The sequence below is a fragment of the Candidatus Rokuibacteriota bacterium genome (assembly GCA_030647435.1).
Lineage (GTDB): Bacteria > Methylomirabilota > Methylomirabilia > Rokubacteriales > CSP1-6 > AR37.
In genome coordinates this window covers 1-113,179 of the sequence record JAUSJX010000098.1, presented here as the reverse complement: position 1 = coordinate 113,179, position 113,179 = coordinate 1, and the positions used below count along the sequence as shown (strand labels likewise).

Genomic DNA, 113,179 nt, shown 5'->3' with positions numbered 1-113,179 from the left:
GGCAATGTCTGTCGTGTCCCCGACATATGAGACCGGCGGCAGGGGGGCGTGACGATGGCTGCGGGGCAGGGGCGGGTGACAGAGGCCCGGGTCAGTGGGTGACGCGGCGAGCGGGGCGCCCCCTCACCCTGACCCTCTCCCCCTCCGCGGGTGAGGGGATCGAAACGGCTCCCGCTCCCTCGGAGAGAGAGAGAGAGAGAGAGAGAGGGTCTTCAGGGCGGAGGCAGCGCATCGCCACGATTGAGGACGCGGCCGTCATTCAAGGGATCCTCGCCCATCTCGGGTTCCCAGGCACGCGGGACGGCCCGCCGCCTCCGTTTTCCATGACTGAGGCAGGAGGCGAGCAGCAGGCACTCCCCGGCGCAACCTTCTAGGCGGTGCCGTGGGCCCCGGCAGCCGCGGAGTTCTGCCCCGCCGCTGCCCGGCGCCCCGGTTGACAGCTCTCGCTCCCTGCGTCGAGGCGCCGATTTGACTGCTCCGACCCGCTCTGGCAGGACCGGCCCGAGATGGAGGGGGTGTTATCCGCGCTGTGACAAGGCGAAGAGTTGTGACAGGGAGGGAAGAGCCTGGCCGCGGGGCGCCATGACTGAGAACGGACTTTATGTTATCTACGCTCCCACTTGAGCGGCGTAAAGTACGCTCCTTCAAACGCCTTGATTACGAACCAGGGCGCGCCCGAAATCGCTGTCGGCGAGGGCCGGACGGTCCACCGTCACACGAGCAGCGCCAGGGGCTCCTCGAGCAGGTCGGCGAGGGCGCCGAGGAACTGGGCGCCGCGGGCGCCGTCGAGGGCGCGGTGGTCGCAGGACAGGGTCAAGATCATGGTGGGCTGGACGGCCGGCTGGCCGTTGACCGCGATGACGCGGTCGGCGATGCGGCCGACGGCGAGGATGGCGACCTGCGGCGGATTGACGATCGCGTTGAAGGCGTCGACGCCGTACATCCCGAGGTTGCTGATCGTGAACCCGCCCCCCTGGATGTCGGCCGGCCGCAGCTTGCCGGCCTGGCCACGGCTCACCACGTCCTCGCGGCGGGCCGCGATCTCCGCGAGGCTCAGCGTGTCGGCGCGGTGGATGACGGGGACGACGAGGCCGTCGTCGATGGCGACGGCCAGACCGATGTTGATGTGGGCGTTCCGCACGATCGCGCCGTCCTTCCACGAGGCGTTCACGCCCGGATGCCGCGACAGGGCCGCCGCGACGAGCTTCACCAGAAGGTCGGTGTAGGTGATCCGGGCGCCGGTCTGCTTGCTCGCCCGCTCGCGCCAGGAGATCAGGCGGCTTACGTTGACCTCGCGGAAGAGATAGAAGTGGGGGGCGGAGGTCCAGCTCGCCGTCATGCGCTCGGCCATGATTCGCCAGACGGTGCCGGCGCCAGGCGCCTCCGGCCGAGGCGTGCTCGGCGTCTCGCGGAGCTCCGCTGCGGCGATATCGGCCGCGAGGACGGCGCCGCCCGGGCCCGAGCCGCGGAGCGGGCTGATGTCGAGACCACGCTCGGCCGCCAGTCTCCGCGCCTTCGGCGACGCGGCGGTGAGGCGCGCCGCTGTCACGTCGACGGGGGCCGACTCCTTCTGGCTCGCGATGTGGGCGAGCACGTCGGCCTTCTCGATCTTGCCACCGGCCGCCGTGACCTGCGCGAGGTCGACGCCGTGCTCCCGGGCGATCTCGCGGGCGAGGGGCGATGCCTTGACCGTCGCAGCCGGCGCCGGGACAGCAGCGGCTCCGCCGGCCCGCGGGGGCGGCGCGACTGCGGGCGCCCGTCCGACCGAACGTGCTTCGTCGGGGGCAAAGATGAGCGCGATCGTCTGTCCGACCGGGACCACCTCGCCATCTCGCGCGGTCACGTCGCCAAGCACTCCGGAGGCGGGCGCCTCGATCTCGGTGGTGACCTTGTCGGTCTCGATCTCCACGAGCGGCTCACCCTTCGTCACCGTGTCGCCGGGGGACTTGAGCCAGTGCAGGACCTTGCCGCTCTCCTGCGCCAGCTCCAGCGCCGGCATGATGACGTTCGTGGGCATCAGGCCTTCCGGCAGAGCGCCTTCGCCGCCTCGAAGACCATCTTCTCCGTCGGCACGGTGAGGTCCTCGAGCACCGGCGAGAACGGCACCGGCACGTCCATGGCCCCGATGCGCTTGACCGGCGCGTCGAGGTGGTAGAAGGCGCCCTCCGCGATCACCGACGCGATCTCGGCGGTGACGCCGTAGCGCTCGTAGCCCTCGTCCACCACGATCGCGCGCGAGGTCTTCTTGGCCGAATCGATCAGCGCCTGCTTGTCCAGCGGCCACGTCGTGCGCGGGTCGATCACCTCGGCGCTGATGCCGATCGCCTCGAGCAGCTTCGCGGCGTCGAGGGCGACCTGCACCATGCTGCTGGTGGCGACGATGGTGACGTCCGTGCCGGCGCGCTTGATGTCCGCCACGCCGAAGGGGATGGTGTAGTCCTCGGCCGGCACCGGCCCCTTGACCCGGTACATCATCTTGTCCTCGAAGATGACCACCGGACTGTCGTCGCGGATGGCTGTCTTCATCAGCCCCTTGGCCTCGTAGGGCCCCGAGGGCAGCGCGACCTTGAGGCCCGGGATGTGGCTCACCCAGGCGTGGAGCGACTGCGAGTGCTGGGCGGCCGATCGGCGCGTCGCCCCCAGCGTGGTGCGGAAGACGATGGGCACCTTGATCTTGCCGCCCGACATGTAGTGGACCTTGGCGGCCTGGTTCACCATCTGATCCATGGTCAGCGTGATGAAGTCGCCGAACATCACGTCGACGATCGGCCGCATGCCCGTCATCGCCGCTCCGACCCCGATGCCGGCGTAGCCGGGCTCGGAGATGGGCGTGTCGATGATCCGGTCCGTCCCGAACTCCTGCACGAGCCCGACCAGCGTCTTGAAGGGGTGGCCGGCCTCCGCCACGTCTTCCCCGATCAGGAAGACGTGCGGGTCGCGCCGCATCTCCTCGGCGATCGCTTCCTTGACCGCCTCGCCGTACGTCAGCTCGCGCACCGTCGCGTCAGGCATAGACATCCTCGTCCACCTCGCTCGGATCGGGGTACGGCGCGGCCAGCGCGTACTGCACGCCGCTGTCGATTTCCGTCTTCACGTCGGTTTGGATCCGCTCGAAGACGCTCGCATCGGCGAGCCCCTGCTCCGTGAGCCGTGAGGCCAAGGTCTGGAGCGGATCGCGCCCGGTCATCCACTCCCGCTCTTCCTCGCGCGTGCGGTACTCGCGGTTGACGTCGCCGACGTGGTGGCCGTAGTAGCGGTAGGTCTTGCACTCGAGGAAGGCCGGCCCCTCGCCACGGCGCGCGCGGTCGACGAGCCGGCGCATCGTCGCGTGGACGAGCTGCACGTCCTGGCCGTCGACGCTCTCGGCGTGGATCCCGAAGGCCCGGGCGCGCGCCAGAATCTCGCCGGCGACGGTGTCGCCGCAGGGCGTGTACTCGCCGTACAGGTTGTTCTCGCAGACGTAGATGACGGGCAGCTTCCAGAGCGCCGCCATGTTCATCACCTCGTAGAGCAGGCCCTGGCCCAGCGCGCCGTCGCCGAAGAAGCACACCGCAACCTGGCCGCTGCCCCGCATCTTGGCCGAGAGCGCGGCGCCGGTGGCGATGCCGGCGGAGCCGCCCACGATGGCGTTGGCGCCGAGGTTGCCCGTCTCGGGATCGGCGATGTGCATCGACCCGCCCTTGCCGCGGCAGTAGCCCGGCTCCTTGCCGAGCAGCTCCGCGAACATCCGGTTGACCGACGCCCCCTTGGCCAGGCAGTGGCCGTGCCCGCGATGGGTGCTCGTGATGAAGTCGTCGCGATGGAGGGCCTCGCAGACGCCGACGGCCACGGCCTCCTCCCCGACGTAGAGGTGGGCCAGGCCCGGCATCTTCGCGCTCTTGTACAGCTCGTTCACCTGCTCCTCGAAGGCGCGGATCTTCGCCATCTGGCGGTACATGTGGAGGTGCTGCTCCAGCTCCATCCGCGGCTCGCGCGCCTGGGTCGTCATTGACTTGTTCCTTTATGTCATCGGGTTTTCAGCCGTCACCGCTCTCCCTTGGCGGCAGCGAGCGTAGCACAAGCAGGGACCGCACCGCAGGGCAGGTGTATCCGTTCCGGCACATTGACGGGCCGGGGTCAGGTCTTGCAATCATACATTGCCGATCAGAGCCAGCTGGGATGAACAATCATCTACCGGGCCCTCATGTCGGATTGCAAGACCTGACCACCATTCCGTGCGCTACTGTGAAGACGTGGAGAAGACGTGCCAGCAGCTTGAGGCCGCTGGGGTCAGCATCACAATGCCTCTGACTCCCATGGCATGGGGCACGTTCGACGAAATTCGCCGATCTGGACGGTCATGAGTTTGGAATGACTACACAGAGAATCACTTAAGTGAGTAGTAGAGTCCCTCTCGACTCGATGTCGCTGCCCTCAGGGGATGACTGCTGTGTTTCCGCATTTCCACACGTTGACCGGCTGGGGCTTTGTGCGTAAGATGCCCCGAGAAGCTGACCACGGAGGTCAATCATGTCGAGCGATCAGGAAGAAGAGTATTTTGCCCGCCAGGAGTTCGAGCGGAAGAAACGGCTTGCTGAAGAGCGAGAGCGGACGCTCAAAACGGAAGAGCGCACCCGTCTCAAGGAGCGTCACTGGATGCGCTGCCCCAAGTGCGGGATGGAGCTGCTGGAGATTGCGCATCGGGGGATCAAGATGGACAAGTGCACGAGTTGCGCCGGAGTCTGGCTGGACGCCGGAGAGCTGGAGCAGGTGGCTGGGGCCGAGGCGGGCTTTCTTGGTGGCTTCCTCAAAGTGTTCAAAGGGTGATGGCTGAGTGTCAGCGGGTCTCGTCCGGTCTTCCGAAGCTTGACGAAATGCTCGGAGGGGGATTACTGCCCGGCACCCTGACTGTGGTGTACAGCGCAACGGGAATCGGGAAGACTCACCTTGGTCTCACCATTGCGCATCACGGCCGTGTCGCTGACGGTACCCCAGGTCTTTTGCTCGACATGAACGGGCGAGGCGACTCTCAGCAGCATGCTGTGACAAGGCAGGTCCGGGAGGAAGACCCTCGGGCGAGGCGGGCCATGACTGAGAACGGCTTTTATGTTGGCTAGGCCCACGCTCCTTGTTCAGCCGCCTGTCACGACGGGCGGGATCTTGTCCGCCCAGGGCGCCGCGGCTTCGAAGGCCGCCGCCGCGCGCAGCACCATCGCCTCCTGCCGCCGCCGTCCCACGATCTGAAGCCCGACCGGCAGGCCGCTCTTGGTGAAGCCGCAGGGCACCGAAATGACGGGCAGGCCGGTGACGGTGATGCCGTAGGTCAGGAAGAACCACTGCGTGTAGTTGTCGAGCGGCTTGCCGTTGATCTGCGTCGGGTAGGGCTGCTCGACGGGGAAGGGCGGCACGGCGACCGTCGGCAGGATCAGCAGCTCGCGCGTCTCCATGAAGGCGCGCACGCGGTGCCATAGGGTGGTGCGCAGGGCCTCGGCCCGGCCGATCTCCTCGGGGGAGAGCTTGAGGCCCTGCTCGATGTTCCAGACGAGCCCCTTCTGCATCTGCTCCTTCCACTTGGGCAGCTTGTCGGCGTGGTTGGCGACCATGGCGAGCCCGCGCGTGCCGAGCACGATGTCGTTGACCTCGCTGAAGTCGCAGCAGGCCGACTCAACTTTCGCGCCGAGGGAGCGGAAGACGCGGGTCGCCGCCTCGGCCACCTGCGCGACCTCTCCGTCCACCGGGATGAGACCGTTGAGGTCGGGCGTCCACGCGACCCGCCAGCCCCTGACCGAGGGCGACCTGACGGCGCGCGTGAAGGCGGCCGTGTCCACGTCATACGAGATGGGCGAGCGGTCGTCAGGCCCCGCCACCACGGAGAGCATCAGGGCGGTATCGGCCACGGTGCGCGCCATGGGTCCGGTGACGCCAATCGAGTCCCAGCCGAGGAGCTTCGGGTAGTACGGAACGAGCCCGGGGCTGGTCCGGAAGCCGACCACGCCGCAGAAGGCCGCCGGCGTGCGCAGCGAGCCGCCCGTGTCCGAGCCCTGGGCGATGGGGCCCATGCCCGTCGCCAGCGCCACGCCGGCGCCGCCGCTCGAGCCGCCGCAGGTCAGCGCCGTGTTCCACGGGTTGCGCGTGGCGCCGAAGACGGCGTTGAAGGTGTTGCCGCCCGCCCCGAACTCGGGGGTATTCGTTTTGCCGAGGATGATGGCGCCCGCGGACTTGAGCCGCTCCACGATGAGCGAGTCCTCCGTGGGCACGTTGTGCTCGAAGACCTTGGAGCCCCAGGTCGTCCGGATGCCCTTCGTGTGCGTCAGGTCCTTGATGGTCACCGGCACGCCGTGGAGCGGCCCGAGCTTCCTGCCCTTCCTCTTGAGCGCCGTCGTCGCCGCCTTCGCCTCCCTGAGCGCGGATTCCCGCGCGAGCGTCACGATGGCGTTGAGCTTTGGATTGACGGCGTCCACGCGCGCGAGCACCGCCTGCATCACCTCGAGCGGCGAGGCCTTGCGGGCGCGGTAGAGGCGCTGGAGCTCGGTGGCGGGAGTGAAGCAGAGATCGCGGTCGGGCACGGGGAGCCTCCTGAGCGGGGCGAGGTCTAGAGAACCTTCCGGGGATCGAGGGCGTCGCGCAGGCCGTCGCCCAGGTAATTGATGCTGAGCACGGTGAGGAAGATCGCGGTGCCGGGGAACATCGCCCAGTGCGGGGCGAAGTCGAGGTTGTCCTTGGCGTCGAAGAGGATGCGTCCCCAGGTCGGGATGTCGGGCGGGAAGCCCAGGCCCAGGAAGGACAGCGTGGACTCGGCCAGGATGGCCGCCGCCACGTCGAGCGAGCCCGCGACGATCACGGGGCCGAGCGCGTTGGGCAGGATGTGGCGGACCATCTGGCGGAGCGGCCGGGCGCCCAGGCTGCGCGCGGCCTCGACGAACTCCTTCTCGCGCAGCGACAGGAACTGGGCCCGGACGAGCCGCGCCACGGGCATCCAGCGGAGCCCCCCGATGACGGCAACGATCAGGATGAACACCCCTGCCTCGGGCCCGAGCGCCTTTTTTAGCACATCGCGGAAGAGGTAGACGATCAGCAGCAGGAGGGGCAGCTGAGGAAGCGCCAGGAAGAGATCCGTAACACGCATGAGTGCGTTGTCCACGGTGCCGCCCGACTGGCCCGAGACGGCGCCGACGGCCGTGCCGACTGTCACCGCGATGAGCATCGCCGCTATCCCCACGGCGAGCGAGATCCTCCCGCCGTAGAGCATGCGCGCCAGCACGTCCTGCCCCAGGTCGTCCGTGCCCATCGGGTGCGCCCACGAGGGCGTCTTGAGCTTGGCCTTGAAGTCGATCTCGTTGATGGGCGCGCGGTAGATGAGGGGCCCCACGAGCACCGCCAGGACCATGATGCCGAGCATGACCGCGCCGAACATCGCGAGCCGGTGACGCCGGAAGCGCCGCCAAGCGTCGGCGGCGAGGGTTTCCGGGGGCCGGTTAGAGGCGACGGCCGCGCCGCCGAGCACCGCCTGGGACGCCGTCCCGTCGGCCACCGCGCTTACCTGTACGAGATCCGCGGATCGAGCCAGCCGTAGACCAGGTCCGCGATCAGGTTGAAGAGCACGACAAGCACCGAGAAGACGAACGTGATCGACATGATCACCGGCGTGTCGTTGGAGCGGATGGCGCTGATCAGGAGCGAGCCGATGCCGGGCACGCGAAAGATCTCCTCGGTAATGACCGCGCCGGTAAAGACGCCGGGGATTTGGAGCGCCACCAGGGTCACGACCGGGATGAGCGCGTTCCGGACCACGTGCTTGAGGATGGTGACCTTCTCCGACAGCCCCTTCGAGCGGGCGGTGTTGACGTAGTCGAGCCGGACGACCTCGAGGACGGCCGAGCGCACGAAGCGCGTCATCGCTGCCCCCTGGAAGAGCCCCAGCACCGCGATCGGCATGATGGCCTGCCGCGCCATCTCCCATACCCAGCGCCACCCCGTGGCCGCGAGGTCGGCCCGGTAGATGAAGGGCAGCCAGTCGAGGTAGATGCTGAAGAGGAGGATGAACAGGAGCCCCGTGAAGAACGTCGGGAGCGAGAAGCCGATGAAGGCAAAGGTGGTCGCGATCTGGTCGAAGATGGAGTACGGGCGCACCGCCGAGTAGATGCCGATCGGCAGCGCCACCAGGAGCCCGAGGAGCTGCGCCGTCCCCAACACGAAGAGCGTCGTCGGCAGGCGCTGCATGATGAGGGTGGACACGTCGACGCGGCTCGTGAAGGAGAAGCCCCAGTCGCCCTTGATCATGGCCGTGACCCAGCGGACGTAGCGCACGGGGATCGGGTCGTCGAGGCCGAACTGGGTACGGAGGTTCGCGCGCACCTCGGCGGGGACGTTGGGGTTGGTGGCGAGCTCCTCGAAGGGATCGCCCGGCGCCAGTGCCAGCACGGTGAAGAGGACGAGGCTGATGCCGAGCAGCGCGGGGATCGAGATCAGGAGACGTCGGACGAAGTACTTGGACATCGCTCAGCGCGGCCGAGGTCGGGGACCGGGCCCGCGGGCCCGGTCCCCCGATGCCTTCCTAAGCCTCGCGGTACCAGTGGGAGAGATTCCAGAAGTCCGAGTCCCAGGGGCTCGGGGGGGGCATGCAGCTTGTTGAACACAGCAGAGACCCTGGGTCGGGCTACCACCGGGATCACGACCACGTGCTGGATGACAAGGTCGTTCATCTTGATGAAGAGCGCGGCCCGTTTGACCGGGTCCATCTCGCTCTCGGCCGCTCGGAAGAGCTTGTCATACTCCTCGTTCTTCCAGCGCGTGATGTTGCGCCCCTGCCACTTGTTGTCCTTGGAAGCGACCTCCCAGGAGGTGAACTGGTTCATGAACAGCTCGGGGTCGGGCTGGGTCATGGTGGTCGTGTACATCTGGATGTCGGTGTAGAACTTGGTGTAGGTGTCGGGGTTGGCCACGTCCGAGGAGAAGTACACCGATGCCGTCACAGACTTGAGCTCCATGTCGATGCCGGCCTTGGCCGCCGCCTGCTTCACGATGGCCTGGTTCTTCTGCCGCGGGGAATTGATCGAGGTCTGGTAGACCAGTTTCAGTTTCTTGCCGTCCTTGGCCCGGATGCCGTCCGCACCCTTCTTCCAGCCGGCCGCCTCCAGGATCTGGTTGGCCTTGTCGATGTTCAGCTCCCACTTGGTGTTTTTCGAGACGAAGCGGGGCGGGGCATTGAGGAAGTTGGCGGTGGCGATGCCGGTGCGGCCGTAGATATTCTCCTGCACGGAGGCGCGATCCACGAGGAGGTTCAGCGCTTGGCGCACCGCCGGGTCGGTCAGGAACGGGTGCTTGGTCTTGATGCTCGAGCGCTCGCCGTCGACCTCGGTCCACGGATCGGTGTTGTTGAGCTGGATGTGCTCGATGTTGCCACCCAGCAGGATGTCGGCCCGGCCCTTTCCGCCCTGCTCCAGGCGCTTGAGGATCTCGTCCTCGACCTGCATGTTCCAGGCGTAGTCGAACTCGCCCGTCTGGATGACGGCCCGTGCCGCCGAAATCGCGTCGCCGCCGCCCTTCATCTCGATGGTGTCGAAGAAGGGGCGATTGGAGACGTGGTAGTTCGGGTTGATTTCGGCCTTGACCATGTCCCCCGGCTTGAAGTCCACGAACTTGTAGGGGCCGGTGCCCACAGGCTTGAGGTTAGCGGGCGCCTCGCGGGACTTGGCTCCCTTGTAAGCCTCGAACAGATGCTTGGGGATGATCATGCCTCGGACGCCGACGAAGGCGTCGGCCCAGAAGGGCGTGGGCTTCGCGAAGGTGACCTTGACCGCGTGGCTGTCGATCTTCTGGGCCGTGACGTCCTTGTAGGTGCCGCTGGTCACGGACGCGGTGGCGGGATCCGCCGCGTACTCCCAGTTGAAGACCACGTCGTCGGCGGTGAAGGGCTTGCCGTCGTGCCACTGCACGCCCTTCTTGAGCTTCCAGGTCACCGACTTGCCGTCCTTGGCGAGGCCGCCGTTCTGGACGCTCGGGATCTCGGCGGCGAGGACCGGCACGAGGTTGCCGTCTGGATCCCAGGAGGCCAGCGGCTCGTAGAAGATCCGTGAGCCGTCCTGGTCCTTGGTGCCCACCGCGAAGTGCGGGTTCAGCAGGGTGGAGCCCTGCCACCACAGCACCTTGAGCGCGCCCCCGCCGCCCCGCTTGGTGGGGCTGAAGGTGGGCTTGCTCTGAGCCTGGGCCACGCCGGCCGAGGCGAGCATCTGGGCGGCCAGGGGTGCCGTGAGCCCGAGCCCCACCATCATCTGGACGAAACCGCGCCGGCTCAAGTGCCCGGCCTTCACCTCGGCGATCAGATCTCTCAGTCTATGCTCGTCCATCAGAGCGTCCTCCTGGCTATGGTCAGGCTTAGGTTCGGGGCGAGGGCGATTGGCTCCTTATACTGACGCGGTCCCTTGAAGTCAAGCACGTGCGGCCCGGTTCAGGTCTCCTTGTACCAATACGGCAGCCGCCACATGGTCGTGTCCCAGCCGCTCAGATCCATGCCGCGCAGCTTGTTGGTGGACGCCGAAACCCCGTTGCGCCAGAGCACGGGGATGACAACGACGTTCTGGATGACGAGGTCATTCATCTTGATGAAAAGTGCCGCCCGCTTGACGGGGTCGAGCTCGACGTCGGCGGCCTTGTAGGTGCGGTCGTACTCCTCGTTGCGCCAGCGCGTGACGTTTCGCCCCTGCCACTTGTTCGCTTTGGAGGCGACCTCCCAGGAGGTGAACTGGTTCATGAAGTACTGCGGGTCCGGGGCGGTCATGGTGGTGTTGTACATCTGGAGATCGGTGTAGAAGTGCGGGTAGTTGTCCGGGTTCGCCGGATCGGAGCCGAAGAACACCGAGGCCACCACGGACTTGAGGTCGAGGTCGATGCCGGCCTTGGCCGCTGCCTGCTTGACGATCTGCTGGTTCTTCTGGCGCGGGGCGTTGATCGAGGTCTGGTAGACCATCTTGAGCCGCCTGCCGCCCTTCTCCCGGGTGCCGTCGGCGCCGCGCTTCCAGCCCGCCGCGTCGAGGACCTGGTTGGCCTTGTCCACGTTGAACTCCCACCGCGTGTTGCGCGAGAAGAAGCGCGATGGAGCGTTGAGGAAGTTGGCCGAGGTCTGCCCCTGACGCCCGTAGATCTGTCGTGCACCGCCGCGCGGTCGACCAGGAGGTTGAGGGCCTGGCGCACCGCCGGGTCGGAGAGCAGCGGATGGGTCGTCTTGATGCTCGATCGCTCGCCGTCGACCTCGGTCCCTGGGTCGGTGAAGTTGCACTGGATGTGCTCGGGGTTGCCGGTGGGCCAGATGTTCACGCGGCCCTTGCCGCCCTGCTCGAGCCGGCGGAGGATGTCGTCCTCCACCTGCATGTTCCAGGCTTGTGGTGGGGCATCGTGGTCAGCGGCCCTGCGCGGCCAGCATGCGTACGGCCACGTCGATCGCCTCGAGCATGCTCTCTGGGTTGGCGATGCCCTTCCACGCGCGGTCGAAGGCCGTGCCGTGGTCTACCGACACGCGGAGGAACGGCAGCCCGACCGTGACGTTGACCCCCGAGAGCCCCGTCCACTGGCCCCGTGTCTCGTCGTAGGTGAAGCCGAGAGTCTTGACGGGCACGTGCCCCTGGTCGTGGTACATGGCCACGACAATGTCGAACTCGCCGCCGCGCGCCCGCGAGAAGAGCGTGTCGGCCGGCAGCGGGCCGTGGACGTCGAGCCCTTCGCGGCGCGCGGCCTCCGCGGCCGGGATGATCTGGGTCTTCTCCTCGTCGCCGAAGAGGCCGTCCTCGCCGGCGTGCGGATTGAGCCCGCAGACCGCGATGCGGGGGCGCGCCACGCCGAGCCCGTTCATGGCCTGCTGGGCGAGGCGAATGACCCTTAGCACGCGGTCCTGGGTGCAGAGATCCGGGACGCGCCGGAGCGCGACGTGCGTCGTGACGTGGATGACCTTGAGCTCCTTTCCCATGAGCAGCATGGCGAAATCCTTCGTGCCCGCCAGCCTGGCGAGGATCTCGGTGTGCCCCGAGTGCTGGACGCCCGCGGCGGCCAGCGCCTCCTTGTTCACGGGCGCCGTCACCATGCCATCGATCTCTCCAGACTGGCAGAGCCTGACGGCCTTCTCGATATAGGCGTACGCGGCGCGGCCGGCCTCGGCGCTGACCTGCGCCCGCACGAGCGTGGACGCGTCGGCATTGGCGAGGTCGAGGCACTCGATGGTGCCGGGCTCGAAGCGGCACTCGGCGGGCGTCGACACCGGATGGAGCTTTCGATCCGAGCGCAGGAGCGCGAGCGTGGCCTCCATCACCGAGCGGTCGCCGATGACCACGGGGCGGCAGGCCGCCGCGACTCCCGGTGTCGACAGGGTCTTGGCGATGATCTCGGGCCCGACTCCGGCGGGGTCACCCATGGTGATGCCGAGCAGCGGAAGGCGGGAAGCCATCACGCGGGTCCTCTCGCGAGCGCGACGAGCAATTCCGGCGTCCCGAAGCCGCCGGCCTTGGTCAGAATCGGAATCATCGATGTCGAGTCGACAACGAGCCGGCCGAGGGCGAGCCCACTCGCGGGCGCGCCGATCAGCTCGAGGCGGCGCGCGGCGAGCGCCCGCATGACGGCCTGCGCGGTTTCTCCTCCGGTGAGCACGAGCAGGGCAGGCGAGGCCTCCGCGAGCACCCTCTTGACGGCTGAGGCCAGGCGCGCGGCGATGTCCTGCGCCGCGCCTTCGAGGCCGGCGGTGGTGGACAGAAAGGCGGGCTTGCCGGCGCGGAGCGCGGCCACGACCTTGGCCAGGTCCGGCTCGCGCGCGCCGTCGAGCCGGGCGCCCGCCGAGCCTGACGCTTCGAGCGCGTCGACCTGGGCGCGCGTCGCGGGGTGGCGACTGCCCGCGACGACGAGCCAGCTGCCCGGCGCGGGCGTGGGCGGGGCGGGCGCGGCGAAGCCCCACGCGCGAGCGGCGGCGCCGGCGAGGCCGGCCGAGCCGGCGAGCAGAACGCCGGGGAGGTCCATCGCGGCCCGCGCGAGGGCGTCGAGGTCCTGGTCCACCTCCGCATCCGCCACCACGAGGCCGGTCCGCATCACCAGTGCGCGCGCAAGCTCCTCGAGCGGGCCGCGGACCTCTTTGAGCGGGAGGAGCGAGACGGGGAGCGGGAGGAGCGACACGGGTCGGCCCCAAGGGCTCGAGAGGATCTCGACGAGGTCGGAGGTCGGGCCTGGATAGTCGGGATCCCTACCGGCGGGGCCTTCATGGGCCGGTTGGCCGAAGACGGAGAGCACGCCGTCCCGCACCGTGCGCCCCTGGGCCGGGAAGGCGGGGCAGACGAGCGCGGTCCTGGCGCCGGACGCGCCCATGAGGGCGTCGAGCTCGGCTGCCACCGGGCCCCTGACGGTCGAGTCGAGCTTCTTGAAGATGCGACCGCCGCCCAGACGCGCCTCGAGGCCGTCGGCTGCGCGTCGTACCCGCTCTGCGGCGGCGGCAGGCGGGAGCGCGCGGCTCTCGGTGTCCACCGCGGCGGCGGGCCAGCGGGCGTCGGGCAGCTCGGGCGCCACGAAGACCCCGACAGGGCCGCGTCCGGCGAAGAGGGCGCCCGCGTCACAGGCGCCGCTTAGGTCATCGGCGATGATCGTGACAGCCATGGAATCCCTGTAACTTATCACAAAGGGCGGGGCGCATGAGGGACAGGCGGGCGTCCATGTATACTCGAAGGCCATGTGGCGTCTCGCTCCCCGCATCCTGGTGTTTCTCGCCTGCGCTGCGCTTCCCGCGGGTGCCACGCCCGCGGGTGCCACGGAAGACCCCGCGCGCGCCCTCGACCTCATCAAGCCGAATCGCCAGCAGCAGGCCAAGGATTTCAATGTCGCTGCGCTCGAAGGCGGCAAGCTCAGGCTCGCCGACCTCAGGGGCAAGGTGGTCTTCCTCAACCTCTGGGCTACCTGGTGCCCGCCGTGCAAGGAGGAGATGCCCGCCATGGAGCGCCTCTGGCAGCGCTACAAGGGCCAGGGCCTCGTCGTCATCGCGCTCAGCATGGACTCGGCGGGAGCGAAGGTCGTCAAGCCGTTCATCGAGGAGGCGAAGTACACCTACCGGGTGGCGCTCGACCCGAAGATGGAGATCGCGCAGCTCTACGGCGCCCGCTCAGTCCCCTCGACGTTCATCATCGACCGGAGCGGAGTGCTCCGGGCCATCGCGCTGGGCCCGCGGGACTGGGACGGCCGGGCCTCCTTCGCCTATTTCGACGCCCTATTAAAGGATGGCAAGCCCCGTGGCTGAGTCGCTGGGTGTGCTGGTCGCCTTCTCGGCCGGGCTCTTTTCCTTCCTGTCGCCCTGCGTGCTGCCGCTCTTTCCCTCCTACCTCTCCTTCGTCACGGGCATGTCCGTGGACCGGCTGGCTTCGGGCGTCACGCTTTCCGAGCGCGCCCTCGTGATGCTGCACTCGCTGGCCTTCATCGCGGGGTTCACGGTCGTGTTCGTGAGCCTCGGCGCCTCGTTCAGCGCTGCCGGGCAGTTCCTCCTCGAGTACCGCGACTGGATCCGGATCGGCGGGGGCATGCTGATCGTCGCATTCGGCCTCATGATCGCGGGCGTGCTCAAGTGGGGCCCGCTCGGACGCACTCGCCAGATCCAGATCCGCAGCAAGCCCGCCGGCTTCCTCGGCTCCTTCGCGGTAGGGCTGACCTTCGCGATCGGCTGGACGCCCTGCGTCGGGCCCATCCTGGGCGCCATCCTGACACTGGCCAGCAACGAGAAGACCGTCAGCCAGGGCGTGGGGCTGCTGCTGGCCTACTCGGCGGGGCTCGGCGTGCCGTTCCTCGTCTTCTCGGCGGGGCTCGGCGTCTTCCTGCGCTTCTTCAAGCGCTACCGGCCGCTCATCCACGTGGTGGAGCAGGCGGCGGGTGTGCTGCTCGTCGTGGTCGGCGTGCTGGTCGCCACGAACTACTACATCGTGCTGAACTCGTGGACGATCAGTCTCACGCCCGAGTGGCTTCTCAAGCGCCTCTAGGCTGCTCGCCTTCCCCGAGCGTATCCTCTCTCCATGAGCATCAGCGTGCGCGTGCCGGCGACCTCGGCCAACCTGGGACCCGGCTTCGACGTGCTCGGCCTGGCGCTGGGTCTCTACAACGAGATCGTCTACGAAGAGGCCGACCGCGTCTCCGTCACGGTCGAGGGCGAGGGCGCGGGCCGGCTCGACACCGGAGCCGGCAACGTGGTCGCCCGTGCCGCGCGCATGGCCTACGAGGCGGCGGGGCGGCGATTCACCGGCGCCGCCATCCACTGCGTCAACCGGATTCCGCCGGCGCGGGGTCTCGGCTCGAGCGCCGCGGCCTGGGTGGGCGGGCTCGTCGCCGCGAATGCGGCTTTGGGATCGCCCCTCGATCGCGACGCCGTCCTGGCGCTGGCCTGCCGAGCCGAAGGGCATCCCGACAATGTCGCCGCGGCGCTTCTGGGAGGTCTCACGGTCTCGTGCCTTTCGGGCGAGCGCGTCGCCGCCGTCTCCCTGCCGGTGCCGGCAGACCTCGGCTGGGTGGTCCTCGTGCCAGGGATCGAGAGCTCCACACGAGAGGCGCGCGCCGTCCTGCCCGACACCGTCACGCGGGCCGACGCCGTGTTCAACCTCCAGCGAATGGGGCTCCTCCTGGCTGCGCTCGCCTCGGGGCGCGTCGACGTCCTGGGCGTGGCCATGGAAGACAGGCTGCATCAGCCCCAGCGGCTGGCGCTCTTCCCCTGGATGGAGGCCGTGCGTCGAGCGGCCCTCGAAGCAGGTGCGTTTGGCTGCGTCCTCTCCGGCGCGGGCCCGTCGCTTCTCGCGGCAGTGGGCGGGGCGGCACACCCCGTGGCCCGGGCCATGGAGCGGGCGCTGGACCTGGCCGGCGTAGCGGGGCGCGCGCTCCAGTTGCCCGTGGACACGGACGGAGCCACGTGGAACCGGCGCCCGTGACCGCCGGTTACCCTCAGTGAAAGGCGCCAGGACTTGACTCGCTCCGAGTCGGGGCGATACGATGCCTGCAAGGTGGATGCGTGATCAAGAGTGATCGGTGGATCAGGCAGATGGCCGTCGAGAAGGGCATGATCAAGCCCTTTGAGGAGCGCCAGGTTCGCGCCGGCGTGATCTCTTACGGGCTCTCGTCCTACGGCTACGACCTCAGGATCGCCGACGAGTTCAAGATCTTCACCAACATCAACAACACGCTGGTCGATCCCAAGGCTTTTGATCCGCGATCCTTCGTCGACCTTCAGGGACCGGTCTGCATCGTGCCGCCCAACTCGTTCGCGCTCGGGCGGTCGGTCGAGTACTTCAAGATCCCGCGCAACGTGCTGACCATCTGTGTGGGCAAGTCCACCTACGCCCGGTGCGGCATCATCACGAACGTCACGCCGTTCGAGCCCGAGTGGGAAGGCTTCGTGACGCTCGAGATCAGCAACACCACGCCGCTGCCGGCCAAGATTTACGCCAACGAGGGGATCGCGCAGGTCCTCTTCTTCGAGTCCGACGAGGCCTGCCAGACGTCCTACGCGGACCGGCAGGGGAAGTACCAGGGCCAGCAGGGGATCGTCCTCCCGACGGTCTAGGCGCAGGCGCACGGCCCCGGTTCGGGGGCCAGGAGGTAGCCGATCATGGCTGAACAGAAGAAGAAGGAAACGAGGCCGACCAAGCCCGAAGGCGACGACGACGCCGCCGGGGTCAACCCGGAGCTCGCCAAGAAGGGGAAGAAGATCAAGGAGGACCTCGACAACCTCTTGGACGAGATCGACGAGATCCTCGAGGAGAACGCCGAGGAGTTCGTGAAGAGCTACGTGCAGCGGGGCGGCCAGTAGCCGTCGGGTGCCTGCGAGGAGAGTCATGCCGATCTACGAGTACCGATGCAACCAGTGCGAGCGTGAGTTCGAGCGATACGTCCAGACCGCGCAGGCCGCGGTCGCGTGCCCGACGTGCCGGAGCGCGCGCGTGACGCGACGGCTGTCAGTGCTCGGCGCGCTTCGCCCTGGCGGCACGGCCGCCGCCGCGGGCATGTCCGGGGGCGGCGGCTGCTGCGGGGGCGGCTGCGGCTGCCACTGATACCGGCGTCCGACCGTGACGTACATAGGGCCCTTCGGGGCCCTTCGTCGTCCTACCCCCAAGCCGTGCACCCATAGACACCGCGCGGTCCCGCGCCTATACTCCGCATCATGGATCTGAGGCAGCTCGAGATTTTCGTCAAGGTTGCGGAGCTCAAGTCCTTCTCGAAGGCCGCCGAGGCGCTCTTTCTGACCCAGCCCACGGTTTCCGAGCACATCCGCACGCTCGAGCGGGAGCTGGGCGTGCGGCTGCTCGACCGGCTCGGCCGCGGGGCGGAGTCCACGGCCGCGGGCCGCCTCCTGCTCTCCCACGCGACGCGCATGCTCCAGCTCCAGCGCGAAGCACTCCAGGCCATGGACAGCTTCCAGGGCAGGCTGGCGGGCGAGCTCCTCGTGGCCGCGAGCACGATCCCCGGCGAGTACGTGCTGCCGCCGCTCATCGGGCGTTTCAAGGAGAAGTTTCCGGACATCGCAATCACTCTGCTGATCGGCGACAGCCGCGCCGTCGTGGACTGGGTCGCCGAAGGGCGCGCGGAGGTCGCAGTGGTCGGCGCGCGGTTGCCCCACCGCGGCATCGACTATCGCGAGCTGATGCCCGACGAGCTGGTCCTGGTGGTGCCCGTCGGACATCCATGGCACGGCAAGAAGGAAGTGGGGCTCGAGGATCTCCGCGCGGAGCCGCTGCTTATGCGCGAGCGCGGCTCGGGCACGCGCGCCGCGCTCGAGTCGGCGCTCGCCCAGGCGGGCCTCGACCTCTCGGCCTTCCGCATCGTCGGCGAGATGGGCTCGACCCAGGCGATCAAGCAGGCGGTCAAGGCCGGCGTGGGCGTCTCGGTCGTCTCGCGCCGCGCCGTCGAGGAGGAGTGCCGCAGCGGGCTCGTGTGGTGCCTCAAGCTGCGCGACCTCAAGGTCACGCGTGCCTTCCACATCGCCACCCACCGGGACCGCAGCCGCTCGCCTCTCGCCGAGGCCTTCCGGACTTTCATCGAATCAGAATCGGCCTGAGCAGCCCGGAATCGCCCCGGGTCCGCCGGACATCGAAACGGCATGGGGAACGGCATGGGAAACCGCATGGACTCCCGGATGACGGATCCCAAGACCGGCAAGCAGATCCGGCTGACGAGCTACGCCGCCTGCGCGGGCTGAGCCTCCAAGATGGGTCCTGGAGATCTCCAGGACGTGTTGAGCGGCCTCAAGCAGCACGAGCACGCCGATCTCCTGGTCGGGCTCGGGCGGAGCGACGACGCGGCCGTCTACCGCATCACCGATGAGGTCGCGATCGTCAGCACGGTGGACTTCTTTCCTCCCATCGTGGACGACCCCTACCTCTACGGCGCGATCGCCGCGGCCAACGCCATGTCCGACGTCTACGCGATGGGCGGGCAGGTGCTGTTCGCGCTCAACGTGGCGGGCTTCCCGCGCGAGATGCCGAAGGAAGTGATCGCGGCCGTATTCAAGGGCGGCGCCGACAAGGTGCTCGAGGCCGGCGGTGTCATCGCGGGCGGCCACACGGTGGTGGACGCCGAGCCCAAGTACGGCCTCGCCGTCACCGGCAAGGTCCATCCCAAGCGCATCTTCATCAAGGGTGGACTCAGGCCCGGGCACCGGCTCTTCCTCTCCAAGCCGCTCGGCACGGGCGTGATCGCGACGGCCGCCAAGGACGACGCCTGCGAGCCGGCCGTCCTCGAGGGGGCGGTGCAGAGCATGCTGCGGCTGAACCGCGTCGCCGCGGAGGTGGTGGGGGAGGCGACGGTGGGGGAGCGGAAGGTGCGAGGGGCGACCGACATCACGGGCTTCGGTCTGCTCGGCCACGCGGCCGAGATGGTCGAGGCCTCGGGGGCGGGCATCGCGCTGCGCGCAGCAGACATCCCGATCCTCCCGGGAGCGCTGGCGCTAGCCGAGAAGGGGACGTTCAGCGGAGGCATGAAGCGGAACCGGGCGCACCTCGAGCACACCCTCGGCGCGCGCGGGCGGCTGTCACTCGGCCCGTCCGTAGGAGCCGCGCACGCGGGCCTGCTCTTCGAGTCGGAGACTTCGGGCGGCCTCCTCTTCGGCGCGGCGCCCGAGGACGCGGGCATGGTCCACGACGGCTTCAAGCGGCGAGGGGAGGCCTGCTGGGAGATCGGCGAGGTGACGGCTGAGATCGGTATAGTGGTTCGCTGACGCCGGGCCGAGTCGAGTCCGGCGAAGTCGATCGGACATTCGGGACTACTGTTGGGGGACTACTGCTGGACGGAGCGCTTCAAGAACGCGCGCAGCTTTTCCTTCAGCTCCGGGGGCAGCGTCGTCTCGCGGAGCCGCTTGGCGGCGTCCACGGTGCCCTTATAGGTCCGGACGAAGGCGACGCAGGGGCCGCACCCCTCGAGGTGCCATTCGAGGAGCTCGGCCTGGTGCCGGGGCAGGGAGCCGTCGACGTAGTCGGCGAGCAGATCCATGCACTCCGGGCACTCCATGCTGTCCTGCGCGTCGGCCATCCGCCCCTCCCTCGGCTCTGAGGTGCCGCTGGAGGAACGATACCACAGCCAGCCGGCGGCGGTCCCGTGGTGTGGCGACGCGACGCGTTGCCTTGCCGCCGGGCCCCGTGTACCCTTGGCCCGCTCATGGCCCGCCGTCTCGCGCTCCTGACTCCCTTTGCCTTCCCGTCCGTGAGAGGCAACGCGGTCACCGTCGAACGCATCGCGCGCGGCCTGCGCGCGCGGGGCGCCGATATCGAGGTCTGGGACCTTTCGACCATGGCTCGGGCCTCCGTTGAGCGGCGGGCCTCGGAGTACCGCCCGGAGCTGGTCCACGCTTTCCATGCCTATCGGGCCGGGCCGCTCGGTCTGGCACTGGCGAGGCGCATCGGGTGCCCGCTCGTCGTGACACTCACGGGGACCGACGCCAACCTGGACCTCTTTGACGCCGAGCGCGCCCCGGCCCTCCGCCAGGTGCTCGAGAGCGCGGCCGCGGTCACCGCCTTCCATGACTCGGTGGCGGCCATTGTCGCGCGGGCGGTGCCCGAGATCTCGGCGCGGATCGTGGTCGTGCCGCAGAGCGTGGACCTGCACGATCCCAGCCCTCCGGACGGCCCAGCGCCGAGGGCACGAGGACCCGTCATGCTCTTCCCCGCAGGCATCCGACCCGTCAAGCGGCCGCTCTTTCCGCTGGCCCCGCTCGACTCCGTGGTGGCCCGGTACCCGGGCTTCGAGCTCCGCTATGTCGGCCCCATCCTGGATGTCAGCGAAGGCGAGGCCCTTCTCCGCGCTTTGGACGGCAGGCCGTGGGCGCGCCACCTGGGCGAGGTGCCGCACGCCGCAATGGCCGCACTGCTCCGCGACGCCGACGTCGTCCTCAACTGCTCGCTGTCGGAGGGCGGCATGGCCAACTCCGTCCTCGAGGCCCTCGTCTGCGGCCGTGCCGTGCTCGCCTCCGACATCGCGGGCAACCGCTCCGTGATCGAGGATGGCGTCACGGGCCTGCTCTTTTTAGGCCCCGGTGACTTCGCTGACAAGGCAGCCCGCCTTCTCGGTGACCCCGCGCTCCGCGAGAGGCTCGGCGAGGCCGGGCGGGCGCGCGCCTCGCGCTTCGGCCTTCAACAGGAGATCGAGCGCTACCTGAAACTCTACGTCTCCCTGGCGCCCGCCTGCCCATGAAGCAGGCGCTCCACGGTGATCAGTTGACGCGCACAGGAACCACCCCTATGATGGGTCAAAGATGGGTCAAAGATGGGTCAAATTCACGGTAGCCGTCGCGTCTCGATGGGAAAGGAGTTGCGCATGCCGCAGTCTCTCACGCCTCCCCAGACGCAGGAACAGCGGGTCCAGGAGTTCGTCGCGGATTTCGAAACGCTCCGCGGCGAGGTCCACAAGGTCATCGTCGGCCACGACGACGTGATCGCCCACGTGCTCATCGGCCTCTTCGCCGGAGGGCACGTGCTGCTGGAAGGCGTGCCGGGGCTCGGCAAGACGCTCCTCATCAAGACGCTGTCCGAGAGCCTCGATCTCTCCTTTTCTCGGATCCAGTTCACGCCCGACCTCATGCCCGGCGACATCATGGGCACCAACATGATCCTGGAGGACGAGGGCGGGCGGAAGCACTTCCAGTTCCAGCGGGGGCCCATCTTCGCCCACATCCTGCTGGCCGACGAGGTCAACCGCGCCACGCCGAAGACACAGTCGGCGCTCCTCGAGGGCATGCAGGAGGGCGCCGTGACGATCTCGGGCACCGCGCATCCGCTGCCGCAGCCGTTCTTCGTCCTGGCGACGCAGAACCCGATCGAGATGGAGGGCACCTATCCGCTGCCCGAGGCCCAGCTCGACCGCTTCCTCTTCAAGCTGCGGGTCCGGTACCCGGCGCTCGAGGACCTGACGGAGATCATCGACCGGACGACCCAGGTGCGTGAGGTCAGCGTGCAGCGCGTGATGACGGGGCCGCGCGCGCTCGCCTTCCGCGAGCTCGTGCGCGAGGTGCCCATCGCCTCGCACGTGCGGGACCTGGCGGCCCTCATCGTCCTGGCGAGCCACCCGCAGTGGGAGCGCGCGCCGGAGCAGACCCGGCGCTTCGTCCGCTACGGCGCGAGCCCGCGGGGAGCGCAGGCCCTCGTCCTCGGCGCCAAGGTGCGCGCGCTCAGCGAAGGGCGCTACAACGTCAGCGTGGAGGACCTGCGCGCGATGGCGCTGCCGGCCCTGCGTCATCGGATCATCCTCAATTTCGAGGGCGAGGCAGAGGGCGTGGATGTGGACCGGCTCATCGCGCAGATCATCGAGGCGGCCGAGAACGTGAGCGCGACGGAGAAAGAGGTCTTTCTCCGCTAGCGCGTCGAGGAGGGCGCATGCCCGACCTGACGATTCTGAAGGTCGCGGTCGCCGATGTCTCGAGGCAGATCCGCGTGCGGCGCACCGAGTTCTACGGGCTCCGCGGCCTGTTCGGCGGAGCCTTGGTCGCCTTGCTGCCGCTCGTCCTGCGGGACTCCCTCGGCTGGTCGGGTTTCCTGTGGGCGGGTGTATGTCTCGCGGCCGGCGCGCTCGCGGGCGCGGTCACCGGCTTCCTCATGCCGCTCCCGGCGGGCGAGGCGGCGCGCCTGGCCGACCGCGGCTACGGGCTTCAGGACCGCGTCGCCACGGCGCTGGAGTGGGCGGATCGCCCCGACCGCACCCCACTCGTGGACGCCCTCGTGGCCGACGCCGTGTCGCGGGTGCAGGCTTTGGAAGGCCGCCGCGTCATCCCACGCCGCATCCCGCGCGAGGCGCGCTTCGTCCCGATCCCGCTGGCTCTCGGTATCGCGCTGGCGTTGGCGCCGGCCATCCCGCTTCCCCAGGGCGCCCTGCCCAGCCTCTCGGGCGCGCGCCAGGACGACGAGGAGAAGCAGCAGGAGCGCGCGGGCAGCCTCGAAAGCCAGGAGCGTCCGCGCGCCGCCAAGCGCGAAGACGCCCGCCGCGCGGAGGTCCAGGAGAGGATGTTCGGTCCGCGCGCGGGGGCCGGCAGCGCCACCCAGCCCGGCGACATCTCGGCCGTCTTCAAGGACACCTCGCTCGCGGGGCAGACGCCCGACTTCAACGCCTTCCTGAAGAAGGGCGACGAGCGCATCCGCATGCTCGAGCGGATCGACCGCCTGCCCGACCTCCAGCGCGACTTCACCCAGAGCCAGCAGCGCATGGTTTTCCAGAAGGCCAAGTCCCTTCGCGGTGGGCTCAAGGGCGACCAGTTCTCACCCGACAAGCTGCGCGAGCTCCTGCGCGAGATGGAGCGCCTCGGCCGCAAGGGCGACCCGAGCTACCAGGGCGACCTCAACGAGGGCATGGACGCGCTCGAGGGAGGACAGAGCGACCGTGCCATGGAGGCCATGGAGCGCGCGCTCAACAAGCTCCGTTCGATGGAGGAGAAGGGGCGCGACGGCAAGGGCCTCCGCGGCGGCCGCGAGGACCAGCGGCGAGGCGGTCGCCGCGGCGAGCGCGGCCCGGGCGGCGCGCCCGGAGACGAGGGGGACTGGCCCGAAGGCGAGGGGTCGCTGCCCGGCAAGGGCAAGAGCGCCAATCGCAAGGGCGACCCGAGCCAGCGCCTCAACACGAATCCCTTCGACGTCGGCGTCGAGGGCGAGGCACGGTCAGGCCGCAAGGACGGGATGGACACGAACCTCCTGGGGCGCGGAGGGAACGTGCCCTCGCGGCTTCAGTACATGGGCGTGCTTGGCCAGTACCGCAAGCAGATGGAGGAGGACATCGTCCGGGAGCAGGTCCCGCGCGACTACCACGAGCAGGTGAAGGACTACTTCAAGGCGCTCGACGAGAAATAGCGCGTGGCCACCGCGACCCGGGGGCAGGACCTTCTCTCGTCAGAGTTCCTGACGCAGCTCGAGCGGCTGGCGCTCGTCTCGCGCCGCGCCTTCCGCGGCCGGGCGCGCGGCGAGCGCAAGAGCCAGCGCAAGGGCATGAGCGTCGAGTTCTCCGACTACCGGCAGTACGGCGTCGGTGACGACCTGCGCTACGTCGACTGGAATATCTACGGCCGCCTGGACCGCCTCTATCTCAAGCTCTTCGTCGACGAGGAAGACCTCTGCCTCCACCTCCTCCTCGACGGCTCGAACTCCATGAGCTTCGGCGAGCCGTCCAAGCTCCGCTACGCCGCCCGGCTCGCCGCGGCTCTCGGCTTCGTGGGCCTCGTCAACCTCGAGCGGGTGGGTGTCGCGGTCGTGCGCGACCGCATGGCCGAGGGCTGGAGCCCCACGCGCGGCCGCGGACAGTTCCTCTCGCTCCTCGACTTCGCTGGGAGGCTCCGCGCGGGCGGCCCGACCGGGCTCAGCGAGGGCCTGGCCGCCTACGCGCTCCGCTCGCGCGAGGCGGGCGTGGCCGTGCTGATCTCCGATCTGCTGGATCCGGCGGGCTACGAGCGCGGGCTCAAGGCGCTGCTCGAGCGCCGCTTTGACGTCCACGTGATTCACGTCCTGGCGCCCGAGGAAGTGGATCCGATCCTCGCGGGCGACCTACGGTTGACGGATGCCGAGACGGGCGAGGTGCGCGACCTGACCATGGACGGCGAGGCGATGGGCGACTACCGCCAGAGGCTCGGAGAGTTCCTTGCGCGCGCCGAGAGCTTCTGCCGCGCGAATGAAATCACCTACCATCGCGTCACGACCGACACGCCGGTGGAGGAGATGGTCCTGCGCCAGCTCAAGGGGCTCCTGCTCGCATGAGCTTCCTCTCGCCGCTCGCGCTGCTCGTCGGCGCGCTGTCCCTGCCGCTCCTGCTTCTGTACTTCCTGAAGGTGCGGCGCCGCCAGGCGACCGTGTCGAGCCTTCTCCTCTGGAACCCGGCGCTGCGCGATCGCGAGGCCTCGACCTTCTTCCAGCGGCTGCAGCGCGACCCGCTGCTGATCTTGCAATTGCTGGCGCTGCTCGCCCTGGCTCTGGCTCTTGCGCGCCCCGCGGTGACCGTGATGGGCCACGGCGCCAAGCGCATCGTCGTCGTCCTCGACACCTCCGCCTCGATGAAGGCGACGGATGTCTCGCCGTCGCGCTTCGTCCTCGCCCAGCGCGAGGCCCTCGACCTCGTCAACGGGTTGGGCGCGGGCGCCGAGGTCATGGTCATCGAGGCGGGCGTCCAGCCGCGCGTCCTGGCGCCCTTCGGCCACGACCGGGAGCAAACGCTGGCCGCCATCCGGAACGCGCACGCGCGGGATCTGCCCAACAGGCTCGGCGAGGCCGTCCGCACCGCGCGCGCCCTGGTCGGGCAGGACGCGCGGGCCGAGATCCGCGTCTTCACCGACGGCGCCCATCCGGCCGCGCTCCGCGGCCAGGCCGACGACGTCCGCGTGCGGTGGGTCGGCGTGGGCCAGCGGGGGCGCAACGTCGCCATCACCAGCCTTGCGGTGCGCCGCAACTACATCGGCGCCTTCGACTCGCAGGCCTTCGTGTCGTTCGCCAACTTCTCGGACCAGGCCGAGAGCTTCGGGTTCTCGCTGACGATCGACGGCGACGTGGTGGCCGAGAAGACGCTGACGCTCGACCCGCAGGTGCGGCGCGCCGTCGTGCTGCCCTTTTCCCACGCGGGCGGCGGGGTGCTGCGCGCGCGGCTCAACGTCTCGGACGATCTTTCGGCTGACGACGCAGCCTATGCCGTCATCGCGCCGGCGCGCACGATCCGGGTGCTCCTGGTCAGCCCGGGCAACCTCTTTCTCGAGAAGGAGCTGTCAACCGACCCGCAGGTGAAGCTCGAGGTGCGCAAGCCCGACGCGTACCAGGGCGGCATGGAAGGCTTCGACGTCGTCGTGCTCGACAGCGTCAGCCCGACGCGGATCGGCAGCGGGCGCTTCGTGCTCGTCAACACGTCGCCGCCCGACGTGCCGCTGGAAGTCCTGGGCCGGCTCGAGTCGCCGGTGATCATGGACTGGGACCGGAGCCACCCCATCATGCGCCAGGTGGACTTCGCCAAGGTCGCCATCGAGGACGCGCTGCGCGTGCGGCCGTTGGCGGCCGGCAAGACCCTGGTCGAAGCGGTGGGCGGGCCGATCGTCTATCTGCTCGAGGAGCCGAATCGCAAGGCCGTCTTCTTCGGCTTCGATCTCTTCCGCTCCGACCTGCCGCTGCGCGTTGCCTTCCCGGTCATGATGTCCAGGGCGCTCCGGTGGCTGCACCCGGCCGACCTCGACCAGACCAGCCTCTCGCTCCAGACCGGCCAGCCGATCCTGCTGCCCGTCGAGCACGGCGTCACCACGGCCACGGTCAGGACGCCGTCGGGCCGGAGCGTGCGCGCCCAGGCGACCCGCGGCGTGATCAGCTTCACGGAGACGGACGAGGTCGGCGTCTACACGGTGGCGACCTCGCGCGGAGAGACGAAGATCGCCGTCAACCTCTTCAACCCCGACGAGTCGGAGCTCCATCCCAAGCCGCTGCCGAGCTTTGTGGAGGGCGCACGGCCCGACACGGCGCCCGTGCCCATCGTGCGCGAGCTCTGGCAGTTCGTCGCGGCGCTGGCGGTCCTCCTGCTGGCGCTCGAGGGCTTCCTTTACTGGCGGCGGCAGACGGCGGGCCGGCTCGGCGTGCCCCACAACGTTGGCGATCGATGGGCGCTGGGGCTGCGCTGCGTGCTGGTCGCCTTCGTGCTGCTGGCGTTGGTGAGGCCGACCGTGCCGCGCTGGGTGGACCGTTTGAACGTCGTCTTTCTGCTGGACGTCTCGGACAGCGTGAGCCTGGCGGCCCGCGAGAGCGCGTTCCGCTTCGCGGCACAGTCGGCTGGCGGCGCACGGCCGGGAGACCAGGCGGGCGTCATCGTCTTCGGCGAGGAAGCGGTGGTCGCCCAGCCGCTCAGGCCGGGCGGCAAGATCGACCGGCCGCAGGTGCAGGTCGGCGGGCGCGGCACCAACCTTGCGCAGGCGCTCCAGCTGGCGCTCGCCACGACGCCTCCCGGTCACGCGAACCGCTTCGTGCTTCTCTCCGACGGCCGGCAGAACGCCGGCAACGCGCTCGCGGTGGCGCAGGCCGCGAAGGGCGCGGGCGCCGACATCTGGTACGTGCCCGCCCCGCTGACTTTCAAGCAGGAGGTGGTGGTCGAGTCCATGCTGCTGCCCCGCGAGGTCAAGTTCGGCGAGCCGTTCCAGGCCAAGGTCGTCGCCTGGAGCCGGGCCGAAACACAGGGGCGGCTGTCCATGTTCCGAAACGGCGAGTTCCTGGGCTCGCAGGTCGTCAAGCTCAACGCCGGCAAGAACGTCTTCGCGTACCGCCAGTCGCTCGAGCAGAGCGGGATCCACGTCTACCAGGCCGCGCTCGACGTCGAGGGCGACATCATCGAGGAAAACAACCGGGCAGTCGGGACGGTGGTCGTGCGCGGCCGGCCCCAGGTCCTGCTCGCGGAGAAGGACAAGAGCCAGGCTCAGGCCCTGACGGCCGCGCTCCGCGCCCAGCACATCGACGTAGAGCTGGTCGAGGCCGAGCGCATCCCCAAGGACGCCGCCGGTCTGCAGAAGTACGACGGCATCATCCTCTCCAACGTGTCCTCGCTCAAGATGACGAAGAAACAGATGGAAGGCATCCGCGACTACGTCCGCGAGCAAGGCGGCGGGCTCATCATGCTGGGCGGCGAGGAAAGCTTCGGGCTGGGCGGCTACTACCGCACGCCCATCGAAGAGGCGCTGCCGGTGACGATGGAGGTCAAGCAGAAGGTCGAGATCCCGAGCCTGGCCGTCGTGCTCTCGATCGACCGCTCGGGGTCCATGGCCATGACGACGGACGACAAGGCGACCAAGCTCGACATCGCGAAGGAGGCCTCGCATCTTGTCGTGGACCTGCTCGACGACCGTAACGAGGTCGGCGTCATGAGCTGGGACACCGAGTTCGTCTGGGACTCGCCGATCCGCCCGGCCCGCGACAAGCAGGCCATCCACCATGCCATCGCCACGATCAAGGCGGGGGGCGGCACCGACGGCTACCCGGGGCTCAAGGAGGCCTACCAAATCCTGTACGACCGCCCGGCTCTGCTCAAACACGTCATCTTTCTCTCCGACGGGCAGATGACGCGCGGCGACTTCGCCGGCCTCGTGCGGCGCATGACCAAGGACAAGATCACCGTGTCCACGGTGGCCATCGGCAAGGACGCCGATGTCCAGTTGATGGTGGACATCGCCAAGTGGGGGCGCGGGCGCTTCTACTACACGGACGAGGGCGCGACGGTGCCGCGCATCTTCACCCTCGAGACCCAGCTCGCTTCCAAGGCCTCGCTCGTCGAGCAGCCCTTCAAGGCGTCCGTCGCCTCGCCCGGGCACGAGGCCATACAGGAGATCGACTGGAAGGAGGCGCCGCCCCTCGGCGGCTACGTCGCCACCACGCTCAAGGGCAATGCCGAGATGGTCCTCATGACCCACCAGGAGGACCCGCTGCTGGCCACGTGGCGCTACGGCTTGGGACGCTCTGTGGCCTTCACCTCGGACGCCAAGGGCAAGTGGGGCGTGCTCTGGCTGCGTTGGGGGGGCTTCAACAAGTTCTGGTCTCAGGTGACGCGCTGGACGCTCCGGACCGGCTCGCGCAGCGACACGGTGGCGACGGTCTCGCGCGTGGACGACACGGGCGAGGTGGTGGTGGACGCCATCGATAGCAAGGGCGAGTTCATCAATTTCCTCGACTCCCAGGTCGGCGTGGTGTCGCCCGACAAGCAGCGCACCGTGTTGGAGCTCGAGCAGATCGGGCCCGGCCGGTACCGCGGGCGTTTCCCGGCCCCGCAGGAGGGTGTCTACCTGGTCGGCATGGCGCAGCGCAAGGGCGACCAGATGGTCGGCTCGCAGCTGGCGGGGCTGGTGGTACCCTATGCGCAGGAGTTCCGGGACTTGGGCGTGGACGAGACATTTCTCAGGGAGATCTCGGAACTGACGGGCGGCGGCCCGGTGGGTCAGCCGCGCGACGTCTTCCTGCAGAGCCGCCGGAAGTCCCGTTTCTCGCTGGACCTGTGGCCGTGGCTGCTCGGCGCCGCCGCGATCCTGCTGGTGCCCGACATTGCGCTCAGGCGCGTCGGCCCCGGCGCCTTCGGGCGGGTGATGACACGCCTCAAGACCCTGCGCATGGGACAAGGAGGGCGAGACCGTGACACGAGCCGAACGACCTAGCGCGATCATCCGTATCGCCTGCATCGTGCTGCTCACGGCCGCGCTCCCGTCCGCCGCGTGGGCCCAGACTGCCGGCCCTGGCGCGGCGACGAAGGTCAGGAGCGTGCTCATCCTGCCCTACGCGACCACGGACCTTGCCCGTGATGAGCAGTGGCTGGGGGAGGCCGCGGCGCAGGCGGTCATGAGCGCCTTCCGCCAGGTGCCGGGGATCATCCAGGTGGACCGCGCGCGGCTGAAGATCTTGCCCCAGCCCGAGGCGTGGAACGAGCCCTCCGCGGTGGCGGCGGGTCGCGCCGTGCGCGCCGACGTCACGATCCTTGGGGAAGTGCGCCGTTCGGGCGGCGACCTCGTCATCCTGGGCCGCTGGGTCGAGTTCCACGGCGAGCGCGTGGACCGTGGCCAGCTGGACGCCATCCCCGTCCCCGAGGGCGGACTGCTCGAGCGGCTGCGAAGCCTGCCCACCGCCTATGCGAAGGCGATCAAGATCTCCGCGACGGAGCCCGAGGCGGCGCGCATGCAGAAGTGGGCGGTGGGGACGGTCTCAGCCAAGGCCTGGGAGGCCTACGTGCGCGGGCGCATCGCCGCCTATCGCGGCACCGCGGTCGGCAACGAGGCCGCCGTCGACGCCCTGAGCCGCGCCATCGAAGCGGACCCCCAGTTCGTCCTCGCCCAGTACTCGCGCGCCACGGTGCACCAGACGCTCGGCAACCGCTGGAAGGCGTCGGCGGACTTCCGCGCGTCTGCCCAGATCGACCCGACCTTCCCCGAGTCCTACAAGGGGCTGGGCGATCTCTACCTCACGGCGCCACGGCGGCTCTTCGACGAAGCTGTCGGGGCCTACGAGAAGGCGATTGATCTGCGCCCGTTCTATGCCGAGGCCTATGTCGGGCTCGGCGACGCCAAGGCGGCCAAGGCCGACGTGGACGGCGCCATCGGCGCGTATCAGAAGGCGCTGCTTCACAACCCGCTCTCCGGCAAGGTCTTCGCGAGCCTCGGCAAGATCTACTATTCGGAGAAGGGTCTCTACTACGAGTCGGTGCAGGCCTACAAGAAGGCGGTGGACCTCGACCCGATCAACACCGAGGCGCGGATGGGGCTGGCCGAGGTCTACGAGGACAAGGGCCTCTACCAGGAGGCGATCGGCGAGTACCGGAAGGTCGTGGAGCTCGACGCCAGAAACAGCGGGGCGCTCTACAACCTGGCCTTGGTCTACGAGCGCGTGGACCCGAAGGAGTCGATCGCTCTGTGGGAGCGTTACATCGAGCTGGCGGGTCCGCAGCCCACGGAGAAGGACTGGGTGGACATCGCCAAGCTCCACCTGCGCAAGCTCAAGAGCCAGTTCGACAAGGGAAAGTAGGGTAGGGCCGGACGCGGGTCGCCTGATCTGGCCAGTCCGCGCCTCGCAGCGCCCTCAGATTCCGAGGAGGGATTTGAGCGCGGGCTTGTCGAAGCCGCGGACGACCTGATCGTCCACCAGGATCACCGGCACCGTCATCTGACCCGTCAGCCTCACCAGGTCCTCACGCGCCTGCGGGTCCGCCATCACGTTGATCTCCTCGAAGGGCACGTTCTGAGACGAAAGAAACTCCTTCGCCGCCTTGCAGGGGCCTCACGTGGGGCTCGAGTAGACGACGACGTGGTGCTCGCTCATGGTTCACCCTCCTTGCCTTGAGGCTAGCACGTTCCCCAAGGGCCCGCGAACCTTGACTTGGGAGGCCGGATTCCCTAAGGTGGCTTAGAACATGAGCGATCTCCGCAAAGACCCCACCCGGGGCCATTGGGTGCTGGTGCGGCCCGCGGGCGAGGCGCCTCCCACTGGTGCCGACTGCCCATTCTGTCCCGGCAGCGAGTCCCTCACGCCGCCGGAGATTGCCGCCTACCGCAAGGACGGCTCCACGCCGGACGGGCCCGGCTGGAGCGTGCGCGTCGTGCCCGAAATCGACCCCTACTTCCGCGTCGAGCGCGACGTTGGGCGCGAAGGCGTGGGTCTCTACGACAAGGTCCCTCCGCGTGGGGCAACCGAGCTCATCATCGAGAGCCCCGAGCACGATCTCACGCCGGCGGGGATGGACGAGGCGCGGTGGGAACAGGTCCTCTGGATGTACCGCGACCGCTTGCGAGACCTCAAGAAGGACCCGGCCATCCGCGACATTCTGATCACGCGGCGCTACAAGAAGCCCGGCTCCCGCATCAGCCATCCGTACTCGCGTGTGATCGCCGTGCCCGTCATCTTCGACGACGTGCGTCGCCAGCTCATCCAGTGCCGCGAGTACTACGAGTACAAGCGCCGCTGCGTCTTCTGCGACATCATCCGTCAGGAGGTAGCCGACGGGGAGCGCGTCATCCGCCTGACGCCCCACTTCGTCGCGCTCGTGCCCTATGCGGCCCGCTCGCCCTACGAGGCCTGGATCCTGCCGCGACAGCACGCCTGCGCCTACGAGCAGGCGCTCACACCCGACGCGGTGGCGGACATGGCGGCCTTGCTGCGTGGCCACTTCAGGACGCTGGCCTCGCTCCCGGGCGATCCCTCCTTCGAGATGGTGCTGTACACGGCACCTAACCAGGCGGCTAAGCTCCTGCCCGGGGAGTGGTCCAGCATTGCAGAGGACTACCACTGGCATCTCGAGATCACACCCTCGCCCGATCGCCTCAGCCGGATCGGAGGCATTCACGTTAATGACCTGCCCCCAGAGGAAGCCGCGCGGCAGCTGAGAGAGGCCTGGGTCTGAGCGTCTGACCTGATGGGAGGGCAGGCTGTTTGTCCAAAGGAATCCATGCTTAGGGCTTGACAGGGGCAGGTCCAGGTGCGAGACTACGACCAGAAGAGTCGGAGATAACTTTAGTCGGATATAGGAGGAGCGGGACGGCATGCTGAGGTTCACGAAGCGGGCTGACTACGGGCTCATGGCGATGCACTACATCGCCTCCCACGGAGATGAGGGCGCGGTGAGCGTCAAGCGCATCGCCGAGGAATTCCACATCCCGGGCGAGCTCCTGGCCAAGATCCTTCAGCGCCTCGCCAAGCACCGGCTCATCACGAGCCACAACGGTCCCAAGGGCGGCTATGTACTGACGCGCCGGCCCGAGGCAATCACGGTCGGGCAGGTGGTGCGGGCCCTCGAGGGTCCCATCGAGATCGTCAGCTGCATGACCGATGGCGACGGCTGCCCGCAGTACTCGCGCTGCAACCTTCGCCGGCCGGTCCAGAAAATCCAGGCCAGCATCAGCCGTCTGCTCGACACCATGACGCTGTCCGAGCTCGCTTCGGACGGCTTCGTGCCCGTGGCCGAGCTGGTCACCACGACGTAGGAGAAAGACGATGCCGCCCAAGCTCCCTATCTTCATGGACAGCCAGTCCACGACCCCGATGGATCCCCGGGTGCTCGAGGCCATGCTGCCCTACTTCACCGAGAAGTTCGGCCACCCGGCGAGCCGCAACCACCCGTTTGGATGGGAGGCCGAGGCCGGCGTGGACAAGGGGCGCGAGCAGATCGCCGCGCTCTTAGGTGCCCGCGACCCCAAGGAGATCGTCTTCACCTCGGGCGGGACCGAGTCCATCAACCTTGCCCTCAAGGGCGTGGCTGAGATGTACCGCGAGAAGGGCAACCACATCCTGACCACGGCCATCGAGCAGCGCGCGAGCCTCGACGTCTGCAAGCGGCTCGAGCGCCAGGGTTTCGAGGTCACGTACCTGCCCGTGGGGCCTGAGGGGCTGGTGGACCTCGGCGCGCTACGCGCGGCGCTGACTGACAAGACCATCCTGATCTCGGTCATGTTCGCCAACAACGAGATCGGGACGATCCAGCCCATTGCCGAGATCGGCAGGCTGGCCAAGGAGCGCGGCATTGTCTTCCACACCGACGCGACCCAGGCGGCGGGGAAGGTGCCGGTCAACGTCGAGGCCATGGGCATCGACCTGCTGTCGGCTACGGCCCACCTGATGTACGGGCCCAAGGGCGTGGGCTGCCTCTACGTCCGCCGCAAAAATCCGCGCGTGCGGATCGCCCCCATGATGGATGGCGGCGGCCACGAGCGGGGCATGCGCTCCGGCACGGTGCCGGTGCCGCTGGTTGTCGGGTTCGGGAGGGCGGCCGAGATCTGTCGTGAGGTGATGGGCGAGGAGGGCAAGCGCCTCGGCGCCCTGCGCGATCGCCTTCAGGACTTGATCCTCTCCAAGGTGGACGAGGCCTACGTCAACGGCCCCCCGCAGCACCGGCTGCCGCACAACCTGAACATCTCCTTCGCCTACGTCGAGGGAGAGTCGGTGCTGATGGGGCTCAACAAGGAGTCGGCGCTGTCCTCGGGATCTGCCTGCACCTCGTCGACTCTCGAGCCCTCGTACGTGATTGCGGCGCTGGGGGTGGACTCGGAGCTGGCCCATTCCTCGATCAGGTTCGGGTTGCACCGCTTCTCGACCGAGGAGGAGGTCGACTACGTCGGCCGCCGGATGGTGGAGGTTGTGCACCGGCTGCGGGAGATGTCGCCGTTGTACGAGCTCGCGAAGGAAGGCGTGGACCTCAAAACGATCCAGTGGAAGGGCGAGTAATGGTGCCCTACGGCGCCCAGGAGGCATAGACCCATGGCCTACAGCGACAAGGTGGTGGACCACTACAACAACCCGCGTAACGTCGGGTCCTTCGGCAAGGACACGCCGGGCGTGGGCACGGGGCTCGTGGGCGCGCCGGAGTGCGGCGACGTCATGAAGCTCCAGATCAAGGTCAATATCGAGACCGGGGTGATCGAGGATGCCAAGTTCAAGACGTTCGGCTGCGGCAGCGCCATCGCCTCGTCGAGCCTGGCGACCGAGTGGCTCAAGGGCCGGACGGTGGACGACGCGGCCAAGATCAAGAACACGGACATCGTCAACGAGCTCAAGCTGCCCCCGGTGAAGATTCACTGCTCGGTCCTGGCCGAGGACGCCATCAAGGCCGCGCTCCAGGACTACAAGGAAAAGTGGACGGCGGCGGAGACGCACGCCCCGGGTGGCGCATCTTAAGGACAGGGAGGTCAAGGACCGATGGCACTGGCACTAACGGAGACGGCGACTAAGCACGTCAAGAAGATCCTGGAGGAGCAGAAGCTCCAGGGCGTGTTCCTGCGCATGGGCGTGAAGGGCGGGGGCTGCTCGGGGCTGTCGTACTCGCTCGAGTTCGACTCCGAGCTCGGGCCGCACGACAAGAAGTTCGACGTGGACGGGGTGACCGTGGTCTGCGACGCCAAGAGTTATCTCTACCTGAACGGCACCACGCTTGACTACGTCACCGAGGGGCTGCAGGGGGGCTTCACGTTCATCAACCCCCAGGCCAAGTCGAGCTGCGGCTGCGGGACGTCTTTTACGGCATAGGGTTGGGCACGGCATAGGACCGGGCCGTGCGATAGCCGGGGCGCCGAACGGACGAACAACGATGAGATCCTGAACGGGCCCCGGCGGGCCCGTTCTCATTTTGCGGAGACTTCTGGATTCGAGGAAATGATGTCCGATTACTTCGAGGTGTTCGGGCTGCCGCGCAAGCTCCAGGTCGACCTGGAAGCCCTGCAGCGCCGGTTCTATGAGCTGTCGCGCCGGCACCACCCCGACTTCCACCAAGGGGCGGACGCTCTAGCGCAGGCGCAGGCGCTCGAGGCCTCGGCGCTCGTCAACCGCGCGTACCGCGCGCTCCGCGATCCGGTGGCGCGCGTCGAGTACCTGATCGCGCTCGAAGAGGGACGCGAGGTGCGGGAGGAGACGACCGCGAAGCCCAAGGCGCCGATGGATCTTCTCGCGGAGATGCTCGAGGTGCAGGAAGCGCTGGAGGAGGCCAAGTCCGGCGGGTTGACGGAGGAGACGACCGGCCGCCTGCGCGCCGAGAGGCAGCGGTTCGAGGACCGTCGCCGGGGCGAAGAGGCCGCGTTGATCGCGGCCGCGACGGAGTGGGACGCGGCCGTGGACGCAGGTCAGGACCGCGCGCCCCTGCTCGCGCGCTTCAAGCAGCGCCTGGCCGCCCGCGCCTACCTCGGTACCGTGATCGACGATCTCACCCGGGCGCTTGGAGAGGATGAAGGGAGCCATGTCGCGCATCGTCGGCATTGACCTCGGGACGACCAACAGCCTCGTCGCCTACGTGGACGGGGCCGGCGTCCCGCGGGTCATCCCGGACGCGCAGGGGCGGAGGCTTCTGCCCTCGATCGTCGCGTACACGCCGGCCGGGGTCGTGGTCGGTGAGGCGGCGCGGCGCCAGCTCGCCCGCAATCCCGCCCGCACGGTCTATTCCGTCAAGCGGTTCATGGGACGCGGTTGGGACGACGTTCGGGACGAGGCACGCCACGTGCCCTTCGAGATCGTCCCGAGCGCGGAAGTGGTCCGGATCCGCGCGGGCGACCGCGAGGTGACGCCGCCCGAGGTCTCGGCCCAGATCCTCCGCGCGCTCAAGCTCCAGGCCGCGGCCCACCTGGGCGAGCAGGTCGAGCGGGCCGTGATCACGGTGCCGGCCTATTTCAACGACGCCCAGCGCCAGGCGACCAAGGACGCCGGCCGCATCGCCGGGCTCGAGGTGCTGCGCATCGTCAACGAGCCGACGGCCGCGTCGCTCGCCTATGGGCTCCAAAAGCTCGCACAGGGGGTCATCGCCGTCTACGACCTGGGCGGCGGCACCTTCGACATCTCCATCCTTCGCGTCAAGGACGGCGTCTTCGAGGTCCTCGCCACAAACGGCAACACGCATCTCGGCGGCGACGACTTCGACCGCGCGGTGGTCCAGTGGCTGCTCGAGGACATCCGGGCGGCGCACGGCGAGGATCTGTCGAAGGATCCCGAGGCGCTGCAGGAGCTGAGACTCGGCGCCGAGGCCGCCAAGTGCCGGCTCTCGTCCGAGGAGCGGACCGCGCTCACCATCCCGTTCGATCGTTTCACCTACCGGCGCGAGATCACGCGCGGCGAGCTCGAAGGGCTGATCGGCTCTCTCGTGGGCGCCACGCTCGGCCCCTGCCGCATGGCGCTCAAGGACGCGGGCCTCGCGGCCGATGCCATCGATGAGATCGTGCTGGTCGGCGGCTCGACCCGCGTGCCGCTGGTGCGGCAGCGCGTGCGCGAGCTCTTCGGCAAGACTCCCCACAGCCAGCTCAACCCGGACGAGGTCGTCGCGCTGGGCGCGGCGGTCCAGGCCCAAATCCTGGCCGGCGGCATCACGGACATGCTGCTGCTCGACGTGACGCCGCTGTCCCTCGGGATCGAGACGCTCGGCGGCATCGTCAGCGTGCTGATCCCGCGCAACACGACCATCCCCACGGCGGCCAAGGAATACTTCACCACCTCGGTGGACGGCCAGACGGCGGTGGACATGCACGTGCTACAGGGGGAGCGGGAGCTGGCCAAGGACAACCGGTCGCTGGCGCGCTTCGACCTCTCCGGCGTGGATCCGATGCCCGCGGGAATGCCCAAGATCGAGGTGACCTTCCTGATCGACGCCAACGGCATCCTGCAGGTCCAGGCCAAGGAGCTCCGGAGCGGCAAGGCGGCGTCCATCGAGGTCAAGCCGGCCTACGGCCTGAGCGAGGCGCAGGTGGCGCAGATGGTGGAGGACTCCTTCACGCACGCCGAGGCGGACGTCAACGCGCGGCTCCTGATCGAGACCAAGACCGAGGCCGAGACCGTGATGAACCACGTGAGGCGGGCGCTCACGCAGGGCGGCCACCTGGTCAATCCCCAGGAGCTGCGCAGGATCGCCGCCGCCGTCGACGCCCTGCGGGCCGTCGAGTGCGGGACCGACCGCGATGCCATCCGGGAGCGGACGATCGATCTCAACAAGGCGACGGAGCCGCTGGCCGAGGCCATGATGGACGCCGCCATCCGGGGAGCGGTCACCTCGAAGCGTGCGGACCAGATCCTGGAGCAGAAGTGATGGCGGCCCACAAGGTCACGTTCCTGCCACTCAACGTCACGGTCGAGGCGGACGATGCGAAGTACCCGCTGGCCGACCACGGCAGGCCGGGCTCGCTGCTCGACATCGCGCTGGCCAACGGCGTCCGCCTCGAGCACAACTGCGGCGGCAGCTGCGCCTGCACCACCTGCCACGTCATCGTGCGCGAGGGGGAGCAGAACCTCTCGCCCATGGAGCAGGACGAGGAGGACCGCCTCGATACGGCGGAAGGGCTCACGCTCCACTCGCGGCTCGGCTGTCAGGCGATCGTGCGCGGCGATGTCGTCGTGGAGATTCCGAAGTAATGGAGGTCGGGATGACGTGGAAGGACGCGGAGGACATCGCGCTGGCCCTCATGGAAGCGTATCCGGACGTGGACCCGTTGACGGTGCGTTTCATGGATCTCCACAAGTGGGTGGTCGCGCTGCCGGGCTTCAGCGACGATCCGAAGGGCTCCAACGAAGGGATTCTGGAGAAGATCCAGATGAAGTGGCACGAAGAGTCCCAGGACAGGTAGCTACCAGGTGACGACGTGATCGCTTTCGAAGATCAGGTCGAGCAGGGTATTGTAGTCGAGGTCGGGGCCGAGGCGTTTGACCGCGGCGCCGGCGGGCAGGGCTGCGTGCGCCCCGTCGAGCAGCACGACGGTCACGCGGGCGCCCGGCTCTCGCAGGTTCCGCTCGATCACGGCGCCGGTGACGGGCGGCGAGTCACCCTTGACGAGATGGAGGAAGCTTGCCATCAGAACACGAGGAAGCGCTTGGCCTTGGCAACGAGTCTGGCGATGCCGTCCGGCGTGATGGTTGCCACCGGATGCCCGTCGGCGTTCCAGGACGGGTCCGCCGGCGGGGCGCCCTCCTCGACCTGGAAGGGGACGGCGAGCTTCTTGAGCGCGGCGCGGAACTTGGCGATGTCGTCGCCGTCCACGAGGTCGTCCGTGTTCTCGTCGAGGAGGTGGACGGCCGGTCCGGCCAGGACGATGTCGACGGGCGTTTCGCCGGCGACGATGCCGAGCGCGATGCGCATGGCCTCGTTCGCGCGGTGGGAGGCACGGGGATCTTCGGAGATCAGGACGAGGACCGACTGCCGCTCGGCCACGCTAGTTGAGCGCGAGGAATCGGTCGGTGGCGTTGACGATGTCCGCCAGCACGACGAGGCCGCAGTTGGTCGCCTTGTCCGACAGGGGCTGGCGCCGCTTCTGACAGCCGTACGCGCAGACGAAGAGCTTGGCGCCTCGATCGGCCAAGGCCTGCACCCGCGGGTCTTCGACGCCGGCGACGCCGTCGTCGATCAGGTAGAGGTACACCTCGGCGCCGCGGTCGAGCGCCGCGCGGCCGAGCCCGACGGCCGTGTCGAGATTTGGATGCTCGGGCGCCGTCGATACCATGAGACCAAGCTTGCGCTTCGTCAGCTCCATGACGGGGCCGAGCGTAGCACCCAGAGAGAGGAGCGTCAATGAACCGCCGAGTCTATCTCGATCATAACGCGTCGACGCCGGTGCACCCCGAGGTGCTCCAGGCCATGCTGCCGTACTTCAGCGAGCGCTTCGGCAATCCCTCGAGCGTCCACGGCTTCGGGCGCGAGGCGCGCGACGGCATGGAGACGGCCCGCGAGCAGATCGCGGACTTCCTCAAGGTGTCCAAGGACGAGATCGTCTTCACCTCGGGCGGCACGGAGTCCGACAACCTCGGCATCAAGGGGCTGGCCGCCGCGCGGGGCTCGGGTCACATCATCGCCTCGCAGATCGAGCATCACGCGGTGCTTCGAACCGTCCAAACCCTTGAAGAGCAGGGCTTCACTGCGACGTACCTGCCGGTGGACGGCGACGGTATGGTCAACCCCGACGACCTTAAGAAGGCCCTGCGGGCCGACACGATCCTCGTGTCGCTGATGGGCGCCAACTCCGAGGTCGGCACGCTCCAGCCGATCCGCGAGATAGGCCGCATCACGCGCGAGGCGGGCGTGCCGCTCCACGTGGACGGCGTCCAGACGTTCGGCAAGGTGCCGATCGACGTGGGCGCTTTCGGCATAGACCTGCTCTCCTTCTCCGGGCACAAGATCTACGGTCCGAAGGGAGTAGCCGGCCTCTTCATCCGTAAAGGCACCAAGATGGCCTCGATCCAGCATGGCGGCGAGCACGAGCGGCGCCGGCGGGCCGGCACGGAGAACGTGGCGGGCATCGTGGGCCTGGGCAAGGCCGTCGAGATCCGCAACCGCGACATGGCGGTGGAGGGCGCCCGCCTGACCGCGCTGCGCGACCGGCTGTGGGAGGGTGTGCGGGCCGGCGTGGCGGAGGTGCGTCTCAACGGGCACCCGACGGAGCGGCTTCCGGGCACGTGCAACATGTGCTTCCACAATATCGAATCCGAATCCGTAGTCTTGGGCCTCGACCTCAAGGGCATCGGAGTCTCGGCCGGCTCCGCGTGCACTTCGGGCAATGTCGAGCCGTCCTACGTTCTCGTGGCCATGGGGCTGCCGCTCGATTGGGCCATGGGTTCCGTGCGCTGCTCGCTCGGGCGCGGCACGACGGCGGAGGACATCGAGTACGTCATCGAGAGCGTGGTGCCGCTGGTGGGCAAGCTCAAAGCCCAGTCGCCGGTAGCGGGCTCGGCCAGGGCCTAGTGCGTTACAGCGACACGCTCATCGACCACTTCCGCAACCCGCGGAACGCGGGCATGATGCGTGAGCCCGATGGGGTGGGCGAAGGCGAGTTCACCCAATGCATGGACTTGGCGCGCTTCTACCTCCGCGTGCGCGACGGACGCGTCGAGGAGGCGCGCTTCCAGGCCTACGGCTGCGGGCCGACGCTGGCTGCGTGCAGCGCGGGCACGGAGGTGGCGGTGGGGACTGCGCTCGAGGCGCTGGCGGAGATCGAGGAAGGGCGCATCGAGGCGGCGGTGGACGGCCTGCCTCCCGAGCGCCGGCACGCGGCGGAGGTCGTGGCCTTGGCCCTCCGCGCGGCGGCACGAGACGCGATGACGAGGCGCGGGGTACACTAGGAGCCGTCATGTTCGACCGGATGCGACGGGATGTCCGGACGGTGAGGGAGCGGGACCCCGCGGCGCGCTCCGCCCTCGAGGTCGTCCTCTGCTACCCGGGCGTGCACGCGATCTGGCTCCACCGCGTCGCTCACGCGGTCTGGGGCGCGGGCTGGCTGACCCTGGCCCGCTGGGTGTCTCATGCGAGCCGCTTCATGACGGGCATCGAGATCCACCCGGCCGCGCGCCTCGGGCCGGGGCTCTTCATCGATCACGGCATGGGCGTCGTCATCGGCGAGACGACCGAGGTCGGCGAGAACGTGACGCTGCTCCAGGGTGTCACGCTCGGCGGTACGAGCCTCAAGCGCGAGAAGCGCCACCCGACGCTCGGCGACAACGTGGTCGTCGGGGCCGGCGCCAAGATCCTCGGCGGCTTCACCATCGGCAGCGGGAGCCGGATCGGCGCCGGGTCGGTGGTGGTGCGCGAGGTGCCGCCGAACTCCGTGGTCGTGGGCGTGCCGGGCCGGGTGACGTTCCGGGACGGGGAGCGGGTCGGCGGCATCGACCTCAACCAGACCGACCTGCCCGACCCCGTGGCGCGCGCGCTCGAGCAGCTCGTGGACAGGATCCGCGACCTCGAGGGCGAGGTCGAGTCGCTCAAGAAATCACTCAAGGAGGCGTCAGGGACGTGATCCCCAAGGACACCATGACGGTCACGGAGGCGTCGACGTATCTCTCCATGGATGCCGAGACGCTCAAGCGTATGGCGGCCGAACGGCGCATCCCGGCGCTCGAGCACGACGGCCAGTGGGTGTTTTCCAAGAAGTCGATCGACAAATGGCGGACCCGCTCGCAGTCCTGATGGACCGTGACCGCGCCTGGGTCCTGCTGACGGAGTTCACCCAGTCCGACAGCCTCCGCAAGCACGCGCTGGCCGTCGAGGCCGCCATGCGGGCCTACGCGGCGCGCTACGGCCAGGACCCCGAGACGTGGGGCGCGGCCGGCATGCTCCACGATTTCGACTACGAGATGCACCCGATCGCGCCGCAGCATCCCATGAAGGGCGCCGAGATCCTGCTGGCGCGAGGCGTGCCGGCCGGCATCGTCCACGCGGTCCTTGCCCACGCCGACTACTCGGGCTACCCGCGGGTCTCCCTTCTCGACCGCGGGCTGTACGCCTGCGACGAGCTCTCGGGCTTCATCACCGCCTGCGCGCTGGTACGTCCCGGGCGCGCCATCGCGGGGCTCGAGCCGGGCTCGGTCAAGAAGAAGCTCAAGGACAAGGGCTTCGCGCGCACCGTCAACCGCCAGGACGTTTACCGCGGCGCCGAGGAGCTGGGCGTGGACCTCGATGACCATGTCGGCTTCGTCATCGGCGCGCTCACCGCCGTCGCTCCCAGCATCGGCCTCGCAGGCTCCGCCCCGTAGCCCTGCCGTGGACCAGGGCGCCGCGCCCCGAACGATCATCCATGTCGACATGGACGCGTTCTACGCGTCCGTCGAGCAGCGCGATCGGCCCGAGACCCGCGGCCGCCCCGTCATCGTCGGCGCCGACCCCCGGGGCCGCGGCGTGGTGTCCGCCGCCTCCTACGAGGCGCGGCGCTTCGGCGTCCACTCCGCCATGCCCATCGGTCGCGCCTTCCGCCTCTGTCCCGAGGGCGTCTTCCTCCCGGTGGACATGGACAAGTACGCGGGCGTCTCGCGCGAGATCATGGCCGTTCTCGCCGGCTTCACGCCGCTGATCGAGCCGCTGTCCATCGACGAGGCCTTCCTCGACGTCACCGCGAGCCGCGCGCTCCACGGCGATGGCGCGGTCATCGCGCGTGAGATCAAGGCGCAGATCAGGGCGCGCGTGAGCCTCCAGGCCTCCGTGGGCGTGGCGTCGAACAAGTTCATCGCCAAGGTCGCCTCCGATCTGCGCAAGCCCGACGGCCTCGTCGTGGTCGAGCCCGGCAGTGAGGCGGAGTTCCTGGCGCCGCTGCCGGTCTTCCGGCTCTGGGGCGTGGGCAGGGTGACGGGCGCGGAGCTCGAGGCCATGGGCATCCGCACCATCGGCCAGCTCGCGCTGACGCCGGCCGCCAACCTCGGAGCCCGCTTCGGCAAGCACGGCCCCGGTCTGCTGGCGCTGGCCCGCGGTCTCGACGACCGCGCCGTCGAGCCCGACGCGCAGCCCAAGTCGATGGGCGCCGAGGAGACCTTCGAGCGCGACACCCGCGACGTGGAGCTCCTGCGGGCGACCCTGCGCGGGCAGAGCGAGCGGGTCGCGCGAGAGCTCCGGGCCGAGGGTTATGCGGGCCGGACGGTGACGCTCAAGCTTCGCTTCGCGGACTTCTCCTCCATCACCCGCGCCCACACGGACGATCCGACGCAGGACGGCCTTGCCATCTTCCGCCGGGCGGACGCCCTCTTCGGCCGCGTGAGGTTGGCGCAAGCCGTGAGGCTCATCGGCCTGTCGGTGTCCGGACTGGGGCTTGCTGGCGAGGGGCAGCTCTCGCTTCTCGAGCCTGACGCACTGCGTAGGGAGCGCTTGGCCCGGGCGGTAGACCGTCTCGCGGCGCGCTTCGGCGAGACGGCCGTGCGGCCGGCGAGCCTGATGGGCCGTCGGCGGCGGGGGCGGGGGGAGACGCCTGACGGGCAAGGCCGTTGACTTTGCCCGGGTCGGTTCCTATACTCGCCTCACTTTTCCACCGCTCCGCGCACCCGCGTACGCAGGACGCACACAGCCCGCGAATCGAGGAGGCTCGCTCATGAGACTCAAGACGCTCGGCATCGCACTGCTCGCCGTCGCATTCGCCGCCGGGCCGGCGCAGGCACAAGGCCGGGCCCCCGGCGTCACCGACACCGAGGTCACGATCGGGCTGACCACCCCGCTGTCGGGTCCCGCGGCCGCCTGGGGCAACACTGCCGTCGCCATGGAAGCGTGGACCCGCTACCTCAACGACCAGGGCGGCATCAACGGCCGGAAGATCAAGGTCGAGCTGAAGGACGACGGCTACAACCCGGGCCGCGCCGTCGCCAATCTCAAGGAGATGAAGGACTCGGTGTTCATGAACCTGGGGCTTCTCGGCTCCGCCGTGCTGAACGCCGCCAAGGACGATGTCGCCGAGTACAAGCTCCTGACGATCAACCCCTACGGCGACGTCGCCATCTGGGCGAAGCAGCCGAAGGCCAAGCTCCGCTACGTGTTCGTGAACTACCCCGACTACGGCGACGAGGCCGAGTTCCTCGTCAAGCAATCGGTCGAGCGCCTGGGCGCCAAGAAGGTCGCCGTGTTCTACCAGAACGACGACTACGGCAAAGGCGGGCTCGAAGGCGTCAACCGGGCCATCAAGGGGCTCGGCGGCAAGGGCAGCCTCGCGGGCGCCGTGCCGTACGAGGTGACGGACCGGGAGCTCGGCACGCACGCGCTCAAGCTCAAGGAGTCGGGCGCCGACGCCGTCATCATCTACTCGACGATCACCCACGGCGCCAACATCGTCAAGGAGATGGCCAAGGCGGGCTACCGGCCGAAGATCCTCGCGTCCTTCCCGCTCGGCGACTACACGATCATGTACAAGCTCCTGGGCGAGCTGTGGGAGGGCGCGTACTTCGCGGGCCTGAACGTCGCGGCCCCCGAGCCGGCGGGCAAGGCCATCGTGGACATCCTGACCAAGTACGAGCCGAAGCTCGTCGGCAAGGAGAACACGGCGCTGTCCGGCGCGGTGGCGATCATCATCGCGGTGGAAGGGCTCAAGAAGGCGGGACGCAACCTCACGCGCGAGGGGTACGTCGAGGCGATGGAGAGCATCAAGGGCTTCACGACCATGGGTCTCACGGCGCCCGTCACCTTCGGCCCGAACCAGCACCACGGACTCAACGCCGTGCGGCTCCTGCGCGCCAACAAGGCCGCCGACAACTCGTACGTGGAAGTGCTTCCGTGGCAGGTCTTCAAGCCTCTGTTCTAGTGATGGGCCTCGTCCGCGTCGGGTTTGTCGCGCTCGCTGCCGTTGCGCTGACGGCCGGGCCGGCCCCGGCCCAGCCCAAGGCGCCCGGCGTGACGGACACGGAGATCGTGATCGGTCTCACCGCGCCCATGTCCGGGCCCGCCGCCATCTACGGCAACCTGGCCGTGGCCAAGGAGGCCTGGGCGCGCTATGTCAACGACCTGGGTGGTGTCCATGGGCGCAAGCTCAAGGTCGCGATCAAGGACGACGGCTTCAACCCCGGCCGGGCCGTGGCCAACATCAAGGAGATGAGGGACTCGGTGTTCCTCACGGTGGGCCTCGTGGGCTCAGCCGTGGTCAACGCCGCCAAGGACGAGATCGCCGAGGCGCGTCTGCCGCTGATCAACGCCTACGCCAGCCCGCAGCTCTGGGCGCGGCAGCCGAAGGACAAGCTCAAGTCCGTCTTCATCGACTACCCGGACTACGCCGACGAGGCGGACTACCTCGTCACCTACTCCGTCACCATGCTGGGCGCCCAGAAGCTCGCCGTCTTTTACCAGAACGACGACTGGGGCAAGGGGGTCATGGACGGCGTCAACCGGGCCATGAAGGCGCTCGGCGCGAAGGCGACCTTGGCCACCGCCGTGCCCTACGAGGTCTCCGACCGCGAGCTCGGCACACAGGCGCTCAAGTTCAAGGATTCCGGCGCCGACACGCTCTTCCTGGCCGCGCTCAACACGCACTCGGCCAACCTCGTGCGCGAGATGGCCAAGGTCGGCTATAGACCCCGCCTCGTCGGCTCCTTTACCATCGGCGACCACCAGGTCATGTACCGCCTCCTGGGCGAGCTCTGGGAGGGCGCCTACTACAACGTGATCGGTGCGGTGCCGGGAGAGCCCGAGGCCAAGGCCGTGCTCGACATCTTGATCAAGTACGAGCCCAAGCTCCAGGGGCGGGAAGGGACTGCGCTGGCCGGCGCGGCCAACATGATCATCGCCGTGGAGGGACTCAAGAAAGCCGGCCGCAACCTCACGCGCGACGGCTTCATCGAGGCGATGGAGGGCATCCGCAACTTCACAGTGCTCGGGCTCTCCGCGCCCATCACATTCGGGCCGGATCGCCACCACGGCTTGAACGCCGTCCGGCTCATGCGCGCCCAGAAGGCGGCCGATTTCTCCTACGTCCAAGTCGCGCCCTACCAGGTCTTCAAGCCGCTGTTCTAAGGATGGCGGACCTGCTCGAGGTCCGAGACCTCTCACTCCAATTCGGCGGCATCACGGCCCTCCAGGGCGTGGGGGTGGCCATCGCTGAGGGCGAGACCCTCGCCGTGATCGGCCCGAACGGCTCCGGCAAGACGTCCCTCTTCAACTGCGTCACCGGCATCTACCGCCCGACCTCCGGCGCCATCCGCTTGCGCGGGGAGTCGATCCTCGGGCTCTCGCCCGACGAGGTCACGCGGCGGGGCATCGCCCGCACCTTCCAGAACCTGCGCCTCTTCCACAACATGACCGTGCTCGACAACATCATGGTCGGCCGGCACCTGCACTTCAGGAAGAACTTCGCGGCGGTGCTGCTGCGCCTCCGCGGCGAGGAGATCAGGCACAGGCGCCGCTGCGAGGAGATCATCGAGTTCCTGAACCTGGAAGTGGTCCGGAAGAGCCGCGTCGCCGACTGCTCCTACGGCCTCCAGAAGCGCGTCGAGATGGGCCGGGCGCTGGCGACGGAGCCCAGGCTCCTGCTGCTCGACGAGCCGGTCTCCGGGCTGAACCAGGAGGAGAAGGACGAGTTCGCGTACTGGATCCACGAGATCCGCGGGCGCTTCGCGATCACCGTGCTCCTGGTCGAGCACGACCTGCGCATCGCCTCGCGGCTCGCGACCAGGATGGTCGCCCTCGATCACGGCGTGAAGATAGCGGAAGGCTCCCCGGCCGAGGTCCAGCGCCACCCCGATGTGATCAAGGCGTACCTGGGCGAATGACGGCGCTGCTCCGCGTCTCCAGCATCGAGACCCTGTATTTCGACAGGATCTACGCCCTCTTCGGTGTCTCGCTCGAGATCGAGGAAGGGGAGATCTTCACCGTGCTGGGCCCGAACGGCGCCGGTAAGACGACCCTGTTGAGAACCATCGCAGGCCTGCTCAAGGACCAGCCCAAGAAGGGCGAGATCCACTTTGCCGGCCGGCGCATCGACGGCTGGCAGCCCGAGGCCGTCGCGCGCCTCGGCATCGTCTACGTGCCCGAGGACCGCGGCCTCTTCCGCGAGCTCAGCGTGGAGGAGAATCTCGATCTGGGCCTGTGGGGCCGGCGCGACGATGGCATCAAGAAGGACCTCGACTTCGTCTACGGCATGTTCCCGATCCTGAAGGAGCGGGCGAAGCAGGAAGCGGAGACGCTCTCGGGAGGCGAGCAGCAGATGCTGGCGCTCGGGCGCGCGATGTTGAGGCGCCCGCGGCTCCTGATGCTCGACGAGCCCTCGCTGGGGCTCGCTCCGCGGGTGGCGAAGTCCGTCTACGAGGCGCTCGGCACCATCAGCCACACCGGCACCACCATACTGCTCGTGGAGCAGAACGCCCGGCTGGCGCTCCGCGTGGCCCAGCGCGGGGCCATCTTCGAGGCGGGCCGCGTCGTGCTCGAGGGAACGTCGGCCGAGCTCGAGGCCAACGAGGACGTGCGCGAGGTGTACCTGGGCGTCGGCGTCGCGGACGCCTCGCCCAAGGTATGGCGGCTCTACCGCAAACGGAGGAGATGGTAATGACCGAGCCCCGGACGCTGCCGCAGCTCTTCGCCCAGCAGGTTGCCCGGCTGGGGGACCGCCTGGCCATCCGCTTCAAGGACTACGGCATCTGGCACCGGGTCACCTGGCGTCAGTACGGCGAGGAAGTCGACCGCGTCGCCGCGGCGCTCCTGGCCTTCGGGCTCGGGCGCCAGGAGAACGTGGCGGTGCTCGGCGAAAACCGTCCCGAGTGGCTCTACTGCCACCTGGGCATCCAGACGGCGGGCGGCGCCACCTGCGGCATCTACCCGACGTCCGCGCCCGAGCAGATCAAGTACCTGCTCAATCATTCCGAGGCGCGCCTCCTCTTCGTCGACAACGAGGAGCAGCTCGACAAGGTGCTCCCGGTCGTCGGCGAGACGCGCGTCGAGCGCGTCGTCGTCTGGGACGCCAAGGGGCTCTGGGGCTTCGCCGACGACCGAGTGATATTTTTCGACGACTTCCTCAAGCAGGGGAAGACCTTCGCGGACGCCCATCCGGGCGCCGTCGGAGAGTGCCGCGAGCAGGGAGAGCCCGGCGACACGGCCATGATCATCTACACCTCGGGGACGACAGGGCCGCCCAAGGGCGCCATGCTGTCCCACGCCTCGATCCTGTGGGGCACGGCGTCGGCCCAGCAGCTCAACCCGGTCACCGAGGACGACGAGGTCGTCTCGTATCTCCCGTTCGCCCACGTCTACGAGAACCTGATCTCGGTCTTCGGAGGCGTGCGCGCCGGCTACGTCGTCAACTTCGTCGAGAGCATGGACACGCTCTTCCAGAACGTGCGGGAGATCTCGCCGACCTACTTCGGCAGCGTGCCGCGCATCTGGGAGAAGCTGGCCTCGACGGTCGATCTCAGGATGGACGACTCGACCTGGGTCAAGCGGACACTCTACCGCTGGGCCGTCGGTGTCGGGCGCCGCTACGCGCGCGTCAAGTACCAGCCGGGCGGCGCGTCCCTCGGGCTCCGGGCGCTCTACGCCGCGGCCTACTGGCTGGTGCTCGCCCACTTGAAGCGCCGGCTCGGCTTCGACAGGATCCGGCTCGCCGTCTGCGGCGCGGCGCCGGCCTCGCCCGAGCTCTTCGAGTTCTACCACGCCCTCGGCATCCCGCTGATCGAGGGATACGGAATGACGGAGTCCACGGGAGTCATTTCGATCAACCCCGTCGCCCGGCCCCGGGTCGGGACCGTGGGCATCCCGCTGCCGGGCGTCGAGGTCAGGCTGGACGAGGACGGCGAGATCCTCACGCGGGGACCGCACGTCTTCAAGGGCTACTTCAAGGAGCCCGAGCTGACGGCGCAGACCATAGACCGGGACGGGTGGCTCCACACGGGCGACGTGGGCGCCTGGGACGACGGCTACCTCAAGATCATGGACCGCAAGAAGGACATCATCATCACGGCGGGGGGCAAGAACATCACGCCGGCCTACATCGAAAACAAGCTCAAGTTCAGCCCGTACATCCAGGACGCGGTGGTGATCGGCGACCGGCGCAAGTACCTGGTCGCCCTGATCCTCATCGAGGAGGACAACGTCACCAAGTTCGCCCAGGATCAGCGTGTCCCGTTCACGACCTTCCAGGATCTGACGCAGAGCCCCGAGATCGTCCGGCTCATCGAGGGCGAGGTGGACAAGGTCAACAAGACGCTGTCGCAAGTCGAGGGGATCAAGAAGGTCGCGCTCCTGCCCCGGCGCTTCTACGAGGAGGAGGGGGACGTGACGCCGACCAAGAAGGTCAAGCGCCGCTCGCTCGAGACGCGCTACGGCGACCTCATCGAGAGCCTGTATACGTGATGGCTCTTTCCTAAATGGACCTCGTCGAGTCGTACGCCGAAGACCTCCGCTTCGCGCGCAAGCGCGTCACCCGGGCCCTCCTCGGGCTCCTGCTCCTGGCGCTCGCCGTGTTCCCGCTGGTGGTGCCCGACTGGATGGTCTTCCTGGCGACGCTCGTGGCGCTGTACTCCATCGGCGTCATGGGCCAGAACATCCTGATCGGATACACGGGGCAGATCTCGTTCGGCCAGGCGGGCTTCCTCGCCATCGGCGCCTTCGGCTTCGGCCACCTGCGGATCTGGGGCGCGCCCTTTCCGGTGGCCCTGCTCGGCGCCGGCCTCGCTGCGGCGCTCGCCGGCGTGCTGGTCGGCTTTCCGTCGCTCCGACTGAAGGGGCCGTATCTGTCCATCGCGACGCTCGGCTTCGGCGTGGCGGTCTACCAGGTGTTCGTCAACTGGGAGGTGCTCTCGGGCGGGCGCTCGGGGCTGGCCATCGCCAAGCTCAAGCCGATGTTCGGGATGTCGACCACGCGGTACGAGTACTACCTCTACGTCCTCCTGCTCGCCCTCTTCACGCTCGCCACCTATAACCTGATCTCGTCCTACGTCGGCCGCGCCTTCATCGCCATCCGCGACTCGGACATCGCGGCGGAGGTCAACGGCGTCAACCTGACGCGCTACAAGCTCCTGGCCTTCGCCATCTCATCCTTCTACACGGGCGTCCACGGCGCCCTCTACGCCCAGGTCCTGGGGCACATCGAGCCGCAGATCTTCAACATCTCCGAGTCCATCACCCTCTTCGTGGCCGTCATCATCGGCGGCGTCGCCTCGATCGAGGGCGCCATCCTCGGCGCGGCCTTCGTCACGCTCGTGCCCAAGCTGCTCTCCAACTTCCGCGAGTTCGTGCCGGTGGTCTTCGGCCTGACCATCCTGATCGTGCTGATCTTCGAGCCGCTCGGTCTCTTCGGCCGCTGGCTCAAGACCCGCCTGTATTTCCAGCTCTGGCCTTTCAGGTGAGCGCGTGGACAAGTTCCTCCAGTACTCGCTGACCGGCCTCTCCGCGGGAAGCCTCTACGCTCTCGTGGCGCTCGGCGTCGTGCTCATCTACCGCTCGACCCGCGTGCTGAACTTCGCGCACGGCGATATCGCGACGTTCGGGACCTTCGTCGCGTTCTCGCTGCTCTCCGACAAGTTCTCCTTCCCCGTGGCGCTGGTGCTCTCGCTGGCGGCCGGCGCGGCGGTGGGCATCGCCTTCTACTTCGTGGTGCTGGTGAAGGCGCAGCGGCGGGGGGCGAACCTCCTCAGCATGATCATCCTGACCCTGGGGCTGGCGCTCATCATCCAGGGGCTGGTGGTCTGGAAGTGGGGCGCCGAGCCCGTCGCGCTGCCCTTTCCGATCTCCGACACCAAGACGTACAAGATGGGGGCGGTGGTGGTGAGCCAGCTGTCGCTGGCGACCATGGCCGCGGGGCTCGTCGGCAGCCTGCTGCTCTACCTCCTCGTCCAGAAGACGCGGCTCGGCCTGGCCATGCGCGCGACCTCCGAGAACGTCATGGCCGCCCAGACTCTCGGCATCCCGACCCGGATGGTCCTGTCCGTCTCTTGGGGGGTGGCGTCCGCCCTCGGCGTCGTGGCGGGTATCTTTCTCGCGCCCGCGCTCCTGCTCGACCCGTTCTTCATGCTCGACCCGTTCCTGAAGGGTTTTGCCGCCGCGGTGCTGGGCGGTCTCAACAGCCTGCCCGGCGCCGTCCTGGGCGCGCTCATCCTCGGCGTGGCCGAGAGCCTGACCGGGGCCTACCTGAGCATCCAGTTCAAGAACACCCTCGCCTTCGTCATCATCATCGTGGTCCTGCTCATCCGCCCCGAAGGCCTCCTCGGCAAGGAGTTCAAGGAACGCGTGTAAGCCTTCGATTTGCCTTCGTCGGCGGGTTCGGCTAGACTCTCGCTGAACAGCCGTTCATTGAGCGCCGGGAGGCACGATGGAGCGTCAGATCGCGTATGACAAGCTGGCCCGCGAGGACCGCTTCGTCCGGATGCGGGCCCGGGAGGTCGCGGAGAGCAAGGTCTCCCAGGGGCTCACGCCCTTCCCCGAGTTGACGAGCCGCGAGTCCATCAAGGAGCGCGCCCACGGCATCCTGGTCGGCGAGATGCAGGCCATGGAGGGCGCCGGCCGCAGTGTCTACGACTTCCCCGACGCGCCGTGGGAGTTCACCATGGACATGGCGCGCCAGGTCTGGGACGAGTCCCGCCACGTCGAGATCTACATCCGCCTCCTCGAGCACCTCGGCGGCTACATCGGCGAGTACCCAGAGACGACCATCCTCTGGCGCTGCGCCTGCGCCGAGGACGCCGCCGCGCGCGTGGCCGGCGTCAACCGGGGCCTCGAGGGCCTGGCCTGCGACGTCTTCAACCAGCTGGTCTACATCGGCCGGAAAATGGGCGACCCCATCCTGGAGCGCGCCGTGGACTTCGTGCTGGCCGACGAGATTACCCACGTGCGGATGGGCTCGAAGTGGCTGACGAAGCTGACGGAGGGCGACCCGGAGCGCCGGCGCAAGGCGATCGAGTTCCAGGAGACCATCGACGAACGTTTCAACCTCGGCGGCGCCAGGCAGCTGGGTGACCACGAGGTCGTGCCCATCTCGATCGCGATCGAGGCCCGGAAGCTCGCGGGCTTCACCGACGAGGAGATCGAGCGCCTGATCAAGACGACACAGCGCTCCCAGGTCTACTGATCCCCCAGAGCACTGATTCCAAAGAGCCCTGATTCCCATGCAGATCCTCGAAGGTCACTTCTCGGCGGACGACTCCGCCCGCCTCTGCCGCAACTACCGCTACGCCGCCGAGCGCATGACGCGCATCATGGCCGGCTGGATCGCGCTCACGCCTGAGCTCTCGGCCAAGCTCCTGCTCGGCCGCCACGTCTGGGACAACGCCCAGCACACGGATGCGTGGGGCAGGCGGCTGCCGGAGTTGCGCGCTCACGCCCAGGAATCCGAGCCGGCCAACGACACCTTCGTCGCGTTCATGGATGCCATCGAGGCCCCCGAGGCGCCGGGTGAGACCGCCGAGCGTCTGGCCGGCGTCTACCGCGTGCTCAAGCCGCACCTGCTCGCCGTATACGTGAGGCACCTCGAGAGCGCCAATCCGATCTACGAGCCGCCCACGTGCAGGATTCTCGCCCGCTGCATCGAAGACGAGCGGCGCCACATCGGGGCCGGCGAGACCATCCTCCGCCATCTCGCCGCGGCGCCCGAGGTGCAGGCGCGCGTCGCGGCCTGGCAAGCGAAGCTTGCGGGGATGCTCGAGGCCGCCCTTGGCGTGGCGGGGCAGGGGGTGCCTCCGACTGCGGGCGCGCACGCGAGCGCGACTCCGCCCATATCGGACGACGCGAGCGAGTTCATCCGTCTCGAGCGCGCCGGTGAGAAGTGGTCCATCCCGGAGGACCTCGAGACGCGCGCACGCGCCTTCGGCGACGCTCTCGTCGCCTGCGACGGCGTCGCGCTGGGCCGGTTTCTCGACGCAGCGCCCGACGCGGCCCTGCTGCTGGCCCTCAACGATGTCCGTCTCGCGCGGCACCACATGGCCGCCTTCGCGAAGTTGGGCCGCCACCGCATCGTGAAGTATCGGCTCGAGGGCGCGCGCGGCACCGTCACGCTCAACGCCCGCTGGGAGCAGGGCGAGGCCGGATGGCGGGTCGGCGCCCTCGATCTGGTCAAGATCGAGCAGTCCCAGCCCGCCTGAGCGTGCTCGAGAGCGTCCTCGTCGCCAACCGCGGGGAGATCGCCCGCCGCATCTTCCGCGCCTGCAGGGCCCTCGGTATCCGCACGATCGCCGTCTACTCCGAGGCCGACGCCGACTGGCCCCACGCGCGTGAAGCCGACGAAGCCGTCCTGATCGGCCCCGCGCCCGCCCGGGAGAGCTATCTCAGCGTCGAGCGCGTACTCGAGGCCGCGCGCCGGACAGGCGCCGGGGCGATCCATCCCGGCTACGGCTTCCTCTCCGAGAACTGGGGATTCGCCAAGGCGTGCGAGGAGGCGGGGCTCGTCTTCGTCGGGCCTCCATGGCGCGTGATCCAGCAGATGGGCGACAAGGTCGGTGCGAGGCGCCAGATGCTCTGGGCCGGCGTGCCCGTCGTGCCCGGCAGCGAAGGCCCCGTCGCCTCGCTCGACCTGGCCCGGCAGACTGCGGGGGAGATCGGCTACCCGGTGATGCTGAAGGCCGCGGCAGGCGGAGGCGGTATCGGCATGGTCAAGGTCGCAGACGAATCGGCGCTCGCGCAGGCGTACGCGACGGCCGAGCGCCGCGCGCAGGCGGCCTTCGGCTCGGCCGCGCTCTTCGTGGAGCGCTATCTCACCGAGCCGCGCCATGTCGAGGTGCAGGTCTTTGGCGACGGAGGCGGGCAGGTGGTGCACCTGCACGAGAGGGAGTGCTCGATCCAGCGGCGCCACCAGAAGCTCATCGAAGAGAGCCCGGCTCCGTGCCTGCCGCAGGGCCTCAAGGAGCGCCTGACGGCGGCGGCCGTCCAGGGCGCCAGGTCGGTCGGCTACGTCAACGCCGGGACGATGGAGTTCATCGTCCAGGGTGAGGAGTTCTACTTCCTGGAGATGAACACGCGGCTTCAAGTAGAGCACCCCGTGACCGAAGAGGTGACGGGGCTCGACCTCGTCCAGGCTCAGTTAAAGGTGGCGTCCGGGGAGGCCCTGCCGTGGCGCCAGGAGGATATTCTCCAGCGCGGCGCCGCCATCGAGTGCCGCATCTACGCTGAGGACCCGGCCAAGAACTTCATGCCCTCGCCGGGGACGATTACACGCTGGAGCCCGCCCCAAGGCCCCGGCATCCGCCTCGAAAGCGGGGTCGCCGAAGGCTGCCAGGTTTCGGTACACTACGACCCGTTGCTGGCCAAGCTGGTGGCCGCGGGCGCGACGCGCGAGGAAGCGATCGCCCGCATGGAGGCGGCGTTGAGAGCCTTCGTCGTCGAGGGGCCCAAGACCGCCATTCCGTTCCACCTGCGCGTGATGCGAAGCGCGGCGTTCCGCGAGGGACGCACCCATACCCAGATGGTCGAACAAGGAGCGTTCAATGGCTGAAGACGTCAAGGCGCACATCACGGGCGTGGTCTTCCAGATCACGAGCAAGGTCGGCGACTCGCTGGCAGCTGGAGATCCCGTGATCGTGCTGGAGTCCATGAAGATGGAGATCCCGGTGGAGGCGCCGCGGGCCGGCAAGGTGAAGGAGATCAAGGTGGCCGAGGGGCAGACCGTGCAGGAAGGCGACACGGTCGCCGTCCTGGACTAGGAGGCGGACCATGGAGCTCGAGCTGGACCGTGAGCTGATTCGGGGTATCTGGGGCTATCACTGGTGGGGCAACCGCAAGCACTTCGACGAGGTGGCGGCGCTGGGCGAAGATACGGCCAGGAAGGAAGTCGGCAAGCAGTTCAGCTTCCCGACGCTCAAGGGCATGCTCGCCCACATCTACGGCGCCGACCGGATCTGGCTCGAACGCTGGAAGGGAAATTCGCCGACCAAGCTCTACGGCGACGCCGACTTCGCGAGCCTGGCTGATCTCAGGAAGAGCTGGAACGCGCTCGAGGCCGAGCAGAAGGCCTTCATGACGGCCCTCGGGACGGCAGACCTCAAGAGGACGCTGGACTACAAGGCGACGGACGGCAAGCCCTTCAGCCAGCCGCTCTGGCAGCTCCTCCAGCACGTGGTCAACCACGCGACCCATCACCGCAGCGAGGTCGCGACCATGGTGACCATGACCAAGGGCTCGCCGGCGCCGACCGACATGGTGCTCTACTACCGTCTGCCCAAGGCCTGAAGCCGCTATGGGCATGAAGGATCTGGTTGAAGATCTCAAGGCGCGGCGCGTGCGCGCGCTCGCCATGGGCGGGGCGGAAGCGATCGCCAAGCAGCACGCTGAGGGCAAGCTGACGGTCCGCGAGCGGATCGACCGCCTCTTCGACCCGGGCTCCTTCTACGAGATCGGGCTCCTCGCGACCCACGCCAACATCTCGCCGGCCATGAAGGGCAAGGAGACGCCTGCCGACGGCGTCGTGACGGGCTTCGGCAAGATCAACGGCCGGCCGGCTTCGCTGATCGCCTACGACTTCACGGTGATGGCGGGCTCCATGGGGCGCACGGCCGAGGTTAAGTGCAACCGCGCGCGCGAGACCGCGCTTTCCAAGCGCATGCCGATGATCTGGCTCATCGACTCGGCGGGCGCGCGCATCCAGGAGGCCATCGGCTCCACCTTCGCCCAGTCGGGGTTCCTCTTCCGGGAAGAATCCATCATGTCGGGCGTCGTGCCGATGGTCGCGGCCATGATGGGCCCGGGCGCGGCGGGCACGGCCTATATCCCGGCGCTGTCGGACTTCGTGCCCATGGTCAAGGGCACGAGCCACATGGCCTTGGGCGGCCCGCCGCTCGTCAAGGCCATCGTCGGCGAGGACATCACCGCGGAGGAGCTGGGCGGTTCCAAGGTCCACACGGAGATTTCCGGCGTGGCCGATCTCGAAGTGGCCGACGACGCCGCATGCATCGACGCGATCAAGGAGTACCTGTCCTACTTCCCGGGGTCCAACCTCGAGCAGCCGCCGATCCTGCCGAGCGACGACCCCGCCGACAGGATGGACGAGGCGCTGCTCTCTATCGTGCCCGACAGCGCGCGCCGGGCCTATGACATGAAGAAGGTCATCGCGGCCATCGTGGACCGCGGACACTTCTTCGAGATCAAGCCGGGCTGGGCGAAGAACCTGATCACCTGCTTCACCCGCCTGGGCGGCCGCTCCGTCGGCATCGTCGCCAACCAGCCCATGGTGCTGGGCGGGGCGCTGGACGTGGACTCGGCCGACAAGGCCGCGCGCTTCATCATGCTCTGCGACGCCTTCCACATCCCCCTGGTGTTCCTCCAGGACGTCCCGGGCTTCATGGTCGGCTCCAAGGTCGAGAAGCAGGGGATCATCCGACACGGCGCCAAGATGCTCTACGCCGTCAGCGAGGCGACGGTGCCGAAGGTCACGGTGGTGGTGCGCAAGGCGTACGGCGCAGGCTACTTCGTCATGTGCGGCAAGGCATACGAACCCGACCTGATCGTCGCGTGGCCTACGGCGGAGATCTCAGTGATGGGTCCCGAGGGCGGCACCAACATCATCTTCCGCAAGGAGATCGCCGCCGCCGCCAACCCCGACGAAGAGCGCGCGAGCCGGGTCGAGGAGTTCCGCAAGCTCATCAACCCCTATATCGCCGCCGCCGGCGCCTTCATCGACGACGTCATCGACCCGCGGGAGACCCGGCCCGTCCTGATCCGCGCCCTCGAGATGGCCGCCACCAAGAAGGTCGACCGCCCCTGGAAGAAGCACGGAGTGATGCCGGTATAGCCCGGCCGCGCTACTTCTTGATGAGCTTGGCCCACTGGTCGAGGAGCGGCAGCACTCCCTCGCGCCCCTCGGACGGCAGCCTGAGGATGGCCCGCGTGATGCCGGCAGCCGCGTAGGACTCGAGCATCGCCTCGTCGGGCTTGGCGCCGAAGACGGACGTCGAGATGGTCTTCATGTCGCGCCCGGCCTTGGCGGCGCGAGCCCGGAGGTCCTTGAGGGCCGGCATGATGACCTCGGCCGCGCGGCCGCGCGGGAACCAGCCGTCGCAGAAGTCCACCACGCGCTGGAGCGTGTGGCCGCTCTCGCCGCCCAGGAGGACGGGCGGGTGCGGCTTCTGCGCGGGCTTTGGCCAGGACCAGACCTTGTCGAAGTTGACGTGCTGGCCGTGGAACTCCGCCTCGTCCTTGGTCCAGATCTCCTTCATCGCCCGCACCTGCTCGCCCAGCCGCTTGAATCGGGACGCGAAGACCGTGCCGTGGTTCTCCATCTCCTCCACGTTCCAGCCGCCGCCGACGCCGAACTCGAAGCGCCCGCCCGAGAGCACGTCGAGGCTCGCGACCTCCTTGGCCGTGGTGATCGTGTCGCGCTCGATGATGAGACAGATGCCGGTGCCGATCCGGATGCGCTTGGTCGCCGCCGCGGCGGCCATGAGCGACACGAACGGGTCGAAGGTGTGGGAGTACTCCTTCGGGATCGGGCCGCCGCTCGGGAAGGGGGTGCGCCGGCTCACCGGGATGTGAGTGTGCTCGGGGACGAAGAGCGACTCGAAGCCGCGCGCTTCGGCCTCCCGGGCCAGCTCGTCGATGCGGATCGCGTAGTCGGTGGCGAACATGCAGACGCCGATGTGCATGGAATCCTCCTGGGTGGTCTGGTGTACCGCGGTCGAGGGCAGTCTAGCGGCAGATGGAAGCAAAGTCCAATGCCTGGCAATCCCGTCTCCTGCTACTCTTGAAGCGGGCTCGCGGCGACTGGCTGCGGCGAAGCCGAAGCTGCGCGCCGGGGGAGCGCACCACGCGATGAGCAATGTTCTCGGACGGTGGGGGTGGCAGGTGTATCGCCTCCGCTGGTGGCTGTTCGGCCTCTCGGTCCTCTCGCTTGTTCCTGCGATCATCGTTCTGGCGCAAGGCGCCAGGCTCGAAGCCGGCACCGTGCTCGCGACCACGCAGTCGGGACGCGCCGCCGACCTGATGGCGCGGCAGCTGCCCGGGCAGCCCGTCTCCTTCGACCTGATATTCAGCAGCCCCACGCTGCGCGCCACCGATCGCGCGTTCCGGGAAGAGGTGGCGCGGGCCCTGGCGCCGCTCAAGGCGGACGCGAAGGTCGCGCGGATCCGCACGGCGTACGATGCGGAGCCGCCGGATCCCGCCTATCTCTCGCGCGATAGGCAAAGCACCCGCGCCGTCGTCGAGCTCAAGGCCCGCTCCACGGGCCAGGCCTCGCTGGAGTTCTCGTCGGTTCCCCCCGCCGTGTACGCTTCGCTCCGCGCGCTGGTGCGGTCGGGCACGCTCGACGTGGTGGCGGCCGGCATGGTCCCGCTCAACCACGACTTCGTCGAGGTGGCGAAGCAGGACCTGGAGCGCGCGGAGCTGGTGATCCTGCCGGTGGTGGCCGTCTTCCTGCTCCTGGCCTTCGGCTCGGTGGTAGCGGCCCTGCTGCCTCTAGGCGTCGGGATGCTCGCCATGGTCGGCGGCATGGCGGGCACGACCCTCTTGGCCCGATACATGTCGGTATCCGCATATGCCCCGAACATCGTCACCATGATCGGGCTCGGCGTCGCCATCGACTATTCGCTCTTCATCGTGAACCGTTTCAGGGAGGAGATCGTGCGCCATCCGGTGCCCGAGGCGCTCGCGGCGACGCTGGCGACCACGGGGCGCGCGATCCTCTTTTCGGGCGTGACGGTGGCCATCGGGCTCCTCGGCATGCTGGTGCTGGGGCTGGGCAATATCGGCTCGCTTGGGCTCGCGGGCACCATTGTCGTGGCGCTGTCGGTCGTCTACGGCTTGACCTTCCTTCCCGCGGCCCTGGCCATCCTGGGCCCGCGGGTCAACGCCCTGTCGCTTCCCTTTTTCCGTCCCGCGAAGCTTGGTGCCGGGTCGGGCTTCTGGCATCGACTGGCGGCTTTGGTCATGGCGCACCCGTGGCGCGTCTTTCTACCGGTCGCTGGTTTCCTCCTTCTGCTGGGGCTGCCGTTCCTTCACATCCGGCTCGGCGCGGGTGACGTATCGTCGCTGCCGCCGTGGGCCGAGGCCCGCCGCGGCGCCGAGCTGCTCCGGAAGGAGTTCCCCGGCGAGGGTGCGACGCCCGTCGTCGTGGTGCTCAGGTACGACGACGGATCACCGCTGTCACCCCCGCGCGTGGGACAGGCCTACGACCTGAGCCGCTGGCTCGCGGGGCAGCCCGGAGTCACCGGCGTGCAGAGTGTGATGGACCTCGCTCCGGACATGAGCCGCGAGGACTACCAGCGGATGGTCAAGGTGCCGACCGCCCTGTGGCCTGAGGAGATGCAAGCCGCCGTGGCGCGGGTCGTCGGCGAGCGCATCATGATTCTCGCGGTATCCACGGACCTGCCGGCCGGCAGTGATGAGGCGCGCGCCCTCGTCCACGCCATCCGCGCCTCACACCCGCCGGTGGACGGCGAGCTGCTCGTGACGGGCCCAACGGCCTTCGACCTGGACTTCATGAGGGTCGTGGCTGACAACGCCCCGCTCGCCATCGCCCTCGTCGTCGTCGCGACCTACCTGGCGCTGCTGGTGCTGCTTCGGTCCGTGCTGCTGCCCCTCAAGGCCGTCGTCGTGAACCTCTTGTCCATCAGCGCCTCGTACGGGGCCCTCGTCTGGATCTTCCAGGAGGGCCACTTGGCCCAGTGGCTCCACTTCACTCCTGGGCCGATCCAGACCGCCACGCCCATCATCATGTTCTGCCTGATCTTCGGCTTGTCGATGGACTACGAGGTCCTCCTGCTCAGCCGCGTGCGGGAAGAGTACGAGCGCACAGGAGACAATGTGCTGGCCGTGGGCGCGGGGCTGGAGCGGACCGGCCGGCTGATCACGTGGGCCGGGGCCATCATGGCGGGAGTCTTCTTCGCCTTTGCGCTCGCCGACTCGGTGATCATCAAGGCCGTGGGCATCGGGATCGGCATCGCCGTCATCCTGGACGCCACCGTGGTGCGTGCCCTGCTGGTGCCGGCGACGATGCGGCTGATGGGGCGGTGGAACTGGTGGGTGCCGGCGCCGCTCGCGCGCCTGTGCCGGTGGGGGTCAGCGCCCGCCGCCCGCGGGTGCTCCACGGGCGGCGGGTAGGGGATCAGTTCTCGACGAAGGCCTTGAGCGCCCGGCCGCGCAGCGGGTGGCGCAGCTTGCGGAGCGCCTTGGTCTCGATTTGGCGGATGCGCTCGCGGGTGACCGAGAAGCGCTTGCCGACTTCCTCCAGCGTGTGCTCGCCCTCTTCGCCGATGCCGAAGCGCAGGCGCAGGATCGTCTTCTCCTTGGGTGAGAGCATGCCGAGGGCCCGCTCCACCTGATTCGTCAGGTCCTGGCTGATCAGGGTGTCGTTCGGCGACTCGGTGCTCTTGTCCTCCAGGAAGTCTCCCAGCTCCGAGTCCTCGCCGATCGGCGTCTCGAGCGAGAGCGGCTTGCGCGAGGACTCGAGGATCAGGCGGACCTTCCGCGCGGGCACGCCGGTCCTCTTGGCGAGCTCTTCGGGCGTCGGCTCGCGGCCCATCTCGTTGACGAGGGCGCGGTTGACACGCGAGATGCGGTTCAGCGTCTCGACCATGTGCACCGGGATGCGGATGGTGCGCGAATGGTCGGCGATGGCGCGCGTGATGGCCTGGCGAATCCACCAGGTCGCATAGGTCGAGAACTTGAACCCGCGCCGGTACTGGAAGCGGTCCACCGCCTTCATGAGGCCGATGTTGCCTTCCTGGACCAGGTCGAGGAGCGTCAGCTCGCTGCCGAGGTAGCGCTTGGCGACCGAGACGACCAGCCGCAGGTTGGCCTCCATCAGCTCGCGCTTGGCCTGGCGCACGATGCGGTCGTGCCCTTCGATCTCGTGGAGCGCGGCCTGGAGCGCCTTCTTGCCCAGCCCGATCTCGCCCTCGAGGGCGCGGATGTCCTTGGGTGTCCGGAGCTCGGCGAGGCGCTTCGCCTGGCGGCGGACGTCGCCGACCAGCCGGTCCACGAGCGCGGGCTTGAGCGGGAGCTTCTCGACCGCGGTCTGGATCGCGGCGCGGTTCTGCGCGACCCACTTGTGGTAGTTCGCGCGCGTGGTCTTCCCGCGGCGCTTGTCGTGGAGCGGCTCCTGCAGCCGTTCGATCTCGCGCTCGAGCCGCCGGATGCGCGTGAAGACCGCCAGCAGGGGCTTGATCTCGTCGGGCTTGGGTAGGCCGCCCTCGGGCAGCACGATGACCTCGTCCAGCCCGAGCTCGGCGTGCCGGATCCGGTCCACCAGGGCCAGCATCTGCGTTGTCGCCACGGGAATGCCCGCCAGCGCCCGGCGGAGCTGGATCTGGCCCACTTCGATCCGGCGGCCGAGGCTGACTTCCTGCTGGGCCGTCAACAGATGGACCTTGCCGATTTCCTTGAGGTAGAGGCGGACGGGATCCTCGGCCGGGGCCGCGCTGGGTCGCAGCGCTTCCTCGGACAGGGCAGGGGTTTCCTCGAGGACGACGGCCGCGGCCTTCTCCTCGTCCTCGAGCTCGACCCCGGACGGCTCAGCCTCAACCCTGGGTAGGGCGCCCTTCCGCAGCCTGGACTTTGGCTGAGCGAGAGCGGCCTCCGAATGGATGGCCTCAGGGGATTCTGGATCGCCAGCTTCTCTGAACGTCATGCTCGTATGATCTCCTCTGCCGTTTTAGATGCTTACGAACGCCCGCCGGTTGCGGGATTCTCCCTCGGGAATAAAACTCCCGCGGCCGCGCCGGCGTTCCGTAATCCGGCGTTTTTGTTGTTGACGGCGCCCAGCCGGGCTTTATTCTCGGCCGCGTGGTGGGTTAGGACGTTTCTCTCGGGCAGATCGTTTACGCGAACTCGGCCGTGATCTCCCGCGAGTTCGCCGCCCTGGCGCTCGACCTCCTGCGGCGATCCCTCTAGCTTTGACTAGGGTTGACGCTCGAGTAGGAGATCGAAGCCCACGCCGACTTCGTCCTTGACCGGAAGGAGTAGATACTGCGGAGGCTTGATGCCGAAGTCGCTCATCTTGAAGCGGCTCTCGCCTCGCACCCAGAGCCGCCCCTGCTTCAGGCGGACGCGTCCCGAGAAGCGCTTCACGCGCTCGACCCCCGCGATGGACAGCCGTCCCTGGATGGTCAGCAGCGTGTCGGTGTGCTCCGCGGCGCCCGGGGGAAACGAGGGCGCCTCGATGGTCTGGATCACGAAGTACATGGTCGGGTGGCGGTCGGCAGCCAGCGCCTTCCACATCTCCTTGTCGCGCCCCTCGTTGCCGGTGCTGATGCCGAGCACTTGCACGGTCAGGTTGCCGCTGACGCCCTGGCTCAGATCGGCGGCGTCCGCCTCGAACTCGCCCGAAAGGTCGCGGCCGAAGCCGCTGAAGTCGGCCGGCGGGAAGACCGCGTCGAAGGACACGAGGCTCTGTCCTCGGACCGGCATCCAGCGGGCCGGCTCGGCGAAAGCCGGGGACGCTCCCAGCGGTACTAGGAGGACGAGCCACGCGAGGGCTCTACTCGAGCGCATGGGCGTGGATAGCACGGCCGCGCCGCACGGGTCAATCGGGAGGGACGGGCTCGAGCCCGGGAATTTGGTTGACACGACCCAAGGAAGGGTCCTATCGTGAAAAACCCACATATGACCGCATGTTTGCGGGAGTTGGACTGATGGCCGTCGCGCCGAGCGCTTCCTACAGCTTCACGGTCCGCCTGGCGATCCTGAACCGCACCGGCATGCTGGGACGGGTCACGATGGTCATCGGCAAGGCCGGTGGTGACATCGGCGCGGTAGACCTGGTCGAGATGACGCGCGACCGCGTCTTCCGAGACATCACGATCAAGGCGCGGGACAGCGAGCATGGCCAGGGCATCATCGACAAGCTGCGCCGCCTCAATGGCGTCAAGATCGCCAACATCTCGGACCGCACGTTCCTCATGCATCTCGGCGGCAAGATCGAGGTGCGTAGCAAGGTGCCGATCAGGACGCGCGACGACCTTTCCATGGCCTATACGCCGGGCGTGGCCCGCGTGTGCCTGGCGATCAAGGAAGACCCGCAGCGCGCCTTCTCGCTGACCATCAAGCAGAACACCGTCGCCATCGTCACCGACGGCACCGCGGTGCTCGGGCTTGGCGACATCGGCCCCGAGGCGGCCATGCCGGTCATGGAGGGCAAGGCCATGCTCTTCAAGGAGCTGGCCGGGGTGGACGCTTTCCCCATCTGCCTCGACACCAAGGACCCCGACAAGATCGTCGAGACCGTGAAGATCATCGCCCCCGCCTTCGGCGGCATCAACCTCGAGGACATCTCGGCCCCGCGCTGCTTCGAGGTCGAGGCGCGGCTGCGCAAGGAGCTGGACATCCCGGTCTTCCACGACGACCAGCACGGCACGGCCGTCGTCGTCATGGCGGCGCTCCTGAACGCGCTCAAGATCGTCCGCAAGGACCCGAAGCGTCTCAAGGTCGTCGTCTGCGGCGTGGGCGCGGCCGGCACGGCCGTGATCAAGATGCTCCAGGCGCACGGTGTCAGGCACATCATCGGGGTGGACGAGCACGGGACGATCTACCGCGGGCGCACTGTGGGCATGGACTTCATGAAGACGTGGGTCAGCGAGGCGACCAACCCCCAGCAGGTCAAGGGCAAGCTGGCCGACGCGATGCGGGGCGCGGACGTCTTCATCGGCCTCTCGGTGCCGGGCGCCTTGAGCCTACGCGACCTCAAGCGCATGGCGCGCGACCGCATCGTCTTCGCCATGGCCAACCCGGTGCCCGAGATCCAGCCCGAGGAGGCGCTGCGCCACGTGCGGGTCATGGCCACCGGGCGCAGCGACTACCCGACCCAGAGCAACAACGGGCTCTGCTTCCCCGGCTTGTTCCGCGGGCGCCTCGACATCCGCGCCCGGCTCGTCAACGACGAGATGAAGCTCGCGGCGGCGCATGCCATCGCCTCCTGCGTGGCCAAGCAGGAGCTCGGGCCCGAGTACATCATTCCCAGCGTGTTCAACAAGAAGGTCGCCCCGGCCGTGGCGAGCGAGGTCGCCCGCGCGGCGCAGCGGACCGGCGTCGCCCGCCGCCGCGCGCGCGCCGACTCGCCCATCTGGTCCTGAGCGCCGTGCGGGCCGTGGGCGAGCCGCGCTGGTCCGTGATCATCCCCGCCTACAACGAGGCGCTGCGCCTGCCCGTGTACCTCGGCGAGGTCATCGCCTACTTCGACGGGCGTGACGAGCCGTACGAGATCCTGGTGGTGGACGACGGCAGCCGCGACGAGACGGCCGCGCGAGTGCTCGAAGCGCAGGCTGCGAATGCCTCGGTGACGCTCCACCGCCTGGCCGCGAACCACGGCAAGGGCTTCGCCGTCCGGGCGGGCATGCGCGCGGCGCGCGGCGAGCTCCGGCTCATGGCCGATGCCGACGGCGCCACGCCCATCGGCGAGGTCAAGCGCCTCGAGGCGGCGATCCACGCGGGCGCCGATGTCGCCATCGGCTCGCGCGCCCTGGCCGACCCGTCGGTGAGCCGGCACGTGCGGCTGCACCGGAAGCTTTCGGGCGACGTCTTCAACTTCCTGGTGAGACGGCTGGGCGTCCCCGAGGTCAGCGACACGCAGTGCGGCTTCAAGCTCTTCCGGGGCGCCGCCGCCGAGGCGCTGTTCGGGGAGCTGCGGACGGAGGGCTTCGGCTTCGATGTGGAGCTGCTCCTCCTGGCGCGCCGGCTCGGCTATCGGGTGACGGAGGTCGCCATCAACTGGGCCGACCAGCCGGGCTCGAAGGTCGGCGTGCTCACGGACGGCCCGCGGATGCTGGTTCAAATCCTGGCGGCGCGCCGGCGGCTGGCGCGGATCGGGGAGACGCGGCGGTGACGTCGAAGCGCTCACAGGTCATCGAGCCCTTTCTTGCTGTCGAGGTCTTCCAGCGTGCGCAGGAGCTCGAGCGCGAGGGCAAGGACATCATCCATCTCGAGTTCGGCGAGCCCGACTTCGACACCCCGCCGGTGATCCGCGAAGCGGCCGAGAAGGCGCTCAAGGACGGCCGGACGCGCTACGCGCACAGCCTGGGACTCGTCCCGCTGCGGGAGGCGATCGCGGAGCACTACCGCGCGCGCTACGGCGTCACGGTCTCGCCGGAGCAGGTGCTCGTGACCGCCGGGACCTCGCCCGCCATGCTGCTGCTCTTCTCGAGCTTGCTCGACCCGGGCGACCAGGTGCTGCTCACCGACCCGCGATACGCCGTCTACCCGAACCTGGTCCGCTATCCGGGCGGCGAGTGCGTCGAGGCGCCGACCTGGGAGGAGGACGGCTTCCAGTGCCGGCCCGCAGAGTTCGCGTCCCGCCTGTCGTCCCGGACGCGGGCCGTCCTCATCAACTCGCCCGCCAACCCCACCGGCTCGGTGATGACCGCCGAGACCCTCAAGGCGGTGGCGGGGCTCGGTCCCTGGATCGTCTCCGACGAGATCTACCATGGCCTGACCTACGAGGGAGCCGAGCACACCATCCTCGAGTACACGGACCATGCCTTCGTGCTCAACGGCTTTTCGAAGGCGTACGCCATGACGGGGTGGCGGCTCGGGTATGTCATCGCGCCGCGCGAGTTCATGCGCGCGCTCCAGACCGCGCACGGCAACTTCTTCATCTCCACCAACGAGTTCGTCCAGTGGGCGGCGCTCGCGGCGCTGACGGAGGCTGGGGAGGACACCGCGCGCTTCCGCACGATCTTCGACCAGCGGCGGCAGGCGATGGTGGCGGGGCTCAGGCGCATCGGGCTCGGTGTCGCGGTGCCGCCGACGGGCGCCTTCTATGTCCTGGCCAATGCCAAGCGCTTCGGAGCGGACTCCAAGACCCTTGCCTTCGACATCCTGGAGCACGCGCACGTAGGGGTAACGCCCGGGGTGGACTTCGGCAGCCGCGCCGAGGGGTTCCTCCGTTTCTCCTACTCCAACTCGCTCGGGCGCATCGAGGAAGCCGTCGAGCGAATCGGGCGGTACCTGCGGGAGCGGCGGCCATGACGGCTGCCGAGTGCGTCATGTGCGCGCGTGTCGCCGCCGAAGGCCCGCTCTTCATCGCCGACCTCGGAACGAGCCGCGCCTATCTCAACGAAGACCAGTTCTTCCCCGGCTGGGTCTTCGTCGTGCTCAAGCGCCACGCCGTCGAGCTGTACGACCTCGAGGCCGGCGAGCGGGCGGCGCTCATCGAGGACGTGAACCGCGTGGCGCAGGCGCTGGCGCAGGTCTATCGGCCCGTGAAGATGAACTACGAGCTGCTCGGCAACCAGGTGCCGCACATCCACTGGCACCTGGTGCCGCGCCTTCCGGACGACCCCGAGCCCCGCTGGCCGGTGTGGCGCGTGTCTCACGACTCCAAGCCGCTTCCGGCCGGCGAGGCCGCGCGGCGCGTCGCGCTGATCCGCGTGGCGCTCGCGTAGAGCGCGCCACCGTGCCCGAGCCGGCGCAGGCGAAAAGGGCAAGGGCCGCCAAGATCCTGGCGCGGCTCGGGAAAGCCTATCCCGACGCCGGGATCGAGCTGCGATTCAGGACTCCGCTCGAGCTCCTGGCGGCGACCATTCTCTCGGCGCAGTGCACCGACGAGCGGGTCAATGCCGTGACGGCGGCGCTCTTCGACCGCTATCGCAAGGCGGAGGACTTCGCCCGGGCCCACCCGCCCACGCTCGAGCGGGAGATCCACTCGACGGGCTTCTTCAAGGCCAAGGCGCGCTCGCTCGTCGGGATGGGCCGGGCCCTCTGCGAGCGCCACGGCGGTGACGTGCCGCGAACCGTCGACGAGCTGACGGCGCTGCCGGGTGTAGGCCGGAAGACGGCCAACGTCGTCCTCGGAAACGCCTTCGGCATTCCGGCCCTGGCCGTGGACACCCACGTCACCCGCGTATCACAGCGGCTCGCGCTCACGCGGGCCGACGAGCCTCTGAAGATCCACGACGATCTTTGCGCGCTCATCCCGAAGCCGAAGTGGACCCGGGCGACCCATCTTCTGATCATCCACGGGCGGCGTACCTGTGGCGCGCGCAAGCCCGACTGCCCCCGCTGCCCGGTTCTGGCCATGTGCCCCTGGTCCGGCAAGACGCGGGCAGAGCGTGGTTGACTCAGCTGCCGATTTCCTATAGCATTACCCGTTGACAATTTCCGGAAGAGCGAACGCCAAGTAGCTGACTTCTAAAGCAGGAGAAGGACTGAGATCATGGCGACGGTAATGCCGAAGGAAGACGAGATCGAGCGGAAGTGGTTCGTGGTGGACGCCAGCGGCAAGGTACTGGGAAGGCTGGCCAGCCGGGTGGCGCACGTGCTGCGCGGCAAGCACAAGCCCACGTTCGCTCCAAACCTCGACGTGGGCGACCACGTGGTGGTGATCAACGCCGAGAAGATCCATCTGACGGGACGCAAGCTCACCGACAAGATGTACCGGTGGCACTCCGGCTATATCGGCGGTCTGCGCGAGGTGAGCGCGGAGCGCATGCTCAAGAGCCATCCCGAGCGCGTGGTCGAGTGGGCCATCCAGGGCATGCTCCCCAAGGGGCGCCTCGGCCGGGCCATGGCACGCAAGCTCAAGGTCTACAAGGGATCCGATCACCCGCACGCCGCGCAGAAGCCGGAAGCCCTGCCGACCGGCGGCCGGACCAAGAACTGACGCAGGGTCCAAGAGGAGAGCGAATGGCCGCAGCGACGCAGTTCTACGGTACGGGAAGGCGGAAGACGTCGGTGGCGCGCGTATGGCTCCGGCCGGGTGGCGGCCGGATCCTGGTCAATCGCCGCCCATTCGAGGACTACTTCCCGCGGGAGACGCTGCGCATGATCATCGCGCAGCCGCTCCAGGTGACGAACACCTTCGGGACCTTCGACGCCACCATCAACGTGGGCGGCGGGGGGCCGTCGGGCCAGGCAGGCGCGGTGCGCCACGGCATCGCCCGGGCGCTGCTCGAGTTCGACGTCAACCTGCGGCCGACGCTCAAACGGGCGGGCCTTCTCACGCGCGACCCGCGGATGAAGGAGCGCAAGAAGTACGGCCAGCCGGGCGCGCGGTCGAAGTTCCAGTACTCCAAGCGGTAGGCGCCGTGCTGCGCGTGGCGGTTGCCGGGGCGAGCGGCTACATGGGGGCGGAAGCCCTCCGCCTGCTCTGCGTCCACCCCAAGCTCCAGCTGGTCGCGGTGACATCCGAGCGGCTGGCCGGCGAGCGGCTCGACAAGGTCTTCCCGCACCTGCGCGGCCTCTCGGCGCTGGTGTTCAGCGAGCTCGACCCCGCGCGCATCAGCGACGAGGCCGACCTCGTCTTCCTCGCGCTGCCGCACATGGAGTCCCAGCGTGCGGTGCCCGTCCTCCGGAAGCACGGCCGCAAGGTCATCGATCTCTCGGCCGACTACCGGCTGCGCGACGGCGCGCTCTACGCGACCTGGTACAAGGCGGGCCACATCGACGCCGCAGGGCTCGGGGAAGCCGTGTACGGCATGCCGGAGCTGTACAGGAAGGCCATCTCGGGCGCCTCGCTCGTGGCCAACCCCGGCTGCTACGCCATGGGCGCGATCCTGGCGACGGCGCCGCTGCTCAAGAGCGGGCTCGGGCGGGTCGAGGGCATCGTGATAGACGGCAAGTCGGGCGTGACGGGGGCAGGGGCGCAGGGGCGGACGATCGACCCCATGTACCTGTACGCCGAGGCCAACGAGAACGTGCAGGCGTACGCCATCGGGACTCACCGCCACACGCCCGAGATGGAACAGGAGCTTTCGGCCCTTGCGGGCAAGCCCGTCGTGGTCGGCTTTACTCCACATCTTGTGCCGCTCAACCGCGGCATCCTGATCACGGCCTCGGTGCCGCTCGCGAAGAGCGCGGGCACGGCCGACCTCCTCGCCCTCTACCGCGAGTTCTACGCGGGCGAGCCCTTCGTGCGGGTGCTGCCCGAGGGTGAGCGGCCGACGACCCGCTCCGTGACCGGTTCCAACTTCTGCGACATCGCCGTCGTCTCCGATCCGCGCACGGGGCGCGCCGTCTGCGTCTCGACCCTGGACAACCTGGGCAAGGGCGGCTCGGCCAACGGCATCCAGAACCTCAACATCATGATGGGGTGGGACGAGCGGACGGGTCTCGAAGCGCCACCGGTGTACCCGTAGGGTCCGCATGGCGGACATGCAGTGGCTCGACGGAGGCATCACGGCCGTCCCGGGCATCCTGGCCTCGGGCATGGCGGCCGGCATCAAGCCCAGCGGCAAGAAGGACCTCGCCCTGATCTACTCCTCGGCGCCCGCGCGGGCCGCCGCGGTCTTCACCACCAACCAGGTCAAGGGCGCGCCGGTGGTCGTTTCGCAGGAGCACATCCGCGACGGCCGGGCCCAGGCCATTCTCGCCTCGAGCGGCTGCTCGAACGTCTGCACGGGTGAGCAGGGGATCAAGGACGCTCGCGAGATGACCAAGACGGTCGGCGAGCTCCTGCGTATCAAGCCCGGCCAGGTGCTGATCGCCGCGACGGGGGTGATCGGCCAGCCGCTGCCGATGGACAAGATCCGCGCGGCGCTGCCGAAGCTCGTCAAGGGTCTCTCGCCCCAGGGCGGCCGGAGCGCCGCCGAGGCGATCATGACGACCGACACGCGGATCAAGGAAGCGGCCCTCCGGATCGAGATCGGCGGGCGCCCGATCACGATCGGGGGCATCGCCAAGGGCGTGGGCATGCTCGAGCCGCACCTCGCGACGATGTTCTGCTTCCTGGCGACGGACGCGATGGTCGCCTCGGACGCGCTGCCGAGGGTGCTCAAGCGGGCGGTCGACGGGTCGCTCAACCGGATCACGGTGGACGGGGACCAGTCCACGAGCGACACGGTCGCGGTGCTGGCGAACGGGCTCGCGGAGAACGCGCCGCTCGAGCGCGGCAGCCGGGGCCTGCGGGAGTTCGCGCGCGGGCTCGAGGCTGTCGTGGCGAAGCTCGCGCGCATGCTTGTGGCCGATGGCGAGGGCGCGACCAAGGTGGTCGAGGTGAGCGTGAGCGGGGCGCGGACGCGGCGCGAGGCGCTGCTGGCCGCGCGATCGGTCGCGAACTCGCCGCTCGTCAAGACCGCGGTCAACGGCGCCGACCCCAACTGGGGCAGGATCATGATGGCGCTGGGCAAGTCGCCGGCCCGCGTGGCGCAGGACAAGGTTGCGATCAGCGTAGGCGACGAAGCGCTGGTGGAGAAGGGCATGCTCAAGGCGGGCGCGCGGCTCGACAAGATCCGCGCGCTCATGGCGGAGCCCGAGTATTCGATCAGCATAGACCTGGGTCTCGGCCGCGGCCAGGACCGGGTGTGGACATCGGATCTCAGCGAGGAGTACGTCCGGATCAACGGCAAGTACACGACCTAGCAACAGGCAGTCTAAATCGCACGATCGCGAGCTTCGGTCCCTGCGGCATGCGCCGCAGGGGAGTGCAAGGCACGGACCTTGCCGCTCCCGATCGGAGGCCAACCGAAGAGGAGAATGAGATGGCGGCACTGACCATGAAGGAGCTGCTGGAGGCCGGCGTGCACTTCGGCCACCAGACGAAGCGCTGGAACCCCAAGATGCAGAAGTACATCTTCGGGGAGCGCAACGGCATCTACATCATCGACCTCCAGAAGACCCTCAAGAAGTTCCGTGAGGCGTACGCCTACGTGCGCGACCTCGCGGCCGGCGGCGGCACGCTCCTGATGGTCGGCACGAAGAAGCAGGCGCAGGAGACGGTGCTCGAGGAGGCGACCCGCTGCGGCATGTTCTACGTCAACCACCGCTGGCTCGGCGGCACGCTGACCAACTTCGCCACGATCCGCAAGTCCATCGCGCGGCTCAAGAAGCTGGACGAGATGAAGGAGACGGGCGAGTACGATCGGCTGCCGAAGAAGGAAGTCATCGTGCTCGAGCGGGAGCGCGAGAAGCTCCAGCACACACTGGTCGGCATCAGGAACCTGGACCGGCTACCCTCGGCCGTCTTCATCATCGATCCCAAGAAGGAGACGATCGCGGTGGAGGAGGCGCGGCGGCTCGCCATTCCCATCGTCGCCATCGTAGACACCAACTGCGACCCCAGCGGGATCGACTATCCGATTCCGGGCAACGACGACGCCATCCGATCGGTGCGGCTCATCACCTCCCGCATCGCCGACGCGGTGCTCGAGGGCGCCGGCACGCTTGCCAAGGAGACAGCGGCGGCCGACGAGATCCCGGCCTCTCCGGACATGCCCGTGGTGACCGAGGCCGAGATGGCCGCGTCGGCCGAAGCCCCGGCGCAGGCCTGAGGAGCGCGCCCCCAATGGCATCGTCAGCCGAGCTCGTAAGGGAGCTCCGGGACCGCACCGGGGCGGGAGTCATGGACTGCAAGGCGGCGCTCGAGGCCTCGAAGGGCGATCTCCAGGGCGCCGTCGAGCACCTGAGAAAGAAAGGCCTTGCCGACGCGGCCAAGAAGCAGCACCGCGAGGCCAAGGACGGCCTCGTGCACGCCTACATCCACCCGGGCAGCAAGATCGGCGTCCTGGTCGAGGTCAACTGCGAGACCGACTTCGTGGCCCGCACCGGCGACTTCCAGCAGCTGGTCAAGGACCTGGCCATGCAGGTGGCTGCGGCGAGCCCGCTCTACGTCTCGCGGGAGCAGGTGCCGGGGCCCGTGGTGGAGAAGGAGCGCGAGATCTACAGCCAGCAGATGGCCGACCAGAAGAAGCCGCCCCAGGTGATCGACAAGATCATCGAGGGCAAGCTCGAAAAGTTCTTCGCGGGGGTGTGCCTGCTCGAGCAGCCTTTCATCAAGGACGCGACCGGCAAGACCCGGATCAAGGAGATGGTCGACGGTGCGACGGCCAAGATGGGCGAGCGCGTGGTGGTCAAGCGCTTCGTGCGCTTCCAGGTCGGCGCGGACTAGGTCCCATGGCCGACACCCAGGCCCCCGCCGCGTACCGCCGCGTCCTGCTCAAGATCTCGGGCGAGGCGCTGGCGGGCAAGCAGGGCTACGGCATCGACCCCGAGACCATCGGCGGCATCGCGGAGGAGATCCGCGAAGTGATCGACATGGGGGTGCAGCTGGCCGTCGTCATCGGCGGCGGCAACATCTTCCGCGGCATCGCGGCGAGCGCCGGCGGCATGGATCGTGTCACCGGCGACTACATGGGCATGCTCGCCACCGTCATCAACGCGCTGGCGCTCCAGGACGCCATCGAGAAGGCGGGCGTGCCGACGCGCGTGCTCTCTGCCATCGAGATGCGCGCGGTGTCCGAGCCGTACATCCGCCGGCGGGCCATCCGCCACCTCGAGAAGGGGCGGGTGGTGGTCTTCGCCGCGGGCACGGGCAACCCGTTCTTCACGACGGACACCGCAGGCGCCCTGCGCGCGGTCGAGATCGGAGCCGAGGCGCTTCTGAAGGCCTCCAAGGTAGACGGTATCTACACCTCCGACCCGGCCAAGGACCCGAAGGCCGTCAAGCTGGCGCGCGTCGGTTACATCGAGGCGCTCAACCGGGGCCTCGCGGTGATGGACACCACGGCCATCTCGCTCTGCATGGACAACAAGCTGCCCATCGTGGTCTTCGACCTGACTAGGCGGGGCAACATCCGGCGCATCGTCGCCGGCGAGGCGGTGGGCTCCGTCGTCACCAACGACGCCACACCGCCCAAGGGGTAGCGCCATGCAAAACGTCGTCAAGGATCTCGAAACGCGGATGCAGGCGGCCGTCGATCTTCTCGCGCGCGAGTTCTCCGGGGTGCGCACGGGCCGCGCCAACACGGCGCTGCTCGACAACCTCCGGGTCGAGGCCTACGGCAACGTGACGCCGCTCAACCAGCTGGCCTCGCTGTCGGTGCCGGATCCCAAAACGCTCGTCATCCAGCCGTGGGACGCTTCCCAGATAGGGAATATCGAGAAGGCCATCCATAAGTCGGACCTCGGCATCACGCCGTCGTCCGACGGCAAGGTCCTGCGCCTGACCATGCCGACGCTCACCGAGGAGCGCCGCAAGCAGCTGGCGAAGACGGTGGGCAAGTACGCGGAGGATGCCCGCGTGGCGATCCGCAACGTCCGCCGCGAGGCCAACGAGAGGCTCAAGGCCATGGCCAAGGACAAGCACGTCTCACAGGATGAGGAGCGCCGCGGACACGATTCCATCCAGAAGGCGACGGACAAGTTCACCGCCAAGGTGGATGAGCTGGCGAAGAAGAAGGAGCAGGAAATCCTGGCGATGTAGATTATTCGGCGACGGGGGCGACCAGTGACCCTCGTACTCCCTCCGGCGCCTCAATTGCCCTGACGTTCTCCCCGCTTTTGCCCTGTATCGCGGCGATTTGCGTAGAATTTGCCCCCGCCGTCACGTAAAATGGCGCGATATGGCGCTCAAGGCTGGGACCGATGCCGCGGCGGCGGAGTTGACGACACTCGGAGAGCGCGAGCTGCGTGACCGCATCCTCACGCGCCCGCTGCCTCGTCACGTCGCGATCATCATGGACGGCAACGGCCGCTGGGCGACCTCGCGCGGCCTGCCCCGCGTGGCCGGACACAGCGAGGGTGTCAAGGCGGTTCGCAACACCGTCCGGGCTGCGGGCGATGTCGGCATCGGGTACCTGACGCTCTATGCCTTCTCCTCGGAGAACTGGAACCGGCCGAGCCACGAGGTCTCGACGCTGATGAGCCTGCTCGAGCGGTCGATCGACCGGGAGCTGCCGGAGCTCATGGCGCGCAACGTCCGCTTCCGCGTCATCGGCCGCCCGAATGGCGTGCCGCCCGCGGTCCAGCGGCGCATCGGCCACGTGGTAGATGCGACGGCGGCCAACAGCGGGTTGACGCTTGTGATGGCGTTCAACTACGGCGCGCGCGACGAGATCGTGGACGCCTGCCGGCAGCTCGCGCGCGACGTCCGGGACGGGCGGGTCGAGCCCGAGGAGATCGACGAGGTGCGGATCGGCCGCGCGCTCTACACCGACGGCGTCCCCGATCCCGACCTCTTGATCCGCACGAGCGGCGAGATGCGCCTGTCCAACTTTCTGCTCTGGCAGGTCGCCTACACCGAGCTGTGGGTGACGCCCACGCGCTGGCCCGACTTCGGGCCGCGCGACCTCTACCTCGCGGTGGCGGACTTCCAGCAGCGGGACCGGCGCTTCGGGCGCGTGTGATGTCCGAAGCCCGGGGCGTGCCGCTGCAGGCGCCTGTGGACGCCCCCACGCCGTCGCGCATGACCGAGCTGGGCAAGCGCGTCCTCAGCACCATCGTTCTCGTCCCGATCTTCGTCTGGATCCTGATCGGCGGGCCTGCCTGGCTCTTCACGCTGATGATCGTCGGCGTCGGCATGCTCGCGAACTGGGAGTTCACGCGCATGTTCCACCGCGCGGGTGTGCCGGTCCTCCGCGAGGCCGGGCTTCTCTGGGGAGGGCTCATCACGCTCGCCTTCGTGCGTCCCGACCGCGCGGGCGCGGCCTTCGCGATCGTGGTCTTGGGGCTCCTGGCCGCCAGCCTCGACAGGGGCGCCGCCGGCCCCGCCCGCTGGCAGCGCGTGGCGGTCACGCTCCTCGGCGTCTGTTACGTCAACTGGCTCCTCGGCCACGCGATCTCGCTTCGCGCGCTACCCGACGGCATCCTCTGGGTCCTGCTGCTGGTCTGGGTGACGTGCATAGGGGAGACGGCCGCCTATACCGTTGGCTCGCTGCTCGGCCGCCACAAGCTGGCTCCCGGCATCAGTCCGGGCAAGACGGTCGAGGGCGCCACAGCACAGCTCGCGGCCTCGCTGCTCGCGGCGCTGACCGCCGGCGGGTGGCTCTTCCCGGGCCTGCGGATGCGCGACGCCCTCGCCGTCGGCCTCCTGCTGGGCGTGCTCGGACAGGTGGGTGACCTGGTCGAGTCCGCGCTGAAGCGGAGCGTGGGCACCAAGGACACCGGGCATCTCATCCCCGGGCACGGCGGCATTCTCGACCGGATCGACGGTTTCCTCTTCAACGCGCCGGTGCTGTTCTACTATGTGACGTACGGAAGGGCATGGAGCGCATGAAACGGCTGACGGTGCTGGGGGCGACGGGCTCGGTGGGCCGGCGCGCGCTGGAGCTGATCGAGCACTTCCCCGGTCAGTTCCGCGTCGAGGGCCTGGCCGCGCGCGGCACGAACCCTGACCTCGTGGCGGAGTTGTGCCGGACTCACCGGCCGCGCGTCGTCGCGCTCGCCGACGAGCGCGCGGTGGACGTCCTGGCCCGGGTTCTCGGGCATCCGCGCCCGGAGATCTTGGGCGGCGCGCGCGGGCTCGTCGTCCTGGCGCGCGACGTCCCAGCCGACGTCGTCCTCTCGGCAATCGTGGGCGGCGCCGGGCTCTTGCCCACCATGGCCGCCATCGAGACCGGCAAAGCCGTGGCCATCGCGAACAAGGAGCCGCTCGTCATGGCGGGCAGCCTGATGACGGCGGCCGCGAGACGGCACAAGGCGCCGCTCCTGCCCGTGGACTCCGAGCACAGCGCCATCTTCCAGTGCCTCGAGGGGCAGCAGCGGAGCCAGGTCCATCGCGTCCTCCTCACGGCCTCGGGCGGACCGTTCCGCCGGATGTCGAAGGCCGACATGGCCTCGGTCACCGTCGAGGACGCGCTCAATCATCCTACGTGGAAGATGGGGGCCAAGATCACGGTGGATTCGGCCACGCTCATGAACAAGGGGCTCGAGGTCATCGAAGCCCGCTGGCTCTTCGGCCTCCCTGCGGAGCAGGTGCAGGTGGTGGTGCACCCGCAGTCCATCATTCACTCCATGGTCGAATACGTGGACGGCTCGGTCATCGCCCAGCTGGGCGTGGCCGACATGGGCATCCCGATCCTGTACGCGCTCAACTATCCCGATCGTCTGCCGTGGCCGGGGGAGCGGCTCGACCTGACGAAGGTCGGCTCGCTCACGTTCGAGGAGCCGGATGTCGAGCGCTTCCCGTGCCTGTCGCTCTGCCGCCAGGCCCTGGCCGCGGCCGGCTGCGCTCCGGCGGTCCTCAACGCGGCGAACGAGATCGCCGTCGGCGCCTTCCTCGCAGGAAGGATCCGCTACACACAGATCGCCGGGCTCATCGCCCTGGCGCTCGAGCGGGTGCCCGCGCGCGCGCTCGACAGCATCGAGACATGCGTGGGCGTCGACGCCGAGACGCGCCGCTTCGTCGAGGGCCGGTTGCCCGGCGGGGCGAACGCCGCCGCGGCGGGCGTGTCCGGGAGGGTGGGCCGGTGACGACCATCGTGGCCTTCGTCGCGGTGCTGGGCATCCTGATCCTCATCCACGAATGGGGCCATTTCATCGTGGCCCGCCTGTCCGGCGTGGGCGTGGAGCGCTTCTCCATCGGCTTCGGCCCCGTGCTGTGGCGGTTCAAGGGCAAGGAGACCGAGTACTGTCTCTCGGCCATCCCCATGGGCGGCTACGTCAAGATGATGGGCGACGACGAGAACCCGCTCGAAGGCGGCAAGACCGGGGCGATGGACCCCGCGCGCGCCTTCAACCTCAAGCCCGTGTGGGTGCGCTTTCTGATCGTGTTCGCGGGCCCCGGGATGAACTTCGTCCTCGCCGTGGTGCTGACGGCGCTCGCCTTCATGATCTGGGGCAAGCCCGTGGTGCCAGCCGTCGTCGGCCGCGTGGCCGAGGGCAGCGCGGCGGCACAGGTCGGGATCATGGCGGGCGACAAGATACTGACCGTGGACGGCCGCGCCGTCCAGTACTGGGACGAGGTGCAGTCGCTCGTACAGGAGGGGCGCGGCCGCAAGCTCGAGCTGAAGGTCGCCGGCGCGGGCGGGGAGCGTACGCTCGCGGTGACGCCGCAGCGGGTGGCGGGGCGCGACATCTTCGGCGACGAGCAGGACTACTGGGACCTCGGCGCCCGGCAGGCGGTGTCGGACCAGGCGAAGATAGGGGACGTGGTGTCGGGCGGGCCGGCCGCGAAGGCCGGGCTCAAGGCCGGCGACCTCGTCGTCTCGCTCGAGGGCAAGCCCCTCGGCTCGTGGGACGATTTCGCCGACGCGATCAGCAGGCGCGCGGGGCAGCCGACCGAGCTCGGGATCAAGCGCGGGGAGCAGACGCTGACGCTGTCGGTGACGCCCGCGCCGACCGGTCCCGAGGGCAAGGGGCGGATCGGCGTCAGCCACTCGATGGCTCCGGGCGCCGGTGTCGTGTTCGTCCGCTCCAACCCGGCAACCGCCCTCTGGGAAGGCGCGCTGAAAACCTGGGAGTGGACGTACCTGACGGTCAAGGGCATGTACAAGCTCGTGACCGTGCAGCTGGCGCCGTCGAATATCGGGGGCCCGATCCAGATCGCCGCGGCGGCAGGCGAGCAGGCGCGGCAGGGGATCAACTACCTCACGCTGTTCACCGCGCTGATCAGCGTCAACCTCGCCGTGCTGAACCTCTTGCCCGTGCCCATGCTCGACGGCGGCCACCTGCTGTTCTTCGCCTGCGAGGCGGTCCTCGGGCGGCCGATCTCGCTGCGCAAGCGCGAGATCGCCCAGCAGGTCGGCTTTGTGCTCCTGATGATGCTGATGGTCTACGCCGTGTACAACGATCTCTCGCGGCTCGACGTCTTCGACCGATTCTTCCGCTGAGGCGAGCGCTCATGGGCCAGTACCGCTGCCACGTGTTTGTATGCACCTCCGGCGAGACGTGCCCTCAGCAGGGCGACGTGGAGAAGTACGTCAAGACACTCCGGGCGGCTGCCGCCACGGCGGGCAAGCACGCCGAGGTGCGCGTGAACAAGGCCGGCTGCTTCTCGCAGTGCGGCCACGGCCCGATGATCGTCGTCTACCCGGACAACGTCTGGTACGCGGGCGTCAAGGAGTCCGACCTCCAGGAGATTCTGGACTCCCATATCCTGGGCGGGAAGCCTGTCCAGCGCCTGATCTACGACCCGGGCGTGCCCGGGGCCAACAAGGTCAAGGCGGCGCCGTAGTCCATGCGCTGGACCCGCTCGCTCATCCCGACGCTGCGGGAGGACCCTGCCGACGCCGAGGCGATCAGCCACAAGCTCATGGTCCGGGCGGGGCTCGTCCGCCAACTGGCCGCGGGGATCTACGTATACCTGCCGCTAGGACAGCGCGTCATCGACAAGGTCAACGCGATCATCCGCGAGGAGATGAACGCGATCGGGGGGCAGGAGATCACGATGCCCGTGCTGCACCCGGCCGAGATCTGGCGGCAGTCGGGGCGCTGGGACGTGATCGGCGGGGAGATGTTCCGGCTCAAGGACCGCAACCAGCGCGACATGTGCCTCGGCATGACCCACGAGGAGGTCGTGGCTTGGCTCGCCGCGCGCGAGATCCGCTCCTACCGCGAGTTGCCGCAGATTTGGTACCAGATCCAGACCAAGGAGCGCGACGAGGCGCGGCCGCGCTCCGGCGTGCTCCGCACGCGGGAGTTCCTGATGAAGGACTCCTACACCCTCGACCCCGACACGGCGGCGCTCGACGTCTCCTACAGCGCCCACAGGCAGGCCTACTGCAAGATCTTCGACCGCAGCGGCCTGCGCTACGTCATTGTCAACTCGGATCCCGGCATGATGGGAGGCTCGGGCTCCGAGGAGTTTATGGCGCCGTCGGACGCCGGAGAGGACGACGTCGCCCTGTGCGCCGGCTGCGGTTATGGCGCCAACGTCGAGCTGGCCCGCGGTGTGCCCCTGCCGGCCGGGCTTCCAGAGGCAGGACGCCGGGAAGTCGCGACACCCGGGGCCCGGACTATCGCAGAGGTCTCGGCCATGCTTCAGATAGACCCCGCCTGCACCATCAAGTCGCTCGTCTTCATGGCCGGTGAGCAGGCGGTGCTGGTCCTCGTGCGCGGCGATCACAACCTGCACGAGCGGAAGTTGACCCGTGCGCTCCGCGCGGAGGCGCGCGCCGCCCACCCGGAGGAGGTCGTCCGGCACTTGGGCGTCTCAGTGGGCTCTGTCGGGCCCGTGGGAGCGAACGGTGTGGCCCGCATCGTGGCGGACGAGTCGCTCAAGAGCGGAGCCTACGTCGTGGGCGCCGGCCGCGACGGCTACCACCTGGTCGGGGTCACGCCGGGGAAGGATTTCGCCTGCGACTGGGCCGACCTCCAGGTCGCGCTGCCGGGCGAAGGCTGCCCCATGTGCGGCAAGCCGCTCGCGGTCGAGCGCGTCATCGAGGTGGGCAACATCTTCAAGCTCGGCACGAAGTTCTCTGAGCCCCTGGGCGCCATGTATCTCGACGAGCAGGGGCAGCAGAAGCCGATCGTGATGGGCTCCTATGGCATCGGCCCCGCGAGGATCGCGGCCGCCGCCGTTGAGCAGCACCACGATGCCGACGGGATCATCTGGCCCTGGGCCATCGCGCCCTTCCACGTGCACCTCGTACCTATCGCGGTCAAGGATGCCGCCCAGATGGCGGCCGCCGAGGAGATCGAGCGGGCGCTGGCGGGGGCCGGCTTCGACGTCCTGATGGACGACCGCGACGAGCGCGCGGGCGTCAAGTTCAAGGACGCCGACCTGCTTGGCGTGCCGATCCGGATCACGGTCGGCAACGCGCTCGCCAAGGAGGGTGTGGTCGAGATCCGCGAGCGGGCGACGCGGGCGGACCGGAAGGTGCCCCGTGACGGGGTCCTTGACGCCGTCCGCGACATCGGGAAGAGGCTCGCCATGGCTTGAGGCACCCCTGCGCGGCCCCAACTCCTTTGGTCACCCTATGACGCTCGGTGAGCCTTGCGGGTGGTGGCTACATGTGCTAAAGTTTTGACAAAAGTGGGCGCCGCCCACTTTTTTGTTCTCTACGGGGCAGGGGGGTGGACGGAGATGGACCCTCGGGCGGGTGACGGGGAAGCGTTCGTGGCCAAGGTCGAGGCTGTCGTCTCGCCGGTCCTGGCGGCCCACGCGCTCCGGCTGGTGGATTTGCAATGGTGCCGGGAGGGGCGGCGCTGGGTTCTGCGGTTTTTCGTGGACAAGCCGGGCGGGGCGGGGATCGTCGACTGCCAGCGCCTGAGCCACGAGGCGGGTGACGTGCTCGACGTATCCGGGCTGATTCCGGAGAGCTACGACCTGGAGGTGTCCTCTCCGGGGCTCGACCGCGAGCTCAGGACCGACCGCGAGTTCACCTGGGCGTTAGGCAAGGACGTGCGGTGCTGGGTGCGCGAGCCGGTGGACGGGCGGCTGGAATTCGCGGGGCGGCTGGAAGCGGCCGGGCCCGAGCGGCTGGCCATCGCGGCGCCGGACGGGCAGACCGCCGAGGTTCCGCGGGCGCTGCTGACGAAGGCGCGTCTCGACCCGGCGTTCAGGCGGAAGTGAACGGGCAGCGACACGATGAACAAAGAACTGATCTACGTCATCGGGCAAATGGCCACGGAGAAGGGGATCGACAAAGAGATCCTCTTCGAGGCGCTGGAGTCCGCCCTCCTGTCGGCGTCCAAGAAGACCATGGGCGTGGCCGACAACACGCGGATGGAGCTCGACCGCCACACGGGGGTGCTCAAGGTCTTCGCGCGCAAGAAGGTGGTCGAGGCCGTCGCGGACCCGAAGCTCGAGATCGCGCTCACCGAGGCGCGGACGCTCAACGCCGAAGCGGAGCTCGAGGACGAGATCGAGATCGGGCTGCCGACCCAGGAGTTCGGCCGCATCGCCGCGCAAACGGCCAAGCAGGTCATCTTGCAGCGCGTGCGGGACGCCGAGCGCGACGCGGTCTACTCGGACTTCATCGACAAGCAAGGCAAGATCATCCGCGGCACGGTGCACCGGATCGAGAAGCGCAACGTGATCGTGGACCTCGGCAAGGCCGAGGCGGTGATCACCGAGCGCGAGCAAATCCCGGGGGAGCGCTACAACCCCAACGATCGCGTCCGCGCCTACGTTCAGGAGGTCAAGAAGACCGCCAAGGGACCGCAAATTCTGCTGTCGCGTGCCGACGCGGGATTCCTCGTCCGTCTCTTCGAGGCCGAGATCCCCGAGATCGCGGAGGGCATCGTGCAGGTCAAGGCCGCCGCGCGCGAGCCCGGGGAGCGCGCCAAGGTCGCCGTCATGTCCACCAAGCGCGACGTCGATCCCATCGGCGCCTGCGTGGGGCTCCGCGGCACCCGGATCCAGGTGATCAGCCGCGAGCTGCGGAGCGAGAAGATCGACATCGTCGAGTGGGCGCCGGACCCGGCGACCTTCATGGCGCGGGCGCTGTCCCCGGCCAAGGTCTCGTCGGTGACCCTCGGCCCGGCTGACGAGAGCGGGGGACCGCGTTCGGCGCTGGTGATCGTGCCGGACAACCAGCTCTCGCTCGCCATCGGGAAACGGGGGCAGAACGCGCGCCTCGCGGCCAAGCTGACCGGGCTGCACGTGGACATCAAGAGCGAGGGCGAGGTCGTGGAGGAGCGCCGCCTCGTAGAGGAGGAGCTGGCCCACGGCCGGGAGGCGCTCGCGGAGTTCCCGGGCGTCGGTCCGCAGCTGATCGAGCGGCTCGTGGAGCACGGCCTCTTTTCCCCGGCGCGCATCGTCCAGGCGGGGCTCGAGGCTCTCGAGGCCGTGCCCGGCCTCGGCGAGAAGAAGGCGGCGGGGATCCTCGCCGGCGCGCAGGAGTGGATCGAGCAGCACCCGCGCGTGGATCCTGCGCCTGAAGCAGTCGAGGAAGTCGCGGGCGATGCGCTCCCGGCGGCGGACGATGTCCCGCCAGCGGAGCAAGTCCCGGTAGCCGAGGGGCCTCCAGAGAGCGTGGCGAGGACCTCCGCTGAGTGACGGCGGCGCCCCAGCGGACCTGCATCGGGTGCCGGAAGGTCCGGCCCAAGGCCGCGCTCGTGCGGCTGGTGCGCGGCGCGGACGGGCGGGTACAGATGGATGACGGTGGTCGGGCCGAGGGGCGGGGTGCGTACGTGTGCCCTGAACCCGGGTGCCTGGGCAAGGCCCTCCACGCGGGCCGGCTCGGGCATGCGTTCAAGCGGCCCTGCGAGCCGCCCGCATCGGGCGCGGCGGCGATTCTGAACGGCCGGGTCGTGAACGACAAGGCAAGGAGGTAAGCAGGCTGTGGCGGCACGAGTCAAGGTCATCGACCTCGCGAAGGAGCTGGGTGTCACCAGCAAGGATTTGATCGTCGCCCTCGAGGCGATGGGCCAGAAAGCGATGCGGGCGATGAGCCCGCTGCAACCGGCGACGGCGAATGAGCTGCGGGTCAAGCTGGGCCGCGGCCGGGACTTGCCCGAAGAGGTCAAGCCCAAGCGGGTGCCCAAGGCCAAGCCCGCACCGGGCGAGGCCAAGGACCCCGCTGTCGCGAAGAAGAAAGCCGCCGGGTCAGCGACGGCACCCAAGGGCACGCGCAAGAAGGTCGTGACGATCGAGGCCGAGACGCCTCTGGCGCCGGAGCCCGCGGAAGAGATCAGGCCCGCGGCGACGCTCTTCCGCCACACGGCCGCTCCGATCGCGGAGCCGGTCCCCGCTCCCGCTCCTGCGGCTGATCCGACTCCCGTCGCTCCGCCTCCGGCGCCGATGGTCCTCAGGAAGGAGCCGACGCTTCTCCGTCCGACGGCGCCAACCCCAGCCCCGACGACACCGGCGCGGACCGGGATGCCGCCTGCGGCAGTCGGTCCCGCAGCGCCGCCCGTGCCCGCGCGTCCTGCCGCCGTGGCGCCTGTCGCGCCGGCCGCACCTCCCAAGGTGGAGGTCAAGCGAGAGCCCAGGCCCGCGCCGACCCCGCCCGAGCCGCCCGTCGAGATCAAGCGCGAGTTGATCAAGCTGCCGGAGTCCGTGACCGTCGGCGAGCTCGCGGCGGCCATGCGTCACAAGTCCGGCGAGGTGATCAAGGCGCTCCTCGACCTGGGCGTCATGGCCACCGTCAACGAGGTGTTGGACCCGACGGCGGCCAAGCTCGTCGCCGACAAGTTCCACTTCGACGTGGAGATTCGCTCGCTCGAAGGCGACATCTTGGAGGAGGAGGAGACGGATCCCAGTCAGCTCAAGCTACGTCCGCCCGTGGTCACCGTCATGGGCCACGTCGACCACGGCAAGACGTCACTCCTCGACGCGATCAGGACCACCAAGGTGGCGGAGAAGGAGGCTGGAGGCATCACCCAGCACATCGGCGCCTACCAGGTCGAGACCACCCACGGCAAGGTCACGTTCCTCGACACCCCGGGTCACGAGGCCTTCACGGCCATGCGCGCCCGCGGCGCCCAGGCGACAGACATCGTCATCCTGGTCGTGGCGGCCGACGACGGCGTGATGCCGCAGACGGTCGAGGCCGTCAACCATGCCAAGGCCGCGAACGTGCCGATCCTCGTCGCGGTCAACAAGATCGACAAGCCCGGCAGCGACCCCGACCGCGTCAAGCGCGAGCTGTCGAACCTCGGGCTCGTGCCCGAGGACTGGGGCGGCCAGACCATCTTCATCCCGACCTCCGCCAAGCGCGGCGACGGGATCCCGCAACTGCTCGAGATGACGGCGCTCCAGGCGGAGGTGCTCGAGCTGCGCGCCAACCCGAACCGGGCCGCCCGCGGCATCATTGTCGAAGGCCGGCTGGATCGGGGCCGCGGCCCGGTGGCGACGGTGCTGATCCAGTCGGGCACGCTCAAGGAAGGCGACGCGGTCGTCATTGGCCAGCACTCGGGCCGAGTCCGCGCCATGTTCAGCGATCGCGGCAAGAAAGTCACCAAGGCCGAGCCCTCGGACCCGGTCGAGATCCTCGGCCTGTCGGGCGTGCCCCAGGCGGGCGACACCCTGCTGGTCGTCGCGGACGAGCGCAAGGCGCGGCAGATCGCGACCGTGCGCGCCGACCGTGACCGTCTCAAGGGCAAGGGCACCGCGCGGATCACGTTGGAGGACCTGCACAAGCAGATCGAGGCGGGCGAGGTCAAGGAGCTGCGGCTCGTGCTCAAGGCCGACGTGCAGGGCTCGGTCGAGGCGCTGACTGAGTCTCTCGAGCGGCTGTCGACCGACGAGGTGCGTCTCAAGGTCATCCACGGCTCAGTGGGCGCGGTCAACGAATCCGACGTCATGCTCGCCTCGGCCTCGAACGCCATCGTGCTCGGCTTCAACGTCAAGGCCGAGCCCAAGGCCGCGAGCCAGGCCCAGTCCGACGGCGTGGACCTCAGGAACTACACCGTCATCTACGACGTCATCAACGACGTCAAGGCGGCGCTCAGCGGCATGCTCGCGCCGGAGATCCGCGAGACGGTCCACGGCCGCGCTCAGGTCAAGCAGCTCTTCCCCATCTCCAAGGTGGGGACGATCTTCGGCTGTGCCGTGATCGAGGGCAAGATCATCAGGACGGCGCGGGTCCGCATCAAGCGGGGCGACACCCTGCTCGGCGAGAACACCATCGCCACCCTCAAGCGCTTCAAGGACGACGTCCGCGAGGTCCTGCAGGGGCTCGAGTGCGGCATCGGGGTCGAGGGAGTCAAGGGCGTCCAGCCCGGCGACATCATCGAGGCCTATACGACCGAGGAAGTCGCTCGGAGCCTCTAGCGTGTCGGCGGCGCGGGTGGCGGTCGGCACCGTCGAGCTGCACCTGCCGGATGTGGGCTCGCTCAAGGGCAAGCGCCACGTCTTGAAGGGCCTCAAGGACAAGCTCCGCCAGCGCTTCGAGATCTCCGTCGCGGAAGTGGACCACCACGACGCCTGGCAGCGGGCCACGCTCGCCGTCGCCTGCGTCTCCGGCGATTCGCGCCACGCCAACGAGGTCATCTCCAAGGCGCTCGACTACATCGAGGACAACGTGGACGGATACGTCACCGATATTCAGGTGGAGATTCTATAGGGTATGCAAGGCAAGAGGCTCGAGCGCGTCAACCAGCTCATCAAGGAGGAGATCTCCGCCGTCCTCCAGCGCCAGGTCAAGGACCCACGGCTGGGCTTCGTGACCGTGACGGAGGTGGACACGACGGCCGACTTGAAGCTCGCTCGTGTCTACGTCTCCGTCCTCGGGCCCGAGGAGCAGTGGGCCAAGTCGTTCACGGCGCTCGAGAGCGCCCGCGGCTTCGTCTGGAACTGGCTGCGGAAGCACCTCGACTTGCGCGTCACGCCCCAGCTGGCCTTCCGGCCCGACCGTTCCATGGAGCATGCGGCGCATATCCAATCGCTGCTGGCCGGGCTCCGGCCCGGCGATGCGCCCGCCGGAGGTGACGAGTGAGCCAGGGGTTCTCGGTCACCCCTCCGCCGCAACTGCTCGAGACCCTCTCGGAGCCGTCCGGCAGGGTGCTCTGTCTCGGCCACGTCCACCCCGACGGTGACGTCCTGGGCACGCTCTTTGGCCTCGGGCTCGCCCTCGGCGCCGCCGGCGCGTCGGTGACCTTTGCCGGGCCGCACCCGGTTCCCGACACGCTCTCCTTCCTTCCAGGCGCGGATCGCTGGCAGGTGTGGAGGGCGGCGCCGGGGACGTTCGAGATCATCGTCATGACCGACTGTCCCAATCCCGACCGCTCGGAGGGGCTGCTCGAGGGTGCGCGCGGGCCGCAGACCCGGGTGCTCAACATCGACCATCACCCCGACAACCGGCGCTACGGCACGGTCGACTGGATCGATCCGTCCGCGGCTGCGACGGGGGAGATGGTCTTCGACCTCGTGCGCGCGCTCGGGCTCCGGGTGACGCCCGCGGTGGCGCTCAACCTCTTCACGGCCATCCACACCGACACGGGCTCCTTCCGCTACTCCAACACGACGCCCCGCACGTTCAGGATCGCGGCGGAGCTGGCAGCGGCCGGCGCGGACCCTGCCCTCGTCTCCGACCGCCTCTACCAGCAGCGCGCCGGCGACTCGCTGGTCCAGCTTGGCGAGGTCCTGCGGCGGGTCGAGATTAGCGACGACGGGCAGGTCGCGTGGCTCTGCGTACCGCGCGGCCTCGTCTCGCGCGAGTTCCTCGAGGCCGAGGACCTCGTCGGTTATCCGCGCTCGGTGCGCGGGGTCAAGGTCGCGGTGCTGTTCAGCGAAGAGGCGCCGGGGAAGATCAAGGCGAGCCTGCGCGGCAAGGGCGACGTGCCGGTCAACGCCATCGCCCATCGATTCGGCGGCGGCGGCCACGAGAACGCCGCAGGCTGCACGCTCTCGGGTACGCTGGCCGAGGCCTCGACGGCCCTGCTCAAAGTCGTGCGCGAGTCGCTGGGCGCCGCGCGGCCGTGACTCGAGAAGTGATCCAGGCCGGGCGCTCCGGCGTGCTGCCGGTGGACAAGGGCGCCGGCCTCACGTCCTTCCAGGTCGTGGCGCACCTGCGCCGGGTACTGCGCGCGCCCAAGATCGGTCACGGCGGCACGCTCGACCCGGCGGCTACTGGCCTCTTGCCCATCCTGGTCGGCGAGGCGACGAAGCTCACGCCCTACCTCGTGGACCTCGACAAGGAATACCTCGCCACGGTGCGGCTCGGCGTCGCCACCGACACCCAGGACCTCTCGGGGGCGGTGCTCGAGACGCGGCCGGTGCCAGGCCTCGGCGCCGCGGACGTCGAGCGGGAGCTCCTCGCCTTCGTCGGGAGCGTCTCACAGGTGCCGCCCATGTACTCGGCGCTCCACCACGAGGGGCGCCGGCTCTACGAGCTGGCGCGCGAGGGCGTCGAGGTCGAGCGAAGGCCGCGCGAGGTGACCGTCCACTCGATCGTGCTCGAATCCCTCGCGCTGCCGGACTTCACCATTCGCGTCCGCTGCGGCAAGGGCTTCTACGTGCGGACGCTCGCCGCCGACCTGGGCGCGGCGCTCGGGCCCGGCGGCGCGCTGGCGACGCTCGTGCGTACCCGCGTCGGCCCGTACCGCCTGGAAGACGCGGTGACGTGGGAGACCGTGCGCGAGGCCCGCGACGGCGGCGCGCTCTGGCCCCGCCTGCTCCCGCCCGACTCGGCGCTCGAGGTCATGCAGGAGGCGCGGCTATCGTCGGATGGCGCACGCGCCTTCGTCAACGGGCAGTCGGTGACGGACCCCGGCGCGCCCGGCCCCGTCCGCGTGTACGGCCCGGATGGCGCCTTCCTCGGGATCGGCGCGCGGCGCGGCGCACACGTCAAGCCTGAACGGCTCCTCCATGCGGATCCTCCGCGGCCTCGCGTCCTACCCGCCTGACCTTCGCCCCTGCGTGGCGGCGCTGGGTGCCTTCGACGGCATCCATCTCGCCCACGCGAAGCTCATTTCCACGGCCGTCGAGCGGGGCCGCGCCCTCGGCCTGCCCTCGGTCGTCTGCACCTTCGACCCGCATCCGGCGAGCGTGCTGTGGCCGGAGCGGGCGCCGCTGCCCATCGCCACCCTCGAGGACAACCTTGGGCGGATGGACGGCCTGGGCGCCGATGCGGCGCTGGTCATCCCCTTCACGCTCGAATTCTCGCGCATGGAGGCCGAGGCCTTCGTGCGGGACGTGCTCGCGGGCACGCTCGGCGCCAAGGAGATCGTCGTGGGCTTCAATCACACCTTCGGCCACGACGCTCGCGGCACGGCGGCACTCCTGACCGAGCTCGGGCCCCAACACGGTTTCGCCGCGCGCGTGCTGCCGCCGCTCAGGTTGCGCGGGCAGATCGTGTCCTCGAGTGCCATTCGCGCACTGCTACACGAAGGCGACGCCGCCCATGCGACCGAGCTGCTCGGTCACCCCTACGCCATCACGGGCGCCGTGCTGCGCGGGGCGGGGCGGGGGAGGACGCTCGGCTTCCCCACGGCCAACCTCCGGCCCGACAGGCCGCTGGCGCTGGCGCCGGGCGTCTACGTCGCGCGGGCGACTTGGGCCGGCAGTGGGGATGGCGGGGCGGCCGACGCCGTGGTCAATGTCGGCTACCGGCCGACCTTCGGCGAGAACCAGTACTGGGTCGAGGCCAACCTCCTCGATTTCTCGGGCGACCTCTACGACCGGACGCTCAGGCTCGAGTTCCTGGACCGCATCCGGCCCGAGATGAAGTTCTCCGGGGTGGACGCGCTCAAGCGCCAGGTGGCGACCGACATCGAGGCCGCGCGGGCGCGCCGGGCCCGCGGCGCGCCCGGCCCGCGGCGCGCCCCGTAGTCGCGCCGCGGGGTCCTGAGCGGCTTTACACCTCGCCGCGCCCGTGGTAAACTCCTTTTGTCCTTGAAGGTTTAGGCCATCCACACGAACCCGTCCCATCGGAGCCGCAGCCAGGGCCCTGGGGGCGTGGCGATTGGGGGGGGAACCCCCGGGAGGATCCGCGCATGAAGCTGTCCGTAGAGAAAAAGAAGGGCCTCATCGAGCAGTTCAAGACCCACGACGGGGACACCGGGTCACCCGAGGTGCAGATCGCGCTCCTGTCCGAGCGGATCAACGGGTTGACGGACCACTTCAAGACCCATCAGAAAGATCACCACTCGCGTCGCGGCCTGCTCATGCTCATCGGCAAGCGCCGTGGGCTGCTCGAGTACCTGCGCAAGAAGGACACGGAGCGCTACCGAGTCGTGACGGATAAGCTCGGAATCCGCAAGTGACCGCGGATCCCGACTGGAGTCGACCCTCGACGGCCCGGACGTGCCGGGCGCGCAGGACCCACGTTTCCCTCACCCCTGAATCAGCCCGGGCACCGCTTGCTGCCGCCTCATCGCCGGCCGCCGCCGCTTCGTTGGCTGCCCACGCCTTATTGGCTGGAGAAAGATTGATCTCATGACGAGTCATACCGTACAGACCAAGCTCAACGGCACCGCCATCTCGATCGAAACCGGCAAAGTCGCCAAGCAGGCCGATGGCGCCGTCGTCGTGCGCTGCGGCGGCACGATCGTGCTATCCACCGTGGTCGCGACCAGGTCGCCCATGGAGGGCCGCGACTTCCTGCCGCTCACGGTCGAGTACCGCGAGAAAGCCTACGCCGGCGGGAAGATCCCCGGCGGCTTCTTCAAGCGCGAGGGCCGGCCGGACGAGAAGGAGACGCTGACCTGCCGCCTGATCGACCGCCCCATCCGCCCGCTCTTTCCGAAGAACTTCCGCAACGAGATGCAGGTGATCAACCTCGTCATCTCGGCTGACAACGAAAACGACCCCGACGTACTGGCGATGGTCGGCTCCTCAGCGGCGCTCTGCCTCTCGGGCATCCCCTTCGCGGGGCCCATCGGGGCCGTGCGCGTGACCATGACCGACGGCAAGCTCGTGGTCAACCCGACGTACGCGCAGGTCGTGGCTGGGACGCTCGAGCTCGTGATGGCGGCGACCGAGGACGCGGTCCTCATGGTCGAGTCGGGCGGCAACGAGATCGCCGAGGACCAGATGCTCGAGGCGCTCGCCTTCGGCCACGAGCACTGCAAGCAGCTGGTGCGGATCCAGAAGGAGCTGATCGCGCAGGCGGCCAAGCCCCGCTGGGCCTTCGACGCCCAGGCGGGCGCCGATCCCGCGCTCCAGGCCAAGGTCCAGCAGGTTGCGGCGCCGCGCGTGGTCGAGGCGCTGGCCATCCATCAGAAGCAGGCGAGGGCCGAAGCCATGGTGGCGGCGTTCGAGGCGGTGTGGGCCCATCTTACGAGCGTGGATCACGTGCCCGACGAGCCGGCTTCGAAGGCCAAGGCGCGCGAGTACTTCGAGAAGGTGGAGAAGGTAGAGGTCCGACGCCTGATCGTGGACAAGGGCATCCGAGTCGACGGACGCAGCGTCAAGGAGGTCCGGCCGATCTGGTCGGAGGTCGCCTACCTGCCGCGGGCCCACGGCTCGGCGCTCTTCACGCGCGGCGAGACCCAGGCCCTGGTCGCCGCGACCCTGGGCACGAAGAACGACGAGCAGAAGATGGAGTCCTTCGAGGGCGACAGCTACCGGAACTTCATGCTCCACTACAACTTCCCCTCGTTCTCCACAGGCGAGGTGAAGCGCTTCGGCAACCCCGGCCGCCGCGAGATCGGCCACGGAGCGCTGGCCCATCGGGCGATCGCCGCCGTGCTGCCGACGAAGGAAGTGTTCCCGTACACGATCCGCATCGTCTCCGAGATCCTCGAGTCCAACGGCTCCTCCTCGATGGCGACGGTGTGCGGCGCGTCCATGTCGCTGATGGACGCGGGCGTGCCGCTCAAGGCCCCGGTGGCGGGCATCGCCATGGGTCTCATCAAGGAAGGCGACAAGGTCGGCATCCTGACCGATATCATGGGCAGCGAGGACCACTACGGCGACATGGACTTCAAGGTCGCCGGCACGGAGAAGGGCATCACGGCGCTCCAGATGGACATCAAGATCGCGGGGGTGTCCGTCGACATCATGCGCCAGGCTCTCGCGCAGGCCCGCGAGGCCCGGCTGCACGTGCTGGCAAAGATGGCCGAGACGATCAAGGCGCCGCGGACGGTGCTGTCCGAGTACGCGCCGCGCTTCGTCACCATCCGGATCCGGCCGGAAAAGATCCGGGAGATCATCGGCCCCGGCGGCAAGGTCATCCGCGGCATCCAGGAGAAGACCGGCGCCAAGATCGACGTCGAGGACGACGGCAAGGTGACGGTGTTCTCGTCGTCCAGCGAGAAGGCGCAGATGGCGGTGGACATCATCCAGGACATCTGCCGCGAGGCCGAGCTGGACCGCATCTACCTGGGCAAGGTCAAGAGCATCAAGGAGTTTGGCGCCTTCGTCGAGATCATGCAGGGGACCGAAGGGCTCCTGCATATCTCGCAGATCGCCGAGGCCCGCATCCGCGCCGTCGGCGACGTGCTGACCGAGGGTGACGAGGTGCTGGTCAAGGTCATCGAGGTCGACGCCAACGGCAAGGTCCGGCTCTCGCGAAAGCAGGCGCTGCGCGACCAGCCGGCGCTGGCCGACAAGGAGAAGCTGAAGATCGCACCCACGGCCGGCGCCTAGCGCCGGTGGAGAGGAGCAGGGCGCGTGGCATCGCCTAGCCGGGCGGAGGCGTACCGCAAGACGGTGCTGCCGAACGGCATCCGCGTGGTCACGGAGTCGCTGCCCTGGGTGCGCTCCGTCGCCGTCGGCATCTGGGTCGAGACGGGCTCGCGCGTCGAGCCCCTCGAGCGCGGCGGGATCTCCCACCTGATCGAGCACCTCGTCTTCAAGGGCACCGACACCCGCTCGGCCGAGGACATCGCCCGCGCGATCGACTCGGTGGGCGGGCAGATGGACGCCTTCACCGCCAAGGAGCACACGTGTTTCTACGTCAGCGTGCTCGACGAGCACCTCGAGATGGCGGCCGAGCTCCTGGCCGACGTCCTCCTGCGGCCCCGCTTCGCCCCCGGCGACATCGAGCGCGAGAAGGCGGTGGTCTTCCAAGAGATCAAGATGGTGGAGGACACGCCGGACGACCTGGTCCACGATCTCTTCCTGGACAAGGTCTGGCCGGGGCACCCGCTCGGGCGTCCCATCCTCGGGCGGCGCGAGGTGGTCGAGGCGCTCGACCGCGACACCATCCTGAACCACTTCCACGCCGAGTACGCCCCGGCCAAGATAACCGTTGCCGTGGCCGGCAACGCCGAACACGCGCGCGTCGTGGACGCCTTCGCTAGGCGCTTCGACGGCTTTACCCGGCCCGCGGCCCAGCATGCGAGCGTGGCCCCGACGTTGCTGCCGGGCGTGCACATGGTCTCCAAGCCGCTCGAGCAGGTGCAGGTGGTCCTGGGTTTTCCCGGCGTGTCGGACACGGCGCCCGATCGCTACGCGCTGTACCTCCTGAACGACATCATGGGCGGCAGCATGTCCTCCCGGCTCTTCCAGGAGGTGCGCGAGCGCCAGGGGCTCGTCTACTCCGTCCATTCCGGCGCCCAGCAGTTCCGCGACAGCGGCGTCGTGTATCTCTACGCCGGCACCGAAGCGGGCAACTTCGGCAAGGTGCTCAAGGCCTTCCTCCACGAGGTGCGGGCGCTCAAGAAGGACGGGGTGACGGCCGACGAGCTCGCCCGCGCGAAGGACCACCTCAAGGGCAACCTCATGCTCTCGCTCGAGTCGTCGTCCTCCAGGATGAACCGGCTGGCGAAGCAGGAGCTGCGCTTCGGCGCGTTCCACTCGGTGGACGAGATGCTCGGCGAGATCGACCGGGTGCGCCCCGACGAGGTCGAGGCCCTGATCCATCGCGTGCTCGACGAGGAGCAGCTCTGCCTCGTCACGCTGGGCCCCGTGGACAAGAGAAACCTCCCGAGAGAGTTTGGCGCCCAAACATGATTCCGCGCTATTCGCGTCCGGAGATGGCCCGGCTCTGGAGCCAGGACGCCAAGTACGAGGCGTGGCTCAAGGTCGAGCTGGCCGTGTGCGAGGTCTACGCGAAGCGCGGCGTTGTCCCAGCCGACGCCCTCGGCCGGATCAAAGCCAAGGCCCGGGTGGACGCGGCGCGGATCGACGAGATCGAAGCCAAGACGCGCCATGACGTCATCGCCTTCCTGACCAACCTCGAGGAGTCGATTGGGGCAGATTCGCGCTACGTCCACATCGGCATGACGTCCTCCGACGTCCTGGACACGGCGCTTGCCCTCCAGCTCCAGCAGGCCTGCGAGGTGCTGCTGGGCGACCTCGAGCGCTTCCGCGCCGCGCTGCGCACGCTTGCGCTCCGCCACAAGGGCACTCTCTGCGTAGGGCGCAGCCATGGCGTCCACGCCGAGCCCATGGTGTTCGGGCTCAAGCCGGCTCTCTGGTATGCCGAGGCCGGGCGCAACATCGAGCGGCTCAGGCGTGCCAAAGAGGCGGTGAGGGTCGGGAAGATCTCCGGGGCGATCGGTACCTTCGCCCACGTCGACCCCGATGTCGAGGAGGAGGTCTGCCGCCTGCTCGGTCTCGAGCCCGATCCGATCTCGACCCAGGTCGTCCAGCGCGACCGCCACGCGGAGTTGTGCGCGGTGTTGGCCATCGTCGCCGCGTCGCTCGAGAAGGTCGCGGTGGAGATCCGCTCGCTCCAGCGCACCGAGATCCTGGAGGCCGAGGAGCCGTTCGCGGAGGGCCAGAAGGGCTCGAGCGCCATGCCGCACAAGCGCAACCCGGTCGGCAGCGAGAACGTGAGCGGGCTCGCGCGGCTGGTCCGGACCAATGCCCTCGCGGCGCTCGAGAACATCGCCCTATGGCACGAGCGGGATATCAGCCACTCCTCGGTCGAGCGCGTCATCCTGCCGGACTCGACCATCCTCGTGGATTACATGCTCCACCGGATGACCGGCATCATCGACGGACTGCAGGTGTATCCGGAGCGGATGAAGGAGAACATGGAGCGGAGCTACGGCCTCATGTTCTCCCAGCGCGTGCTGCTCAAGCTTGCCGACAAGGGCCTGCCGCGCCAGCAGGCCTACGAGATCGTCCAGAAGAACGCCATGCGCGCCTGGCGCGAGCGCACCGATTTCCACGCGCTGCTGGCCGCCGATCCCGAGGTGACGGCGCGCGTCACCGCCGCCGACCTCGCGGCCTGCTTCGAGCCGGCTTGGTACCTCCGAAACGTAGACGCCATCTATCGCCGAGCTGGTTTGCTCTGAGGATTCCCTGACATGGAGAAGCGGGACAAGCTCTACGAGGGCAAGGCCAAGATCGTCTACGCGACCGACGATCCGGGCAAGGTCATCCAGTACTTCAAGGACGACGCCACGGCCTTCAACGCACTCAAGCGCGGCACCATCGTCGGCAAGGGCGTGATCAACAACAAGATGTCGGCGGCGCTGTTCCAGCGCCTCGGCAAAGCGGGCGTCCCGACGCACTACCTCGCCACGCTGTCCGACCGCGAGATGCTCTGCCGCAAGCTGGACATCATCAAGATCGAAGTGATTCCCCGCAACATGGTGGCGGGCACGCTCGCCAAACGCACCGGGCTCGAAGAGGGCGTGGCGATCAAGCCGCCGATCGTCGAGCTCTTCTACAAGTCGGACCCGCTCGGCGACCCCATGATCACCGAGGACCACGTGCGCATGCTCAAGCTCGCCTCACCCAAGGAGCTCGCATGGCTCAGGCGCATGGCGCTCAAGGTCAACGCGGTGCTCCGCCCTCTCCTCAAGCGAAAAGGTCTGATCCTCGTGGACTTCAAGCTCGAGTTCGGCCGCCACGGCGGCCGGCTCTACCTGGGCGACGAGATCAGCCCCGACACCTGCCGGCTGTGGGATGCCGACACGCTCGAGAAGCTCGACAAGGACCGCTTCCGCCGCGACCTCGGCAATGTGGAGGAGGCGTACCAGGAGGTCTACCGACGCATCGTGGGGTCGGGGTCGTGAGGGCCCGCGTTTTCGTACGGCTCAAGCCCGGCATCCTCGACGTCCAGGGCGCTTCCGTCCAGCGGGCGCTCCTGGGCCTGGGCTTTGCCGAGGTCGAGGCCTTGCGGGTGGGCAAGCTGCTCGAGCTCGAGGTCGCCGGGACGAGCGCCGAGGCGGCGCGGCGGCGGGTCGAGGAAATGTGCTCGAAACTCCTCGCCAACCCCGTCATCGAGGACTTCACGGTCGAGATGGTGGGCTAACGGCCGGTACCTCTTGTCAGATGCCGACGGGCAGGGTAGAGTGGGATTGCACCCACACAGGGAGGATGACTCAGCCCCATGAACTTCGGCGTCGTGGTGTTCCCGGGCACGTGGAGTGACTGCGATTTCCACTACATCGTCAGCGAGGTCCTCCACCAGCCGGTGCGCTACGTCTGGCACCGGGACGCCCAGCTGGCCGACTTCGACTGCCTGATCCTGCCGGGCGGCTTCTCCTACGGCGACTACCTGCGCGCGGGCGCCGTCGCCGGGCGCTCCCCGGTGGTCGAGGCGCTGCCCGAGTTCGTGGCCAAGGGGGGTCTCGTCCTGGGCTCGTGCAACGGCTTCCAGATCCTCTGCGAGGCCAAGCTCCTGCCGGGCGCGCTCGCGCGCAACGAGTGCCTCCAGTACCGCTGCCAGTCCACATGGCTCCGCGTCGAGAACGCGGAGACGCCGTTCACGCGGGCGATGCGGCCGGGGCAGGTGCTCAAGATGCCCATCTCGCACGGCGAGGGCAAGTTCTACGCCGACGCGGACACGCTTCGCCGGGTCCGCGATCAGAAGCAGATCGTCTTCCGCTATTGCAGCGAGGACGGCCGCGTCGTCAAGGAGGCCAACCCCAACGGCTCCCTGGACAACATCGCGGGTCTCGTCAACGAGGAGGGGACCGTCCTCGGCCTCATGCCCCACCCGGAGCGCGCCGGCGAGAACGCCATGGGCGGCACGGACGGCCTGCTGATTTTCCACTCGCTCCTCGGCAGCATGGTCGAGGATGGCTCGTTCCTCAAGCGGTAGGAGGCATGCCCTTGGGGTGGAGACGGGGTGACCGGGGCCGAGCCTAAGGTCACGCTGGACCTCGCCCTTGCCTCAGGCCTGACCGGCGAGGAGTACGACCGCATCATCCGGCGCCTCGGCCGGGAGCCTTCCTTCACCGAGCTCGGTCTCTTCTCAGCCCTCTGGTCCGAGCACTGCGCCTACAAGCACTCGCGCGTCTTCCTGCGGGGCCTGCCCACGACGGGGCCGGCCGTGCTGCAGGGGCCCGGCGAGAACGCCGGCATCGTGGACCTCGGCGGCGAGCTGGCGCTGGCTTTCAAGATCGAAAGCCACAACCACCCTTCGTTCATCGAGCCCTTGCAGGGCGCGGCCACCGGGGTCGGCGGCATCCTGCGCGACATCTTCACCATGGGCGCGCGCCCCATCGCCGTCCTGGACTCGCTCCGCTTCGGCGCCGCGGAGGACCCCAAGAGCCGACGCCTCATCGAAGGCGTGGTCTCGGGCATCAGCTGGTATGGCAACTGCTTCGGTGTCCCGAACCTGGGCGGCGAGGTCGGCTTCGCCCCCGAGTACGCGGGCAACCCCCTCGTCAACGCGATGGCCGTCGGGCTCGTCAGGAAGGACAGGATCTTCCGCGCCCGCGCGGAGGGTCCGGGCAACCCCGTCTTCTACGTCGGGGCGAAGACAGGACGCGACGGCATCCACGGCGCGACCATGGCATCGGCCACCTTCGACGAGGGCGCCGAGGAGCGCAGGCCGACGGTGCAGGTGGGCGACCCGTTCACCGAGAAGCTCCTGCTCGAAGCCTGTCTCGAGGCCATGGAGACGGGCGCCATCGTCGGCATCCAGGACATGGGCGCGGCCGGGCTCGCCTGCGCCTGCTCCGAGATGCCCGCGCGGGCCGGGACGGGCATGGAGGTGGAGCTTTCGCGCGTGCCGCAGCGCGAGACCGCCATGACGCCCTACGAGATCATGCTGTCCGAGTCGCAAGAGAGAATGCTCCTCGTCGCCGCGCGCGGCCGGGAAGAGGAGATCAAGCGCGTCTTCTCCAAGTGGGAGCTCGACGCGGTCGAGATCGGTCACGTCACCGACGACGGGATCCTGAGGGTCAAGATGGACGGGCGCGTGGTCGCCGAAGTGCCGGTGCGCGCCCTCACCGACGAGGCGCCGGTCTACGAGAAGCCGATTTCAAGGCCCGAGTGGCAGGACGGGCTCGAGGCCTTTGATCCCCTGTCGCTGCCCGCGCCAGTCGATCTCGCGGAGACGCTCCTGGCGCTGATGGGCTCTCCCGGCATCGCGTCCAAGGAGTGGGTCTACCGCCAGTACGACCAGCAGGTCGGGATCAACACGCTCGTCATGCCGGGCTCGGACGCTGGGGTCCTGCGTATCAAGGGAACTCGAAAGGCGGTTGCCGTAACTACCGACTGCAACGCCCGTTTCGTCCATCTGAATCCACGCCTCGGCGCAGCCATGGCGGTGGCTGAGGCGGCGAGAAACCTGGCCGTGACAGGCGCCCGGCCCCTCGGGCTGACGGACTGCCTCAACTTCGGTTCGCCGGAGCGGCCCGAGATCCTCTGGCAGTTCAAGGAGGCGGTAGCGGGCATCGCGGAAGCCTGCCGCGCCCTCGATATCCCTGTGGTCGGCGGCAACGTCTCCTTCTACAATGAAACTCTGGGGCAGGCGATTCTGCCGACCCCGGTCATCGGCATGGCGGGGCTCATCGACGAGGCCGAGAGCCGGCGCACGCAGTGGTTCGAGAGCGAGGGCGACCGGATCGCCCTCCTGGGCCCGGAGGCCGTGAGCCTCGGCGGCTCGGAGTATCTCTGGGCGATTCACGGCAAGATGGCCGGCCGACTGGCGCCGCTGGACCTCCAGCAGGAGCGCCGGGTTCACGAGGCCTGCCGCGCCGCTATCGCCGCCGGGCTCGTGCGGGGGGCTCACGACTGCTCGGAGGGCGGACTCGCCGTGACGCTCGGCGAGAGCTGCGTGTCCGGGCCCAAGCCCATCGGCGCCAGCGTGGAGTTGGATGGTGACGGCCGGCGCGCGGACTTGGTACTCTTCGGTGAGGGGCCGTCGCGGGTCGTCGTGTCGGTGCCGCCGGAGGCCGAGCGGCACTTCGAGCAGCTCATGGGCGAGTTCGCGCTGCCGTGGCGCTGGATAGGGCGGGTTGGGGGCGAGGCGCTGGTGGTGACCCGGGGCGGTGCCGTGGCGATCGCCGCGCCGCTCGATCGGATGGCCCACGCGTGGAGGTCCGGCTTTGAGCGACATGTCGCCTGAGGACGAGGAGTTCCGGCTCGACGACAAGTTCCACGACGAGTGCGGGCTCTTCGGCATCTGGAACCACACGGAAGCGGCCAACGTCGCCTACCTCGGGCTCTACGCGCTCCAGCACCGCGGCCAGGAGTCGGCGGGCATCGCGGCGACGGACGGGCAGGCCTTCCACGTGGAGAAGGCCATGGGGTGGGTCGCCGACGTCTTCAGCCGCGACCGCCTGAGACGTCTCCCGGGCCACCGCGCGATCGGCCACGTGCGCTACTCGACGGCGGGCAGCTCCAACCTGCGCAACGCCCAGCCCATCACCGCGACCACGGCCCACGGGCCTGTCGCGATCGCGCACAACGGCAACCTGATCAACGCCGAGGAGTTGAGAAGCCAGCTCGAGGCCGACGGCGCCGTCTTCCAGTCCTCCTCCGACACTGAGGTGATCCTGCACCTCCTGGCGCGAGCCGAGGGCGGGACCCTCGTGGACCAGCTGGCGCGCGCGCTCAGCCAGGTCAAGGGCGCCTACACGCTGCTGCTCCTGACGCCGACCTCGATGATCACGGTGCGCGACCCCTCGGGCTTCCGCCCCATGACCCTCGGCAAGCTCGAGAGCTCCTGGGTGCTGGCCTCCGAGACCTGCGCGCTCGACCTCATGGAGGCGCAGGTGGTGCGCGACATCGAGCCGGGCGAGATCGTCGTGGTGGACGATTCGGGGCTCCACAGTTTTAAGCCCTTCCGGCCCCAGGGGAAGCTGCAGTGCGTGTTCGAGTACGTCTACTTCGCGCGCCCCGACTCGCTCCTCTGGGGGCGGAACGTGCACGTCGTCCGCAAGACGCTGGGGCACCAGCTGGCGCGGGAGCATCCCGTCGCCGCCGACCTCGTCATCCCCGTGCCCGACTCGGGCGTGGGGGCCGCGCTCGGCTTCGCGGAGGAGGCGGGGCTGCCCTACGACTTGGGGCTCGTCCGCAACCACTACGTCGGGCGCACCTTCATCGAGCCGAAGCAGGGCATCCGGCACTTCGGCGTCAAGGTCAAGCTGAACCCGAACCGCGAGGTGCTGGCGGGTAAGCGCGTGGTCGTCGTGGACGATTCGATCGTGCGCGGCACCACGAGCCGCAAGATCGTCAAGATGGTTCGGGCCGCCGGGGCCCGCGAGGTGCACATGCGCATCTCGTCGCCGCCCATCCAGTGGCCCTGCTACTACGGCATCGACACGCCGACCCGCAAGGAGCTGATCGGGTCGAGCCACGAGGTGCCGGAGATCCAGAAGTATCTCGGCGCGGACTCGCTCGGCTACCTCTCGCTGGACGGCATGCTCAAGGCCACCGGCAACGACCCGGCCCACTTCTGCCACGCCTGCTTCACGGGGCAGTACAAGGTCGGCTTCGATGACGGGGGGCTCGCGCAGCTGAAGCTCTTCGACTCGTAGACCGGAGTTCATGGACCCACTGACGTATCGATCGGTCGGCGTGGACATCGGCGCCGGCGACGAGGCTGTGCGCCGGATCGCGCGCCTCGCCGCCTCCACGAAACGCCCCGAGGTTTTGGGCGGCATCGGCGCCTTCGCGTCGTTTGTCTCCCTCCCGGCCGGCTACCGCGAGCCCGTCCTCGTCTCCTCCACCGACGGCGTCGGCACCAAGCTGAAGGTCGCCTTCCTGGCCGATCGTCACGACACGGTGGGGATCGACCTCGTGGCGATGGGCGTCAACGACGTTCTCGCCCACGGCGCCGAGCCGCTCTATTTCCTCGACTACCTGGCGGTGCACCGGGTGGATCCCGCTCGGGTCGAGGCCATCGTCTCGGGCGTCGCCGAGGGGTGCCGTCGCGCGGGCTGCGCGCTGGTCGGGGGCGAGACCGCCGAGATGAACGAGCTCTATGCCCCTGGCGAGTACGACCTGGCGGGTTTCGCCGTGGGCGTGGTGGAGAAGAGCGACATCGTCACAGGGTCAGAGGTCAGGCCCGGAGACCGCGTGCTGGGCCTCGCCTCGTCCGGCCTCCACTCGAACGGCTACACGCTTGCGCGCCAGGTGATCTTCGAGCGCCTCGGTCTCAAGCCCGGGGATAGAGTGCCCGCGCTTGGTCGGAGCGCCGCCGACGAGCTGCTCGAGCCTACGCGCATCTACGTCAAGCCCGTGTTGGCGCTGCTGAAGAGCGTGCCGGTCCTCGCGATGGCCCACGTCACGGGGGGCGGCGTCAGCCTAAACCTGCCGCGCGTCCTGCCCGAGGGCTGCCAGGCGGTGATCGACCCGCACGCGTGGCCCGTGCCCCCCATATTCCGGATCATCCAGGAGGCGGGCCGGGTCGAGGACGCGGAGATGCGGCTCACGTTCAACATGGGCCTGGGCTACCTCCTGGTGGTGCGCCCCGGCGACGCGGCGCGCGCGGCCCAGGCCCTGTCGGCGGCTGGCGAGCGCGTGTTCGATGTCGGCGAGATCCGGGCCGGCGCCCGGTCGGTCGTCTATGCCTGAGCCGCTCCGCGTCGGCGTCCTGGCCTCGGGCAAGGGCTCGAACTTCGAGGCCCTCGTGAGGGCGGTCGAGGCCGGCAGACTCAAGGTTACCCTGGCGCTCCTCGTGTCGGATCGGCCCAATTCCGCCGCGCTCGACATCGCGCAGGCGCACCGGATCGAGGCGCTCTGCGTAGACTACAAGCAGTTCCCGAGCCGCGAGGCCCACGAGAAGGCCGTGGTCGCCGCGCTCGACCTGCGCCGTGTCGGGCTCGTCTGCCAGGCCGGCTACATGCGGATTCTCGGCACCGGCTATATCGAGCGCTTTCGAGGCCGGGCGCTCAACATCCACCCCTCGCTGCTGCCCGCCTTCCCGGGCCTGCACGCCCAGCGCCAGGCCCTCGAGCACGGCGTGAAGGTCGCGGGCGCCACGGTGCACTTCGCGGACGAAGGTGTGGACACGGGGCCCATCGTGCTCCAGGCGGCGGTGCCCGTGCTGCCCGGCGACACCGAAGACACGCTGTCGAGCCGGATACTCGCCGAGGAGCACCGTATCTACCCGGAAGCCGTCCGGCTCTTCGCCGAAGGGCGGCTGACCATAGACGGACGCAGGGTCCACATCAGGGAGAGTCCATGAGCACTGTGAGGCGCGCGCTTCTGAGCGTGCACGACAAGACCGGGGTGGTGGACTTCGCGAAGGGGCTGACGGGCCTCGGCGTCGAGATCCTGTCAACGGGAGGCACCGCCAAGCTCCTGCGGGACGCAGGCGTGCCCGTGGTGGACGTGGCGCAGGTGACGGGCTTCCCCGAGATGCTCGACGGCCGCGTCAAGACGCTCCACCCGAAGGTCCACGGCGGCATCCTGGCGCGCCGGGACGTGCCGGCGCACATGCAGGCGCTCGAGGCCCACGGCATCGGGCCCATCGACCTCGTGGTGGTGGCGCTCTACCCCTTCGAGCAGACCGTGGCCAAGCCGGGCGTGACCGCCGAGGAGGTCATCGAGAACATCGACATCGGCGGGCCGAGCATGATCCGCGGCGCGGCCAAGAACCACGGCGGCGTCGGCGTCGTCACGGATCCCTCGCAGTACGCCCCCGTGCTTGACGAGCTCAGGAAGAGCGGCGGGGCGCTCTCGGCCGGGACGCGCGGGCGCCTGGCGCTCGAAGCCTTCAGGCGCACCTCCCAGTACGACGCCGCCATCGCCGCCTACCTCGAAGGCGGCGCTTCGGACTTTCCCGAGCGCATCTCCATCGTCGCCGAGCGGCTCCAGCACCTCCGCTACGGCGAGAACCCGCACCAGTCGGCCGCGTTCTATCGTCCGGCGGGGCCCGCCCGAGGCCTGGCGGCGGCAGAGCAGCTGCACGGGCCGGAGCTGTCCTACAACAACCTGCTCGACTGGTCGGCCGCGCTCGGGCTCCTGTTCGAGTTCGACGACCCGGCGGCCGTCGTGATCAAGCACACGAATCCCTGCGGCGTGGCGCTTGGGACGAGCGTCGCCGACGCCATGAGCCGGGCCAAGGCCTGCGACCCCGTGTCCATCTACGGCGGCATCGTGGGGGTCAACCGCACGCTCGACATGGGCGTGGTCAAGGAGCTCTCCGGCATTCTTCTCGAGATCCTCTTCGCCCCCGACTTCGCCGCCGACGCCCTCGAGGAGCTCAGGCGCACCAAGAAGAAGTGCCGGGTGCTGCGGCTGCCGTGCCACGCGGCCGACTACCCGGGGCGGATGCGCGACATCCGCAGCGTCCTGGGCGGTCTCCTGGTCCAGGACTCCGACCTCACCGACCTCGATCCGGCCGCGCTCACGGTCGTCTCGCAGCGCGCGCCGACGGAGGCCGAGTTGAGGGCGCTCCGCTTCGCGTGGCGGGTGGCCAAGCACACCAAGTCCAACGCGATCGTGCTGACCAGCGCCGACCAGGTCGTGGGAGTGGGGGCGGGGCAGATGAACCGCGTGGACTCGGCGCGGATCGCCGTCATGCGGGCGCGCGCCAACGGCCTCGAGACCAAGGGCACGGTCTGCGCCTCGGACGCCTTCTTCCCGTTCCGGGACGGCCTCGACGCTGTCGCCGAGGCCGGCGCCACGGCCGTCATCCACCCGGGCGGCTCGGTCCGCGACGAAGAGGTACGGAAGGCCGCCGATGAGCACGGGATGGCGATGGTCGTATGCGGTATCAGGCATTTCAAGCACTGATCACGGGAGACCATGGCTCGGCCTGAGCGGGTTTTCACCTTGCGGGAGCTGACTCGGCTCCTGAGGCTGACGCCGAAGCGCGCCGGACAGCTCAAGCGCCTCGGCCTGCTGCGGAGCGATGCGGCCGGCTACCGCTTCCGCGAGCTCGTGGCGGCCCGCGCGGCGTCGGCCCTCCTCGAGGGCGGCGCCACGGTGCGCAAAGTCCGCGAGGCGCTCGACGGCGCGCGGCGACTTGCCCCGGACGCCGAAACCCCGCTGGCCGAGCTCCGACTGGTCGTACAGGACCAGCAGATCGTGGTCGAGCAGGACCGCCTGCGCCTCGATCCGCGCACGGGCCAGGCGCTGCTGGACTTCGAGAGCGGCGACCTCGAGCGTGAGACCCGCGAGTCGCTCCTGATGGGCATGGTCCGCCCGCTCATCCCGCCCGCGGACGCCGCCGAGATCTGGTTCGCGCGCGCATCGGCGTGGGACGGCGACCCCGAGCGCTGGGAGGCGGCCGTCGATGCCTACGAGCGCGTGGTGGACATCGACCCGGGCTACGCCGCCGCGTGGAACAACCTCGGCCTGCTCCAGCACCGGATGGGGCGCTACGAGCGCGCCCAGGCCTGCTACCGCGCCGCGCTCGAGGCCGACGACTCCTGCTGCCAGGCCGCCTTCAACCTCGGCTCGCTCCACGAGGACCTGAGCGATCTCTCGACGTCGATAGGGTGGTACCGCCGCGCGCTCGAGATGGAGCCCGACTACGCGGACGCGCACTTCAACCTGGCCGGGGTGCTCGGCAAGGCGGGGCAGCCCGACGCGGCGGCGCTCCACTGGCGGCGCTACCTCGAGCTCGATCTCGGCAGCCCGTGGGCCAGGATCGCGCGCTCCCACCTCGAAGAGGCCGACGGGGGCCTGGGCGACGGTGTCGACGAGGGCGACGACCACCGCCCCGAGGCCGGCCAGTGAGAGTGCTCCTGGTCGGCGGCGGCGGGCGCGAGCACGCGCTCGCGTGGAAGATCGCCCAGAGCCCGCGGCTCGGCCGCCTTGTCGCCGCGCCCGGCAACCCCGGCATCGCGCGCCATGCCGAGTGCGTGCCGATCAAGGACGACGCGATCGAGGACCTCGTGGCCCTGGCGAGGCGCGAGCGGGCCGACCTGGTCGTGGTCGGCCCCGAGCTGCCGCTCTCGCTCGGTCTCGCCGACCGCCTGAGCGCTGCGGGCCTCGCCGTCTTCGGCGCCAGCCAGGCGGCCGCCCGGCTCGAGAGCTCCAAGGTTTTTTCGAAGGGCCTGATGGCGCGCTACGATATTCCCACGGCGCGATTCGGGACCTTCGAGGACTCCGCCGCCGCCCGCCGCTTCTGTCGCGACCTGGGAGCCCCCCTCGTGGTCAAGGCCGACGGCCTGGCGGCCGGCAAGGGCGCCATGGTCTGCCGCACTCTCGAAGAGGCGGACCAGGCCCTGCGCCTGTGCCTCGAGGACGGCGTCTTCGGCGCGGCGGGCCGGGTCGTGGTGATCGAGGAGTTCATGGAGGGCGAGGAGGCTTCGTTCTTCGTCATGGCCGATGGGACCCATGCGCTGCCGCTCGTGGCTGCTCAGGATCACAAGACCATCTTCGACGACGACCGCGGTCCCATGACGGGCGGGATGGGCGCGTACTCGCCCGTTGCCGCCATGGGCGAGGCGATGACTGATCGGGTCATGCGCGAGATTGTCGCGCCCGTCATGGCGGCGATGGCCAAGGAGGGCGCGCCGTATTCCGGCGTTCTCTTCGTCCAGATCATGGTGACGAAGGACGGGCCGCGCGTCGTCGAGTTCAACTGCCGCTTCGGGGACCCGGAGTGTCAGGCTATTTTGCCGCGGCTCGACGAGGACATCTTGCCACTCTTCGAGGCTGTCGCCGCGGGCGGGGAGCTGCCTGCCTCCCTCCGCTGGCGGGCCGAGGCGTCCGTCTGCGTGGTCCTGGCCTCGCCCGGCTATCCAGGAACACCGCGCACGGGGCTCAGCATCCAGGGGCTCGATGCCGACGGCGGGCTTCCCGGCGTCAACGTTTTCCACGCCGGCACGGCGCGCCGCGACGGTAGTCTCGTGACGGCGGGCGGTCGCGTTCTCGGCGTGCAGGCGCAGGCGCCCGATATTCGCGCCGCCATCGCCGCCGCCTACGAGGCCGTCGGACGCATACGGTTCGATGGCGTGCAGTTTCGCCATGATATCGGCAGAAGGGCGCTGGCCAGGCCGTGAGGCTGACCGGAGTGATCCAGGCGGGTGGCAGGAGCGAGCGCATGGGCGGCGAGCCAAAGGCCCTGATGGACGTGGGCGGCCGGCGCATCATCGAGCGCGTGGCCGACGTCCTCCGGCAGGTCACCGACGATCTCCTGCTCGTGACCAATACGCCCGAACGGTACGCGTGGATGGGATACCCGATGGTCCCCGACGTCTTCCCCGACGCCGGGTCGCTGGGCGGTATCTACTCCGGGCTCAAGGCCGCGCCGGGTGAGGCCGCCTTCGTGGTCGCCTGCGACATGCCCTTCCTCGTGCCCGACGTGGCGCGGCTCGTGACGTCTCGGGCGGGTCTTGCCGACGTCGTCATCCCCCTGGTCGGTGGGTTCCACGAGACGCTCCACGCGAGCTACGCGAAGCCCTGTCTCGGCCCCATGGAGCGGCGCATCGCAGCCGGGCAGCTCAAGATCACGGGCTTCTTCCCCGACGTCCGCGTCCTCGAGATCCCCGAACCCGAGGTCGCCCGCCTCGCCGATCCGGAGCGCGTGTTCATGAACGTCAACACTCCAGAAGACCTCGAGCGGGCGCGCAACATCGCGGCGGCCTCGGCAGAGCGCTAGCGTGGACGCGCGGGCGGGCAGCCTCGGGCTCTCCTCGATCCAGGAGATCAACCACCTGCCGCGCGAGATGGTCGTGGCGCTCTACCTCCGCCTCGTGCCCGAGCAGATGCTCGACCGCTTCGCCATCGACCCGCGCACGCTCACGGGACCGGAGGGCACGCGCCTCGTGAGGATCACAGCGCCCGCCGACAAGCCCTGGGCCCGCGTCGAGGTGCGCTCGTCCACCGAAGACCGTGACCCGGCGCTCCTCGTGGACGTCGAGATGTCGCCGCTGTCGGTGCCGGAGCTCGCGTTCGTGCAGATCACCAACCCGCAAGGCGCCCGCTACGGCATCGACCGCGACCTCGAAGGGCGCGACACGCTCTTCGGCACGGTCTCGCGCAACATTGACGAGGAACTGCGGGCCTTCAAGGACGGGCTGGCGCCGGGGCAGGTGAGGCGGGGGCTGCAGCTCCTGCCGCGCGTCCTCGATGCCATGGACGGCTTCTGCCGTCTCATGGGCGCCGAGCTCTACCTCGTCGAGCCGCTCTTCTACCACTCGGCCGTCCTGTACGAGCGCCAGGGCTGCGGCTATCTCCTCGGGCGCGAGGTGATGGACACGATCCACGACGGCTTCGCCGCGGGCGGCCCGCTGGCTTCGGCGCTCGACGGCTCGTCACCGTTCCGCTCGCCCGATGCCGGCAGCACGGTCAGGGGGAGGAGCTGGGCGCTCCACGACGGCCTCTCGCCGGGCGCGTGGGGCGGCGTGAAGATGTATCGCGCCCCCGGCCGCCACGCCGGCATGAACACGTTCCCCGGCGGGATATACTAGGCGGGTGAAGGCAAAGAAGCCCGTCCACGCTCGCGTCCGCAAGCCGATGCCGCGCAAGCCGCCGAAGGTCGAGGTGCCCAAGACCACGTACCGCCGGCGTCCCAAGCATCCCCGCCGCCCGGAGGCCGAGCCGTGAGCCGGGCGGGCCTCTCGCCCTGCGTGATCGTCCACTACCACGAGATCAGCCTCAAGCGCGGGAACCGCCCGCTCTTCCTCCGCAGGCTCCGGGAAAATCTCGCGCGCGCGGTGAGCGACCTGGGGCCCGTTCGCGTGATCCAGCTGCCGGGGCGCATCATGCTCGACCTCGAGGGCAATCCGGATCCGCCGGGCGTGCGCGAGCGGCTCGACCGGGTCTGCGGCATCGCGAACACGGCGCTCGCCGTGCGGACGGGCTCGTCACTCGACAGGATCAAGGCCGCGGTGGATCACGTGATCGAGGGGCAGACCTTCGCGTCCTTCCGGATTACGGCGCGGCGCGCGTTCAAGACCTTCCCGCTGACCTCCACCGATCTCAACCGCGAGCTGGGAGCCCACGTCCTGGCGAGACGGCCCGAGGCGCGGGTGGACCTCCATCACGCGGCGCTCAACGTCCACGTCGAGGTGCTGCCCCACGAGGCCTTCGTCTATCCCGACCGCCGGCCGGGCCCGGGCGGGCTGCCGGTCGGCTCGGGCGGCACGGTGGCGGCGCTGATCTCCGGCGGCATCGATTCGCCCGTGGCGTCCTGGCGCATGATCAAGCGCGGCTGCCGCGTGCTCTTCGTCCACTTCCACAGCGTGCCGTACCTACCCGACGCGTCCATCCGGAAGGTGCGGGAGCTGGTCGGGCGACTGACCCAGTGGCAGTACGTCTCGCGCCTCTACCTCGTGCCCTTCGGCGAGATCCAGCGCGAGGTGGTGCTCGCGGTCAGCCCCATGGCCCGCGTGGTCGTCTACCGCCGCCTCATGGTGCGCATCGCCGAAGTGCTGGCGCGCCAGTCGGGAGCGCAGGCGCTCGTCACGGGCGAGAGCCTCGGGCAGGTCGCCTCGCAGACGCTCCACAACCTGGCGCGCATCGACGAGGCCGCCCTGCTGCCCGTCCTGCGTCCGCTGATCGGCATGGACAAGATCGAGATCACGGACGAAGCCCGGCGGCTCGACACGCTCGAGATCTCCAACGAGCCCGACGCCGACTGCTGCACCCTCTTCGTGCCGGCGCACCCGAGCACGCGGCTCAACCAGGAGGAGGTCGCCGACATGGAGTCCCGGCTCGACATCCCGGCCCTCGTGAGGGCGGGCGTCGAGGCCGCCACCATGGAGACCTTCGACTTCCCGCTCGGCGCAGGCGCCCATCCCGCCCGGCCCGCGCCGTGCCGGCGCGTGGCCCCGCCACCCGTCGCATGAGCGCGACGCTTACCTTTTTAGGAGCAGCCGGGACCGTCACAGGCTCCAAGCATTTCCTCCAATCGGGGCAGACGCGCCTCCTCCTCGACTGCGGCCTGTTCCAGGGGCTCAAGGAGCTGCGTCAACGCAACTGGGCGCCGTGCCCCGTGCCGGCGGCGACCATCGGCGGCGTCCTCCTGAGCCACGCCCACATCGACCACTCGGGCGCGCTCCCGCGCCTCGGCCGCGAGGGCTTCAGGGGGCCGATCTACTGCACGCCGGGCACCGCCGACCTCCTCAAGATCATGCTGCCCGACGCCGCGCATCTCCAGGAGGAGGAGGCCCAGTTCGCCAACCGCCACCAGACGTCGAAGCACCAGCCCGCGCTGCCGCTCTTCACCACCGCGGACGCGGATCAGGTCCTGACCCAGGTCAGGCCCGTCGGCTTCAACGACAGCTTCAGCCCGGCGCAGGGCGTTACGGCGCGCTTCATCAACGCGGGACACATCCTGGGCGCGGGGCTGGTCGAGGTCTCGGTCGACGGGCGGACCCTCGTGTTCTCGGGCGACCTGGGCCGCTACGGCGTGCCCATCATGCGCGACCCGGATCCCGTGCCCGCGGCCGACGTGCTGCTGGTCGAGTCAACGTACGGCAACCGCCTCCATCCGGCCGACGACCATCGCGACCGGCTGGTGTCAGGAGTCCAGCGAGCAGTCCAGAAGAAGGGCTGGCTCCTGATCCCGGCCTTCGCGGTCGGGCGCTCGCAGGAGATCCTCTACGATCTGCGAGAGCGCGAGGACGCCGCCCGCATCCCCTCGCTGCCCGTCTACCTCGACAGCCCGATGGCCATCGAGGCGACCGTGATCTACGCCAGGCATCCCGAGGAGCACGACCAGGACCTCAAGCGCGTCGAGGCCTCGAGTGAGCGCCCCTTCGCGCCGAAGCAGCTGCGCATCTGCAAGACGCCGGATGACTCCAAGCGCCTGAACGACACCGACGGGCCCGGCATCATCATCGCCGGCAGCGGCATGGCGACGGGCGGCCGCATCCTCCACCACTTCGTCCGCCGGCTCCCGGACGAGCGGACCACGGTGCTCTTCGTCGGGTACCAGGCCGCAGGCACGCGCGGCCGCCTGCTGAGAGAGGGCGCGCGCGAGATGAAGATGCTCGGGCAGAGCGTGCCCGTGCGGGCGACCATCATGGTCAGCGATTCCTATTCGGCCCACGCCGACCAGGGCGAGATCCTTCGCTGGCTCGGCGGATTCACGCGCCCGCCCGAGACGACCTACATCGTCCACGGCGAGCCCGACGCGGCCGCGGCGCTCCAGGCGCTGATCGCCTCGCAGCTCAAGTGGCGCGCCGTCGTGGCGCAAGACGGGCAGCGCGTCGATCTTGGCTGAGCCTGCCGGCTACCGGATCTTCCGGTCGCTGGCGCGGTTCCTGGCCGGCCTCTTCTACCGCCGCGTCGAGGTGGCGGGGCTCGAGCGGGTGCCCCTGTCCGGGCCCCTCATCGTGGCGGCCAACCACCATCAAGGTCTGATGGACGGGATCCTTCTCACGGCAGCGCTGCCGCGGAGGCTTCGCCTGATCGCCAAGGCCCCGCTCTTCCGCTACCCCGTCATCGGCCAGATCGCGCGGCTCGCGGGCGCCATCCCCGTCCACCGGCGGCAGGACTCGGGCGGGCGCGCGGCGGACAACCAGGCCATGTTCAGCGCCGCGGAGCGTGCGCTCGGCCAGGGGGCCGCGATCCTGATTTTCCCCGAAGGGGTCAGTCAGCCCGAGCCGGCCCTGATGCCTCTCCGCACCGGCGCCGCGCGTCTCGTCCTTGGGTCCGACTGGGTCGCCGGCCTGGAGCTTCGCCGACTCGCTGCCACGACCCTTCTCCCTGTAGGCCTCATGTTCCACGAGCCCGGCACCTTCCGCGTCGGAACGGCCCTCGTCCTCATCGGGGAGCCGGTTCCCACGGGCGATCTCGAGGCGCCCGCGTCGGGGGCAGCCGACGAGGCGGTGCGGCAGCTGACCGAGCGGCTCGGAGGAGCGCTAGAGCGGCTCATCGTCCTAGCCCGTGACAGGGCCACGCTCGAGCTGGTCCACGCCGCCGAGGCGATCTGGCGACAGGAGATGCCCGACGCGGCGCGTGAGCCGAAGGACCGCGCGGCATGGCGGCAGCGCGCCGCTCGTGCCGACCAGTACCTGGCTGCCGCCGAGCCGGCGCGGCTGGCGGCGTTGCGCGGGCGGCTCGAGCGCTATGTGAAGGACCTCGAGCTTGCGGGGCTGACCGACCGCGACCTGTCCGAGGGGTACCGGCCCGCCGCCGTGCTGCGCTACGCCTTCCGCGAGGGTCTGGCGCTCGCGCTCGGCCTGCCGCTGGCGCTCTGGGGAGTCCTCAGTCACGTGGTGCCCTATCAGGCGACGAGGTTGGCCGTGAGCGCGATCAAGCCCGAGGCGGACGTGCTGGCGACGTACAAGGTCGTCGCCGGCCTCGTGCTCTTTCCGCTCTGCTGGGCGCTCGAAGGCTGGACCGCCTGGCGGCTCGGCGGTGGAGCGTTCCTTGCGGTTTTCCTCATAGCGCTGCTCCCGACGGGCTTCTTCGCGCTGTCCTGGACGGAGCGGCTCCACCGGATCCGGCGCGAGGCGCGCGGTCTCCTGACGGTCCTGGTGGACCGCGACCTCCGCGCGCACCTGCTCGCGCGCCGCCGCGCGATCATGGCGGAGTTTCAGGAACTCCTGCGCCTGGTGCCGGCTTCCGTGCTGGAGAAAACCGCCAAATGAACACCCGCGCCGTCGTCGCCTGGGCGCTCTACGACTTCGCCAACTCGGCGTTCGCGGCCGTCATCTTTGCCACGATCTATGGCGCCTACTACGCGATGGGCGTCGTGGGCAACGACGCGGGGGCGGGCGACCTCTGGTGGGGGCGCGTCATCTCAGTCTCCATGGCGATGGTCGCCGTAACCTCGCCCTTCCTCGGCGGGCTCGCCGACCGAGCGGGCATCCGACGCCCGCTCTTCATCGGCTTCACAACGCTGGCGGTGACGGCGACGGCGCTCATGGCCACGGTCGAGCCCGGCATGGTCGTCTGGGGATTCGTCCTGGGCGTGCTCGGCAACGTGGGCTACGAGAGTGCCCTCGTCTACTACAACGCCTACCTGCCCGAGCTCGCGCCGCGCAGCCACCAGGGGCGCGTGTCGGCGTGGGGCTTCGCCGTCGGTTACGCGGGCTCCATCGCGGCGCTCCTGGCGGCGCTGCCCTTCGTGCGCGCCAAGGCGTACGGGGGCGCCTTTCTCTGCACGGCCGCGCTCTTCGCCGTCTTCTCGCTTCCCGCCTTCGTCTTGCTGCCCCAGCCGCCGCGCGGCACGCTGCCCGTCCTCGCGGCGGCGCGACAGGGTTGGGCGGACGTGCTCGCCACGGCCCTCAAGATCCTGGGGCTCCGGGACCTGCGCCGCTTCCTCGGCGCCTACTTCCTGTACGAGGACGGCGTCAACACCGTGGTGGGCTTCTCGGCCATCTTCGCCGCCCAGACGCTGGGCTTCCCGATGGACCGCCTGATCGTGCTGTACATTGTCGTTCAGGTCTCTGCGCTCCTCGGGGCGCTCGCCTGGGCCAGGCCGACCGACCGGCTCGGCCCCAAGCGCGTGGTGATGGTGACGCTCTTCCAGTGGACCGCCATCGTCATCGGGGCCTACTTCGTCGAGACGCCGGGGCAGTTCTGGGTCCTGGCCGTCGTGGCGGGCACGGGACTCGGCGCGGTCCAGGCGGCGAGCCGGACGTTCCTCAGCACGCTGATTCCGCGCGGCATGGAGGCCGAGATGTTCGGCTTCTACAGCCTTTGCGGCAAGAGCGCCGCCGTCATGGGCCCGCTCGTCTTCGGCGGGATCTCGCATGCAGCCGGCGGCAACCAGCGGCTCGGCATCGTCGCCATCGGGCTCTTCTTCCTGATCGGCTTCGGCCTCCTCTCCCGCGTGCGGGCCGGCGGGCCCACCGCCGGCTGAGCGTCCCGGAGCACCACATCTTGGGGCGTCTTGACACCCGACCCCGACAGAGCGTAACGTGAGGCCGAAATGTTGTCCGTCGCCCTTGGGGCCGATCACGCCGGCTGGGAGCTCAAGGAAGCGCTCAAGGGCTGGCTCATGGACGCCGGCTACCAGGTCCTCGACTTCGGCACCCACTCGCCCGATTCCGTCGACTATCCCGACTACGCCGCGCAGGTGGCCGAGGCCGTCGCCGTCGGCAAGGTGGATCGCGGTGTGCTCGTCTGCGGCACCGGGATCGGCATGGCCATCGCCGCCAACAAGGTCGCGGGAGTGCGGGCCGCCCTCTGCGGGGATGCTTACACGGCGCGCATGAGCCGCGAGCACAACGACGCCAACGTCCTCACCCTCGCGGGGCGCATGATCGATTCGGACACGGGGCAGGAGATGCTCAGGGTGTGGCTCGAGACGGCCTTCGCCGGCGGCCGCCACGCCCGGCGCGTCGACAAGATCGCCGACATGGAAGGTCGCCGCGGCGGCCGGGAGGGAGCGGCGTGAACCGGCTCGAGCAGGTCGATCCCGACATCGCCAAGGCGATCCGCGACGAGACCGTGCGCCAGTCGCGCAACCTCGAGCTGATCGCCTCTGAAAACTTCGTCTCCGAGGCCGTCCTCGAGGCCGTCGGCTCGGTGATGACCAACAAGTACGCTGAGGGGTACCCGGGCAAGCGCTACTACGGCGGCTGCGAGTTCGTGGACGTGGCGGAGGAGCTGGCCATCAGCCGCGCCAAGGATCTCTTCGGCGCCGAGCACGTCAACGTCCAGCCTCACTCGGGCTCCCAGGCGAACATGGCCGTGTACTTCACGGTCCTCAAGCCGGGTGACACCGTGCTCGGACCCAACCTCGCGCACGGCGGGCATCTGACGGCCGGCAGCCCGATGAACTTCTCGGGGCGGCTCTACAAGATCGTGCCCTACGGCGTCACCAGGGACACCGAGCGCATCGACATGGACCAGGTGCGGGACCTGGCCAAGCAGCACAGGCCGAAGCTCATCATCGCGGGCGGCTCGGCCTTCCCCCGCGCCATCGACTTCAAGCCCTTCCGCGAAATTGCCGACGAGGCGGGCGCCGCGCTGATGGCGGACATCGCCCATCCCGCCGGGCTCGTCGCGGCGGGACTGCACCCGACTCCGGTGCCCTACGCCGACTTCGTCACCACGACCACGCACAAGACGCTCCGAGGCCCGCGCGGCGGCATGGTCATGTGCCGGGAGCGGTATGCGAAAGATCTGGACCGCACAGTCCTGCCCGGCATACAGGGCGGGCCGCTCATGCACGTCATCGCGGCCAAGGCCGTCGCCTTCCGCGAGGCCCAGACACCGGAGTGGCGCGCCTACCAGGGGCAGGTCGTCAGGAACGCGCGCGCGCTGGCGGACGCGATGCTCGCGCGCGGCTACCGGCTGGTCTCGGGCGGCACCGACACCCACCTCCTGCTGGTGGACCTCACGGGGAAGGGCGTCACGGGCAAGGACGCGCAGGAGGCGCTGGACCGCGCCTGGATCACGGTCAACAAGAACGGCATCCCCTTCGACACGAAGGGTCCCATGGTCACGAGCGGCATCCGCATCGGGACGCCCGCCGTCACCACGCGCGGCATGGGCGAGGCCGAGATGGGGCAGATCGCCGTGCTCATGGACCGCGTCCTGACCAACCTCGGCAACGGCTCCGTGGAGGCCGCGGTGCGCGGCGAGGTCCAGGAGCTGACGGGCCGCTTCCCGCTCTACGCTGAGCGCCTGAGATGAAGTGCCCGTTCTGCGGACATACCGAGGACCGCGTGGTCGACTCGCGCGTGGGACGGGAAGGGGAGTTCATCCGCCGGCGACGCGAGTGCCTCAAGTGCCACCGCCGCTACACGACGTACGAGTACATCGAGGACGTCCTGCCCCACGTGGTCAAGCGCGACGGCCGCCGCGAGCCCTTCGACCGGCAGAAGCTGCGCGGCTCCATCTTGAAGGCCTGCGAGAAGCGCTCCGTCGGAGTCCAGGCCGTGGACGACGTCGTCGCCGACATCGAGGCGAAGCTCCACGAGCGGGCCGAGAAGGAGATCACGAGCCTCGAGCTGGGCGAGGTGGTCATGGAGCACCTCCAGAAGCTCGACCAGGTCGCCTACGTCCGCTTCGCCTCCGTTTACCGGCAGTTCAAGGACATCAACCAGTTCATGGACGAGGTCAAAGGGCTCATCAAGGACGGCGACAAGCTCAAGGCCTCCAAGCCCGCTCCCAAGCCCGCCCCCAAGAAGTAGCCGCGCCGGCTCACGCCACGCGGTACACGCCGACCTGCCCTCACTCCCCGAGGGTCTTGTGGCATTCGCGGCAGATCGGCTCCACGCGCTTCCGGGCAACGAACTGGGCCTTGGGGTCGCCGTCCGTCGTGTGCGAGGTGTGACACTGCACGCAGGTTGTCCGGACAGCGTCGTGGGGCCGAATCGCGTGGTACGCGTTGCCCGCGCGCCCCTCCAGCGCCTCCTCTTGCTCGGCCGTGAGCGCCGGCTGGCGCTTGAGGATCGGGGTGTGGCACTGGGTGCACTCCTTCGGGCGGAGCTGGAGCCTCATGTGGTCGGGCTCGCGATAGCGCCCCACGAGGAACTTGCCCGTATCTACGGCCGCGAGGGACCACACGCGCAGGCGCATCACCACGTCGGCCCCGCCGTGGCAGTCGATGCAGCGCACGCGCTCGGCGTGGTGCGGGCCGCTGAGGTCGGTGAAGGGGACCGAGGTGAAGCGCTTGAACTTCTCCTCGTGCAGGTGGCAGGCAAAGCAGAAGCGGTTGTCTCGCTCCTTGGCGATCAGGCCGGCGAATGTGATGCTCGTGATCAGCACGAGCCCCGCCAGGGCGACAGCGCACAATCCGAGGGTGCGGTGGCGCACCGGCGAGGCCTCGCCTGTCTTACCGGACCGTAACGGTGACGGGCTTCGAGAAGATGATGTGGCCCGACGGGCCGCCCGGGCCGCCTCTCGGGAGAATGGCGCCCGCGACCGTTGTCACGGTGCCGACCGACGAGGCCTTCTCCGTGCCGTAGTGGAACGCGACGGTCAGCGTGTAGGTGCCCGGCGCGTGAGGCGCCTGCACGGTCCACGTGACCTTGCCTTCGGGGAACTTCTTGGCGGCAAGGTCCGCCTGCTGGTCGAAGATCAGCACGGCGTTGAGGTTCTTCTTGAGCCCCGGCCCGCGGCTGTCCACCCACTTCGTCTGCTCCTTGCCGTCGGCGCCCCACACCTTGGGCGCGCCGACGATGAACCAGCCGTCGGCGCTGACCGGGCGGCCCTGCAGTCTCAGGTCGCTCTCCATCAGCCAGACGCCGACGACTCCGTGTCCGCCGCGCACGGTCGCGGTGATCTGGGCTTCCTGGCCGGGCTTGAGGGTGGGCGGCGCCGAGAGCGCGGCCGAGGCGTTCTGGTCCATCAGCTTCACGTCCGCCAGGAGCTTCTGGCGGTCGGCCGGGCTCATGTCCTTGTAGGGCCCGGCTCCCTCTTCGATCACCTTGTAGTGGCGGTTCTCGACGAGCATGCTGGCCGCGAAGGCGTCAGGCTCGACGCGCAGCTGCTCCTTGCCCACAGAGGAATGGCAGCCGGCGCAGGTCGGGGTGAGGTCCGTCACGTTTCTCAGCGGGCCGCCGTTGTAGGCCTGCCCGGGCCCGGCTGACAGCAGGGCCACCAGCACGAGCGCAGCTCGGACGACGAAGCGATGTCGCATACGGGGCCTCCTCGGCGATGAAGGTAGAGTTGCGCGGTGACGCTTAGCTAGTTTCTGTCGCGAAACTCCCGAGGTTGGGGTGTCCCGCCAATATTTCGCGGCCTTCCGGGGCCCCACCGAGGCGGTTTCAGGGTCGCAAGGGCGCCCGAAGTGGCGTGGCGCGAGGTCGGGTGTCACGACTGGCC

General features: G+C 69.0%; 113 protein-coding genes and 3 pseudogenes. 96 read left to right on the top strand and 20 right to left on the bottom strand.

The annotated features are described in order from the left end of the window. Positions 1-712: 712 nt before the first annotated feature. From Q7W02_18180 to Q7W02_18170, 3 genes are read right to left on the bottom strand one after another with little or no spacing between them, the layout of a single operon-like run. On the bottom strand, positions 713-2,017 hold the full coding sequence (locus Q7W02_18180) for a dihydrolipoamide acetyltransferase family protein (GenBank protein ID MDO8478090.1): 1,305 nt from the start codon (positions 2,015-2,017) through the stop codon (positions 713-715). Next, positions 2,017-2,997 carry an alpha-ketoacid dehydrogenase subunit beta gene (locus tag Q7W02_18175; GenBank protein ID MDO8478089.1) on the bottom strand — a complete coding sequence of 327 codons (981 nt, stop codon included), beginning with the start codon at positions 2,995-2,997 and terminating at the stop codon, positions 2,017-2,019. The genes Q7W02_18180 and Q7W02_18175 overlap by 1 nt, the downstream gene beginning before the upstream one ends. A 7-nt stretch (positions 2,998-3,004) precedes the next feature. Beyond that, the gene (locus Q7W02_18170) at positions 3,005-3,988 is read right to left on the bottom strand and encodes a thiamine pyrophosphate-dependent dehydrogenase E1 component subunit alpha (protein MDO8478088.1); all 984 of its coding nucleotides are present in this window, start codon (positions 3,986-3,988) and stop codon (positions 3,005-3,007) included. A 521-nt stretch (positions 3,989-4,509) separates the two neighbouring features. Between Q7W02_18170 and Q7W02_18165 the strand changes: the two genes are divergently transcribed. Beyond that, positions 4,510-4,806: a zf-TFIIB domain-containing protein gene (locus tag Q7W02_18165; protein ID MDO8478087.1), complete on the top strand. Its 297-nt coding sequence runs from the start codon at positions 4,510-4,512 to the stop codon at positions 4,804-4,806. 305 nt (positions 4,807-5,111) lie between these two features. On the opposite strand, the gene Q7W02_18160 is transcribed toward Q7W02_18165, so the two are convergent. The 7 genes and pseudogenes from Q7W02_18160 to Q7W02_18130 all read right to left on the bottom strand — a co-directional run bounded on the left by Q7W02_18160 (position 5,112) and on the right by Q7W02_18130 (position 13,602). Further along, a complete protein-coding gene (locus Q7W02_18160; GenBank protein ID MDO8478086.1) occupies positions 5,112-6,545 on the bottom strand; it encodes an amidase in 1,434 nt (477 codons plus the stop codon). A 26-nt stretch (positions 6,546-6,571) separates the two neighbouring features. Further along, positions 6,572-7,483 (bottom strand): ABC transporter permease, encoded by a 912-nt coding sequence (locus Q7W02_18155; protein MDO8478085.1) that lies wholly within the window; start codon positions 7,481-7,483, stop codon positions 6,572-6,574. Positions 7,484-7,515: 32 nt separating this feature from the next. Then, entirely contained in the window at positions 7,516-8,475 is a 960-nt protein-coding gene (locus Q7W02_18150) for an ABC transporter permease (GenBank protein ID MDO8478084.1), read from the bottom strand. A 58-nt stretch (positions 8,476-8,533) separates the two neighbouring features. Then, positions 8,534-10,325: pseudogene (locus Q7W02_18145) on the bottom strand (peptide ABC transporter substrate-binding protein). A gap of 101 nt (positions 10,326-10,426) precedes the next feature. Continuing rightward, positions 10,427-11,355: pseudogene (locus tag Q7W02_18140) on the bottom strand (ABC transporter substrate-binding protein). 19 nt (positions 11,356-11,374) lie between these two features. After that, positions 11,375-12,412, bottom strand: a complete 1,038-nt coding sequence (gene pdxA / locus Q7W02_18135; protein MDO8478083.1) for a 4-hydroxythreonine-4-phosphate dehydrogenase PdxA — start codon at positions 12,410-12,412, stop codon at positions 11,375-11,377. Beyond that, a complete protein-coding gene (locus Q7W02_18130; protein ID MDO8478082.1) occupies positions 12,412-13,602 on the bottom strand; it encodes a four-carbon acid sugar kinase family protein in 1,191 nt (396 codons plus the stop codon). The genes pdxA and Q7W02_18130 overlap by 1 nt, the downstream gene beginning before the upstream one ends. Before the next feature lie 73 nt (positions 13,603-13,675). Between Q7W02_18130 and Q7W02_18125 the strand changes: the two genes are divergently transcribed. The 8 genes from Q7W02_18125 (at position 13,676) to selD (ending at position 19,183) form a co-directional block, all read left to right on the top strand. After that, a complete protein-coding gene (locus Q7W02_18125; protein ID MDO8478081.1) occupies positions 13,676-14,236 on the top strand; it encodes a TlpA disulfide reductase family protein in 561 nt (186 codons plus the stop codon). Continuing rightward, entirely contained in the window at positions 14,229-14,966 is a 738-nt protein-coding gene (locus tag Q7W02_18120) for a cytochrome c biogenesis protein CcdA (GenBank protein MDO8478080.1), read from the top strand. The genes Q7W02_18125 and Q7W02_18120 overlap by 8 nt, the downstream gene beginning before the upstream one ends. Before the next feature lie 33 nt (positions 14,967-14,999). After that, positions 15,000-15,902 (top strand): homoserine kinase, encoded by a 903-nt coding sequence (thrB, locus tag Q7W02_18115; GenBank protein MDO8478079.1) that lies wholly within the window; start codon positions 15,000-15,002, stop codon positions 15,900-15,902. Between the two features lie 80 nt (positions 15,903-15,982). After that, positions 15,983-16,534 carry a dCTP deaminase gene (gene dcd / locus Q7W02_18110; GenBank protein ID MDO8478078.1) on the top strand — a complete coding sequence of 184 codons (552 nt, stop codon included), beginning with the start codon at positions 15,983-15,985 and terminating at the stop codon, positions 16,532-16,534. 45 nt (positions 16,535-16,579) lie between these two features. Then, positions 16,580-16,780: a ubiquitin-like protein Pup gene (locus Q7W02_18105; protein ID MDO8478077.1), complete on the top strand. Its 201-nt coding sequence runs from the start codon at positions 16,580-16,582 to the stop codon at positions 16,778-16,780. A 25-nt stretch (positions 16,781-16,805) separates the two neighbouring features. After that, positions 16,806-17,021 (top strand): zinc ribbon domain-containing protein, encoded by a 216-nt coding sequence (locus tag Q7W02_18100; GenBank protein MDO8478076.1) that lies wholly within the window; start codon positions 16,806-16,808, stop codon positions 17,019-17,021. A 110-nt stretch (positions 17,022-17,131) separates the two neighbouring features. Then, the gene (locus tag Q7W02_18095; GenBank protein ID MDO8478075.1) at positions 17,132-18,025 is read left to right on the top strand and encodes a selenium metabolism-associated LysR family transcriptional regulator; all 894 of its coding nucleotides are present in this window, start codon (positions 17,132-17,134) and stop codon (positions 18,023-18,025) included. A 150-nt stretch (positions 18,026-18,175) separates the two neighbouring features. Continuing rightward, positions 18,176-19,183 carry a selenide, water dikinase SelD gene (gene selD / locus Q7W02_18090; protein MDO8478074.1) on the top strand — a complete coding sequence of 336 codons (1,008 nt, stop codon included), beginning with the start codon at positions 18,176-18,178 and terminating at the stop codon, positions 19,181-19,183. 59 nt (positions 19,184-19,242) lie between these two features. On the opposite strand, the gene Q7W02_18085 is transcribed toward selD, so the two are convergent. Continuing rightward, complete coding sequence (locus Q7W02_18085; protein ID MDO8478073.1) at positions 19,243-19,494, bottom strand: anti-sigma factor; 252 nt, start codon at positions 19,492-19,494, stop codon at positions 19,243-19,245. Between the two features lie 126 nt (positions 19,495-19,620). Here Q7W02_18085 and Q7W02_18080 point away from each other — a divergent pair, with 126 nt between their 5' ends. The 6 genes from Q7W02_18080 (at position 19,621) to Q7W02_18055 (ending at position 29,942) form a co-directional block, all read left to right on the top strand. Beyond that, positions 19,621-20,652, top strand: coding sequence for a glycosyltransferase (locus tag Q7W02_18080; GenBank protein ID MDO8478072.1), 1,032 nt, complete (start codon positions 19,621-19,623; stop codon positions 20,650-20,652). 123 nt (positions 20,653-20,775) lie between these two features. After that, the gene (locus Q7W02_18075) at positions 20,776-21,813 is read left to right on the top strand and encodes a MoxR family ATPase (GenBank protein MDO8478071.1); all 1,038 of its coding nucleotides are present in this window, start codon (positions 20,776-20,778) and stop codon (positions 21,811-21,813) included. Positions 21,814-21,830: 17 nt separating this feature from the next. Then, the gene (locus tag Q7W02_18070; protein MDO8478070.1) at positions 21,831-23,291 is read left to right on the top strand and encodes a hypothetical protein; all 1,461 of its coding nucleotides are present in this window, start codon (positions 21,831-21,833) and stop codon (positions 23,289-23,291) included. Positions 23,292-23,294: 3 nt separating this feature from the next. Continuing rightward, positions 23,295-24,188, top strand: coding sequence for a DUF58 domain-containing protein (locus tag Q7W02_18065; GenBank protein ID MDO8478069.1), 894 nt, complete (start codon positions 23,295-23,297; stop codon positions 24,186-24,188). Beyond that, entirely contained in the window at positions 24,185-28,585 is a 4,401-nt protein-coding gene (locus Q7W02_18060) for a VWA domain-containing protein (protein MDO8478068.1), read from the top strand. The genes Q7W02_18065 and Q7W02_18060 overlap by 4 nt, the downstream gene beginning before the upstream one ends. After that, positions 28,563-29,942 (top strand): tetratricopeptide repeat protein, encoded by a 1,380-nt coding sequence (locus tag Q7W02_18055; protein ID MDO8478067.1) that lies wholly within the window; start codon positions 28,563-28,565, stop codon positions 29,940-29,942. The genes Q7W02_18060 and Q7W02_18055 overlap by 23 nt, the downstream gene beginning before the upstream one ends. A 54-nt stretch (positions 29,943-29,996) precedes the next feature. Here Q7W02_18055 and Q7W02_18050 read toward each other — a convergent pair. Further along, a pseudogene (locus tag Q7W02_18050) lies at positions 29,997-30,179 on the bottom strand (glutaredoxin domain-containing protein). A 148-nt stretch (positions 30,180-30,327) separates the two neighbouring features. Here Q7W02_18050 and Q7W02_18045 point away from each other — a divergent pair. From Q7W02_18045 to iscX, 9 genes are all read left to right on the top strand, one after another. Next, positions 30,328-31,314 carry a galactose-1-phosphate uridylyltransferase gene (locus Q7W02_18045; protein ID MDO8478066.1) on the top strand — a complete coding sequence of 329 codons (987 nt, stop codon included), beginning with the start codon at positions 30,328-30,330 and terminating at the stop codon, positions 31,312-31,314. Positions 31,315-31,453: 139 nt separating this feature from the next. Beyond that, a complete protein-coding gene (locus tag Q7W02_18040; GenBank protein ID MDO8478065.1) occupies positions 31,454-31,894 on the top strand; it encodes an Rrf2 family transcriptional regulator in 441 nt (146 codons plus the stop codon). A gap of 10 nt (positions 31,895-31,904) precedes the next feature. Beyond that, positions 31,905-33,131 carry an IscS subfamily cysteine desulfurase gene (locus Q7W02_18035; GenBank protein ID MDO8478064.1) on the top strand — a complete coding sequence of 409 codons (1,227 nt, stop codon included), beginning with the start codon at positions 31,905-31,907 and terminating at the stop codon, positions 33,129-33,131. Positions 33,132-33,164: 33 nt separating this feature from the next. Beyond that, on the top strand, positions 33,165-33,581 hold the full coding sequence (gene iscU, locus Q7W02_18030; protein MDO8478063.1) for a Fe-S cluster assembly scaffold IscU: 417 nt from the start codon (positions 33,165-33,167) through the stop codon (positions 33,579-33,581). 21 nt (positions 33,582-33,602) lie between these two features. Then, positions 33,603-33,929, top strand: coding sequence for an iron-sulfur cluster assembly accessory protein (locus Q7W02_18025; protein MDO8478062.1), 327 nt, complete (start codon positions 33,603-33,605; stop codon positions 33,927-33,929). Between the two features lie 129 nt (positions 33,930-34,058). Continuing rightward, positions 34,059-34,655, top strand: coding sequence for a Fe-S protein assembly co-chaperone HscB (gene hscB / locus Q7W02_18020; protein MDO8478061.1), 597 nt, complete (start codon positions 34,059-34,061; stop codon positions 34,653-34,655). Beyond that, positions 34,633-36,462 carry a Fe-S protein assembly chaperone HscA gene (gene hscA, locus Q7W02_18015; GenBank protein MDO8478060.1) on the top strand — a complete coding sequence of 610 codons (1,830 nt, stop codon included), beginning with the start codon at positions 34,633-34,635 and terminating at the stop codon, positions 36,460-36,462. Before hscB ends, hscA begins: the two co-directional genes overlap by 23 nt. Next, entirely contained in the window at positions 36,462-36,785 is a 324-nt protein-coding gene (locus tag Q7W02_18010; protein ID MDO8478059.1) for a 2Fe-2S iron-sulfur cluster-binding protein, read from the top strand. The genes hscA and Q7W02_18010 overlap by 1 nt, the downstream gene beginning before the upstream one ends. Further along, entirely contained in the window at positions 36,785-36,997 is a 213-nt protein-coding gene (gene iscX / locus Q7W02_18005) for a Fe-S cluster assembly protein IscX (protein MDO8478058.1), read from the top strand. The genes Q7W02_18010 and iscX overlap by 1 nt, the downstream gene beginning before the upstream one ends. Here the strand turns inward: iscX and Q7W02_18000 are convergent, their stop codons facing one another. The 3 genes from Q7W02_18000 to Q7W02_17990 are packed head-to-tail and all read right to left on the bottom strand — an operon-like array spanning position 36,998 to position 37,936. Beyond that, the gene (locus tag Q7W02_18000; GenBank protein MDO8478057.1) at positions 36,998-37,222 is read right to left on the bottom strand and encodes a hypothetical protein; all 225 of its coding nucleotides are present in this window, start codon (positions 37,220-37,222) and stop codon (positions 36,998-37,000) included. After that, the gene (locus tag Q7W02_17995) at positions 37,222-37,578 is read right to left on the bottom strand and encodes a hypothetical protein (GenBank protein ID MDO8478056.1); all 357 of its coding nucleotides are present in this window, start codon (positions 37,576-37,578) and stop codon (positions 37,222-37,224) included. The genes Q7W02_18000 and Q7W02_17995 overlap by 1 nt, the downstream gene beginning before the upstream one ends. A gap of 1 nt (position 37,579) precedes the next feature. Beyond that, positions 37,580-37,936 (bottom strand): DsrE family protein, encoded by a 357-nt coding sequence (locus Q7W02_17990; GenBank protein MDO8478055.1) that lies wholly within the window; start codon positions 37,934-37,936, stop codon positions 37,580-37,582. On the opposite strand from Q7W02_17990, the gene Q7W02_17985 reads away from it, so the two are divergent. From Q7W02_17985 to Q7W02_17895, 19 genes are all read left to right on the top strand, one after another. Further along, positions 37,936-39,102: a cysteine desulfurase family protein gene (locus Q7W02_17985; protein MDO8478054.1), complete on the top strand. Its 1,167-nt coding sequence runs from the start codon at positions 37,936-37,938 to the stop codon at positions 39,100-39,102. The genes Q7W02_17990 and Q7W02_17985 overlap by 1 nt on opposite strands. Beyond that, a complete protein-coding gene (locus Q7W02_17980) occupies positions 39,102-39,479 on the top strand; it encodes an iron-sulfur cluster assembly scaffold protein (protein MDO8478053.1) in 378 nt (125 codons plus the stop codon). Before Q7W02_17985 ends, Q7W02_17980 begins: the two co-directional genes overlap by 1 nt. A gap of 8 nt (positions 39,480-39,487) precedes the next feature. Then, positions 39,488-40,150: a serine O-acetyltransferase gene (gene cysE, locus Q7W02_17975; GenBank protein ID MDO8478052.1), complete on the top strand. Its 663-nt coding sequence runs from the start codon at positions 39,488-39,490 to the stop codon at positions 40,148-40,150. Further along, positions 40,147-40,320: a helix-turn-helix domain-containing protein gene (locus tag Q7W02_17970; protein MDO8478051.1), complete on the top strand. Its 174-nt coding sequence runs from the start codon at positions 40,147-40,149 to the stop codon at positions 40,318-40,320. Before cysE ends, Q7W02_17970 begins: the two co-directional genes overlap by 4 nt. Next, entirely contained in the window at positions 40,296-40,886 is a 591-nt protein-coding gene (locus Q7W02_17965; protein ID MDO8478050.1) for an HDIG domain-containing protein, read from the top strand. Before Q7W02_17970 ends, Q7W02_17965 begins: the two co-directional genes overlap by 25 nt. A 7-nt stretch (positions 40,887-40,893) precedes the next feature. Beyond that, on the top strand, positions 40,894-42,105 hold the full coding sequence (gene dinB / locus Q7W02_17960) for a DNA polymerase IV (GenBank protein MDO8478049.1): 1,212 nt from the start codon (positions 40,894-40,896) through the stop codon (positions 42,103-42,105). A gap of 100 nt (positions 42,106-42,205) precedes the next feature. Continuing rightward, complete coding sequence (locus Q7W02_17955) at positions 42,206-43,402, top strand: ABC transporter substrate-binding protein (GenBank protein ID MDO8478048.1); 1,197 nt, start codon at positions 42,206-42,208, stop codon at positions 43,400-43,402. Between the two features lie 2 nt (positions 43,403-43,404). Continuing rightward, positions 43,405-44,604, top strand: a complete 1,200-nt coding sequence (locus tag Q7W02_17950; protein MDO8478047.1) for an ABC transporter substrate-binding protein — start codon at positions 43,405-43,407, stop codon at positions 44,602-44,604. A gap of 2 nt (positions 44,605-44,606) precedes the next feature. Further along, positions 44,607-45,359: an ABC transporter ATP-binding protein gene (locus Q7W02_17945; GenBank protein ID MDO8478046.1), complete on the top strand. Its 753-nt coding sequence runs from the start codon at positions 44,607-44,609 to the stop codon at positions 45,357-45,359. Beyond that, positions 45,356-46,132, top strand: coding sequence for an ABC transporter ATP-binding protein (locus tag Q7W02_17940; GenBank protein ID MDO8478045.1), 777 nt, complete (start codon positions 45,356-45,358; stop codon positions 46,130-46,132). Before Q7W02_17945 ends, Q7W02_17940 begins: the two co-directional genes overlap by 4 nt. After that, complete coding sequence (locus Q7W02_17935) at positions 46,132-47,931, top strand: AMP-binding protein (protein ID MDO8478044.1); 1,800 nt, start codon at positions 46,132-46,134, stop codon at positions 47,929-47,931. The genes Q7W02_17940 and Q7W02_17935 overlap by 1 nt, the downstream gene beginning before the upstream one ends. Positions 47,932-47,945: 14 nt before the next feature. After that, a complete protein-coding gene (locus tag Q7W02_17930; protein MDO8478043.1) occupies positions 47,946-48,926 on the top strand; it encodes a branched-chain amino acid ABC transporter permease in 981 nt (326 codons plus the stop codon). 4 nt (positions 48,927-48,930) lie between these two features. After that, positions 48,931-49,812, top strand: coding sequence for a branched-chain amino acid ABC transporter permease (locus Q7W02_17925; protein ID MDO8478042.1), 882 nt, complete (start codon positions 48,931-48,933; stop codon positions 49,810-49,812). 76 nt (positions 49,813-49,888) lie between these two features. Then, complete coding sequence (locus tag Q7W02_17920) at positions 49,889-50,644, top strand: DUF455 family protein (GenBank protein ID MDO8478041.1); 756 nt, start codon at positions 49,889-49,891, stop codon at positions 50,642-50,644. 37 nt (positions 50,645-50,681) lie between these two features. After that, the gene (locus Q7W02_17915; protein ID MDO8478040.1) at positions 50,682-51,653 is read left to right on the top strand and encodes a hypothetical protein; all 972 of its coding nucleotides are present in this window, start codon (positions 50,682-50,684) and stop codon (positions 51,651-51,653) included. A 2-nt stretch (positions 51,654-51,655) separates the two neighbouring features. Continuing rightward, positions 51,656-52,999, top strand: a complete 1,344-nt coding sequence (locus Q7W02_17910; GenBank protein ID MDO8478039.1) for an acetyl-CoA carboxylase biotin carboxylase subunit — start codon at positions 51,656-51,658, stop codon at positions 52,997-52,999. Beyond that, positions 52,992-53,207, top strand: coding sequence for a biotin/lipoyl-binding carrier protein (locus Q7W02_17905; protein ID MDO8478038.1), 216 nt, complete (start codon positions 52,992-52,994; stop codon positions 53,205-53,207). Before Q7W02_17910 ends, Q7W02_17905 begins: the two co-directional genes overlap by 8 nt. 10 nt (positions 53,208-53,217) lie before the next feature. Further along, positions 53,218-53,733, top strand: coding sequence for a DinB family protein (locus Q7W02_17900; GenBank protein ID MDO8478037.1), 516 nt, complete (start codon positions 53,218-53,220; stop codon positions 53,731-53,733). A 7-nt stretch (positions 53,734-53,740) separates the two neighbouring features. Next, positions 53,741-55,291 carry an acyl-CoA carboxylase subunit beta gene (locus Q7W02_17895; protein MDO8478036.1) on the top strand — a complete coding sequence of 517 codons (1,551 nt, stop codon included), beginning with the start codon at positions 53,741-53,743 and terminating at the stop codon, positions 55,289-55,291. Positions 55,292-55,301: 10 nt separating this feature from the next. On the opposite strand, the gene Q7W02_17890 is transcribed toward Q7W02_17895, so the two are convergent. After that, positions 55,302-56,141, bottom strand: coding sequence for an LLM class F420-dependent oxidoreductase (locus Q7W02_17890; protein MDO8478035.1), 840 nt, complete (start codon positions 56,139-56,141; stop codon positions 55,302-55,304). A 166-nt stretch (positions 56,142-56,307) separates the two neighbouring features. Here Q7W02_17890 and Q7W02_17885 point away from each other — a divergent pair, with 166 nt between their 5' ends. Then, positions 56,308-58,593 (top strand): MMPL family transporter, encoded by a 2,286-nt coding sequence (locus Q7W02_17885; GenBank protein ID MDO8478034.1) that lies wholly within the window; start codon positions 56,308-56,310, stop codon positions 58,591-58,593. 4 nt (positions 58,594-58,597) lie between these two features. Here Q7W02_17885 and Q7W02_17880 read toward each other — a convergent pair whose 3' ends face one another. Both Q7W02_17880 and Q7W02_17875 read right to left on the bottom strand, forming a co-directional pair. Continuing rightward, positions 58,598-60,121, bottom strand: a complete 1,524-nt coding sequence (locus Q7W02_17880) for a sigma-70 family RNA polymerase sigma factor (protein MDO8478033.1) — start codon at positions 60,119-60,121, stop codon at positions 58,598-58,600. Positions 60,122-60,390: 269 nt separating this feature from the next. Continuing rightward, positions 60,391-60,900: a YceI family protein gene (locus Q7W02_17875; protein ID MDO8478032.1), complete on the bottom strand. Its 510-nt coding sequence runs from the start codon at positions 60,898-60,900 to the stop codon at positions 60,391-60,393. A gap of 224 nt (positions 60,901-61,124) precedes the next feature. On the opposite strand from Q7W02_17875, the gene Q7W02_17870 reads away from it, so the two are divergent. The 52 genes from Q7W02_17870 (at position 61,125) to nrdR (ending at position 111,543) form a co-directional block, all read left to right on the top strand. Continuing rightward, positions 61,125-62,561, top strand: a complete 1,437-nt coding sequence (locus tag Q7W02_17870; GenBank protein ID MDO8478031.1) for an NAD-dependent malic enzyme — start codon at positions 61,125-61,127, stop codon at positions 62,559-62,561. 5 nt (positions 62,562-62,566) lie between these two features. Continuing rightward, positions 62,567-63,310, top strand: a complete 744-nt coding sequence (locus tag Q7W02_17865; GenBank protein ID MDO8478030.1) for a glycosyltransferase family 2 protein — start codon at positions 62,567-62,569, stop codon at positions 63,308-63,310. Next, complete coding sequence (locus tag Q7W02_17860; GenBank protein MDO8478029.1) at positions 63,307-64,452, top strand: pyridoxal phosphate-dependent aminotransferase; 1,146 nt, start codon at positions 63,307-63,309, stop codon at positions 64,450-64,452. The genes Q7W02_17865 and Q7W02_17860 overlap by 4 nt, the downstream gene beginning before the upstream one ends. Then, on the top strand, positions 64,449-64,868 hold the full coding sequence (locus Q7W02_17855) for an HIT family protein (protein ID MDO8478028.1): 420 nt from the start codon (positions 64,449-64,451) through the stop codon (positions 64,866-64,868). The genes Q7W02_17860 and Q7W02_17855 overlap by 4 nt, the downstream gene beginning before the upstream one ends. Positions 64,869-64,879: 11 nt before the next feature. Continuing rightward, positions 64,880-65,542: an endonuclease III gene (nth, locus tag Q7W02_17850; protein ID MDO8478027.1), complete on the top strand. Its 663-nt coding sequence runs from the start codon at positions 64,880-64,882 to the stop codon at positions 65,540-65,542. A gap of 96 nt (positions 65,543-65,638) precedes the next feature. Next, the gene (gene rplM, locus Q7W02_17845) at positions 65,639-66,085 is read left to right on the top strand and encodes a 50S ribosomal protein L13 (protein MDO8478026.1); all 447 of its coding nucleotides are present in this window, start codon (positions 65,639-65,641) and stop codon (positions 66,083-66,085) included. Between the two features lie 23 nt (positions 66,086-66,108). Next, a complete protein-coding gene (rpsI, locus tag Q7W02_17840) occupies positions 66,109-66,504 on the top strand; it encodes a 30S ribosomal protein S9 (GenBank protein ID MDO8478025.1) in 396 nt (131 codons plus the stop codon). Positions 66,505-66,509: 5 nt separating this feature from the next. Next, positions 66,510-67,559 (top strand): N-acetyl-gamma-glutamyl-phosphate reductase, encoded by a 1,050-nt coding sequence (gene argC / locus Q7W02_17835; protein MDO8478024.1) that lies wholly within the window; start codon positions 66,510-66,512, stop codon positions 67,557-67,559. Positions 67,560-67,566: 7 nt separating this feature from the next. Continuing rightward, entirely contained in the window at positions 67,567-68,781 is a 1,215-nt protein-coding gene (argJ, locus tag Q7W02_17830) for a bifunctional glutamate N-acetyltransferase/amino-acid acetyltransferase ArgJ (protein MDO8478023.1), read from the top strand. 119 nt (positions 68,782-68,900) lie between these two features. Further along, on the top strand, positions 68,901-69,689 hold the full coding sequence (gene rpsB, locus Q7W02_17825) for a 30S ribosomal protein S2 (GenBank protein ID MDO8478022.1): 789 nt from the start codon (positions 68,901-68,903) through the stop codon (positions 69,687-69,689). Positions 69,690-69,703: 14 nt separating this feature from the next. Next, positions 69,704-70,306 (top strand): translation elongation factor Ts, encoded by a 603-nt coding sequence (gene tsf / locus Q7W02_17820; protein MDO8478021.1) that lies wholly within the window; start codon positions 69,704-69,706, stop codon positions 70,304-70,306. Between the two features lie 5 nt (positions 70,307-70,311). Beyond that, complete coding sequence (gene pyrH, locus Q7W02_17815) at positions 70,312-71,061, top strand: UMP kinase (protein ID MDO8478020.1); 750 nt, start codon at positions 70,312-70,314, stop codon at positions 71,059-71,061. 4 nt (positions 71,062-71,065) lie between these two features. Continuing rightward, positions 71,066-71,620 (top strand): ribosome recycling factor, encoded by a 555-nt coding sequence (gene frr, locus Q7W02_17810; protein MDO8478019.1) that lies wholly within the window; start codon positions 71,066-71,068, stop codon positions 71,618-71,620. A 139-nt stretch (positions 71,621-71,759) separates the two neighbouring features. Further along, a complete protein-coding gene (locus Q7W02_17805; GenBank protein ID MDO8478018.1) occupies positions 71,760-72,542 on the top strand; it encodes an isoprenyl transferase in 783 nt (260 codons plus the stop codon). Beyond that, positions 72,542-73,411, top strand: coding sequence for a phosphatidate cytidylyltransferase (locus tag Q7W02_17800; GenBank protein ID MDO8478017.1), 870 nt, complete (start codon positions 72,542-72,544; stop codon positions 73,409-73,411). Before Q7W02_17805 ends, Q7W02_17800 begins: the two co-directional genes overlap by 1 nt. Further along, a complete protein-coding gene (locus Q7W02_17795; protein MDO8478016.1) occupies positions 73,408-74,607 on the top strand; it encodes a 1-deoxy-D-xylulose-5-phosphate reductoisomerase in 1,200 nt (399 codons plus the stop codon). The genes Q7W02_17800 and Q7W02_17795 overlap by 4 nt, the downstream gene beginning before the upstream one ends. Next, positions 74,604-75,965, top strand: a complete 1,362-nt coding sequence (gene rseP, locus Q7W02_17790; protein ID MDO8478015.1) for an RIP metalloprotease RseP — start codon at positions 74,604-74,606, stop codon at positions 75,963-75,965. The genes Q7W02_17795 and rseP overlap by 4 nt, the downstream gene beginning before the upstream one ends. Positions 75,966-75,976: 11 nt before the next feature. Then, complete coding sequence (locus Q7W02_17785; GenBank protein MDO8478014.1) at positions 75,977-76,309, top strand: (2Fe-2S) ferredoxin domain-containing protein; 333 nt, start codon at positions 75,977-75,979, stop codon at positions 76,307-76,309. Positions 76,310-76,312: 3 nt separating this feature from the next. Beyond that, on the top strand, positions 76,313-78,016 hold the full coding sequence (locus Q7W02_17780) for a proline--tRNA ligase (protein MDO8478013.1): 1,704 nt from the start codon (positions 76,313-76,315) through the stop codon (positions 78,014-78,016). A gap of 144 nt (positions 78,017-78,160) precedes the next feature. Further along, a complete protein-coding gene (locus Q7W02_17775) occupies positions 78,161-78,649 on the top strand; it encodes a ribosome maturation factor RimP (protein ID MDO8478012.1) in 489 nt (162 codons plus the stop codon). A 15-nt stretch (positions 78,650-78,664) separates the two neighbouring features. After that, entirely contained in the window at positions 78,665-80,077 is a 1,413-nt protein-coding gene (gene nusA / locus Q7W02_17770) for a transcription termination factor NusA (GenBank protein ID MDO8478011.1), read from the top strand. Continuing rightward, positions 80,074-80,355, top strand: a complete 282-nt coding sequence (locus Q7W02_17765) for a YlxR family protein (GenBank protein MDO8478010.1) — start codon at positions 80,074-80,076, stop codon at positions 80,353-80,355. Before nusA ends, Q7W02_17765 begins: the two co-directional genes overlap by 4 nt. Positions 80,356-80,362: 7 nt before the next feature. Further along, on the top strand, positions 80,363-82,795 hold the full coding sequence (gene infB, locus Q7W02_17760) for a translation initiation factor IF-2 (protein MDO8478009.1): 2,433 nt from the start codon (positions 80,363-80,365) through the stop codon (positions 82,793-82,795). A gap of 1 nt (position 82,796) precedes the next feature. Further along, complete coding sequence (locus Q7W02_17755; GenBank protein MDO8478008.1) at positions 82,797-83,087, top strand: DUF503 domain-containing protein; 291 nt, start codon at positions 82,797-82,799, stop codon at positions 83,085-83,087. Positions 83,088-83,090: 3 nt separating this feature from the next. Further along, on the top strand, positions 83,091-83,459 hold the full coding sequence (rbfA, locus tag Q7W02_17750; GenBank protein ID MDO8478007.1) for a 30S ribosome-binding factor RbfA: 369 nt from the start codon (positions 83,091-83,093) through the stop codon (positions 83,457-83,459). Continuing rightward, positions 83,456-84,445 carry a bifunctional oligoribonuclease/PAP phosphatase NrnA gene (locus tag Q7W02_17745; protein ID MDO8478006.1) on the top strand — a complete coding sequence of 330 codons (990 nt, stop codon included), beginning with the start codon at positions 83,456-83,458 and terminating at the stop codon, positions 84,443-84,445. The genes rbfA and Q7W02_17745 overlap by 4 nt, the downstream gene beginning before the upstream one ends. Continuing rightward, complete coding sequence (gene truB / locus Q7W02_17740) at positions 84,442-85,368, top strand: tRNA pseudouridine(55) synthase TruB (GenBank protein MDO8478005.1); 927 nt, start codon at positions 84,442-84,444, stop codon at positions 85,366-85,368. Before Q7W02_17745 ends, truB begins: the two co-directional genes overlap by 4 nt. Beyond that, on the top strand, positions 85,331-86,293 hold the full coding sequence (locus Q7W02_17735; GenBank protein ID MDO8478004.1) for a bifunctional riboflavin kinase/FAD synthetase: 963 nt from the start codon (positions 85,331-85,333) through the stop codon (positions 86,291-86,293). Before truB ends, Q7W02_17735 begins: the two co-directional genes overlap by 38 nt. A gap of 164 nt (positions 86,294-86,457) precedes the next feature. After that, on the top strand, positions 86,458-86,727 hold the full coding sequence (gene rpsO / locus Q7W02_17730; protein MDO8478003.1) for a 30S ribosomal protein S15: 270 nt from the start codon (positions 86,458-86,460) through the stop codon (positions 86,725-86,727). 172 nt (positions 86,728-86,899) lie between these two features. Next, positions 86,900-89,053: a polyribonucleotide nucleotidyltransferase gene (pnp, locus tag Q7W02_17725; protein MDO8478002.1), complete on the top strand. Its 2,154-nt coding sequence runs from the start codon at positions 86,900-86,902 to the stop codon at positions 89,051-89,053. A gap of 24 nt (positions 89,054-89,077) precedes the next feature. Next, complete coding sequence (locus Q7W02_17720) at positions 89,078-90,361, top strand: pitrilysin family protein (protein ID MDO8478001.1); 1,284 nt, start codon at positions 89,078-89,080, stop codon at positions 90,359-90,361. After that, positions 90,358-91,653 (top strand): adenylosuccinate lyase, encoded by a 1,296-nt coding sequence (gene purB / locus Q7W02_17715; GenBank protein MDO8478000.1) that lies wholly within the window; start codon positions 90,358-90,360, stop codon positions 91,651-91,653. The genes Q7W02_17720 and purB overlap by 4 nt, the downstream gene beginning before the upstream one ends. Positions 91,654-91,665: 12 nt before the next feature. Continuing rightward, complete coding sequence (locus tag Q7W02_17710; GenBank protein MDO8477999.1) at positions 91,666-92,379, top strand: phosphoribosylaminoimidazolesuccinocarboxamide synthase; 714 nt, start codon at positions 91,666-91,668, stop codon at positions 92,377-92,379. Continuing rightward, positions 92,376-92,618, top strand: coding sequence for a phosphoribosylformylglycinamidine synthase subunit PurS (gene purS / locus Q7W02_17705; GenBank protein MDO8477998.1), 243 nt, complete (start codon positions 92,376-92,378; stop codon positions 92,616-92,618). Before Q7W02_17710 ends, purS begins: the two co-directional genes overlap by 4 nt. A gap of 78 nt (positions 92,619-92,696) precedes the next feature. Continuing rightward, positions 92,697-93,410 carry a phosphoribosylformylglycinamidine synthase subunit PurQ gene (gene purQ, locus Q7W02_17700; protein ID MDO8477997.1) on the top strand — a complete coding sequence of 238 codons (714 nt, stop codon included), beginning with the start codon at positions 92,697-92,699 and terminating at the stop codon, positions 93,408-93,410. 27 nt (positions 93,411-93,437) lie between these two features. Then, on the top strand, positions 93,438-95,666 hold the full coding sequence (gene purL / locus Q7W02_17695) for a phosphoribosylformylglycinamidine synthase subunit PurL (protein MDO8477996.1): 2,229 nt from the start codon (positions 93,438-93,440) through the stop codon (positions 95,664-95,666). After that, entirely contained in the window at positions 95,656-97,080 is a 1,425-nt protein-coding gene (purF, locus tag Q7W02_17690) for an amidophosphoribosyltransferase (GenBank protein ID MDO8477995.1), read from the top strand. Before purL ends, purF begins: the two co-directional genes overlap by 11 nt. A gap of 10 nt (positions 97,081-97,090) precedes the next feature. Continuing rightward, the gene (gene purM, locus Q7W02_17685; GenBank protein ID MDO8477994.1) at positions 97,091-98,119 is read left to right on the top strand and encodes a phosphoribosylformylglycinamidine cyclo-ligase; all 1,029 of its coding nucleotides are present in this window, start codon (positions 97,091-97,093) and stop codon (positions 98,117-98,119) included. Next, positions 98,112-98,732, top strand: coding sequence for a phosphoribosylglycinamide formyltransferase (gene purN, locus Q7W02_17680; protein ID MDO8477993.1), 621 nt, complete (start codon positions 98,112-98,114; stop codon positions 98,730-98,732). The genes purM and purN overlap by 8 nt, the downstream gene beginning before the upstream one ends. Then, on the top strand, positions 98,729-100,285 hold the full coding sequence (purH, locus tag Q7W02_17675) for a bifunctional phosphoribosylaminoimidazolecarboxamide formyltransferase/IMP cyclohydrolase (protein MDO8477992.1): 1,557 nt from the start codon (positions 98,729-98,731) through the stop codon (positions 100,283-100,285). Before purN ends, purH begins: the two co-directional genes overlap by 4 nt. 12 nt (positions 100,286-100,297) lie before the next feature. After that, positions 100,298-101,233 (top strand): tetratricopeptide repeat protein, encoded by a 936-nt coding sequence (locus Q7W02_17670; GenBank protein ID MDO8477991.1) that lies wholly within the window; start codon positions 100,298-100,300, stop codon positions 101,231-101,233. Continuing rightward, on the top strand, positions 101,230-102,504 hold the full coding sequence (gene purD / locus Q7W02_17665; protein ID MDO8477990.1) for a phosphoribosylamine--glycine ligase: 1,275 nt from the start codon (positions 101,230-101,232) through the stop codon (positions 102,502-102,504). The genes Q7W02_17670 and purD overlap by 4 nt, the downstream gene beginning before the upstream one ends. Beyond that, entirely contained in the window at positions 102,501-103,103 is a 603-nt protein-coding gene (locus tag Q7W02_17660) for a molybdenum cofactor guanylyltransferase (protein ID MDO8477989.1), read from the top strand. The genes purD and Q7W02_17660 overlap by 4 nt, the downstream gene beginning before the upstream one ends. 1 nt (position 103,104) lies before the next feature. Next, the gene (locus Q7W02_17655; protein ID MDO8477988.1) at positions 103,105-103,914 is read left to right on the top strand and encodes a hypothetical protein; all 810 of its coding nucleotides are present in this window, start codon (positions 103,105-103,107) and stop codon (positions 103,912-103,914) included. Positions 103,915-103,918: 4 nt separating this feature from the next. Beyond that, positions 103,919-104,050: a hypothetical protein gene (locus tag Q7W02_17650; protein ID MDO8477987.1), complete on the top strand. Its 132-nt coding sequence runs from the start codon at positions 103,919-103,921 to the stop codon at positions 104,048-104,050. Continuing rightward, the gene (thiI, locus tag Q7W02_17645; protein ID MDO8477986.1) at positions 104,047-105,294 is read left to right on the top strand and encodes a tRNA uracil 4-sulfurtransferase ThiI; all 1,248 of its coding nucleotides are present in this window, start codon (positions 104,047-104,049) and stop codon (positions 105,292-105,294) included. The genes Q7W02_17650 and thiI overlap by 4 nt, the downstream gene beginning before the upstream one ends. Continuing rightward, complete coding sequence (locus tag Q7W02_17640; protein MDO8477985.1) at positions 105,291-106,673, top strand: MBL fold metallo-hydrolase; 1,383 nt, start codon at positions 105,291-105,293, stop codon at positions 106,671-106,673. Before thiI ends, Q7W02_17640 begins: the two co-directional genes overlap by 4 nt. Beyond that, positions 106,666-108,045, top strand: a complete 1,380-nt coding sequence (locus tag Q7W02_17635) for a 1-acyl-sn-glycerol-3-phosphate acyltransferase (protein MDO8477984.1) — start codon at positions 106,666-106,668, stop codon at positions 108,043-108,045. Before Q7W02_17640 ends, Q7W02_17635 begins: the two co-directional genes overlap by 8 nt. Further along, positions 108,042-109,262: an MFS transporter gene (locus Q7W02_17630; protein ID MDO8477983.1), complete on the top strand. Its 1,221-nt coding sequence runs from the start codon at positions 108,042-108,044 to the stop codon at positions 109,260-109,262. The genes Q7W02_17635 and Q7W02_17630 overlap by 4 nt, the downstream gene beginning before the upstream one ends. A gap of 72 nt (positions 109,263-109,334) precedes the next feature. Then, positions 109,335-109,799 carry a ribose 5-phosphate isomerase B gene (gene rpiB, locus Q7W02_17625; GenBank protein MDO8477982.1) on the top strand — a complete coding sequence of 155 codons (465 nt, stop codon included), beginning with the start codon at positions 109,335-109,337 and terminating at the stop codon, positions 109,797-109,799. Continuing rightward, positions 109,796-111,043 (top strand): serine hydroxymethyltransferase, encoded by a 1,248-nt coding sequence (glyA, locus tag Q7W02_17620; GenBank protein ID MDO8477981.1) that lies wholly within the window; start codon positions 109,796-109,798, stop codon positions 111,041-111,043. The genes rpiB and glyA overlap by 4 nt, the downstream gene beginning before the upstream one ends. Beyond that, positions 111,040-111,543: a transcriptional regulator NrdR gene (nrdR, locus tag Q7W02_17615; GenBank protein MDO8477980.1), complete on the top strand. Its 504-nt coding sequence runs from the start codon at positions 111,040-111,042 to the stop codon at positions 111,541-111,543. Before glyA ends, nrdR begins: the two co-directional genes overlap by 4 nt. Positions 111,544-111,583: 40 nt before the next feature. On the opposite strand, the gene Q7W02_17610 is transcribed toward nrdR, so the two are convergent. Next, positions 111,584-112,168: a cytochrome c3 family protein gene (locus tag Q7W02_17610; protein MDO8477979.1), complete on the bottom strand. Its 585-nt coding sequence runs from the start codon at positions 112,166-112,168 to the stop codon at positions 111,584-111,586. A 19-nt stretch (positions 112,169-112,187) separates the two neighbouring features. Beyond that, entirely contained in the window at positions 112,188-112,994 is an 807-nt protein-coding gene (locus tag Q7W02_17605) for a hypothetical protein (protein ID MDO8477978.1), read from the bottom strand. Between the last annotated feature and the right edge of the window lie 185 nt (positions 112,995-113,179).

Excerpts from the sequence above, each read along its gene's own strand:
- Q7W02_18180 (MDO8478090.1), bottom strand. The coding sequence starts at position 2,017 with ATGCCCACGAACGTCATCATGCCGGCGCTGGAGCTGGCGCAGGAGAGC.
- Q7W02_18170 (MDO8478088.1), bottom strand. The coding sequence starts at position 3,988 with ATGACGACCCAGGCGCGCGAGCCGCGGATGGAGCTGGAGCAGCACCTC.
- Q7W02_18165 (MDO8478087.1), top strand. The coding sequence starts at position 4,510 with ATGTCGAGCGATCAGGAAGAAGAGTATTTTGCCCGCCAGGAGTTCGAG.
- Q7W02_18150 (MDO8478084.1), bottom strand. The coding sequence starts at position 8,475 with ATGTCCAAGTACTTCGTCCGACGTCTCCTGATCTCGATCCCCGCGCTG.
- pdxA (MDO8478083.1), bottom strand. The coding sequence starts at position 12,412 with ATGGCTTCCCGCCTTCCGCTGCTCGGCATCACCATGGGTGACCCCGCC.
- Q7W02_18130 (MDO8478082.1), bottom strand. The coding sequence starts at position 13,602 with ATGGCTGTCACGATCATCGCCGATGACCTAAGCGGCGCCTGTGACGCG.
- Q7W02_18125 (MDO8478081.1), top strand. The coding sequence starts at position 13,676 with ATGTGGCGTCTCGCTCCCCGCATCCTGGTGTTTCTCGCCTGCGCTGCG.
- thrB (MDO8478079.1), top strand. The coding sequence starts at position 15,000 with ATGAGCATCAGCGTGCGCGTGCCGGCGACCTCGGCCAACCTGGGACCC.
- Q7W02_18105 (MDO8478077.1), top strand. The coding sequence starts at position 16,580 with ATGGCTGAACAGAAGAAGAAGGAAACGAGGCCGACCAAGCCCGAAGGC.
- Q7W02_18100 (MDO8478076.1), top strand. The coding sequence starts at position 16,806 with ATGCCGATCTACGAGTACCGATGCAACCAGTGCGAGCGTGAGTTCGAG.
- Q7W02_18095 (MDO8478075.1), top strand. The coding sequence starts at position 17,132 with ATGGATCTGAGGCAGCTCGAGATTTTCGTCAAGGTTGCGGAGCTCAAG.
- selD (MDO8478074.1), top strand. The coding sequence starts at position 18,176 with ATGGGTCCTGGAGATCTCCAGGACGTGTTGAGCGGCCTCAAGCAGCAC.
- Q7W02_18085 (MDO8478073.1), bottom strand. The coding sequence starts at position 19,494 with ATGGCCGACGCGCAGGACAGCATGGAGTGCCCGGAGTGCATGGATCTG.
- Q7W02_18080 (MDO8478072.1), top strand. The coding sequence starts at position 19,621 with ATGGCCCGCCGTCTCGCGCTCCTGACTCCCTTTGCCTTCCCGTCCGTG.
- Q7W02_18075 (MDO8478071.1), top strand. The coding sequence starts at position 20,776 with ATGCCGCAGTCTCTCACGCCTCCCCAGACGCAGGAACAGCGGGTCCAG.
- Q7W02_18070 (MDO8478070.1), top strand. The coding sequence starts at position 21,831 with ATGCCCGACCTGACGATTCTGAAGGTCGCGGTCGCCGATGTCTCGAGG.
- Q7W02_18060 (MDO8478068.1), top strand. The coding sequence starts at position 24,185 with ATGAGCTTCCTCTCGCCGCTCGCGCTGCTCGTCGGCGCGCTGTCCCTG.
- Q7W02_18045 (MDO8478066.1), top strand. The coding sequence starts at position 30,328 with ATGAGCGATCTCCGCAAAGACCCCACCCGGGGCCATTGGGTGCTGGTG.
- Q7W02_18040 (MDO8478065.1), top strand. The coding sequence starts at position 31,454 with ATGCTGAGGTTCACGAAGCGGGCTGACTACGGGCTCATGGCGATGCAC.
- Q7W02_18035 (MDO8478064.1), top strand. The coding sequence starts at position 31,905 with ATGCCGCCCAAGCTCCCTATCTTCATGGACAGCCAGTCCACGACCCCG.
- iscU (MDO8478063.1), top strand. The coding sequence starts at position 33,165 with ATGGCCTACAGCGACAAGGTGGTGGACCACTACAACAACCCGCGTAAC.
- Q7W02_18025 (MDO8478062.1), top strand. The coding sequence starts at position 33,603 with ATGGCACTGGCACTAACGGAGACGGCGACTAAGCACGTCAAGAAGATC.
- hscB (MDO8478061.1), top strand. The coding sequence starts at position 34,059 with ATGTCCGATTACTTCGAGGTGTTCGGGCTGCCGCGCAAGCTCCAGGTC.
- hscA (MDO8478060.1), top strand. The coding sequence starts at position 34,633 with ATGTCGCGCATCGTCGGCATTGACCTCGGGACGACCAACAGCCTCGTC.
- Q7W02_18010 (MDO8478059.1), top strand. The coding sequence starts at position 36,462 with ATGGCGGCCCACAAGGTCACGTTCCTGCCACTCAACGTCACGGTCGAG.
- iscX (MDO8478058.1), top strand. The coding sequence starts at position 36,785 with ATGGAGGTCGGGATGACGTGGAAGGACGCGGAGGACATCGCGCTGGCC.
- Q7W02_18000 (MDO8478057.1), bottom strand. The coding sequence starts at position 37,222 with ATGGCAAGCTTCCTCCATCTCGTCAAGGGTGACTCGCCGCCCGTCACC.
- Q7W02_17985 (MDO8478054.1), top strand. The coding sequence starts at position 37,936 with ATGAACCGCCGAGTCTATCTCGATCATAACGCGTCGACGCCGGTGCAC.
- cysE (MDO8478052.1), top strand. The coding sequence starts at position 39,488 with ATGTTCGACCGGATGCGACGGGATGTCCGGACGGTGAGGGAGCGGGAC.
- Q7W02_17965 (MDO8478050.1), top strand. The coding sequence starts at position 40,296 with ATGGCGGACCCGCTCGCAGTCCTGATGGACCGTGACCGCGCCTGGGTC.
- Q7W02_17955 (MDO8478048.1), top strand. The coding sequence starts at position 42,206 with ATGAGACTCAAGACGCTCGGCATCGCACTGCTCGCCGTCGCATTCGCC.
- Q7W02_17950 (MDO8478047.1), top strand. The coding sequence starts at position 43,405 with ATGGGCCTCGTCCGCGTCGGGTTTGTCGCGCTCGCTGCCGTTGCGCTG.
- Q7W02_17945 (MDO8478046.1), top strand. The coding sequence starts at position 44,607 with ATGGCGGACCTGCTCGAGGTCCGAGACCTCTCACTCCAATTCGGCGGC.
- Q7W02_17940 (MDO8478045.1), top strand. The coding sequence starts at position 45,356 with ATGACGGCGCTGCTCCGCGTCTCCAGCATCGAGACCCTGTATTTCGAC.
- Q7W02_17935 (MDO8478044.1), top strand. The coding sequence starts at position 46,132 with ATGACCGAGCCCCGGACGCTGCCGCAGCTCTTCGCCCAGCAGGTTGCC.
- Q7W02_17930 (MDO8478043.1), top strand. The coding sequence starts at position 47,946 with ATGGACCTCGTCGAGTCGTACGCCGAAGACCTCCGCTTCGCGCGCAAG.
- Q7W02_17920 (MDO8478041.1), top strand. The coding sequence starts at position 49,889 with ATGGAGCGTCAGATCGCGTATGACAAGCTGGCCCGCGAGGACCGCTTC.
- Q7W02_17915 (MDO8478040.1), top strand. The coding sequence starts at position 50,682 with ATGCAGATCCTCGAAGGTCACTTCTCGGCGGACGACTCCGCCCGCCTC.
- Q7W02_17905 (MDO8478038.1), top strand. The coding sequence starts at position 52,992 with ATGGCTGAAGACGTCAAGGCGCACATCACGGGCGTGGTCTTCCAGATC.
- Q7W02_17900 (MDO8478037.1), top strand. The coding sequence starts at position 53,218 with ATGGAGCTCGAGCTGGACCGTGAGCTGATTCGGGGTATCTGGGGCTAT.
- Q7W02_17895 (MDO8478036.1), top strand. The coding sequence starts at position 53,741 with ATGGGCATGAAGGATCTGGTTGAAGATCTCAAGGCGCGGCGCGTGCGC.
- Q7W02_17890 (MDO8478035.1), bottom strand. The coding sequence starts at position 56,141 with ATGCACATCGGCGTCTGCATGTTCGCCACCGACTACGCGATCCGCATC.
- Q7W02_17885 (MDO8478034.1), top strand. The coding sequence starts at position 56,308 with ATGAGCAATGTTCTCGGACGGTGGGGGTGGCAGGTGTATCGCCTCCGC.
- Q7W02_17880 (MDO8478033.1), bottom strand. The coding sequence starts at position 60,121 with ATGACGTTCAGAGAAGCTGGCGATCCAGAATCCCCTGAGGCCATCCAT.
- Q7W02_17875 (MDO8478032.1), bottom strand. The coding sequence starts at position 60,900 with ATGCCGGTCCGAGGACAGAGCCTCGTGTCCTTCGACGCGGTCTTCCCG.
- Q7W02_17870 (MDO8478031.1), top strand. The coding sequence starts at position 61,125 with ATGGCCGTCGCGCCGAGCGCTTCCTACAGCTTCACGGTCCGCCTGGCG.
- Q7W02_17855 (MDO8478028.1), top strand. The coding sequence starts at position 64,449 with ATGACGGCTGCCGAGTGCGTCATGTGCGCGCGTGTCGCCGCCGAAGGC.
- rplM (MDO8478026.1), top strand. The coding sequence starts at position 65,639 with ATGGCGACGGTAATGCCGAAGGAAGACGAGATCGAGCGGAAGTGGTTC.
- rpsI (MDO8478025.1), top strand. The coding sequence starts at position 66,109 with ATGGCCGCAGCGACGCAGTTCTACGGTACGGGAAGGCGGAAGACGTCG.
- argJ (MDO8478023.1), top strand. The coding sequence starts at position 67,567 with ATGGCGGACATGCAGTGGCTCGACGGAGGCATCACGGCCGTCCCGGGC.
- rpsB (MDO8478022.1), top strand. The coding sequence starts at position 68,901 with ATGGCGGCACTGACCATGAAGGAGCTGCTGGAGGCCGGCGTGCACTTC.
- tsf (MDO8478021.1), top strand. The coding sequence starts at position 69,704 with ATGGCATCGTCAGCCGAGCTCGTAAGGGAGCTCCGGGACCGCACCGGG.
- pyrH (MDO8478020.1), top strand. The coding sequence starts at position 70,312 with ATGGCCGACACCCAGGCCCCCGCCGCGTACCGCCGCGTCCTGCTCAAG.
- frr (MDO8478019.1), top strand. The coding sequence starts at position 71,066 with ATGCAAAACGTCGTCAAGGATCTCGAAACGCGGATGCAGGCGGCCGTC.
- Q7W02_17805 (MDO8478018.1), top strand. The coding sequence starts at position 71,760 with ATGGCGCTCAAGGCTGGGACCGATGCCGCGGCGGCGGAGTTGACGACA.
- Q7W02_17800 (MDO8478017.1), top strand. The coding sequence starts at position 72,542 with ATGTCCGAAGCCCGGGGCGTGCCGCTGCAGGCGCCTGTGGACGCCCCC.
- Q7W02_17795 (MDO8478016.1), top strand. The coding sequence starts at position 73,408 with ATGAAACGGCTGACGGTGCTGGGGGCGACGGGCTCGGTGGGCCGGCGC.
- Q7W02_17785 (MDO8478014.1), top strand. The coding sequence starts at position 75,977 with ATGGGCCAGTACCGCTGCCACGTGTTTGTATGCACCTCCGGCGAGACG.
- Q7W02_17780 (MDO8478013.1), top strand. The coding sequence starts at position 76,313 with ATGCGCTGGACCCGCTCGCTCATCCCGACGCTGCGGGAGGACCCTGCC.
- Q7W02_17775 (MDO8478012.1), top strand. The coding sequence starts at position 78,161 with ATGGACCCTCGGGCGGGTGACGGGGAAGCGTTCGTGGCCAAGGTCGAG.
- nusA (MDO8478011.1), top strand. The coding sequence starts at position 78,665 with ATGAACAAAGAACTGATCTACGTCATCGGGCAAATGGCCACGGAGAAG.
- rbfA (MDO8478007.1), top strand. The coding sequence starts at position 83,091 with ATGCAAGGCAAGAGGCTCGAGCGCGTCAACCAGCTCATCAAGGAGGAG.
- Q7W02_17735 (MDO8478004.1), top strand. The coding sequence starts at position 85,331 with ATGCGGATCCTCCGCGGCCTCGCGTCCTACCCGCCTGACCTTCGCCCC.
- rpsO (MDO8478003.1), top strand. The coding sequence starts at position 86,458 with ATGAAGCTGTCCGTAGAGAAAAAGAAGGGCCTCATCGAGCAGTTCAAG.
- pnp (MDO8478002.1), top strand. The coding sequence starts at position 86,900 with ATGACGAGTCATACCGTACAGACCAAGCTCAACGGCACCGCCATCTCG.
- purB (MDO8478000.1), top strand. The coding sequence starts at position 90,358 with ATGATTCCGCGCTATTCGCGTCCGGAGATGGCCCGGCTCTGGAGCCAG.
- Q7W02_17710 (MDO8477999.1), top strand. The coding sequence starts at position 91,666 with ATGGAGAAGCGGGACAAGCTCTACGAGGGCAAGGCCAAGATCGTCTAC.
- purQ (MDO8477997.1), top strand. The coding sequence starts at position 92,697 with ATGAACTTCGGCGTCGTGGTGTTCCCGGGCACGTGGAGTGACTGCGAT.
- purF (MDO8477995.1), top strand. The coding sequence starts at position 95,656 with ATGTCGCCTGAGGACGAGGAGTTCCGGCTCGACGACAAGTTCCACGAC.
- purM (MDO8477994.1), top strand. The coding sequence starts at position 97,091 with ATGGACCCACTGACGTATCGATCGGTCGGCGTGGACATCGGCGCCGGC.
- purN (MDO8477993.1), top strand. The coding sequence starts at position 98,112 with ATGCCTGAGCCGCTCCGCGTCGGCGTCCTGGCCTCGGGCAAGGGCTCG.
- purH (MDO8477992.1), top strand. The coding sequence starts at position 98,729 with ATGAGCACTGTGAGGCGCGCGCTTCTGAGCGTGCACGACAAGACCGGG.
- Q7W02_17670 (MDO8477991.1), top strand. The coding sequence starts at position 100,298 with ATGGCTCGGCCTGAGCGGGTTTTCACCTTGCGGGAGCTGACTCGGCTC.
- Q7W02_17640 (MDO8477985.1), top strand. The coding sequence starts at position 105,291 with ATGAGCGCGACGCTTACCTTTTTAGGAGCAGCCGGGACCGTCACAGGC.
- Q7W02_17630 (MDO8477983.1), top strand. The coding sequence starts at position 108,042 with ATGAACACCCGCGCCGTCGTCGCCTGGGCGCTCTACGACTTCGCCAAC.
- nrdR (MDO8477980.1), top strand. The coding sequence starts at position 111,040 with ATGAAGTGCCCGTTCTGCGGACATACCGAGGACCGCGTGGTCGACTCG.
- Q7W02_17605 (MDO8477978.1), bottom strand. The coding sequence starts at position 112,994 with ATGCGACATCGCTTCGTCGTCCGAGCTGCGCTCGTGCTGGTGGCCCTG.